This window comes from Arthrobacter sp. TJ-254 (assembly GCF_058269175.1).
Map to the genome: position 1 here is coordinate 113,942 of NZ_JBZCNF010000004.1, position 113,020 is coordinate 226,961.

Here is a 113,020-nt window from a genome sequence, read left to right on the forward strand (position 1 = left end):
CAGACACTGCACCCGGGCGCAATGGCCGGCGTGCACGACCACTCCTCCTTCCGGGAGGACCCGCTCGGCAGGCTCGCAAACACCATCCGGTGGATCTTCACGGTCACCTACGGCTCAACCGGCACGGCGCAGGAGGGCTCGGCATTCGTACAACGCCTTCACCGGCGGGTGCGTGGCAGCTACGTGGACAGCCACGGGGTTGTCAGGGAGTATTCGGCCGCCGACCCCGACCTTGTGCGCTGGGTCCATTTGGCGTTCACCGACGCATTCCTCGCCGCACATGAGGCCTACGGCCCGCCCATCCCCGGCGGGGGCGACCGGTATGTCGCCGAGTGGGCCAAGGCCGGCGAACTGATGGGCGTGGAATCACCGCCCCGCTCGGAGCGCGAACTTGCCGAACAGCTGTCCGCCTTCGACGCCGAACTGACCAACAGCAGCCAGGTGCAGGAAGCGTTGCGGTACATCAAGCGCCCTCCCCTGCCGGCTTCCCAGCGGCTGGGCTACCGCGTGCTGTTCGCGGCGGCTGTGGCAACCCTTGAACCGCGCCACCGGGAGTTGCTGGGGCTGCGGGTGCCGTCCCTCGGTCCAATACCGCTGCCCGTTGATGCGGCGACCCGGCTCGTGCTGAGGGTCGTGAGGCTGGGCTTGGGCTCGGAGGGGCCGAGTGAGGCTGCCGCGCGGCGTCGCATCGCCCGGGTTTACTCCACCGGGCCGCGGAGGGCATGAAAAAGCCCCGGCTGTTCCCGGCCGGGGCTTTGTTCGTTGTGCGGAGGATGGGGGATTTGAACCCCCGAGGGCGTTAACCCAACACGCGTTCCAGGCGTGCGCCATAGGCCGCTAGGCGAATCCTCCTACTTTGGAGCAGATACCAGAATACCCAAACAACACTGAACTGCCGAATCGTCGCCGTCTGGGCCGCGCTGGCGGGCCAATTTTCGTCGGTCTCTAGGGCTCGTTCTGCCGGGAGTGTCCTGACGGGTTGCCAAATACCCACACAACTCTGAACTGCCGGATCGCCGCTGTCTGGCCCGCTCTGGCAGGTCCATTTTCGTCGGCATGTCGGGCCCGTACGGGACGGTAAGTGCAGGCCTGTCATGTCGCCCAGTCGTGCGGCCCAGTCGTGCGGCCCCGTCCTGCCGTGCGGGCCTGTTTGTGCCGACATATCGTACGGGGCCCGCCCTATCGGCCTGTCCCGCCAGCCCGTCTTGTCGAGCCTGTTTTGTCAGTGGAGGGTGATGGACTGTACCTATGGTCAACCGATCAGCGGAAACCACGGCTCCGGACGCTTTCGGCGCTGGGTACTGGTTGCCCGCGGCGGCCTTCGGTACAGGAAACGGGTCACCAGCCGCTGCCCCGGGCGCCGGGTGCGGAGCATCCAATTCCGCTTCCATGCGCAGACCGCCTAACGCGGCCTCCGATACCGTGCACGGTTCGACTCATTCAGCCCCCAGCGCCGAACACGCAGCGCCCGAATCCGTCTCGGGATACCAAGCCCCGAACTTCATTCCTTATGGCGGGTATGAAACGCCAGATTCGCTCTTCGAAAACGAACTGTGGGCGCTCCTCGGCCATGAACCACTCTGGCTCGCACAGTCGCTCGTCGCCCTTGATGACGAGATGATCGCCGGGCTCGGACCGGACGACGCCCTCAGCGCGCTCGACCAGGCTGCCCGGCTTGAGCGGTGGCTATCGGCGATGAAAGCCCGGATCGTGCACAGGGTCGGTGCCGCCATGTCGGAAGCCGCCTCATCACCCAACGAGCGCCTGACGGCGTCGATGAATGCCGTCAGCGAGACGGCGTGTGTCCTTAAGGTGCCAGAAGGAACCGCGGGTTTCCTGCTCAATGAGTCAGCCGCGCTTGTCGAGGACTTCCCGGCCTCACTTGAGGCGCTTGCCTCCGGAAACATCCACTACCAGCACGCACAGGTGATCGTTCGGGAGGGCACAGGAATCCCGGAGGAGGCCCGCAGCAGCTATGAGATGTCTTTGCTCGAAGCGGCACCGGAGCTTACTCGCCCGCAGCTCGCGGTTCGGGCCCGGCGCCTCCGGGAGAAAACCCACCCCGACGCCCATGCCGAACGCCGGGCCAAGGCCGAAACAGAACGGGCCGTCTGGTTGGAGCCTGCTGCCGACGGCATGGCTTACCTAGGCGCCAGGCTGAAGGCGGAGCACGCGGTAGCGATGTTCGACCGCCTCACGCAGATCGCCCGGGCGGCCCAGTGCCCGGCGGAGGAGCGCACCTTGGCTCAGCTGCGGGCCGATGCATTGACCGCCCTGGTGATCGAGGACAGCGATTCGGTAAACGGCCCCTGCTTCGACGGCCGCGGGCGGTTTCGCGGCATCCGGCCCCAGGTGCTTGTGACCGTTCCGGTCCTGTCCCTGCTCGGCTCCAGCGACCAGCCCGCGGAGCTTGAAGGATACGGGCCGATCCCGGCAACCGTTGCGCGTGAACTCGCCGCCGGCGCCCCAAGCCTGATCCGCCTGCTCACCGATCCAATTGATTCGGCGGTGCTCGACGTCGGCCGCCGCCGCTATCGGGTGCCGCGAGACCTCCGGACCTACCTCCGGGTTAGGGACAAGACCTGCAGGTACCCGGGCTGCAACAGCGCGGCTGGAACCGCCGACATCGACCACACCATCGCGTGGGAAGACGGAGGAGGCACCCACCCCGCGAACCTCGCGTGCCTGTGCCCCAAGCATCACCGTATGAAACACGAGGCAGGTTGGTCCGTCGAGCAGTTCCGCGGCGGCGTACTCGCATGGCGATCACCGACCGGAAGGAAGTACGTGACCCGGTCCGAGCCACCGCCCTCGGCAGTACCAGTCCTGCCGAACGGACCGCCGGAGCGCAGAAGCGAGGCCGATCCTCCGCCATTCTGAGGGTGTGGTGGTTCTGAGGGTGTGGTGGTTCTGAGGGTGTGGTGGTTCTGAGGGTGTGGTGGTCCTGGGGTGTGGTGGTCCTGGGGTGTGGTGGTCCTGGGGTGTGGTGGTCCTGGGGTGTGGTGGTCCTGGGGTGTGGTGGTTCTGAGGGTGTGGTGGTTCTGAGGGTGTGGTGGTTCTGACAGCGTGGCGTTCTGAGGTGGGGCTGTTCTGATGACAGCGTTGCTCCAAGCAGTTTTCGCTCTAAGCAGTTGTCGGTCCAAGCATTTGTGCCCGCCGTTCCACACCTCGCTCCGCATTGTTCCACCCATGGTCCTAGAGCGGCGTTCCAGGGCGGCACACAGTCCGAGAGCACCGTTTCGGGACCGGGATTACGAGCCCACAGCGGTCGCCCGATGAGGGCGGAAAACCAACCTCGGAGTTCCTGTAGACTATTTCCCGGCCCCTCATGTGGTGTCATCCTGTGAACTCCCCCAGGACCGGAAGGTAGCAAGGGTAAGCGGGCTCTGGCAGGTGCATGGGGGGTCTTATCTTTAAGCGTCCCGCTTTCCGGGACCGGCGCCCCAGGAGATGCCGATTGCCATCTCTCTGCACGCGGTAAGGAGCGCACCAGTGGATCAGCAGTCAGGAGCCGGGCGGTTCGCCCCAAGCCCATCCGGGGAACTGCACCTCGGAAACCTGCGGACGGCCACGTTGGCCTGGCTCTTCGCCCGAGCCAGCGGACGACGCATCCTGCTCCGCATTGAAGACCTCGATGCGCAACGCGCCGGTGCCGAAGCCGCCCAGCTCCGCGAGCTTGCCGCCGTCGGGCTGACGTGGGATCCACCGGTGGTCCGACAGAGTGAGCGTGGAACCCTGTATGCAGACGCCCTGGCCCGCCTTGAGCAGGCGGACCTGGTGTATGAGTGCTTCTGCACCCGGCGCGACATCGCCGAGGCGCCCTCCGCGCCCCACATTCCTCCGGGCAGCTACCCGGGCACCTGCCGGAACCTGTCCCCGGCCGAGCGAGCACTGCGTAGGGCGCAAAGGCCACCGGCCCTCCGGCTGCGCGCGAACACTGCGGCGTTCACCATCACCGACCTGCTCCACGGGCAATTCACCGGCATGGTTGATGACTTCGTCGTGCGGCGGAACGACGGCGTCCCCGCCTACAACCTTGCGGTGGTGGTCGACGACGCGGCCCAAGGCGTCGATCAGGTGGTGCGCGGTGATGATCTGCTCAGTTCGGCGCCGCGCCAGTCCTACCTTGCCGGGCTGCTTGGGCTGCCCGCTCCGGTCTACGCGCATGTCCCTCTTGCCCTGAATACCGACGGGCGCCGGCTCGCCAAGAGGGACGGCGCGGTAACGCTCGAGGCGCTTGCCGAGGAGCGTGTGACCCCAGCCCAGGTCCGCTCCCTGATCCTCGAATCCCTGAACCTGCCCCGCACCTCCCTCGCCGACGCCTTGCGGGCCTTCGATCCCGCCTCCCTGCCCCGTGAACCATGGACTGTAAGCCCTGCCACCTTCTCCTCCACCGGAATGCGTTCCGTCACCCCCAACCGATAAGGTTCATCTGTGAGTACAGCCCTATACCGTCGGTACCGCCCCGAGACCTTCGCGGACGTGATTGGCCAGGAGCACGTCACCGCTCCGCTGATGGCCGCCATCGAGAAGGGGCGCATCAACCACGCCTACCTGTTCTCAGGACCCCGTGGTTGCGGTAAGACGACGTCTGCTCGCATCCTCGCCCGCTGCCTCAACTGCGCAAAAGGCCCGACGCCCACCCCGTGCGGCGTCTGCGACAGCTGTGTCGAACTCGCGCGGAACGGATCAGGCAGCCTCGACGTCATCGAGATTGACGCCGCAAGCCATGGTGGCGTCGACGATGCACGCGATCTACGGGAACGCGCAACGTTCGCGCCCGTGCGCGACCGCTACAAGATCTTCATCATCGACGAAGCCCACATGGTCACCTCGGCGGGCTTCAACGCCCTGCTGAAGATTGTTGAGGAACCGCCGGAACACATCCTGTTTATCTTCGCCACCACGGAGCCGGACAAGGTGATCGGCACCATCCGGTCCCGGACCCACCATTACCCTTTCCGGCTTGTGCCGCCGGAACCGCTCATTGCCTACCTTGAACTGCTGTGCCGGCAGGAAAACGTGAGTGTCGCCCCCGGCGTGCTGTCGCTCGTGATTCGGGCCGGCGGCGGATCGGTCCGCGACTCCCTGTCCGTGCTCGATCAGTTGATGGCGGGTGCGGGTGAATCGGGGCTCGATTACGAGCTTGCCGTGTCCCTGCTCGGTTACACGCACGCAACGCTGCTCGACGACGTCGTTGACGCTGTTGCTGCGGGCGACGCAGCGACGGTGTTCACCGCCGTCGACCGGGTGATCCAGACAGGACACGATCCCCGGCGCTTCGTGGAGGACCTGCTCGAACGTTTCCGCGACCTGATCGTGGTTCGCGCAGTCCCCGAAGGCGCAGCATCGGTCCTGCGGGGCGTGCCCGAGGACCAGCTGAACCGGATGCGGACGCAGGCAAACCAGTTGGGCGCCGGTGAACTCTCACGTGCCGCCGACGTCACCAACACGGCACTCACCGAGATGACCGGAGCCACCTCCCCTCGGCTGCACCTTGAACTGCTGTGCGCCCGCCTGCTGCTGCCCGCGGCCGATGAGTCCGCCACCGGCACCCTCGCCCGCGTCGATCGGATTGAACGTCGCCTCGAGTACGCCGGAGGCGCAGCGCCAATGACCGCTCCGGCGCAGGGTGAGGCGCCGTCACGGTCCACCGCTACTGCACAAACCGCTCCGGCTCAGACAAATGGTCCCGCACGGGAAGCGACCGGAGATCGGGCATCCAGGCCCGCCGCAGCGCCTTCGGCGGCTCCGGCGCCCTCGGTTCCCGCAACCTCGAGCCCCACTGCGGTTCCAGCTGCAGTGGCTTCCACAACCACCGCACCAGAAGCAGCTGATGCTGGTGCCACAACACGCGAAACTGCGGAGCCTGAAGCTCCAGCGGCACCGACGGCAGCCGAAACACGGCCATCGACGGTTCCACGCTCCGCGGAGCGCGGCGCGCAGGTGCCGGCGCCTTCCCCGGATTGGGGCGGCAGCTGGGGTGCTGACGCCTCGACGCCGGCACAGGACGTCCCTGCATCTGCCCGGCCCGCTGTGGCCGTGCCGCAATCAGCACGGCCCGAGCCCGCCCCCGCCGAGTCTGCCGCGTCCGAGACTGTCCAGCCTGAAACCACGCAAGGCGGGCCTGCCCGGGCTGAATCGGGTACGCCGGAGCGTCCGCAGGGAGTCCAGTCTCCTGCTGCGGCGACAGCGCCGGCCGAACAGGCGTCTGGTGGAGGGTCCGGCCAGGTTGAGATGATCCGCCGTGCTTGGCCGGAAATCATGGAAGAGCTCGCGAAGATCAAGCGCATCACGTGGCTGAACGTCAACGTTGACGCGAAACCGCGCTCCTTCGACGGAAACCAGCTAGTTCTTGCCTTCGCCACACCTGGCAATGCAATTGCTTTCCAACGCGGACCGCACATGGACAACGTTAAACAGGCGATCCACAAGGTCCTTGGACTGACCTGCAACATTGAGGCCATTCTCGATGGGCAGGGTGAGTCGGGCCCAAAAGTACCGGCTAGCCGGCCAACGCCGGCTAGGGCGGCCTCCGATGAGGCATCCGGCCCGCACAACGGCCCCCCTCAGGCAACGCCTGCCGGCACGCCGGGTTCAGCTCCAACACCTCCGGTCCAAGCGCAGGGTGGAAGTCAGTCCGGAGCGGTTGGTGCGCCGGGTCGTGGCCAGGGGCCAGAGGCTGCGCACCGACAGACCTCGACCCAGGCCGTTGCACACCCACAGACGGGCTCGCAGCCGAATGCTCAGTCACAGGCTGGTGCGCAGCCGCACACTGGAGCGCAGACTCCGAACCGGACACCTCCGGCTCGGCCCCAGACGGAAGCCCAGGCATCGCCCATGGCTGCTCCGGTTAGGGTGCCCGAACCGCAGCGATGGGCAACTGATCCAGCACCGTTGAAGGCCGGCCCAGGTGCGACGCCTGCCGCTCCGTCGGCTGGGCAGACAGGGCCCGCAGCAGCGGCGCCCCGGCGCTCGGCGGCTGCAGCGGTTCCGGAAAAGGACACTGCACCGGATCCGATGCCGACACCCGGGTGGACACCAGACGCACCTGACGATGACTCATGGGCCATGGTTGAACCGCCCGAAGATGCGTACGACCCGGGCCCCGGATACAGCGCCGCACCCAGCGGTCCCCCGCATGTGGAAGCCGTCCAGGCTCAGCGAAACGGCTCGACGGCAGCGCCGGCCGTTTCCTCGGCGCGCCCGGCGTCTCCGGCCGGACTCGCGGCGGAAACCGGGGCGGGCGGAAGCGGTTTGACCGCAGGCCCCTCCCCCGTAGGGTCCCGCTCCCCCCAGGCCCAAGCGCCGCAGGGCCGCACCCTGCAGACTGATGCCCCACGGCCCGACGCGGGGTCGGCGGCCCGGACGCCACAGCAGGCAGCGGCACAGACGTCGCCGGGGCAGCAGGGAGCAAGCCCGGCGGCGAGGCAGGTGGCTCCGGGGGCACAGCGTGCAGCGGGGCAGACAGCACCGGCTCAGCAGGCAGCGGCTCAGACGTCTCCGGAGCGGACAACACCGGCGGCACAGCGGACAGCCAATCAGGCGGCACCGGGCCAGACAGCACCGGACCAGGGATCGGCTCAGCAGGCAGCGGCTCAGCAGGCAGCGGCTCAGCAGGCGCCGGGCCAGCCAGCAACCAATGAGCCAGCGCCTTCTAATAAACCCGTCAGCCGCTACCAGCGGCTGCTCGATGAGGCTGCCCGGAAACGGGCAGAGAGCGCCGCAGCGGGCGAGCGCGCCGTAGACTTCAAGTATGTCGAAGACGAACCCAGCGCCGACGATGAAACCATCGAAGAGGCAGGGCTGGTGGGCCGCTCGGCCATCGAACGCATCCTCAACGGCAGGCTGATCGAAGAACGCGGAATCGAAACGCAGTAGCCCGGCGCAGCGCAAGCAGCAGTGCCGGAATTCCTACCGGCCATGCCGCAAAACGCCGCGCGACCAGCGCGGCATCCTCTGAATAGTGTGAAGAAGGTCAAGTGTACGAAGGCGCGGTTCAGGAGCTTATCGACGAGCTGGGACGCCTGCCCGGTGTGGGTCCGAAGTCGGCCCAGCGGCTTGCCTTCCACATCCTCGAAGCGGACACCGAAGACATGCAGCGGCTCGTCACGGCGATTACCACTGTCAAGGAGCGGGTGAAGTTCTGCGCCATCTGCGGAAATGTCGCGGAACAGGAAACCTGCGGCATCTGCCGGGATCCACGAAGGGATCCCACGATGATTTGCGTGGTCGAGGAATCCAAGGACGTTATTGCCGTTGAGCGCACCCGCTCCTTCCGCGGCCGTTACCACGTGCTCGGTGGGGCGATTAACCCCATAGCGGGCGTCGGCCCGGACCAGCTGCGTATCCGGGAACTGCTCAACCGACTCTCGGACGAGCAGATCCAGGAAATCATCATCGCAACCGACCCGAACCTCGAAGGCGAGGCAACCGCGACCTACCTGGTGCGGATGCTCAAGACCATCGGCATTCCTGTCACCCGTCTCGCTTCCGGGCTGCCTGTCGGCGGAGACCTCGAGTACGCAGACGAGGTGACCCTCGGCCGCGCGTTCGAGGGCCGCCGTTCGATGTCCTAGCCGCCCGCCCGAGCCGTACACGCTGGGCCCCTAGGCGATTCGGGTTCCCTGCGCCAGCCTGCGTGCCGGCATTGTCAGTTTCCTGCGGCCCACGGCCAGCAGGCCTCCGGCCAGGAGGGACTGCAATCCGATGCCCAGCGGCCAGATCGGGTAGCCGTCGTCGATCTCGCGTGGCATCCCTTGGCTTTCGTCGCAGGTGATCTCATAGTCGGGCCCGGCTTGAAGTGTCCGAACCTGAACGCTGATGCCTTCCATGACGCCTTGTGGCTGATAACTGGAGGAAATGTACCCAAAGCTCTGCTGCACCGAACGCGTATAGGGAACAGCGTCAGCCACGATCACGAAGGGGTTTGCCGCGAGCAGCCAGGCTATCCGCTCGGTGTGCACGACCTGCTGCGTATTCGTCTGGGTCCGGCACTCGAAGTCCTCATCAGTGGCCTGGCGCGCCGGCGCCTGTACCCCTCCGTCCATCGCGGGACCCGTGTACTCCATGTAGGAGGTGGTCACCTCGGCCTCCTCGGTGACAAGTGCGGAACTCAATCCGAACGCGATGAGCGTCCCGAGGCCGAGCAGCGCAACAAGCATGTAGCTCGTGACAATCGAGAAGAGTGGCCGGGGTGCGATGGAGGAGACTCCAACACCGATGGCGCACACAAGTGCCAGCTCCACGGCGAGCATCAGCAGGGAAAGGAAGGCCTCCAGTGCCGGTACCCCGCCCAGCGCCAACGCCCAGAAGATGAAGGGGGCACTGAGCAGCAGGAACGCAAGGGAGCCAACCCATGAGGCGAGCCACTTGCCCATCAAGAGCTGGCTTGGCCGCAGCAGGGTGACCTGCAGGACCGCAAGGGTACCTCCCGCCCGGTCGCCGTTGATTGCGTTCGCCGAGAGCCCGGGGGCAACCAGCAGCCCGAAGAACAGGACGAACCCGACCACCAGGTCGAACAATAGCGCCCCGGTCTGTTCGTAGGTGCCGGTCGTGAGGAATCCGAGAAGGAACACCACGCCTATCACCACGAACCAGACGACCAGCATGATGTACCAGCCCTTGCTCCGCAGCCGCTGGCGCATCTCCAACCCGAACACGGTCAGGACAGCCGACCGGTAGGAAAGGCTCCTGCTCTCGGCAGCCTGCTGTGGCTGCTGGATCTCTACGCTCATCGTCTTTCCGTATCCAGGCTCATGTAGGTCTCTTCAAGGGCACCGCCGGCCGGGGCGAAGGCGGTCACAACGACGTCGCTCAGCACGAGGGTGCGCAGCAGCCACGCCGCCTGCTCGGTGCTGCCCAGCAGCACCTGGAATTCGAGTCGGCGTGTGTCGCCGCGCTCCTGGAACTGCACTCCGTGGCTCTGCAGCGCCGCGGCAAGTGCGCCCATCGGCTTGGCCTGGATGTAGTAACGCCGGGCCTGGCTTCCGGCCTCGTCGAGGGTCTGGTTTTTGACCGACTCGCCCCGGTTGACGAAGACGGCGCGGTCGGCGATCTCATCGAGCTCGGACAGCACATGGCTCGAAACCACAATGGTTTTGCCTTCCTCGGCGAGACGCCTCAGGAGGGTCCGCAGTTCGACCCGTGATCCGGGATCGAGCCCCGACGCCGGCTCATCAAGCAGCAGCACCGAAGGGTCGTGGATGAGGGAGCGCGCCAGGCTGAGTCGCTGCTGCTGGCCGCGGGAGAGGACGCGGGCCGGCTGGCTCGCGTATTCACCGAGGCCCACTGCCTCGAGCAGCTCGTGTGCCCGCGCTACCCGCTCTTCCTTGCGCATCCCGTAAAGGGCGCCCGTGGTCGCCAACACCTCCAGCGCTGAAAGCGTTTCCCACATGCCAAGGGTGTCGGGCATCCAGCCAACGAGCCGCCGCACCCCTTCGGGGTCGGTCGCTGGGTCGAGGCCGGCCACCCTCACGGTTCCGGCGTCGGGCGCGAGCAGCGACGCGAGGACCAGCAGCAGGGTTGTCTTGCCGGACCCATTCGGTCCAATAAGGGCTGTCACTTCACCGGGGGGAGCCACGAAGTCGATATGGCGTATCGCCTGCACCGAGCCGAATCTCCGCGCGACAGCCTCGACAACGATTCCCCCAAATTCGTTGTTCATAGGCAGACCCTATGCCATGAAGTGCGGATTTCCGCCCTCTTCCCGGCAGTAAATTGCAGCCGCGGACGTTTGTCCATATTGCGACGCACAATTGGAGATGGCGCTCCGCCCGCCGATACACTGACACGACGTGGCCCGGCCCGGTGGATTACCGCGGCGGTGCCTGAACAATTCCCTGATGTCAGTGAGCGAGTGAATGAGCCTTCTAGTCCAGAAGTTTGGTGGGTCATCGGTCGCGGACGCCGAAGGGATCAAGCGCGTTGCGCGGCGTGTCGTGAAGGCCCAGGCCGCAGGCAACCAGGTGGTTGTCGTTGTATCGGCGATGGGCGACAGCACCGATGAGCTCCTCGACCTTGCCGCCCAGGTGTCCGGAACGTCCGATCCGCGTGAGATGGACATGCTGCTCAGCGCCGGGGAACGGATCTCCATGGCGCTCCTGGCGATGGCGATCCACGGGCTCGGGGCTTCGGCGCAGTCGTTCACCGGCAGCCAGGCCGGCATGATCACCGACGCCATCCACGGCAAGGCCCGCATCATCGACGTTTCCCCACACCGCATCCGCACGGCCATCGAAAAGGGCGACATTGCGATCGTCGCGGGTTTCCAGGGCATGAGCCGGGACAGCAACGACATCACGACGCTCGGCCGCGGAGGGTCCGACACTACCGCCGTCGCCCTTGCCGCGGCGCTCCGGGCCGACGTGTGCGAGATCTACACGGACGTCGACGGCGTGTACACCGCGGACCCGCGCGTCGTTCCCTCGGCCCAGAAAATCGAAACCATTTCAAGCGAGGAGATGCTCGAGCTGGCCGCATCCGGGGCCAAAATACTCCATCTGCGAAGTGTCGAGTACGCGCGGAGATTCGGAGTTCCGCTTCACGTGCGGTCATCATTCAGCGACCATGAAGGGACATGGGTATTGCCCAGCCCCGACGACCAGATCAAGATTCAAGAGGGAGAACCCTTGGAACAGCCAATCATCTCGGGCGTCGCACACGACCGCTCGGAAGCGAAGGTCACAGTGGTCGGGGTTCCCGATATCCCCGGCAAGGCTGCCGAGATCTTTGGCATCGTCGCCGGCGCCCACACGAACATCGACATGATCGTTCAGAACGTATCGACCCACGGATCGGGGCGCACCGATATTTCCTTCACCCTGCCCATCGTTGACGGCGCCCCGGCGCTTGCTGCGCTCGAGGCCGCCCGGGAACGGGTGGGCTACGAGTCAGTCGAGTACAACGAGAAGATCGGGAAGCTCTCGCTCATCGGCGCGGGCATGCGCTCCAACCCCGGGGTGTCGTACAAGTTCTTCCGTGCGCTTTCGGACGCAGGGGTCAATATCGATATGATTTCGACCTCCGAAATCCGCATCTCCGTGGTCACGAGCGCCGAACTGCTCGACACAGCGGTGCGAGCGGTCCACGCCGCGTTTGAACTCGACGGCGAGGCGACAGCCACCGTCTATGCAGGAACCGGACGCTAGGACTGCTGCGGGTGCGGCTTGCGCACCGCGTAGTGATGGCCCTCCGAGTCTTCCTCGATCTCGAACCCGTCGAGTTGATTGTCGTTCTTGCCCTCAGCGGGGAGATCCATGCTGCTTCGCTCGGCGGGGCCGAGGAAGATCCTGCAAAATGAATCGAGCCGGTTGTAGAACGGCTCGCGTGGCTTGCGCTCCCGTGGGGCGGCGGGGGTGTGTCTCATGCTGACCAGCTTCCTTCAACTGTGCACCCAACTGCTATACCGCAATTTTACGCCCGTAGACGGCGAAAGGACCGGGGGTGTGGGCCCCCGGTCCTTCCTGTTCAGGCAGGCTTCTACACCGCCCGCATGTGGTTCCCTAGCGCAGCAGCGAACCTCCGCCGCCGGCCTGGGAGCCGTCGATCACAACAGGCGCCGTGGCCGGTGCGGCTGCACTCCCGCCCACCTCAAGGCTGATGGCGGTCGAGGCCGCATCTCCAAGGAAGACGCGTCCGACGTAGCTGCCGGGCTCGAGATCCTTCCAAGACAGGTTGATCGTCGATTCCTTGCCGTTCTTGAGCTTGAGCGGGTCGGGGCTGACCGAGAGGTTGCCTTCATCCCCACCGAGCACTACGGCCTCGACGGTCGCAGCGGTTGCGGCTCCGTTGGGGCTGGCATAGAGGTTCGCGATGACGGTGTACGTGCCCGGTGCCGGGTCGTTCAGCAGGAGCGCCTCGCTCGCCGAAGCCGTTGCCGCCGAAAGGAGTTCACCGTCCGGGGCAATGACGTAGAGGTCGAAGTCGGCTGCGGAGTCCGCCGAGTTCACGGCGAACCGTGCAAGCGACGTTCCTTCAGGAACCACGACCTCCTTGCGGGCGTTGCTGGCATCGTTCGCGTTGCGCAGCGGCCCGGGCACCAAGCTGGTCGGCGTCCGGTCGGCCTTTGCCAGGCCCTTGACCGAGAGGTCGACGGTGCCGGTGACGCCGGCGGTCACCTTGAAGGAACCCGTTCCGGTTCCGGTCTCCGAATACAGGGACACGACGTTGGGAACCACTGCGGTCACCGGGCGGACGACGACGGGAGAAACAACCCTTGTTCCCTGCGTTCCGGTCCAGGTCAGGTCGCCCATGGCGAACTGGTCCAGAGCTGCCGATGCGTTCTCGAAGGTCACCTTGAAGGTCTTGCGCTCGCCTGCAGCTGTGAAGTCCAGCCGGGCGGGAGCGACCTTCGCGGCGACGCCGGGAACGTTGATGTTTGCCGTGTAGCTGCCCGGAGCGGTTGCCGTGACCGTGCGGGTCACCGTCATCTGGCCGGTGAGCTGTCCGACGGCGATCGAGGGTACGTTGACGTCCTTGGCCGTGACAACCTTGTTCTTCTTCACGCCCAGTTCAGCGCCGAGGCCCTGCAGGAAGGCGTTCCAGTGGCTCGCATCAGCGTCGTAGACGAGGCCGGGGTTGAGCATGGACCGCGGTGCGACGTGTCCGGCGCCCGTGGCGAACAGATCGGTGTTGATGCTTCCGTCCTCGTTCACCAGCTCGCCAGCGGTTGTCATCAGCGCCGACTTCACGGCCGCGGGCGACCAGGTCGGGTTCTTCGCCAGGATCAGCGCACCCAGTCCGGCCACCTGCGGGGCTGCCATCGAGGTTCCGGAAAGGAATCCGAAGTTCTCGCCCGTGCCTACGGGGGACACCCCAGCCAGCACATTCACGCCGGGAGCCGTGATGTCGGGCTTCAGCAGGTCGGAGTTCACTGCGAGCGACGGCCCGCGCGAGGAGAAGGCCGCGATCTGCGGGTCCGGTGACTCCGGAAGACCCGTTGTGTCCTTGCTGACCAGAGCGGCGGTCAGTGAGGGGTTGGCGGTGAGCTTTTCCTTGATTTCCGCGCCTTGGATGTGGACGGTGGGTACAGCGTGGAGGTCGAGGTCGAGGGAACCGGGGTTCACGTTGACGAGGACCATGCCCACACCGCCGGCCTTTTCGACGGTGGCGCTCTTGGCGACGCGGTCGACGACGCCGCGGTCGCAGACGACGATCTTGCCCTCAACCTTCGCCGGGTCGAGTGAGTCCGGCTTGCAAAGGGCGGCATCCGCCGGAGCGATCCCGGCGGCGGCGGCGTTGGCGGCCAGGACGAGCGCGGTCTGGGGTACTTCACGGTTCATGACCGAGGTGCCCCGGTACTTGGTTCCGTCGGACAGCTCAACCGTGCCCTGGAGTTCGTGCGAGAAGGTGCTGGCAGCGACGGTGGTCAGCCAGGGTGAGCTGTGGTTGACCGTGCTGGCCGTGGGGCCGGAGTTGCCGGCGGAGGTCGACACGAAGATACCGGCCGAGGCGGCACCCAGGAACGCGAGCGCGACCGGGTCGGTGGTCGAGTTGTTGTTGCCCGAGATCGAGTAGTTCAGGACGTCGACGCCGTCTCGAACCGACTGCTCGATTGCGGAGACCGAAGCTGAGGAGTAGCAGTCACCGGTATTCGGGTCTGCGTCGTCCCAGCACACCTTGTAGACGGATACGGCGGCCGCGGGAGCGACACCGGCACCCTTGCCGAAGTTCCGGCCGTCCACCGCGACGTCGACGCCGGCGTTGCCCGCAGCAGTCGAAGCGGTGTGCGTGCCGTGGGAATCGACGTCGATCGGCGAGATGCGCTCTTCCGGTGCGCGTCCCGAGCCGAAAGCGAGGAAGTCCTCTGCGAAGTAGCGGGCACTGAGGACCTTGGAGTTGCAGGCGCTGCCGTCGAAGTCTTCTCCGACCTGGCATTCTCCGAGGAAGGTGCTGCCGTCTGCCTTGAGCATCGCGATCTTGCCCTCTGGCGTGAGGTACGGCTCGCCGACCGCCGGCTGCCCGGTCAGCGGCTTGACGGGCTCGCCCGTCAGGAACGCGTTTTCGGGGCGGTAGCCGGTGTCGATGACGCCAACGACCGTGCCCTTGCCTGCGTTCTGAACGCCGCCGAGCTGTGTTTCCCAGACTCCGCTCTCGCCGGTCAGGCCGAGGAATTCGGTGCTTGAGTAGTCAGGGCTCCTCCGCTCGTCGGGGGCCACAGCGTAAACGCCGGGGGTCTTGGCCAGCTGTGCGGCCTGCTCCGCGGTGAGCACGGCGGTGAACCCGTTCAGTGCGGTGGTGAAGGAGGCGCGTACTTCGGCCTTCACGGTTGCAGCGACCGACTTCTGCTTCTGCTTCAGCCGCGCCTCGTACGCACGGGCGTTGGAGTTGATCGCAATCTTCTGGCCCTTGACGGGCTTGGTCGGCGCGAATCCCTCGGTGCCGCCCTCGTAGGAGGCCAGGGGGTGCTCCTGAAGCATGACGATGTAGCGCCCGTCCTGGAAGCTGGCGGGACCGTTCTGCAGTTGCGCGGGTGCCTGGGTGGGGGCCTGCGCCGCGGCAGGGGCCACGGTGGTGGATGTCACCAGTAGTGGCAGCCCCAACGCGATTGCCGTTGCTGCACGGAACGAACGGCTCCGCAGCCCGGCTTGTCCTCGTTGTGTCATTGGAAGATGTGCCTTTCATCAAGATCCGGGCAGGGCGGGAGCTGCCGGTTGCCCTCACGCTGTGGACCTCCAACAAGGACCCCGTTTGTGACTACTGTCACAACCGCCACAACAGACGCAAATTTACCGGAGTTGACGCTGATCCGGAAGCGGTTCCCTCGACTAACTTAAGGTTGACACCGGTGAATTGGTAAGGGCCTGAAGGTAGATAATTGGATAATGCCTTCGGTAACGCACGACGTCCTTGAGGAGCACGAGGCGAAGCTCCTTGAGCAGGAGCACCACGAGCGCGTCCGCCGCTTCACCGAGCCCTACCTGCAGCGCAGGTCAACCGGCGCGAAGCACCCCGTTGAGGACTTCCTGTTCACCTACTACAACCAGAAGCCGGGTCAGCTTCTGCGGTGGCATCCCGGCGCCGGAATTGCGCTCACCGGAGCTCCCGCCGCCGAGCGGCGCTCCTGGAAGTACTACGGCTCCGTTGCCTCCCCGCAGGGCGCGGTGGCCGTCGACCTCGACTCCTTCCGGAGGGAGCGGGGCGAGACCCTGGAATTCACGCGGACAATCCTCGCCGGCACCGCGGCGCGGCCGGCACAGTTCGGGTGCTTCGGCCTCCACGAATGGGCGATGGCCTACAAGTCGCAGCTCAACGGGGTGCGCCACGAGTACCTGAACCTGCGGCTGGGCGCTGAGGGAACCGACGACGTCGTTGAGGAATCCAACATCCGCTGCACGCACTTCGACGCGTTCCGCTTCTACGCCCCCCAGGCCGTGCCCCTGAATGCCCTCACCCCCACGCGCCAGAACCAGCGCCACCTTGAGCAGCCCGGCTGCCTCCACGCCAACATGGATCTCTACAAGTGGGCCTATAAACTCGGCCCGGTGCTGCCCAGCGAGCTCGTTGTTGACTGCTTCGAACTCTCGTGGCGTATCCGGGTCATGGACATGCGCGCGTCCCCCTACGATCTAAGCGACTGGGGCTACACTCCGATCCGCATCGAGACCTCCACCGGCAAGGCCGAATACACGAAGCTGCAGCGGGAATTCTCCCGCGAGGCCCAGCAGTTGCGTGAACGCCTGCTGCAGCACCTGGAGCAGGTCGGCGCCTGGGGCACCGGTCCGCTGGACCCGGGGCTCCCGCTGGATTCCGCACTGATGGGAACCGCACAGAAGGGAACACTGACGTGAAACGGTCAGCACGCGCCCGCCGCGGACTTGCTGCCGCGGGGCTCATCACCGCCGTCCTCGCCGGGTGCGCCTCACCCGGCGGACCGGCAACGCCCGCCGTTCCAACCAATGAGGAGACAACACCCATGGCCCCTGCAGATCCGCCGACCCGCCTCACGATCGTCGTGAAAGAGTCGGCCGAGGCCGAGCCCACCGAGTACATCCTCGAATGCGACGGCGCCACCCCCGGGAAGGCGAGCACCCTGCCGGATCCCGGGCCCGCGTGCGCCACCGTTGCCCGCCTCGGTGTTAGGTTCTTCACAGCGTTGCCGAGCAAGAACATGCTCTGCACCGAGCAATACGGCGGGCCGCAGACCGCCCGTGTCAGCGGAACCATCGATGGAGAGCCCGTCAACGCGGCATTCGCGCGCACCAACGGCTGCGAAATCTCGCGGTGGGACGCCGCCAAGGGCATCGTGGGGCCCGGCGGGAACTTCTAGGCGGCCCGGCGGCCTCTCCCCCACGTGCGGGGGCGGTGTGCAGGCCCGGTAGACTGGAAGGGCAAGCTCGCGGAGCGCCGGACATTTCAACCGACCCCAGGTCCACCCGGCGTGAGACGGCACTTCCGGGCCCCTGCATTTAATGCTGGCACCCCCAGCACTTGCCGCTTCACTCACAGGAGTTGCCGGATGCCCCGGATCGTTGTTGACGTCATGCCCAAGCCCGAAATCCTTGACCCGCAGGGCAAAGCCATTGCTGGTGCGCTCCCCCGCCTCGGACTCACCGGTTTTGCCGGGGTCCGCCAGGGCAAGCGCTTCGAACTCACCGTTGACGGCGAGGTGACCGAAGAAGTGCTCGAACAGGCCCGGAACGCCGCCTCAACCCTTCTTTCCAACCCGGTGATCGAAGACGTGACCCGCGTGGAGGTCATCGACGAGGACGCGAAGTGACGGCCGAGACCCCCTTGATCGGCGACTTCCAGCCGTTCCCCTCGTCCTCGAACGAGGGCGCGCTCGCCGGCGTGCGCGTCGGTGTCGTCACGTTCCCCGGCACGCTCGATGACCGGGACGCAATGCGCGCCGTGCGGCTTGCCGGCGGCTCAGCCGTGTCGCTCTGGCACGGAGACCACGACCTGCGCGGCGTCGACGCGGTCATCATCCCCGGCGGGTTCTCCTACGGCGACTACCTGCGCGCCGGAGCGATTTCCCGCTTCGCCCCGCTGATGGAGCAGATCACCGCGGCAGCCACCGGCGGCCCCGGCGCACTGCCCGTCCTCGGGATCTGCAACGGATTCCAGGTCCTCACCGAAGCCCACCTGCTGCCGGGCTCGATGATCAAGAACAACTCCCTCCACTTCCTGTGCCGTGACCAGCGGCTGCGGGTCGAGAACAACGACACCCTGTGGACCTCGGACTACAGCGCCGGCGACGAGATCGTTGTGCCGCTCAAGAACCAGGACGGTCAGTTCGTCGCCGACGAGAAGACACTCGACGAGCTCGAGGGCGAAGGCCGCGTCGTGTTCCGCTATGTCGGAGGCAATCCCAACGGATCCCGCCGCGACATCGCCGGCATCTCCAACGCCGCCGGCAACGTCGTCGGGCTCATGCCGCACCCCGAACACGCCGTCGAGGCCGGCTTCGGCCCCGACTCCTCGGCCCGCGGCGACGTCGACCTGCGCGGCGGCACCGACGGCCTCGGCATCTTCACCTCGGTACTCAAGAAGTTGGTAAGCAAGTGAGCGAAAAGCTGATCGCCAAGACCTCCCCGGCCGACAAGAGATTCAATATCGACACGGTCGTCAACGCCGAAGCAACCCCCGGCCAGGCCCTGCCCTGGGCCGAGCTCGGCCTCAAGGAGAACGAGTACGCCCGCGTCGAGGAGATCCTCGGCCGCCGCCCCACCGGCGCCGAGCTGGCGATGTACTCGGTGATGTGGAGCGAGCACTGCTCGTACAAGTCCTCCAAGGTGCACCTGCGCCAGTTCGGCGAGAAGGTCACCGACGCCATGAAGGAGCACCTCCTCGTGGGCATCGGCGAGAACGCCGGCGTCGTCGACATCGGTGACGGCTGGGCCGTGACCTTCAAGGTCGAATCCCACAACCACCCCTCCTTCGTTGAGCCCTACCAGGGCGCAGCGACAGGCGTCGGCGGAATCGTCCGCGACATCATCTCGATGGGGGCCCGTCCGGTCGCCGTCATGGACCCGCTGCGTTTCGGCGCCATCGACCACCCCGACACCGCGCGCCTCGTCCACGGCATCGTTGCGGGAATCGGCGGCTACGGCAACTCCCTTGGCCTGCCCAACATCGGCGGCGAGGTGGTCTTCGATCCCTCCTACCAGGGCAACCCCCTCGTCAACGCCCTCGCTGTCGGCGTCCTGCGCCACGAGGACATCCGCCTTGCCAACGCCACGGGCGCCGGCAACAAGGTTGTGCTCTTCGGCGCGCGCACCGGCGGCGACGGCATCGGCGGAGCATCCGTGCTCGCCTCGGAATCCTTCGACGACGCCAAGCCCTCGAAGCGTCCCGCCGTGCAGGTAGGTGACCCGTTTGCCGAAAAGGTGCTCATCGAGTGCTGCCTCGAGCTGTTCAAGGCCTCGGTCGTCGAGGGCATCCAGGACCTCGGCGCGGCAGGCATCTCCTGCGCGACGTCCGAGCTTGCATCGAACGGCGACGGCGGCATGCACGTCGAGCTGACGAAGGTACTCCTGCGCGACCCGACTCTGACCCCCGGCGAGATCCTCATGTCGGAGTCGCAGGAACGCATGATGGCGGTCGTTACTCCGGAGAACGCCGAGGCGTTCGAGGCGATTCTGGACAAGTGGGACGTCGAGTACTCCTGGTTGGGCGAGGTCACCGACACCGGCCGACTCATCATCGACTGGGACGGCGAGACGATTGTCGACGTCGATCCGCGCACCGTTGCCCATGACGGGCCCGTCTACGAGCGGCCCTACCACCGGCCCGAGTGGCTCGACGGCGTGCAGGGAAACTCTTTCGTAGGAGAGCCCGAGGACCTGCGTTCCGCCGTGCTCGAACTGATGTCCTCCCCGAACATGTGCTCCAAGGACTGGGTGACCAACCAGTTCGACCGTTACGTCCAGGGCAACACGGCCCTTGCAATGCCCGACGACGCCGGCGTGATCCGCGTCGACGAAGAGACGGGCCTGGGCGTCGCGATCTCCACCGACGCCAACGACCGCTACTCGTACCTGAACCCTTACGAGGGTGCGCGGCTTGCCCTCGCTGAGGCATACCGCAACGTCGCCACCTCTGGCGCCAAGCCCCTCGCCGTCACCGACTGCCTCAACTTCGGCTCCCCCGAGGACCCCGAGGTGATGTGGCAGTTCGCCGAATCGGTCCGGGGGCTCGCCGACGCGTGCCAGGAACTCGGCGTTCCGGTCACCGGCGGCAACGTCTCGCTCTACAACCAGACAGGCGGCGTGGCCATCCACCCCACCCCGGTCGTGGGCGTGCTCGGCGTGTTCGACGACGTCGCCCGGCGGACCCCCTCGGGCTGGCGTGAGGACGGGCAGGCCATCTACCTGCTCGGCACCACGCGGAACGAGCTCGACGGTTCGGAGTGGGCGAACCTCCGCGGCCACCTCGGCGGCACGCCGCCGGTGGTGGACCTGACGGCGGAGAAGACCCTCGCCGCCGTGCTGGTGAACTCCTCGCGCGACGGCATGATCGACGCCGCCCACGACCTCTCCGAAGGCGGGCTCGCCGCCGCCCTGTCCGAGGCGGCGCTGCGCTTCGGCGTCGGGGCCCGCATCGGCATCGACGAGCTCTGCGAGCGTGACGGCATTGATCCGTTCACGGCACTGTTCAGCGAGAGCCAGGGCCGGGCCATCGTGAGCGTTCCCCGCTCTGAGGAGGTGCGCTTCAACGACATGTGCACCGCCCGGAACTATCCGGCGCTGCGCATCGGCGTCGTCGACACCGAAAACTCCGCGCTCGACGTCCAGGGGCACTTCACCCTGCCGCTGGCCGAACTGAAGGAAGCCCACGAGGCAACCCTGCCGAAGCACTTCGGCTAGGCGGATTCGCCCGGAACGGCAGGCCATCCCGCTGCGGGGTGGCCTGCCGTTTCTTCGTTGCCGGGCCCGCAAATCGGCCGTATTCTGGGTGTCCGGGAGGCCTTGGCGGGGAGTCCCGGTGGGCAAGAGCCAACTGAAGAGGGGGAGCTGTGACTCAGAAGAAGTCGTGGAGTGAACTCAAGCCGCGGGAGCGGAAAGCAATTGCCGTTACCGGGGTGCTTCAGCTCGCGCTGCTCGCCGCAGCGCTGACCGACCTCGCCCGGCGGCCCCAGAGCGGAATACGCGGCAAAAAGCCCGCCTGGGTTGCCGCCTCGTTCATCAACTTCGCCGGACCCCTCGCCTATTTCCTTTTCGGCCGCCGGTAGGGCCCAACGCCCGCTGCGGCCCCACACTTCTATTCGCATGCATGTCGTTTCGATGGCAAAGGAGCCCTCATGACAACGAATGTTTTCATCAACCTGCCGGTCACCGACCTTGAGCGGTCGAAAAAGTTCTACACCGATCTCGGCTGGACGCTGAACCCGGCCTTCACCGACGACAACGGCGGCGCCCTGATGGTCAGCGACACCATCTACGTGATGATCCTGACGCATGAGAACTACAGGCGCTTCACGGACAAGGAGATCGCCGACAGCGCACGGACCTCTGCTGTGATCAACGCGCTCAGCGTCGATACGCCCGAGGAGATCGACACCTTCGTGGATACCGCAGTGCAGGCGGGAGCCGTGGAGGGCAAGGCGCAGGACTACGGCTTCATGCGCTCCCGTGCGTTCAGCGATCCCGACGGGCATCAGTGGGAGGTCCTGTGGATGGACCCGATCGCCTCCTCCGGCGACTGGGAGGCGGTATCGCAGAAGTATCCCCAGGCGGGGTCCGCGCAGATGTAGCGTGAGCGCCCGGCCCCGGCCCCGTCCCATCTGATCCCGTCCCCTGAACGGGGAATCAGTGGCAGGATGGAGCCACACACAGGAGGCATCATGAGCGAGGCCAAACGGCAGGTATCCAAAGCGGCAGACGCCGCCGAAGAAGCCACCGATTCCAAAGGATTCATTCTCGCCGCGAGGGCAGGGTATGCCGCGGCGGGCCTCCTGCACCTGCTGATCGGCGTGATCGCGCTGCGCATCGCCACGGGGGGTTCGGGAAGCGCCGATTCAAGCGGTGCACTGCAGCAACTCGCCTCAGGACCGGGCGGTAAGTTTCTCCTCTGGGCGTGTTTCCTCGGCTGCATTGCCCTCGCCCTGTTCATGGCCAGCGACGCCATCCTCGGGTCCCGCCGCCTGGCCAGCGCTGATCGGACTAAGCACGCGGCGAAAGCCGGTGCCCAGGCCGTTGCCTATGCCACTGTCGGCGCCGGTTTCGGGGTCTACGCGTTGGGCGGATCAAGTGACAGCAGTTCATCAACGCAATCGGCGAGCGCGTCCCTCATGGCGAGCCCGGCCGGAGTGGCACTCCTTTTCGCCATCGGCGCCGCCCTCGTAGCAACCGGCGGCTATTTCATCTACAGCGGGGCCACCAAGAGGTTCCAGCGGAACCTCACCCGGCTCCCACCGGGTTCCGCGGGATCCGCAGTAAGCACCCTGGGCACCGTCGGCTACATCGCCAAGGGGATTGCGCTCGTCGTCCTTGGCGTCCTGCTTGGCATTGCCACATTGAGGCACAATCCGGAGGAGTCGACGGGGCTCGACGGCGCCCTCAAGTCCCTTCAGGAGCAGCCGTTCGGCGTCTACATCCTCGGGGCCGTCGCCGTCGGGCTCATCTGCTACGGAGTTTTCGGAATCGTGAGGTCGAAGTACCAGCGCATGTGAGGTTCCGGCCCTAGCCGCCCCTCTGGGGCGGACGGAGCCGCTTCCCCGGTCGGGCAACCGTTGTCCCGCCTTGACACCCTTGACCCTCGATGTAATCTGTATCACAGCAGAAAACCGGTTTTTTAGCTCACAGGGCAGGGGGCGCGCTCCGCGCCGCCGGAACACTACTGAGGAGAAATACACATGGGATCACTTGAGGGCAAGGTCGCACTCATCACTGGCGCTGCTTCCGGAATGGGCAAGGCGATGGCGGTCGGCTACGCCGAGGAAGGCGCGCATGTCGTTATCGCGGACCTGAACCTTGACGGGGCGAAGGAAACCGCCGAGGCCATCCGGGCCACGGGAGGATCGGCCTCCGCCGTCTCCCTCAACGTCGCGGATCCACAGCAGTCAAAGGCCGTCACCGAGGACATCGTCAACGAGCACGGCCGGATCGACATCCTGGTGAACAATGCGGGCATCGGCCTGATCAAGCCCCTTTGGGAAACCACTCCCGAAGAGTGGGACCGCATCATGAGCGTCAACGTCAAGGGCCTGTTCTTCCTGACCCAGGCGGTCTGTGAACCCATGCGGAAACAGCGCAGCGGCAAGATCATCAACATGGCGTCGATCGCCGGCCGCCGCGGAGAAGCCCTTGTTGCCGCCTACTGTGCCTCCAAGGCCACAGTCATCTCGATTACGCAGTCAACCGCGATGGCCATGGCCGAGTACGGGGTCAACGTGAACGCCATGGCGCCGGGCATCGTCGACACCCCCTACTGGAAGGAAGTCGACAAGCAGTTCGGTGAGATCACGGGCAAAGCCGAAGGCGAGACGTTCAAGAGCGCCGCGGACGCCATTCCGCTGGGCCGGACCTCCGTGCCCGAAGACGTCGTGCCCCTGGCGATCTTCCTCGCCGGCCCGGGCTCGGACTACATCACCGCCCAGACCTACAACGTCGAGGGCGGAATGGTCATGAGCTGAGGCCCCGGCCTCCCCTCGCCCAGCACCCTCCCGATTTCGAAAGGACCGTTGTGAGCGTTTCCATCCTCACCGAGAATTCCCTGCTTGGACCATCCCCCGCCATGCTCGTTGGAGGGCAGTGGATCTCCACCGAAAAGACCCGCGCCGTCGAAAACCCGGCCACCGGTGAAGTGATCACCGCGGTTCCCGAAGCCGGCCAGGAGCACCTCGAGGAGACCCTCGCGGTGGCCTACAAGGCGCAGAAGCAGTGGGCGCGGCGCACCTACGCCGAGCGGGCCGAGGTTCTTGGCTCGATCATCCGCACCGTCGACGAACATGCCGAGGAACTGGCGCAGATCGTCGTCGCCGAACAGGGCAAGACGATCACCGAGGCCCGCGGGGAAATCGGTGGGGTCAAGGCCTTCTTCGACTTCGCGCAAAGCCAGAAATACCGAAACGTCGGCGAGGTTGTCGCGTCGTCGGCTTCCAGCCGCCAGCTCATGGTGAGGGAGGAACCGATCGGGATCGTTGCGGCGATCATCCCGTGGAACTTCCCCGCGGCGATCTTCGCCCGCAAGGTGGCGCCCGCGCTGATGGCCGGCAACGCCATCGTGCTCAAGCCCAGCGAAATGACTCCCCTTTCGGCCCTCGCCATGGCCAAGGTCTGCGAGAAGGCCGGCGTCCCGGCCGGGCTCGTGAGCGTACTGACCGGCGCCGGCAGGGAAATCGGCAAGGCGCTTGTTGAACACCCCCTGGTCGGCATGGTCACGGTGACCGGCTCCACCCGCGCCGGCCGCGAGATCCTGGCCCAGGCCGCGGAGAAGGTTATCCCGGTGTCCCTTGAACTGGGCGGCAAGGCCCCGGTGATCGTCTTCGATGACGCCGACCTGGACCTTGCTGTGCAGGAGGCGTTCGAGTCGCGGTTCTGGAACTGCGGGCAGGTGTGCACCTGCAACGAGCGCACCTACGTCCAGCGCGGGGTGCATGACGAGTTCGTGCGGCGCCTCGTGGAGAAGATCCGCGGGTTCGTCGTCGGCGATCCCCTCGATGACGGCAGCCAGATGGGCCCGAAGGTCTCCCAGGCCGAATGGGACAAGGTCAAGGCCTTTGTCGACGGCGCCGTCGACGCCGGTGCCCGGCTCGAAATCGGCGGCGGCCGGCCGGAGGACCGCGCGGACGACAAGGGGTTCTGGTTCGCTCCGACCGTCCTGACCGGAGTCACCAACGACATGGACATCGTTCAGCAGGAGGTGTTTGGGCCGGTGCTGCCCATTATTCCCTTCGACACGTACGACGAGGTGGTCGAGTACGCGAACTCAACCGACTACGGCCTGACGGCGTACGTCTACACCGAGAACGTGCGGACGGCCCTCTCCCTGACCGAAGACCTCGAATTCGGTGAGGTGTACGTCAACCAGACCGGCCCGGAGCAGGTGCAGGGGTTCCACACCGGGTGGAAGATGTCGGGCCTCGGCGGGGACGACGGCCAGCACGGCTTCGAACGCTACACCCGCAAGAAAACCGTCTACCTGGATTACCGCCGCGGCAGTTAGCGCGAACACGTTCAACGCCCCGGGCGAAACGGCCGGGGCCGCGGTCAGCACGTCACTCAACAAGGAAGTTGGAACAATGAAATCGCACTCCACCCCAATCCTTAAGTCCCTTGCCTGTGTGGCCGTCCTGGGGTTCACCCTGACCGGCTGCACCAACACGGGAACCAACGCCGGCGGCTCCGGAGGCGGGACCTCAGAGGCACCCCAGGGCACCGAGCAGTCCGTCGCCTCCTCCGAGGGGCCGACGTGCTCCATTGAGGACTACGGAGCCGAGAAGATCGACCTGAAGAACGCCGTCGTCGGGTTCTCGCAGTCCGAAAAGGAAGACAACCCGTTCCGGATCGCCGAAACCCAGTCGATCAAGGACGAAGCGGAGAAGATCGGGGTGAAGAAGCTGATCACCACCAACGCCCAGTCCACCCTGTCCAAGCAGATCTCCGACATCCAGGACATGATTTCCCAGGGCGCCCAGGTGCTGATCGTCGCTCCCCTGAATTCCGATGGGCTTGAGCCTGCCCTCAAGGCGGCCCGGGACAAGAACATTCCCGTCATCACCATCGACCGGAAGGTCAACGCGACCCCCTGCGAGGATTACGTATCCTTCCTGGGATCGAACTTCGTCGAGCAGGGCAAGCGGGCCGCCGATCAGCTGATCGAGGGCACCGACGGAAAGGCGAAGGTCGCGATCCTGCTCGGATCCTCCGGCAACGGCGTGACAATCGACCGCACCAAGGGGTTCAAGGACCAGGTCGCGGCTGAAGCGCCGGACGTCGAGATCGTGGCGGAGCAGACCGGCGACTTCGCCCGCGACAAGGGCCAGTCAGTCACCGAGCAGCTCCTGCAGGCGAACCCCGACATCACCGCGATCTACGCTGAAAACGACGAAATGGGACTGGGCGCCCAGGCGGCAATCATCGCTGCAGGGAAAACCCCGGGCACCGACATCCAGATCTACTCCATCGACGGCACCAGGAATGCCGTGGAGCAGATCACCGCAGGCTCCTACAACGGAGTGATCGAGTCCAACCCCCGCTTCGGTCCGCTGGCGTTCAAGACGATCACCGAGTTCATGGAAGGCACGCCGGTGGGACAGGACATCATCATCTCGGATTCCGAATACGATCCTTCGAATGCTGCCGAGCGCGTGAGCTCCGCCTACTAAGCGCAATGACGGCGGGGCCGGCACTGAAGCCGGCCCCGCCTCCAACACCGTTCCAGAAAGGCAGCAAGCGTGACACAGCAGCTCAGCACCGCCCCATCGGCGTCAGTGCTCGAAGCCCGCGGGGTGGGTAAGAACTTCGCCGGCGTCGCGGCCCTGCAGAACGTTGACTTCGTTCTGCGGGCCGGTGAAAGCCTGGCCCTCATGGGAGAGAACGGCGCCGGAAAATCGACGCTGATCAAGGTGCTCACCGGGGTGTACCAGCCGGACGAGGGGGAACTGTTCCTCCACGGCAAACCGGCCAGTTTCGCCCGGCCCGTCGACGCCCAGAAATCCGGAATCAGCACCATCTACCAGGAGGTCAACCTCGTCCCCCTGATGACGGTCGCCCAGAACATCTTCCTCGGACGTGAGCCCCGGAACCGTCTCGGCCTCATTGACTTCAAGCGCATGCAGGACGAGGCGCGCAACCTCCTGGCGACGTACGACATCCATATCGATGTGCGCCGGCCCCTGCGCAGCCTCGCGCTGGGGCTGCAGCAGATGGTCGCACTTGCCCGGGCGGTTTCGATCGACGCCCGCGTGGTCATTATGGACGAGCCCACATCCTCACTCGAAGCCCGCGAGGTGGAAACCCTCTTCCGGGTCATCGGCATGCTCCGCGAGCAGGGAATCGCGATCGTCTACGTCAGCCACCGGATGGACGAGATCTTCCGGATCTGCGAAACCGTCACCGTCCTGCGGGACGGCAAGGTGGTCCACAACGGCCAACTGGCAGACCTCTCCCGGGTTGAACTGGTTGCGCTGATGCTCGGCCGCTCAGTGGAGAAGGTCAAGCGCGGCGGAGTGACCGCCTTCGGGGAAGCCAAGGAAGGCGAGGGCGAGCCCGTCCTCGTGGCCAAGGACCTGAGCCGCAAACACCAGATCAGCGGCATCGGCCTTGACATCCGGCCGGGCGAAGTTGTGGGCCTCGGAGGCCTTCTCGGATCCGGACGCTCGGAAACGCTCAAGGCGATGGCAGGCGTCATGCAGCTGGACGAAGGCAGCCTGACCGTCGACGGGAAGCGGGTCCGGAGCGGATCGGTCGCGACGGCAATCCGGGCAGGGGTGGTCATGCTCCCCGAGGACCGGAAGGCCGAAGGCATCGTGCCCAACCTCTCGATCCGGGACAACATCGTCCTGGCTGCCCTCCCCCGCCTGTCCCGGGCCGGATTCACCTCCCGGGCGAAACAGGACGCAATCGTCGACGTGTTCATGAAACGCCTGCGGATCAAGGCCTCCAGCCCGAACCAGGTGGTGTCCGAACTGTCCGGCGGCAACCAGCAGAAGGTCATGATCGCCCGCTGGCTGGCCATGAGCCCCAAGGTCCTCCTGCTCGACGAACCCACCCGCGGGATCGACGTCGGCGCCAAGGCGGAAGTCCAGGCGCTCATCAACGAGCTCGCCGATGAAGGCCTCGCCATCGTCCTCGTGTCCTCCGAACTCGAAGAGGTTGTCGAAGGATCCGCCCGCGTCGTCGTCCTTCGGGACGGTTCGGTGGAGCGTGAGCTGCGTGGAAGCGAAGTGACCGAGGAACACCTCATGGCCGCTCTGGTCGGAGAAGAACACTCATCGACGGATGAGGATGAAGCTGAGATTAAGGAAAGCCTGTGAGTACGGTAACCGCTGCTGTCCGCCTACCCGGGAAGGGGTCGACCCTTGTCTTCCTCCAGCGGTACGGGGTCTATCTGGCCATTGCGCTGCTGCTCCTGTTCAACCTGGTCTTCACGCCGAACTTCATGACGCTTGATAACTTCCGCGTCCAGTTCATCCAGGTTGTTCCGGTGCTCATCGTGGCCCTCGGCATGGCCCTGGTCATCGGCACGGAGGGCATCGACCTCAGCGTCGGTGCGGTCATGGCGCTGTCGGCGGCGGTGATCCCGCTGTATATCGGGTACGGGCCCCTGCCCGCGGCGCTCATCGCCATCGCGGCCGGATGCCTGATCGGCCTGGCCAACGGCACGATGATCGCGCTCATCGGCGTCCAGCCGATCGTTGCGACCCTCTCCCTCATGGTCGCCGGCCGCGGCATCGCACTCCTTGTGGCCGACGAGCAGCTCAAATCCGTCGTTCATCCGGGCTTCCTTGCCCTGGGCCGCGGAACCGTGGCCGGGGTGCCGTACAGCGTCCTGCTCGCCTTCATCCTCGTGCTTGCGGTGGCGGTGCTGGTGAACCGGACAACCTTTGGCAAGCAGCTCGTCTCCATCGGTGGAAGCCGGCGGGCGGCAGAGCTGTCCGGGCTTCCCGTGAAGCGGATCCTGATCACCGTCTACATCCTTGTCGCTGCGCTCGCTGCAATCGCCGGGATCATCCAGACCGCACGGCTCAGCGCTTCGGTGCCCTCCACCGTCGGTAACCTCATTGAGCTTTCCGCTATCACCGCAGTCGTGATCGGCGGCACTCCCCTCAGCGGAGGCCAGGTGAAAGTCCTCGGAACCGTCGCAGGCGCCCTGCTCCTGCAGCTCATCGCGGCGTCGCTGATCAAGCACAACGTGCCCGACGCGTACTCCCAGATCACCCAGGCCGTGATTATTCTCCTCGCGGTCTACCTTCAGCGTGGAAAGGCGGCCATCAAGTGAGTCTGGCCTTGGAACCCAGCGTGGGTCCGGTAACGAACCAGCAGGTGACGCGGGAGCGGATCGCGGGGAACGTTCAGCGGTACGGCGCGGCGATCGTGCTGGGGCTGCTCCTCGTGATCGGCAGCTTTGCCTTCCCGACCTTCCCCACCCTGAGCAACTTCACCAACATCGCCACGCAGTCGTCGTTCCTGCTGATCGTGGCAGCCGGCATGACGTTCGTGATCCTCACCGGCGGGATCGACCTCTCCGTCGGCTCCGTCTACGCCCTCGGCGGCATCCTTGCAGCCTACGGATCGACGTGGGGCATCGCTGGCGCACTCCTCCTGCCGCTCCTTGTGTGCGGGGCCGTCGGCGTCCTCCAGGGACTGCTGATCGCCTACGGGGGCATGGCTCCCTTCATCGTCACGCTGGCGGGCCTGCTCGGCATCCGCGGCCTGGTGTTCGCCCTGACCAATGAGGGTGCCAACACTCCGCTGATCAAGGACACTTCGGTCGCGTTGATGGGCCAGGGCAACGTGCTCGGCCTGCGCTGGCCGGTGGTGATCGCCGTGATCGTGGTGGTCGTTGGCACTGTGCTGCTCGCCCGCGGCAGGGGGCCACAGGCGATCCTCGCCGTCGGAGGGTCCGAAAGCGCTGCCATCCTCATGGGCCTGCCGGTGGCCCGCGTGAAATTCAGCGTCTACGTGGTGAGCGGGCTCTGCGCCGGACTGGCCGGCGCCCTGAACGCCGCCTACTCCTCCTCGGGGGTCCCCACTGTCGGCGTCGGGCTGGAGCTGAGCGCGATCGCCGCCGTCGTCATCGGCGGAACCCTGCTCACCGGAGGCCGCGGCAACCTCATTGGAACCACGGCCGGTGTTCTCCTGCTGACCGTGATCCAGAACCTGATCAACCAGGTGGGCTCCCTCACCTCGTCGGTCCAGTCGGTGGTCTCCGGGGTCTTCCTGGCCATCGTGGTGATCATCCAGACGGTGCTCTCCCGCACCCAGCGCCTGTAGCTGGGCGATTTCGGGGCGTCCCACCTGCCGGTCAACGCAGGTAGGACGCCCCGTTTGCGTCTACCACCGTTCCGCTGACCCACTCCGGCGCCCCGCCGGCGAGCCACAGCACGACGGCGGCAACCTCCTCCGGCTCGGCGACCCGCCCGAACGGGCTCTGGGCCCGGACCGCGTCGCCCTGGGACCCCTGCAGCACCGGCCGGCCCATTTTCGTGTCGACGAAACCGGGGGCGACGGCTGCCGCGAAGATGCCGTGCGGCGCAAGCGCGACCGCAAGGGACTGCGTCATTGCGTGAAGCGCCGCCTTGCTCGCGCCGTATGCCGGGGTGGCCGGCTCGCCCCGGTAGGCTCCGCGGGAACCAACGCTGATGATCCGCCCTCCCGCGGGCCCTTGGGAGCGGTGAAGCAGGTGGTCGGCCATGAGCCACGAAAGATTGGCCGGGCCAAGCAGGTTCACCTCAAGGGTGCGGCGCCACGCCTGCTGCCACTCGGCAAACGACGTGCCGTCGACAGGGTGGGACTGGAAGATCCCGGCGTTGTTGACGAGGACGTCGATGCCGCCGAGTTCCGCGGCCGCCCCGGCGAACACCTGCTCGCACGCCTCCGGCGAGGCAAGGTCCCCGACGACGACGGCGTGCCCCTCACCCGGCAGCCCGGCCCTCACCCGTTCGGCGGCCTCTGCGTCGTGCCCGGCGTGCACGGCCACCCGATGCCCCGCTTCGGCGAGCACCGTGGCGATCGCCGCCCCGATGCCGCGTCCGGAGCCCGTCACTAGAATCGATTTCGTCATTTCCGCGACGATACCGAACCGGGGCCCGGGTGGCTATTGGGGCTCATCGGAGGTCGCGTCCCGGCCAAGTTTCACGGCGGTGGCAGCCATCTCATCGGAGAGCTTCAGAACGTCCCACACACCGGCGAGGCGGGTGTCCCCGCTGAACGCCGTCACCGTGGTTCCTCCATTGGCGTCCTCGACGAAGAAGTGGACAAAAACGGGATGCTTCAGGTGGCGGGCAGCTTCCCGGTGCCGCAACTCGGTGACATCCCAGTCCTTGCCCAGCTCCACCCAGAGGGAGGTACCCACCATCCGTGCGCGTGCCCCCGGCGCGCTGAAGACGGCGCGCAGGGCCTGGAGGGTTTGCTGAACTCCCGTGGCTGATACCCAGGTCTCCTCGGCAGAGAAGTGCTTGGCGGCCGTGCGCCGCATGACGTCGGCGGGCAGCAGGACGGGCCGGCGCAGGGAACCGCCCTGGGTGAAAAGCACCGCCAGCACAAAGAGTGCCGCGTAGAAGTAGAGGTGGGAGAACGCCGTATGGAGGAAGGTATCGCCTGAAAGCTCCCCCCAGATACTGACGGTAAACCACCCCACCAGAGCGATCAGGGCAGTCGCGATCTTGCGCAACGGCGTCGTGAAGTAGAGCATCAGCCGCTGCACCCAGCTCAGCTCCTCGTCGGGTGGCCCGCCGGCAGCGCCCCCATTCGGCCGGTCCGAAGTCATGCGCAAGTGTCGCACGGGCCGGGCGTTTTCGGCAGGGGTGAACCTGCGCGAACGCCCGGCCCGCGGCCTGGTTTCCTAGGAGTGAACCTTGGGCTCCTTGTACTGGTGCGGGAGCTTCATCGATTTCTCGGCGAGGACTTCGCGCAGCCGGTCCGGGTAATCGGTGATGAGGCCGTCGACGCCGAGGTCGACCAGGGAGGACATCGTGGCCTTGTCATTGATGGTCCACGGGGTGATCTGCATTCCCGCCGCGTGCGCACGCTGAACCATGTCGGCGGTGACGTACGGAACGTAGTTCCCGTCGTCGACCGTTCCGTTCTGGGGTGAGCCGTGGACCGGGGAGACGGCGTCAAAGCCCAGGTGGGTGGCCGCCTCGATGAGGTCGCCGCCGAAGTCGTCGGCGTCGATGCCGCCGAGCCAGGGCGAGGCTCCGGGCTGACCGATCTGCAGGAAGTCCTTGTTGGTCAGCGCCACCGTCCGGATCTGAGGTGCCTGCTCCTGCACGAGGCGCAGCGCTCCCCAGTCGAAGCTCTGGATGGATACCCGGCGGCTCATCCCTGCCTCTTCGATCTCCCGCAGTGCCACCTCAATGAACGGCTCCCGCGGGGCGGTCTGTTCCGGGGCGCCCGCTTCGACCTTCGTTTCGATGTTGAATTCCACCTGGCTCGCCCTGTACTGCTTGGTCAGGTCGAACAGCTCGGCGAGGGTGGGCATTTTCTCGCCCGGTGCGGTGACCTGGCCGGGGAAGGCGGCAAGCGCCCGGGACCCGCAGTCGAGGGTGCGCACCTGGTCGAACGTGAGGTCCTTGACGTACTTGCCGACGTAGGGAAACTTCGGATCGCCGGGGACCAGGGGCCCCGTGTCCGCGCACTTCCTGCCGTCGATCTTTCGGTCATGGGTGATCACTTCCCTGCCGTCCCGGGTGATCTGCAGGTCGAGCTCGAGCGTTGAAACCCCTGTGCGCAACGCGGTGGCGAATGCCGGAAGCGTGCTCTCCACGGTGAGGCCGACCCCGCCGCGGTGCGCCTGGACATCGAAGTGCTTAATGCCGCTGGCGGGGGTGGTATCGCCGACGGGCGTGGTCTCGCTGCCGGTCATCGGCGCCTCAGTGGGGATGGCGGCGGCGGGGGCGGGGACGCCCAGTGCCATCCCAAGGCAGAGGACGGCAGTTGCGGGGACAAGACGTGGATTCACGGGGCTCCTCGATCGGTGGGGTTTGCGCTCCCACCGTCGCTGGGGCCCGCGAACGAACCGGAATCAACAGATGGATGGGGTGCGGACTCCCCCTGAACATCGGGCTAACCGGTCCCGCCCGCCCGTCGGAGCCCAGTCAGCCGGACGACGCCGTCCGCTCCGTGTCGCGGACCATTGGAGGCGTGAAGCGGACATCGGTGTCGGGGAAGGAGGGGACGGAAATCCGGGCGTGGCTGTGGATTTCGGTGACGGCGCTGCGGGTGTGCTCGGCGATCCGCTCCAAGGTGGTCACCCACATGCCGTCGAGCGCCTTGACCCGCTCGATCAGCTTTTCCAAGGCAACGGCCCGGGAAGGCCGGCCCGAGATGAACGGATGATTCGTCAAAACGAAGCAGCTTCCCGCCGAGTGGTGGGCTTCGGCTTCCAGGGTCCACATTTCGAGGACCTTGGCTGGGCTTTCGATGACGCCGCTTCCGGTCACGCCCGGGTAGAAGGCGTACTGCTCCCAGTCGTCGAGGGCCCAGTCGACGGGGATCTCGACGAGGTCGCGGGAGTCACTCTCGGCCACGCTGAACCGGTAGGGGGCGTCGCCGTCGAGCAGGCTTGAGTCGTAGAGGAATCCGCGGTCGGCGAGCAGCGCGGCGGAGTGCCAGTTGAACTCCCACCAGGGGGCGCGGTAGCCCACCGGCTCAACCCCTCCGGCCTTGGCCAGCGCCTCGAGCCCCCTGTCGATGTAGCGTGCTTCGGTTGCTGCGTCGATGCCCTGCATCGGCTCGTGCAGGTAGCCGTGATGGGCCACTTCGTGCCCGCCGTCGACAATGCGCTTAACCGTGTCCGGGTAGCATTCCGCGGTAAATCCCGGAACGAAGAATGTTGCCTGAATGTCCTGGCGGTCGAGGATCTGGAGCAGCCGCGGCACGGCAACCTTGGGCCCGTAGGACTGGTGCGTCATCAGGGACATCCGGCGGGTGCTGGCGGGGTCGTGGGCGATCGTGCAGGACTCGGCGTCGACGTCGAAAGTGAAGGAGGCTGCGGCCCGGTGCCCTTCGGGCCAGGTGATGGGATGGGCAGAGTCTGCGAAGGCGGGATTGTTCATTGTCCTGGTGTCCTTGGGGCTAGAGGCTAGATGCTGGCGGCCGGGAGGGCCGGAGCCGGAACGCTTGCCGGTCCGCTGATAACCGGTTCCTGGCTGGGCGCGGCGTCGGGGGCGGAGTCGGACGCCGACAGGTAGCGGCGGTGGACCCGCGAGCCAAGGATCGCGTAGCTGACGGCGCTGGACAGTCCGCCGGCGAGCCAGGACAGGTCCCATCCGCCGAGGGCAACGGCCACGGGGCCCTGCATCGCCGGCACCAGCCCGTACATGAACAGCCAGGTGGCGAAGATGCCGATCAGAAGTGAGAAAACGCCTGCGAAGTTCACGACCGGAAGCCGTTTGGTGCCGACGCGGTCGAACAGCCGTGAGGGGTTTCCGGGCCAGCGCTTTTCGATCCAGAAGTAGTGGACCAGCATGACCCCGCCCCAGGCGGCGACCCAGGCGACGAGACCGATCAGCCAGGCGTCGAGGACCGCCGCGAAGTCCTCCTGGAAGATGAAGTACACCACTGCGGCGAGGGAGAAGACGCCGACGAACAGGTTCAGCTTGCGGCGGCTGATGGTGATGTCGAGTGCCTGGGTGGCAACGGAGAAGGTGTAGATGTTCAGGATGTTCGTGGCGATAGGGCCGTGCAGCACCATGAGCAGCACGGGCAGGGCGAGGACGCCGAAGTTCTGGACAATCAGCTTCCCGGGGTCGATCTCACCGCTGTTTGTCGCAAGGCTCGCGCCGAGTACGCCGAGCCAGACAACGGGGATGAACTGGCCGAGAACCGATGCCAGGTACACCTTGCGCTTGGGCACCTCGGTGCTGACGAAGCGGGAGTAGTCGGCGGCGTAGGTGAACCAGGTGATGCCCCAGCCGATGCCGATGGCGGTCATGACAGCACTCATTGCGGCTATCCGCTCGGAACCTTCGAGGATGTTCCCCGCCGGGCCGGCGTAGGACCAGTCGATCTTGATGCCGAACCATGCGACGGCGGACATGACGGCGAGGATGATGATTGTGGGAGGCACCGTCCATTTTTCAAAGGCCGCAATGGCCCTGTACCCGAACCAGGCGATGGCGACCTGTGTGGCCATGATGGCCGTGGCGACGCCGATCTTCCACGCGTAGTTGTTGGCGGTCGGATCCACCCATCCAAGGGTGCCGAAGAGGGCCATGACGAGGTCCAAAATGATCCAGGTGTTAACCGCGCACCAGCCGATCACCAGGAGCGCCTGGATGGCGGCCGGCAGGTAGTTTCCGCGCCGGCCGAACGCGGCCCGGGCAAGGACCATGCCCGTGGCACCGGTCTTCTGGCCAAGGAGGACGAAGCAGCCGAACAGCAGCATCCCGACCAGGTTGCCAAGCACAAGCACGGTGACTGTGTCGGCGAAGCCCAGTCCGAGGTGGATGCCGAGGGCGCCGAGCACCCAGTTGATTGGGGCAAGGTTGGCGCCGGCCCAGATCCAGAACTGGCCTGAAACTTTCCGGGTCCGCTGGGATTCGGGAATGGGTTGGAGCCAGGCTTCGCAGTCTTCAGCGCCGGTGTGGACGACGGGAGGTTGGGGGGATTGCTGGTGCATTGAGGCCTCCAGAGGGGGATGGATTCCTCAAGATTATGTGGCGCGCACCACACCTACCATATACATTGTGTCTACAGAAATCCCATCCGACGCGACGGAGTGTCGATGCCCATACGCCTCGAAGATGCGCTGAAGCATCCGAGTTTCATCGTCGCCGACCCGGTGATCCGGGCCGGGGCCGGCGCCGTCCCCACAACCCAGCTCCGGTGGATCCACTCCAGCGAAGTGTTGGACATCGCTCCCCTCCTGGGGGGCGGGGAACTCCTGCTGACCGGCGCCCAGGCGCTCGCCGTGGCACCCGAGGCCCGCAGGGTCAGCTACATTCACGAGCTGGCGGAGCGCGGTGTTGCAGCCCTCGCCATCGAAACCGGCCCGGCCTTTCCTTCGCTTCCGGCATCGATGGTTTCGGCGGCGGAAGCAGCGGGTTTTCCGTTGATCGAACTGCGCCGGGTGGTGCCCTTCGTCACCGTCATGCAGGCAATCAATTCGATGCTGGTCAGCCAGTCGGTGTCCAATTTGCAGCGTGCCGATGAGGCCAGCCACGCGATGGCTATCGAGCTGGCACACGGCGGCAGCCTCGACCGGATTCTTGCCGTCCTCGCCGGCATCACCGGGGCCACGGTGGCTTTGACCTCCACAACGGGGTCGACGCTTGCCAGCGCTGCCCCTCCCACTGCCGGGGCCGACTTTGCCGACCCGGAGCGGATGACAGGAGAGGACGCCCGCCCGATCTCCTTTGACGTGCCCGTGCGCGGGATTCCGTCGGCGCGCCTTGATCTGTATCCGCCCCCTGAGGCCGACGCGAACCTGGCGCGCGTGGCCGGGCGCCGGTCAGTGGACATCCTGGCGCTGGCCTTGCTGCAGCGGATGCCCCCGGGACTGAAGGAGGTGTCGGGTGCTGCGCTGCTTCGCGCGGTCGATTCCGGCACGCAGGTCTGGCGGATTCAGCAGCTCGCTGCCGCAGCAGGCATTCCGGTCGCCGCGCCGGTCGTGGCCGTCGTCATCCGCTCGCCGCAGACGCAACACCTGAGGGGAGCTGTGGAGCATGTGCTGACCGGGCTCGGCCAACAGGGCGCCAGCTATGTGGACAACGACGAGCTTCTGGCCCTGGCGGTCCTGCGCGGTGGGAGCCACGTCGCGAGCCGGTCGGCCCTTCTGGCCGGGCTCGGGACGCTTGATGCCCCGGACGGGACGCTTGGCGCTGTTGGACCGTTGGCCACCGGGATCTCCCAGGCCCCCTGGTCATTGTCGGAGGCACGTCTCAGCCTGACACTGGCGGACGACGCCGCACTGTCGGCGCCCCGGGCAGCGGCGCCGGGCAGCACAGTTGTGGACGCCGAGAGTTTCGCCGTCGAACGCCTCACGGTCCAGTCGGTTGACAGCGGCCGCCGCGGCAGCTTCGTCCGTCAGCAGCTGGGACCGCTCCTGGACCACGATGCCCAGCGCAATTCGCAGCTGCTCCTCACCTTGGCGACCTGGCTCGATTCAGGCTGCAACACAGCCAGGGCCGCCCGGCGCCTGCATGTCGAAAGGCAGTCGATGCATCAGCGGCTGCAGAGGATCTTTGAGCTCTGCGGCGGAGACCCGCGGGAAACCGGACGGCTGGCGGCCCTGCACCTTGCCGCCCGCATGGCCGCACTGCGCTGAGTAGGACTTCCGCACCGCAACCTCCCTGTCCCCGAAGGCCCTAGTGCAACAGTGTCGCTGCATGTGCAACTCGTTGCGATTTCCAAGGGTGCCGCCGATCAGCTCATGCTTCGAGGTAATTTTCCCTCCACTCCCGCGTATTGCTGCCCTGCACCTCTTGACTGTGGCGCACGCCACTCCTACGCTGGTGCAACAGCGTTGTTTCAGATGCAACTAGCTAATTGGTGGATACATGAGTTACGAAACCTCCTCGCCGGCTTCAAGCGACCAGCTGACGGCAATCGACAATTCAGGCGTGAGCACGCAGACGCGGCGCAGGGTCATCGCCGCCAGTTTCATCGGCAACTTCGTCGAATGGTTCGACTACGCGGTGTACGGCTACCTGGCCGTGACCATCGCGACCGTCTTTTTCCCCGAGTCCGACCCCCAGACCGGACTCCTGCTGACCTTCGCCCTTTTCGCCATCTCGTTCCTGGTCCGCCCGCTCGGCGGATTCGTCTGGGGGCACATCGGCGACAGGGTCGGGCGGAGGACAGCCCTCTCCCTTTCAATCCTGATCATGTCCGGAGCAACCTTCTGCATCGCGCTGATTCCGGGCTATGCCACGATCGGCATCTGGGCACCGATCCTGCTCCTGGTGCTCAGGGTTGCGCAGGGCTTCTCCGCCTCCGGCGAATACGCCGGAGCATCGGCCTTTTTGGTGGAGTACGCCCCGGCAAGCAAGCGCGGCCTTTACGCCGCGGTGGTACCCGCCAGCACCGCCGCCGGCCTGCTGTTCGGTTCGCTGATCGCCGGGTTGTTGACCCTGCTGCTCACCTCCGACGCCATGCACAGCTGGGGATGGCGGCTGCCGTTCCTGCTGGCCGCCCCGATGGGCCTGATCGGACGCTACATCCGGACCAAGCTCGAGGACACCCCGGTGTTCCGCGAACTTGCCGCCGAAGATGCGGCAATCAAGGCACCGGTCTTCAGCCTGTTCCGCGACCACTGGCGCCTGCTGCTGAGGGCCGTCGGAGCTGTGCTGCTCAACGCCGTCGGCTTCTACGTGATCCTCAGCTACATGCCGACCTACCTCTCCTCTGAACTGGGCCTTGGAGCAACTGAGTCATTCCTCGCGACAACGATCGCGCTTGCCACCTACATCGGCTTCATCTTCCTGACAGGCATGCTTTCCGACCGCTACGGCCGGAAGAAAGTGCTCATTGCGGCTTCACTCAGCTTCATCGTGCTGACCGTGCCGGCCTTCGCCCTGCTGGGCACCGGGAGCTTCCTGGTCATCGTCCTCGTGCAGATCCTGCTCGGTGCGATGCTGACCCTTAACGACGGCACACTGCCGAGCTTCCTTGCCGAAATGTTCCCCACCCGCGTCCGCTACAGCGGCTTCGCGGTCAGCTTCAACCTCTCCAACGCGCTCTTCGGCGGCACCGCTCCCTTCATGGCGACGCTGCTGATCGCGACCACCGGCAGCGACCTGGCCCCGGCCTGGTACCTTGCCGCAGCCGCCGTCGTCTCCCTGATCGCCGTCGCGCTGTCCCGGGAAACCTGCAAGGAACCACTGCGCCACGAATAGCCCAACCGGCGCTCCACCTGTCCCCCACCGAACCGCCCCCATCGAAAGGCCCAATTCCAATGACCAGCACCGAAACCGAAGCAGTCAACGACGTCGCCAAGCTCGACCGCCTCAAGACCCTTAACAACGGGCAGAAGGTCCGCCTCACGTTCTCCGACACCGAGTTCGAACGGCGCCTGGCCGGGCTGCGCCGCATCATGGCGGAAAAGGACCTCGACGCCGTCGTCCTGACCAGCTACCACTCCATCAAGTACTATTCCGATTTCCTCTTCACCTACTTCGGCCGCTCCTACGGCATGGTGGTGACCAAGGACGACACCGTCACCATCACTGCCAACATCGACGCCGGCATGCCGTGGCGGCGCAGCTTCGGCGATAACCTCGTCTACACGGACTGGCGCCGGGACAACTACATCCACGCCATCCAGGAGACTCTGCGCACCCGGGGCATCAACGTCCGCCGGCTCGGCGTCGAGGATGACTCCCTCCCCCTTGATAACCGCAACAAGATCCAGGCGGCCTTCCCATCGGCCACGCTGGTTGATGTGGCCCAGGCAGCCATGCGCCAGCGCATGATCAAGTCCGCTGAGGAGATCGAGGTCATCAAGCACGGCGCACGGATTGGTGACCTGGGCGGCGAAGCGATCCGCAACGCCATCACCGCCGGAATCACCGAGTATGAGGTGGCGCTGATCGGCACCGAGGCCATGGTGCACGAGATCGCCCGGACCTTCCCGGACTCCGAAATCCGCGACACCTGGGTGTGGTTCCAGTCGGGCATCAACACCGACGGCGCCCACAACTGGGCAACAACGCGCAGGATTCAGGAACACGACATCCTTTCCCTCAACTGCTTCCCGATGACGTCCGGCTATTACACGGCTCTCGAGCGGACGCTCTTCTACGGCGAACCGGACGCCCGCTCCCTTGAACTGTGGAACATCAACGTTGAGGTCCACCGGCGCGGCCTTGAGCTCATCAAGCCGGGCGCCGTCTGCAAGGACATCGCCGCCGAGCTCAACGAGATTTACATCGGCCACGGGCTGCTGGCGAACCGGACCTTCGGCTACGGCCACTCCTTCGGCGTCCTGAGCCACTACTACGGGCGCGAAGCCGGGCTTGAACTGCGCGAGGACATCGACACCGTCCTCGAACCGGGCATGGTCGTCTCAATGGAACCGATGATCACCGTCCTTGACGGCGAGCCCGGTGCCGGCGGTTACCGCGAACACGACATCCTGGTGGTCGGCGAGAACGGAGCGGAGAACATCACGAAGTTCCCCTTCGGCCCCGAGTACAACATCGTGGGCGCCTAGTCCGCCCAAGCACCGGCCTGTCGAGCGGCGCCACGTCACCGTGGCGCCGCTTTTCGGGCAACATACGGAATGATGGTGAAGACCATGACCCTCGAAGACGCTCCCGAAACCAATGGAAACGGCGATACCAAAGGCGCCTCCGTCATTGTCAATGCCATCGCCGTCCTGCGAAGCTTCACCGCGGATGAGCCGCTGCTTGGCGTCACCGAGATCGCGAACCGGGTTGGCCTGCACAAGAGCACCGTTTCCCGCATCCTTGCCACGTTCGAACAGGAACACCTCGTGGAACGGGACCCGGACACCCGCCGGTTCCGCCTTGGCCTCGGTCTGATCGCCGTCGCCGGACCCCTGCTTGCCGAACTCGAGGAACGGCGCGTGGCCTACCCCGTTCTCCGCGAACTCGCCGAACAGACCGGTGAAACCAGCGCCCTCATGGTGTGGAGCGGCTCGGAATCTATGTGCGTTGAACAGATCCCCAGTCACCAGCAGATCAAACACACAACACCGTTGGGCGCCCGTTACAACGACGCCATGAGTTCCTCAGTGCAGGTCTTCCTCGCCTCGGAACCCGTTGAACGCGTGAAGGCCCTGCTGCGCAGCGGCACAATCGCCTATCCGGGAATCGACGAAAGCAGCATCGAGGCCTACCTGCTCCGGCTCAAGGACGACACCCGGCGCGGCTGGGCCATCAACTACGGTGAATCCTCAATCGACGAAGTTGGCGTAGCGGCGCCCGTCTATAACCACCGCGGCGACGTCGTTGCTGCGGTGCTCATACCCGCACCCCGTTTCCGCGTTTCCACAGATCGGCTGCAAAGCCTTGGAGAATCGTGCGCTGCGGCCGCCCGCAAGGTCACTGCGCGCCTTGGCGGACGTTCCCCTGAATCAGCGCCCGAACCTGCACCCGACCACGCAGGTTCGACCTCCCGCACGGTGCGGCGTTGACGGAGACGACACCATTCCACCTCGCCCAATGACCCGCAGGCGATCAGCGGCCGCGGTCGCCTACCTTCCGGGGATCCTTGTGATCGCGGCCGCCGTTGCCGGTGCCGTGTTTCTGGCAAGCCTGCAGGGCTTCATCGGCGCCCTGGTCATCGCTCTCGCCCTGGGATTGCTTGTCCGAAACGCAGGCCTCTTCCACCCCCGGATCCAGCCGGGCATCCGGACCGCCACCAAGCGGTTCCTGCGTCTGGGCGTCGTGATTCTTGGCCTTCAGCTTTCACTGCCCGAAATCCTGCGCCTTGGGCTTCCTGTGCTGGCCCTCATCGTCGCGTCCGTGTTCATCAGCTTTTTCCTGACCCGGTACGTCGGCGAGCGCCTCGGCCTCAGCCGGGCCGCCTCCACCCTCATGGCGGCCGGGTTTTCAATCTGCGGCGCATCGGCAATCGCTGGAATGCAAAGCATTGTGAACGCCGACGACGACGAGGTCGCCAGCGCCATCGCCATGGTGACCCTGTACGGGTCGGCCGTGATCCTTGGGCTTCCGTTGGTCGGCGGACTCCTGGGCCTGTCTGAGGAAACGTTCGGCATCTGGTCCGGTCTCGCCGTCCACGAAGTGGCGCAGGTGGTGGCAACGGCCAGCACGGCCGGCGCTGCCGCCCTGGCGGTGGCCACCGTCGTCAAGCTCGGCAGGGTGGTCCTGCTGGCACCCGTTGCCGCCCTCGTCTCGCTCGGCATCCACCGCTCCAAGGAGTTGCCGCGCGCGGCCCGCGGGGCGGCCGGTCCGGTCGTACCGCTGTTCGTCGTCGGTTTCCTGGTGCTGGTCCTTGTGCGCTCCACGGGTGTTGTCCCGGAGCCCGTCCTGGGGGCCGCGTCGGTCACGGCGACGCTGCTGCTGGCGGCGGCGATGTTCGGCCTCGGCACCGGAATCTATCTCCCGCAGGTGGCTCGCACCGGAGGCCGCAACCTGGCCCTTGGGGGAATCTCGACGGTATTCCTGGGCGGGATCACCCTCGCCGGCGCCATCCTCGTCACCGCCTAGGCCAGCACGAAGGCACCCGCTCCTGCAGGCTCGCGTGACCCGCGTCGAGCCCGGCGGTTCATGCCTCTTTGGGCGGTATTTCCTGAAGGACCCAGCGGTTGCCGTCCGGATCACTGAAGAAGGCGAAGGCAAACCCTCCCATGTCCTGCGCCTCACTGATCGGGGCGCCCCGGCGGACCAGTTCGGTCCGTGCCGCTTCCATGTTGGGCACCACGAGTTGGAGCCCTTCGAGGCTGCCGGGAACCATGCCTGTCATGCCGGTTCCGATGACGATCGAGCAGGACGACCCCGGCGGGGTGAGCTGGACGACGCGCATGCCCGGGATGTGTTCGGCGTCGTGATCGAGAACGAAGCCGAGGGTGTCGGTGTAGAAGGCCTTTGCCCGGTCCACGTCGGAGACGGGCACCTGGACGACCTCGAGGCGGAGTTCCATGTCGGTCACCCTACGGCAAGATGATCCGGCCGTGTTGAGCGCTGCTCCCCTGCCGCGGTGAGGCGGACCTGTGCCAGTTCTCGACCCGCGCGCTTCGGGCCCTTGAGGGATGACCGGGGTCACGACCGCCTCGGCGGAATATTGTTGGCCGCCCGCTGGTTCTACACCATGAAAGAAAAACGGGGTCGGCAACATATCTCGAATATGAAGCTCGTAACGTTCGCTCCGAGCCAGTCAACCGCACCCAGCAAGCTCGTACCCTAAACCCACGACTATCAAAGGAACCCCCAATGAAAGCGCATCTTCTGAATAGTTACGGCCCCGACTCCCTCGCCCTCGCCGAGGTTGACGAGCCCTCCGTATCGCCCGGCCAGGTAAAGCTCCGGGTCGAAGCAATCGGCATCAACCCGCTCGATTGGAAGATCAGCAACGGCTACCTTGCCGAGATGATCCCTCTTCCCCTGCCCGCCGTCATTGGCACCGACGTTGCCGGAATCGTCGTCGAACTCGGCGACGGAGTTGATGGCTTCACCGTGGGTGACAGGGTGGTTGGATTCGCCGACAGCGGCGCATACGCTGAGTTCGCCGTCACCGGCGCCGCACGCCTGGCCCCCATTCCCGACGGTCTGACCGTCGAGCAGGCCGCCACCCTTGCCACATCTGCCGAGACCGCACAGCGCGCGCTGATGCTCCTCTCCCCCGAAGCCAAGTCGACCGTCGTCGTCAACGGTGCTGCCGGGTCGGTCGGAAGCGCAGCGGTGCAGATCCTCGTTGCCGACGGCCACCGGGTGCTCGGCACCGCCAGCCCCACGAACTTCGATTACATCCGCTCGCTGGGCGCCGAGCCCGTTTCGTACGGGGACACCATGCTTGAGGACATCCAGGCTGCGTCGCCGGAGGGCGTCAGTGCCGGTTTCGACACGGCCGGCCAGAACTTCATCAGCCGCGTCGACGGCGTCATCCCTGCCAGCCGGGTTGTGACAATCGTCGACTTCGCTGCAGGCGCCCAGGGCGCCATCGTTGCCGGCGGTGACCCGACAGCCCTGACGGCCGAAACCATTCCCCCGGTACTCGCTCTCGCTGCGCAGGGCTCATTCCAAACCGAAATCGCAAAGCTGTTCCCGTTCGAAGAGGTACCCCAGGCCCTCGCCCTGAGTCAGTCAGGGCATCTCCGCGGCAAGATCGTTGTCTCCGGCGCGCGGTAGACCGAAGCGAACACCCGTCACACCAGCACGAATCATTCCCCCCCGAAGATACCCAGAGAACGGTGAAGACCATGACCACCACCCCCACCCGCCCGCCGTACGATCCGGAGCTGGCCGAGCTGCTCGACGCCAGTCCCCTGCCGTCGACGGTCACCGCCGACATGATCGATTTCCTCCGGGCGAACCCGTTCGGTCCGACCCTCGAGGATCTCGTATCGACCCGTGCCATCACCCATGAAGAACACACCTTCGAGGGGCCGGCCGGCAGCCTCATCGCCTCGGTCTTCACTCCTGAGACGAAGGACGCCGCCGCACCGGCGATCTACTTCCTGCACGGCGGCGGGATGATCATCGGCAACCGCTTCACCGGCATCGGCCATGTCCTGGATTGGGCCGTCCAGTACGGCGCCGTCGTCGTCTCCCTCGAATACGGGCTGGCGCCGGAGAATCCCGCTCCCGGCCCCGTGGAGGACGCGTACGCAGGGTTGAAGTGGGTGGCGGGTCACGCACCGGAGCTCGGCATCGATCCCGAGCGCATCCTGATCGCCGGAACCTCCGCAGGTGCAGGCCTTTCCGCAGGCGTAACACTGCTCAGCCGTGACCGCGGGGGCCCGGCCCTGATCGCCCAGATGCTGCTCAGCCCCATGATCGACGACCGCGACTCCACCGCCTCCAGCCGCCAGTACACCCGGACCGGGTCCTGGAGCCGGGAGAGCAACCACACCGGTTGGAACGCCCTGCTCGGCGACCGCCGCGGCACCGACGCTGTCGACATCTACACCGCCCCGGCACGGGCGACCGACCTGAGCGGCCTGCCGCCGGCCTTCATCGATGTCGGATCGGCCGAGGTGTTCCGGGATGAGGACGTCGCATACGCCTCCCGGTTGTGGTCCGGCGGCGTCCAGGCGGAGCTGCACGTCTGGGCCGGTGGCTTCCACATCTTCGATGGCGCGGCACCCGAAGCGCTGCTGTCGGTCGCCGCAGTGGCTGCCCGCGATTCGTGGATCGGACGCACCCTCGGACGCTGAGGGTCACCGGGGGTGACCGCCGGCCCGGATGCCGCGGCGGTGAATGATGACGGTCGGGCCGGCTCGGTGGCCTGACCGTCCGAGATCCTGCCGATTTTCGAGCGGAGCGTCACGCAACTACATTCGGCCCCGGGCACTAGCTGGCCTGCACGCGCGCCTGCCGCTGGAGTGCCGCCCTGCCGACGGTCAAGAAGCAGAGTCCGCACAGGACACCGACGATCGAGAAGGTGTGCTGAGCAACCAACAGCAGCCAGAACGACATCCCCGTCTGCGCTGCCGTTATCCCGGTGACGGCCCAGGCCAGAAGCCGGGGCGAAGGCCAAGCGCCGCGCTCCTCGATTGCAATGACTGCAAGCTGAACGCTCAGGGCGAGGAACACCGCCCCGAGGATCAGCGAGGTGAAGAGGTTGGGCTCGGCCGAGGTGAAGAGGTTGGGCTCGGCCGAGGTGAAGTAGCCCACGATCACGGCTCCGACACCCGCCCCCACGAGCGGTTCTTTTCTCATGGCGATGAACTTACCAACCGAGTCAATGACCGGTGGAGACCCGCGCCATCAGGGCCGGCATTATAGAACCGATCTTTTTCCATGGCAGTTTGAATAAATCCTGCTGGCGGTTGACCCTGGTTTTTGCTCGACCTAGCGTCGGGGCAGGAGAAGATCCGACCCGCTCAGAGGAGAACCCTTCATGGATCTCAACGGCACGTCACTTGAAAACGCGGATATTGCGGGAATCCAGGCCGCACTGTTCACAGGCCGGGTCACTGCCCGGCAGCTGGTCGACGCCTACCTTGACCGCATTGAGGCTTTCGACCATGCCGGCCCCGAGCTCAATGCAGTTGTCATGACGAACCAGGCCGCCCGGGAACAAGCTGATGCTTTGGATACCGTCTATCGGGAAACGGGGCAGGCAGTGGGGCCCCTGCATGGCATTCCTATGGTCATCAAGGACTGCCTGGAAACGGCTGACATGCCCACCTCATTCGGATCGGAGATCTTCGCTGACTACCGCGCGGATAAAGATGCGACAGTTGTCGCCAAACTGCGTGCTGCGGGGGCCATCATCTTGGCGAAAACGACATTGCCCGACTGGGCCACGTCGTGGTTCAGCTACTCCTCCCATACGGGGGTGACAAAGAACCCCTACGACCTTGACCGTGATCCAGGAGGATCCAGCAGCGGAACCGGCGCCGCCATTGCGGCAGGGTATGCGACAGTAGGGCTCGGCACCGACTGCGGAGGATCAGTGCGGCTGCCCGCGTCGTTCTGCAATCTGGTGGGGGTCCGCTCAACTCCCGGTTTGATCAGTCGAACCGGATGCAACCCGCTGGTCAGCGCTCAGGACACTATCGGGCCGATGGCCAGGTCCGTGGAGGATGCTGCCCGGGTATTTACCGTGATGGCCGGCTTTGATCAGAGCGACCCGCTCACCTACGCCTACTCCGTCGCCCGCGCCCCCGCGTCTTACGTGGATCTCCTCGTTCCCAACGCCCTGCAGGGTCGCCGTATCGGAGTGCTGCGCAGTGCATTCGGCGCTGATGATGACCCGAACACTGGCCCCGTGAATCATGTGATGGCCGGCGCCCTTGACGAGTTGAGGGCAGGCGGCGCCACCCTCGTCGATGTCACAATTGATGACCTGTCCGGGTGGATCGGTCGAACGTCCCTTTACACAATCAAGTCCAAACACGACATCGACACCTGGCTTGGGTCCAGACCCAACGCGCCGGCCCACTCCGTCGCCGAGATCATCGACTCAGGCCGGTACCACAGGAAACTTGACCTCCTCGAGGCGCTGGCAGCCGGGCCCGACGACCCGCTGAACGATGTGGACTACTACACGGCCTATACCGCGCGTGAAGCGTTCATGAAGACGATCGTCAACCTCATGGAGGCCAATGACCTCGATACGTTGGTCTACCCGACCTGTCAGGTGGCCCCGCCCACACACGAGGACACTGATTCCGGGTTGTGGAACACGCTGAACTTCCCGACGAACACGGTCATCGGCTCACAGTCGTGGATGCCTTCCATGACTGTGCCTGCCGGCCTGACCGACTCCGGGCTGCCGGTTGGGATGGAAGTACTGGCACGTCCCTATGATGAGCCCACGATGTTCGCCGTCGGCTACGGCTTCGAACAGGTCATCGGCCACCGGGTTCACCCCGAAAGCACACCGATAAGCTCCTGACCGGGCGAAAGCCAACAAAGAGAACAGCGTGAGCCGGTGAGGCTCCAGCCTCCTAGGGAACGTGGGGTGTGGAGTGTATGGGTGAGCCGCTCGATTGGCGGGGTATGAGTGTGGGCATGGACTTGCGGATCTGAGGTTCCCTGCCGGGGTTCACAATAAGGTCGATGGCGTTTCCGGCGATCTGGTCCAGGGGCACCCGCACGGAAGACAGCGGGGTTGAAAGGCGGGACGAGAGCGGTATGTCGTTGTAGCCGACCAGGGCGAGGTCTTCTCCCACAGCGATGTCGAGGCGGTGGGCGGCCGCGATGATGCCCATGGCCAGGTTGTCGTTGGCGGCGAACATCGCACTGGGACGTTTTCCGGTGCTGCCCTCCAGCAGGGATTCTCCGGCGGAAAACCCGTTTTCAATGCCATAGCCCGCGGCGATGAGCCAGTCTTTCCGGGGCTTGATACCTGCTTGTTCCAAGGCCCTGCGGGCGCCGGCGAGGCGGGCCCTTCCGGAGGAGGTGAATGAAGGTCCGGTCACGACGGCGATGTCACGGTGGCCGAGATCGATAAGGTGCCTGACCGCCAGGTATCCGCCCATCTCATCGTCGCCGAGTGCGGAGGGACTGACCCCGTCGGTACGCAGCACCAGCGCGTGCGCCACCCCCCGCTCGCGCAGGTGCCTTGGCAGTTCGTCGTCGATTCGTGCAGTGGCAAGGATCAGCCCGTCGACATTGCGGTCGAGGAGTGTTTCGGCGGCCCGGCGTTCGTCATCGGGGTCATCACCGCTGGTGGCGACCATGGCGAAGTAGCCGCGGTCCGACGCCGCGCGCTCCAGTTCCTCGAACATGAGGGCCATGACGGTGTCGCTGAGCCGCGGCACGAGCACGCCGAGGGTCCGGGTCTCGCCTCTGCGCAGGTTGGAGGCGAAGGAGTTGCGGCGGTAGCCCATCTCCTCGGCAATCTTCCTGACATGTGCTGCCGCAGCAGACTTTGATGCACCGCCCCGCTCATCCAGGGCTCGGCTGGCCGTGGAGATACTGACGCCACTGGCTGCGGCAACGTCCTTGAGGGTGACGGTTGTCCCTGGGCTGCCGGGTTCCATGTGCGTTCTCCTGTTCATCATGGTCTTGCTAGACACTCTATTTCCCCTTTGCCGAAATCAACCCTTGACAGTGAGCTGGAGCACAACGCACAATGAAAACGTTCCCGCAAACGTTTTCAGTATATGCGGAACCTCCGACCAGACAAGACAGAGGTAGTGCAATGACCATGGATCTTCGCGGGCTTGTTCCCGCACCTGTAACCCCGTTCAACCGTGACGGCAGCGTCGACGTCGACGCCATCCACCGCCTGGGCGGCTGGCTGGCCAGCGTTCAGGGCGTCAAGGGCCTCGTGGTTCTCGGCCACGCCGGTGAAGGCACCTTCCTGACGCAGGAGGAGCAGGCACTCGTCATTCGTGAGTTCAAGAACGCCGTCAACAGCCGAATCCCGATCATCGCGGGCCTCACCGGCGAGGGCAACACCGTTGCTGCCCTTGAGGCGAAGCGTGCCGTTGAGGCGGGGGCCGAGGCCGGTCTGGTCTACCCGTCCCACGGCTGGCTGCGCTTCGGTTACCAGACGGGCGCCCCGCAGACCCGTTACAAGGAAATCTACGAAACCTCAGGCCTGCCGCTGATCCTCTTCCAGTACCCGGATGTCACCAAGGCAACCTATGACCTGGAAACCCAGTTGGAGATCGCCGGCATGGAGGGCGTGTTTGCCACCAAGAACGGCGTCCGCAACATGAAGCGCTGGGACACCGAAATCCCGGTGCTGGTTCTCATGGGCATTGCCTTCATCGCCAGCACCGTGGTTGCCCAACCCGACTGGTACCGGTCCCTGGAGGGCATGGTTCCAAGCCTGCCGCCGGGAAGTGAAATCCTCATCGTGGCACTGGTTGGCACCAACTTCTCCATCAACGCCGCCTTCTACACCTCCTACGGCATCAAGGAACACCGCCGAACCCGCGCCGACTACCGCGACATCACCCTCGTCGACACCATTCCCGGCATCGTCGCACCCGGCATCATGACCGCCCTCGTCATCATGGTCGCGGCTGCCGTACTCGGCAAAACGGGTGCGGAGGCCGGAACCATCAACGACCTCGCCTCCGTCTTTACGCCCCTGGCAGGCCCCGTCGGCGCGATGGTGTTCGCCCTTGGCCTCTCCGGCGCAGCCTTCTCATCGATGATTGCCAACGCCACCGCCGGCGGCACCATGATCTCCGACGCCCTCGGCCGCGGTGCCAAGGCAGGGTCGCCCACCGCCCGCACTTTCACGGGAGCCATCCTGGCGTTCGGACTGATCATCACCCTCTCGTTCCAGTCCTCACCCGTGGGCCTGATTGTCATCGCCCAATCCCTCACGGTGCTCATCGCCCCGCTGCTCGGCGTGCTGATCGTCATCATGGCCAACAGGTCCTCGATCATGGGCGAGCTCCGCAACAAATGGTGGCAGAACCTCTTCGGCGCCATTGGCCTCGTCGCCATCATCGCCTCCTCCATCAGGCTCATCACCATCTTGCTCGCCTGACCAGCACCGGCACCGCGCCGCAACCTACAAGGAGCGCCCCGGCACACGCTCGGGGCGCTCCTTCCTGCGGATGTCATGTGCGCCCAGACTATGAGGCCGGTTACTGGCGTGCTTCCTGATGGCGTGAGGGCAGCGCCATCGACAGTTCGAACTGGTGATGACCGCCAACAACGGTCAGGCAGGCGCGGTTGCTGAGCAGACCGATGGGGTCCTGGGCCAGAGGGTCCGCCTCCAGCACGGTGAAGTCCGCCAGCGAACCCGGGGCGATGCTGCCTTCCTGGTTCTCCGCCCTGCAGGAATAGGCCGCATCCCGGGTTGCATGATGGAGCGCCGCCTCAAGATCGAGTGCGTACTGGGGAAGGTTCGCCGGCAGGGATTGATCAAGGGCGGACTTACGGGTCGCCGCGATGTACATGTTGGGCAGGGGTTGATAGGGGGCGGTGGGGGCGTCGGTGCTGAGGGCGAGAGTGGCTCCGGCGGCCGTGAACTCTGTCCACGGGTAGGCCCGTTCCGTTCGGTGATCGCCCAGCACTGCGCGCCAGTTGTCCTGGATGGCGGGGTCGGCGTGGACGGGCTGCATGGAGGCGACGACGCCGAGGCGGGCGAGCCTGGCCACGTTCTCGGGTGTCACGGTCTCCAGGTGCTCTATCCGGTGGCGCCGGTCCCGGGGGCCATTGAGTGTGTAAGCCGCTTCCAGTGCATCCAGGGCGATGTCCGAGGCCTCATCGCCGATGGCGTGGATGGCGATCTGCAGTCCGGCCGCATCTGCCGCGGCGACGACGGGAAGAAGCTCCTCACGGTCCCAGATCGGGTCGCTGCTGGTGCCGTCCGTGAAGGGTTCCTTCATGGCTGCGGTGCAGCTGTCGATGACGCCATCGAGCACCAGTTTGATCCCGGTGATCTTCAGCGTCGGTGAATCGACCTGCGCTGCCAGCTTCACGGCGTGCAGGACCTGCTGGAGGTTCTCCTCCACGGTGGGGCGGTGGTGGATGAACCAGTGTCCCTTGATCCGCAGGGGCAGTTCTCCTCCGTGCCGGGCTTTCGCCCGGAGGAAGGCCTGCAGGTCGTTTTCCTCAACCGCCATGTCGACAGCGCTGGTCACCCCACTGGCAAGGTAGTGACTGATCGCGCTGTCAATCCAGGTGTCCCGGTCTGCGTCGGTAGCGTGACGGGCCAGCGCAGGCCAGACGATCTGCTGCGCAGCCGTTTCGAGAAGCATGCCGGTCGCTTCCCCTGTGGCTGGGTCCCGCGTGACCGATCCTCCATGAGGATCATCGGTGTCGGCGGTGACACCCAGTTCCGCCAGCGCCGCGGTGTTCGCCCAGACCGAGTGCAGATCATTCGCATCCAGGTAGACGGGAATGTCCTCGATTGCCGCATCAAGCATTGCCCGGTGAGGGGCAGCGCCGTTCAGCGCGCTGTAGAGCCAGCCGCTGCCCAAAATCCGGGCTGCGCCGGGGTTCTGCTGCCGCGCGTCCTTCAGGGCTTCCTGAATATCACCGAGTGATCGAGCGCCGCGGAGCTGCACTTTTTGAAGTGATTGCCCGAGCATGAGCAGGTGGCTGTGTGCATCGATGAATCCAGGAAGGATGAACCTGCCGCCGAGATCGATCTGATGCATGTCCGCTGCACCGGAGGGTGCTTCGGGGGCGCCGCTGTGGACAGCTTCGATCCTGCTGCCGTTGATTACGACGGACCCTTCGATGACTCCTTCGGGGGTGAGGATGGATGCGTTGGTGTAGGCGGTTCGCTGACGTGGCACAGGAGGTCCGTTCGGGTTTAGACGATTGCTGCGTGAGGGAAGTCGGTTTCCGGCGCGGCCCCCGGCAGGAGGCCTTTTTCGGTCCGGAGCGACATGCGGGAGACGATGACCAGGGGAATTAGGACCAGAAGGGTGATGGCGCCGAGAATGATGCCCAACGCCGGGTACCCAAGGGTCGCGGACACCGCGGTTCCGAACAGGGGGGCGAAGGAGGATCCCACCAGGTAGACCCCGAGGATGGGAGCGGACCAGCGGCCGGTTGCGTCCAGTGCGGCGGCGATGGCGATGACGTAGAGGAACGCGATCATGTAGACGGTGTTCCAGATGATGATGACCACCAGGTACAGCTGGGGATCGGTGATGAATCCAGAAGCGATCTTCAGGGACGCTCCGACAAGGAGGGCTGTAACGAGGGGAACTGTCCGTCCGAGCCGCTTGCCGGCCAGTCCCACCAGGGCGGCGGCAAGGAGCCCGCCCAGGGTTGAAAGGCTGAGGACCAGTCCCATTCCTGTGTCACTCAGGCCGGCCTGTTCCGCCCCCATTACTGCGGCCACCGCCCAGAGTGAGTCCTCCCCCAGGGCCCAGACGGCGAAGCAGGCAAGAAGGACGTAACCGGCGATGGTGACGGCGCGGGAGCCCTTGACTGCAGCCGTTGCTCGAAAGGTGGTGTCAGGAGCTGTTGCGGCAGGGCGATCGGGCAGCCACCCTGTGGTGGCCAGCGCGGCCAGCGCCAGGCAAGCCAGGATGCCGAAGGCGCTCGCCATCCCCAGCCCAACGACGGGGATGACGAACAGCACGACGGCGACGATCGCCCGGTTGGCGAACCCGCTGATCCCCGAGGCGCGGTCAGGGTCGCGCAGCGCGGCCAGGGCGGCACCGCCGGCAGCAACCGCTCCGCCTCCGCCGATGCCGCCCACGATGATTCCAACGGCGGCGATCACCGGATCGGCGATAAGGGCGGCCGTGCCGAAACCCAGGGCGGTCAGTGCCAGGCCAGCGCGCGCCACGACGTAGCGTCCGCCACGGGCGGTCCAGCGGGAGGTGGCCAGACAGGCAAGGGCAGAGAGCAGCAGGCAGGCGGTCATAAGAGTGCCGGCGCCGGTTGGAGTAAAGCCCAGATCATTCAGCGCAATGATCATGACAGGAACCAGATTGGCGGTCATGAACCCCACGACCGTGATTCCGAAAGTGGAGACAGCCCGGGAGGCAGTCAGGGGAACCCGGACGGTGTCCTCAAGTTGGGTGGGTGTGATTGCCACGGCGTGCTCCATTCACTGGATGAGTGTGATGACCGTCACCCCAAATGAACGGTGTTCATTTAGTATGGAGACCGCACGGACACTCTGGCAAGGGTTTTTGAAACCCTTTCATATAACTTTGCGTTTCGCCTCGCTCGCGATGCCTGTGATGAGCGCTTCGAGCCCGAAGTCAAAGGCCCGCTCGATTCTTTCTGATGCGGAAGGGTTCGAAGCGACGGCCCTGGTCAGGGCGGGGTACTGATCCGGCGCCGGGGCCCAGACCTCCTCCGGAGCGGTGTAATCGAGCGCCGCTCCGAGGGCGAAGTAGTCGATGAGGGACAACGCGGGAGCGACGTCGTCCGCATCAAGGCCGGAGCGCTCGAGCGTCTTCGCGAGATCCTCATACAGCTTGATGACCTCCGGCGCCCTTACCGTCTGGGTCACCAGGAGGGGTACCAGTTTGGGGTGCGGGGCGAAGCAGTCGCGGTAGCCGCGAATGAGGATGCGCAGCGCTTCGTCCCAGGGCGCTTCAGTGATTTCCGGCAGGGGATTCGAAGCGAAAAGGTGCGCCCGGAGGAGTTCGATGATGTGTTCGCGGCCGGAGATACGGTTGTAGAGGGAGGACTGGCTCACGCCCAGTTCGCGGGCAATTCGAGGGAAGCTGAAGTCCCCAGTCTGGTCAACAAGCCTAAGCGCCGCCTCGACGATCAGGTCAACGGACAGCAGGGCGGATCGGGGGCGCGGCATGAGTGTCTCCTTATCAGTCCCCAAAATATCAGTCGCGGGGACCGGGAGTCTGGTTGCAGGTGGCCGTCCCTCGAGTTGGCTGCACAACCAAACGTCCACCGTGAGCGGGCTGCGTTAGCTTGACTGCCCGCCAGCACCCTAGACTCCACCTTGACCGGCACCTGAGCGCCCGCACCCACCAACCCGGCACCGGCGCCGAAGAAAAAGACTTCCAGGAGAAATCATGCGAGCCACCATCATCCACGGGCCCGGCGACATCCGGGTTGAGGACCGCGACTATCCGAGCATCATCCGGCCGACCGACGCCGTGGTGAAGGTGACGGCGTCCTGCGTGTGCGGGTCCGATTTGTGGCCCTACCGGGGCGTCAGGCCCACCAAGGAGCCGAAGGCCATCGGGCACGAGTTCGTCGGCGTCGTCGAGTCGGTGGGTGGCGAGGTGCGGGACATCGCGGTCGGTGACTTCGTGATCGCACCGTTCGTCGACAGCTGCGGAAAGTGCCCGCAGTGCCTCAACGGTGTGACGGTCGCGTGCGATCACCTGACGGGCTGGGGCAGCACCGACGAGAACGGCGATTTCGTGCAGGGCGGGCAGGGCGAGGCCGTGCGGGTTCCGCAGGCCGAGGGCACACTGCGCAAGGTCGAGGGTGTCACCGAGCCGGACGCCGCCCTGACGGCGAGCCTTCTGACCCTCTCGGACGTCATGTCCACTGGCCACCACGCTGCGGTGTCCGCCAGGGTGGGCCCGGGAAGCACGGTCGTCGTGGTGGGTGACGGCGCCGTCGGGCTCTGCGGCGTCCTCGCCGCAAAGCGCCTGGGTGCGGAGCGCATCATCGCCATGTCGCGGCACGAGGACCGGCAGGCCCTTGCCCGCGAATTCGGGGCAACGGACGTCGTGGCCCAGCGCGGCGACGAGGGCGTGGCGAAGGTGCGGGAGCTGCTCGGCGGAGTACTCGCCGATTCCGTTCTCGAGTGCGTGGGGACCAAGGAGTCGATGGACCAGGCGCTGCGGAGCACGCGTCCGGGCGGGCACCTCGGGTTCGTCGGCGTGCCTGCGGGCGGGCCCGAGCTGCCGATCGGTGTGCTGTTCGCCAAGAACATCACGGTGGGCGGGGGCATGGCGCCGGCGCACACGTACATCCCCGAACTGCTGAGGGACGTGCTCGACGGGACGATCAACCCGGGGCGCGTGTTCGACGTCGAGATGCCCCTCGAGGAGGCGGCGGAGGCGTACAAGGCCATGGATGAACGCCGCGCCATCAAGGTGCTGCTGCGGCCCTGAGGATCCCGTCGCACACGACACGGCCATTGCGGCCGGTGGGCGCTCAGTCATTGAACCGGAGAACACCGGGTGGGGTTCCCGCCGCGCGCGGTTCTCGACCCCGAAGGCACCGAATGGAGCTTCGGAACCTACGAGCCGGGCGTTGAATAGTAGGGCCCTCCTGGATGTCATGAGCGCTGATATCGGTGAAGGCGTCGGCGCAGGCGCTCGACAACGCGGCAATACCACCAACGGACACTGGGTCACTTCGCCTGATTGCGGATAAGCGCCGCAGGGTACCCTGAGCTAGAAAATTGGAGGAATCAGGAGTGGAGGAAGAGAACTTTTCCGCCGAGTCCGCGTCGGCATACCATGCTGGCAAACACCTGTACGAGGGGGTTCCCCGCGAAGACGTTCTCGCCCGTATGCGGAAAATCGCCCCCGGCTATCCCATGGAGCGGTACGAGCAGGAACTCGACACCGCCATGGAGTGGGCGGAATCCCACCGGGCCGATGGCCTGCGTCGCAGGCAGGAGCTGATTGCCGCGTGCAAGGCGGAGGATGTATTGAATGCAGTCTTCGCCTTGGTGTACCGCAACCGCCGGTTCGGCGGGCAGTACGTGAGGGAGGGCCTGGGGATTATCGATGTCGGGCAGGAGCTTGGGAGCAGTTTCGGGCCGAAAACGATCGAGGACGCCGAAAGGAGATCGACGGCCCTGATCGACCATGGTGAACGACTCGGCTTCGGCGCATGGAACAACGAAAAGGACATGACCGAACTCCGGAAAGCACACCCCGGATTCAGCGATGAACACCTCGGGGACGCACTGGAATGGGGACACGTCCTAGGCCGGTAGCCCGAGAAAGCGCCTGCTGGAGGATGGGCAATAGTGACACCGTCAGGCACCCGATGCGTGCACCCGCCGGTCTCATCGGATCGCCACGTAGGACCGGCAACCATCCTCAAACGGCACAGACGACCCGAAGCGGCTCGACTATTCAGCCGGAGGATCCCCGATGTAGAGCCCGACGCATCTCGTCCAGCTGCCCATCCGTGGGCGCTGGTCTGGGATCTTCCACGAACGCGAAGCCGTCCCCCGGGTTCCTCGGAATGAGGTGAACATGGGAATGGAAGACCGACTGATCGGCCGCCGCGCCGTTCGACATCAAGATGTTGAGCGCCTGATCCGGCCCGAAGACGTCCCTGATCCGGCGGCTGATTTCATATACCAAGGCGAAGACTGCGGCAGCGTCGTCCTCGGTCATGCCGAAGACGTCATCCGAATGCCGCTTAGGGATGACGAGCGTGTGACCGGGGTTAACCGGGTAGCGGTCCAGGAACGCCACTGCCCCGTCGTTCTCCTGCGCGACATGGGCAGGTGCAGTGCCCGCCACGATTTCACAAAATAGACATTGCGACCCCATCCCCTGACGGTATCCCAAAGCCACCACGCAAGAGTTTCAGTGCCGCCTGTCTTGTCGAGGTGAGGGATCCTCCGCAACAAGAGTGCGAGAATGACTCGATGCCGCACGAAGGAACCCCAGTGGGAAGAATCCAGGCGTTGTACCGGTATCCGGTGAAATCGACGTCCGGCCAGTCCCTGCGCAGCGTTGATGTGACGGAGGAGGGCCTGCGGAATGATCGCCGGTGGGCGGTCTATACCCGCGATGGTGGTATCGCCAGTGGAAAACGGACCCACCGCTTCCGCCCTGTAGCGGGACTGATGAACTGGACCTCCACCGCTGACGATGCCAGCGGCATACCGATTCTCCGCAGCCCGGAGGGCGTGCTGTACCGGGCGGACAGCCCCGATGCGTCCAGGGCACTCAGCGAGGCCTTCGGCCAGGAGCTGACGTTACGCCCGGAAAGCACGGTACAGCACCACGACGAGTCACCGCTTCACGTGCTCACCACGTCCTCTCTCGCGGCCGTGTCCAACCTGGTGGGTGCCGGGATCGATCACCGCCGCTTCCGCGCCAACATCATCCTGGACACCGGTACCGAGCCGGAGTTTCTTGAAAGCGGACTGGAGGGCGCGGAGCTGACCGTTGGAAGCGAAGTGATCCTCCGCATCGGGGCCGGCATGCCGCGCTGCACCATGGTTGATCAGGATCAGGCGCGTGTCATTGCTGGCCCCAAAGTTCTCAAGAGCCTCGGCGCCCACCACGGAACGATCTTCGGCCTGCAGGCCCACGCCCGTCGCTTAGGAACGCTTGAGGTAGGGGACCTCGTTACCCTGCGCCGCTCCCCTCATAGCTTGTTGTGAGCATTGAGCCGAGCAGTGCGCCAAATCCTGCTGCGAGAACGTGCGCGTCGGCGAGTGGGATCCACCAACAGGTCCAGCTGCTGCCCGCTCCGCCACGGGAGGGATCCCGCTCCCCCGCTGTCCACTGCTCGGCTACGTCGGCGGCCGCCATCCTCATGTGAAAGTAGTGCCGGACGGCGACCTCGTCCCGGGCCGGCCTGAGGTCATACCGCTGGATACCGATCCCACGAACTACCTGCCCGTACCGGCCGGTTTCCTCGAAGAGCTCGCGGACCGCAGCGTCCTCCGGGGGCTCTCCGGGCTTGATCGATCCGGCCGGGATCTGCACCCCGGTCACTGTCATCGGCACGTCGTCGTGGGTGAACACCAGGAGGTGCCCGTCGTGCACGACGTAGCAGGCGACTTTCTCGATCTCACGGGGCATCCCCTCACTCTAGGGTTTGGCACCCTGCCTCAAGCCCTTCACACGTCGGTCTCATGCAGGTACGGGCGGTTACGCTCCAGTGATGCGCAGCATCTACATCGCCACCCATCCCGAGGCAACCCACGTCACCGAGAACCTGGTGGGAGGCTGGTACGACTCCTCACTCACCACACGGGGCATGCACGATGCAGAACGAATCGCTCACCATCTTGTGGGGCTGATCCCCGAAGGAGACGGCGCGCATCTGGCGACGTCGGATCTGCTCCGTGCCCAGCAGACTGCGGAGCCGATCGCCCGAGCGTTTGGAATACCGACCGTCATCGACCCGGACCTGCGGGAGCGGTCCTACGGCGAAGCCGAGGGAAGGACACCCGGGACGACCATGTTCGTCCCGCCGCCTCAAGGCTCAGGCCGGATGGAGCATCAACCCGGTACTCCCGGAACCGAGACCCGCCGCCAGTGGGCCACCCGCGCGTACCGCGCCCTTGACCGGGTACTACAGGCCGACGCTGAACACTCGATCATCGTCACCCACGGTGGCACCCTGACCTACCTCATCAGCGCATGGATCAAACTGCCCCTGGACCATGCCGGCTATGCGAGGTTCCCCGCCACACCAGGCGGTATCACCCAGCTGCGGGAAGACGGTATCACCCACGACCGCTGCATCGTCCACCTCGATTACTCGGCCCACCTCGACAATGCGTCCGGCTGAGGATCCGCTTCAGGGCGGGTGAAAACCGTACTAGGCGAGTTGGTCAGCCCCGGCAGGTTCAGGTGGATTCGTGATGTGGCGAAGGCTGACATTGCCGTTGTGTTTGAATGGCGGGATGGAAAAATGGGGGAACACAATATCGGCTCCGAAACTTCGCAAGGGTGACCGGGTAGCGGTCCTGTCGCCGTCATTCGCGGCCCCGGGCTTCGCACCCGCGGTACACGAACAGGCCATGACACGGCTGGCGGCCGCGACCGGGCTGGTCCCCGTGGAGTTCCCGACGACCCGGCGGCTTGGCGCATCCGCCGGGGACCGTGCCGCCGATCTCAACGCGGCCTTCGCCGACCCCACCATCCGGGCCATCCTCGCCACCGTCGGCGGTAATGACCAAATCACTGTCATCCCGCACCTGGACGCTGGACTCGCCCGCGCCGACCCCAAGATCTTCCTCGGCTACAGCGACAACACCCACCTGCTGAACTGGCTCTGGTCCCACGGCATTACCGGGTTCTACGGCGGCTCCAGCCAGGTCCACCTCGGTCCGGGTCCGCGCATCGACGAGGTGCACCTCGCCTCTCTGAAAGCCGCCCTGATGACCGGCGGCGAGCTGACCGTCAATGATCCCGGTGAATCCGAGGACTTCGGCCGGGACTGGCTCGACCCTCAAGCTCTTGCCGAGTTCGGGGAACGGGAGCCCACCGAGCCATGGAGCTGGTCCGGGCCGGCACGGACCGTGTCGGGCAGGACCTGGGGCGGATGCCTTGAGGTCCTTGACGAGCTTGCACTGGCGGACCGGCTGCCGCCGGTCGAGGATCTCCGCGGGTCGATCCTGCTGCTGGAAACCAGCGAGGAGCTCCCTCCGGCCGGTTGGGTTAAGCGCTGGGTGCGCGCACTCGGCGAACGCGGCATCCTTAGCGCGGTCGACGGGGTTCTCATAGCCCGACCCCCCACCAGCAGCTTCGAGCACCGGCCCGCCGCCGATGAACGCCTCCGCCTGCGGGACGCCCAGCGCGACGCCGCAATCGAGGTGATCACCCGGTACAACCCCCGTGCCGTCGTCTGCGTCGGGGTGCCCTTCGGCCATACCCGCCCCCAGTGGATCCTGCCCTACGGCGGACACCTCACCATGAACGGATCCGAGCGCACGATCAGCGCGCATTACAACTGACTACCCGTGGTGTGCTTGACCTATCGCTCGCCCAATGTTCGGCCGGCCATTGAAGTGCCGATACTTGGGCAATTGCTGCGGTGAACCCGCCGGCCGCCGGTAATGCGCGTCATGCCGCGGCCGGCAGATTCTCCTAGGGGCGGGCGGACGCCGCCGTCGAGCGGGTGGTTAGGCTGGGTGGATGGCAACAGTCATTCTCGTGCGGCACGGCCGCACCACAGCCAACGCGACCGGACTGCTGGCCGGTCGGGCCGCCGGCGTCGACCTGGACCAGATCGGGCGCGACCAGGCGGCCCTGACCGGTGACCGGCTCGCGGCCGTGCCCTTAGTCGGAGTGGTGTCGAGCCCCCTCGAGCGTTGTCAGCAGACCGCCCAGTTCATCCTTGATCGCCAGGCCGGCACCCCGCACGCGCCGGGCGATATCAACCTCGATGCCTGTCTGACTGAGTGCGATTACGGCCAGTGGCAGGGCCGTATGCTCACTGATCTCGCGACCGAGGATTTGTGGTCGGTTGTGCAGTCTCAACCGTCGGCCGTCACCTTTCCGGGCGGCGAATCCATGGCCGCAATGCAGGCTCGGTCGGTGGCAGCGATTCGGCGCCACGATGCAGCTTTCGAAGCCGAGTACGGACCGGGGGCCGTCTGGGTGGCGGTGAGCCACGGTGACGTCATCAAGTCGATCCTCGCAGACGCGCTCGGCATGCACCTCGACCTGTTCCAGCGCATCACCGTGGGCCCTTCCTCGGTATCGATCGTGAGCTACGGCACTCATCGGCCGAGCGTCTACGCGACCAACACCGACGCCGGGGATCTGTCGTGGCTGGCAAACAGCATCCCCGCTGGCGATGCGCCGGTGGGCGGTGGCGCAGGCCACAAGGCACCACGAACCTCAGGAGCCTAAAGTAGTTCTATGCCTACAATCGTTCACGAGTTCGCCTGGCCTGACCGCGTCGTCATCGGCACCATTGGTGTTCCGGGGGAGCGCACGTTCTACCTGCAGGTGCGCACAGGGAAGCAGATCGTGAGTATCGCCCTGGAGAAGCAGCAGTCGGCACAGCTCGCTGAGAAGATCGACGAAATGCTTGATCAGCTCATCACCCTTGACGGCAACCCCTTCAGCGTTCCCACGACTACTCCCATTGAACTTGTCGACAATGACCAGCTCGATGCCGTTGAGGAGCAGTTTCGCACCGGCGCCATGAGCCTCGGGTGGGACCCAACGACGGCGCAGGTCGTCATTGAGGCCTACCCGATCACCGATCTCGATGCTGATGAGGACGACGAATCGCTCGATGAGGACGACGCCGGCGCGTCCGAAATGCTGCTGGTGAGAATGCCGGTCGGCACCGCCCGCGCCTTCGCCAAGCGCACCCGTGAGGTCGTGGGCGCCGGGCGTCCGATCTGCCCGCTCTGCGGTTACCCGATCGACGCCGACGGGCATACCTGCACGATTCCCGAGGTCTGATGCCGGCGCCCGACCTGGTGACCGCCGAGCTGACGCTTACCGGCCGCATCACGACGGCGTCGAACGCCACCTTCCTGGGCAGCATTGGCGGCGTGGCGGTCGTCTACAAGCCGATAGCGGGGGAACATCCTCTGTGGGATTTTCCGGACGGCACCCTGGCTCAGCGGGAGGTGGCCGCTTACCTGGTCTCGCAGGTTCTCGGCTGGGACGTCGTGCCGCACACCTGGCTGCGCGGTGGTCCGCTGGGTGAAGGGATGGTGCAGCTCTGGCAGGACCAGGACCCCGCCCAGAACGCCGTGGATCTGGTCGCGACTGACGACGTACCGGAGACCGGCTGGAAACACGTTCTCGAAGGCCGCGACGAGAACGGACGCATGGTCACCCTCGTTCACGAAGACTCGCCGGCTCTGAGACGCATGGCCGTGTTCGACGTCGTCGTCAACAACGCCGACCGCAAAGGTGACCACATTCTTGCCATGGGAAACGGACGCCGGCACGGCGTTGACCATGGGCTGACCTTTCACAGTGACCACAAGCTGCGCACGGTGTTGTGGGGGTGGGTGGGAGACCCGCTGACCGCCGAGGAACTCGACGGCATCGATCGTGTCAGCGAAGGACTGCACGGTGAGCTGGGCCGAACCCTGGCGGAGTTGCTCAGCGCCGAAGAAATCGCTTCGCTCGCCGCACGGTGCGCCCGGTTGCGCTCGGCAGGGCGGTTTCCAGCTCCGGGCAGTGGGAGGCCGGCGGTTCCCTGGCCACTGTTCTAAGGGAAGTCCGGCTACCGGCAGCTACATGCCAGCGCATTACCGCCTGCGAGCCTGTGTTTCAGTTTGGCGGATCGCCGTCAGTCGGATGATCATCCCGGTAGTGGTCGGCGTCGGTTGCAGCGGGTAGAAGTCCTTGTCAGCAACCGGTCTGGGGCATCGCGGCGGGTTCGAGCATCTGCTCCCTGAAGTACTGCAGGGCGACCATCACCACGGCGATTGCGGGTGTGGCAAGAAACGCGCCCACGATGCCGAAGAGCGAGGCGCCGGCCGCCGCTCCGGTGAGGACCACTGCCGGGTGGAGCTTGAGGGATCTCCCGACCAGCAGTGGTTGCAGCACGTTACTTTCGATCTGCTGCACGAACAGGACGATGCCCAGCACGATCAGGGCGGTGACCCACCCTTCAGACAGAAGCGCCACGAGTGTGGCGAGGAGCCCGGTCGCGACGGCGCCGATCACCGGAAGGAATCCGCCGAAGAAGATTAGAACCGCCAATGGAAGAGCGAGCGGAACCCCGAGCGCCCAGAGTCCAACCCCGATGAACACGGCGTCCACGAGCGCTACGGCCGCCTGCGAGGACACGTAGGCGGACAAGGTCTGCCAACTTCTCGATGACACTCCCGCGACATGGACGAATGCCGTGCCTGTAGTCCACCGCAGCAGCCATCCGGAGAATTTGTCTCCGTCCTTGAGGCAGAAAAAGGTCAGAATCAGCGTCAGCAGCACCGTCACCGTGATGGAACCGACCGTCTCGAGACCTGTAAACACCTGCGCCAGGATCTGCCCCACGTTCTCCTGCGGCCAGGTGAGCGCCGATTCGAGGAGCCCATTGATGTCTGCCTCCGTGAACGACAACGACGCCGCAAACTCGTTCAGGCTCCGAACGTTGTCCTTCGTATGCATTGACAGTTCCCGCACCCCGTTCACTGACAGGGCGGCAGTAACCCACCCCACCCCGGCCGCAGCACCGACCAGCCCGACGATCGTGATGGCTGCAGCTGCCACCGCGGGCAGGGTTCGGCGCAAAAGCCTTGTGACAGGCCAAAGGACCGAAGTCAGCAGCAGGGCCAGGATCAGCGGGAGAACGATCACCCACACCCTGGAAAGGAGGTAGCACACGCCGATGACCGCGACCGCGATGATCAGAAGCCGTCCGAGGATCGCCGTTGCCGCCGTCAGGGCCGAAAGCAGCGCTCCGCTGCGGATACGCCGGGGTATCCTCCGCACCTCGTCGGGACCGGACCTTTCTCCTCTGGCGCCCTCCATAACCAGGTTTTGTTGCTCGGACATGTCCCTCTTCAATTGAAATGTTGGATGCATCGTGATGGTGTACTTTTGCCCACGTTCAAGTGGTCACGCTTGTCACCGCAGTGACTTTACCGAGATGTTCCAGGCCAGGTCGTCCTCCAAATGACGTATAAGACGTACTCCCTTAGGACTATTTCCATTCCCTGATGCGTTACTTGCTGCCACTCGAAAAACCTCCGCACAACTTTGTGGGTGACCCTCATCAGGTCCCGGTTAGCAATCCAGTGGCTATGCGATAGCTAGGTGATTTTCGTGTCGGCCAGGACTTCGTTTCGGCTATGGTGTCGATGAATTCCCCGGGGTTCTGTCCAGAACAACGTTTGAAACGTAGGTTCGAGGCAGCGGATCCAACCTTCGACCGTAGGACGATGATCGCGATATGACCACGCAAGAAGCACTACCCCTCCGTTTTTTCCTGGGAGTCCTTCTGCTCGTGGCCCTGCTGGCTCAACTCGTAGTCATTCCAGGGGCCGGGGCGAACTTCGCCAGTGCATACCCAGAGGTTGCGTATCTGGCGCGCCCGTCCGTCACGGCACTGGTTGTTGCATTCATCGGTTTCGAGATGGCATTGCTGGCAGCCTGGCAATTGATCTCGGCCGCGGTAGCAGGCAGGGCGCTGACCAACCGGTCAACGCGATTGGCCAACATCATGACAATTTTTCTCATTCTCGTTGCAGTGATTTCCGCGGGCGTTTGCGTTTACATCGGGTCCGTTGCACGCGTCGGCGGCCCGGCAATGTTATTCGGACTTCTTTTCTCCCTCGCACTCGTCCCTGCCGTCTTCGCCCTGAGACGCTGGGTAAAGGGCTGGTTTGAGGATCGGCCCCACGGGCGGGCGCACTAGGGTTGCTCCAATAATCGGAACTTGGAATGGGAGGGATTCGGATGGAGAGCGGCTGGTTGGAGGTCCCCCACGCGAGTCTTTACTGGGAAGCCTCGGGTAACCCTTCCGGTGTTCCCGTTGTGTATCTTCACGGAGGCCCGGGCGGAAAACTGGGTGCGGGCGGCTACCGCAGGAGGCACGACTCCGAGCGTTTTTGGACGATTGGCCTCGATCAGCGCGGTTGCGGCAAGAGCACTCCCAGGGCACAGGACGATCTGAAAAACCTGGCATTCAACAACACCCAGACCCTGATTGACGATCTTGAGGCTCTTCGCCGACACCTGAAAATAGAGAAGTGGATTGTCACCGGCGTCTCGTGGGGCAGCACTCTCGCCCTGGCTTATGCCCTGCAGTGTCCAGATAGTGTCCTGGGGGTAGCCGTTGTCGCGGTGACCACAACAAGCCGGAAAGAAGTCCAGTGGATTACTGAAGGCGTCGGGATGATCTTCCCGGAAGCGTGGGCAGACTTCAGCAAAGCCGCCGATGCCCGGCCCGGTGAGCGGGTGGTTGAGGCTTTCGCCCGACGACTGGCGGGCCACGACCGGGAGGACTCGCTGCTCGCGGCCCTGGCATGGGTCAGATGGGAGTCAACCCATGTCTCCTTGGATCCAGCGTGGCGCCCGGGCCCGATGTTCGAGGATGAACGGGAACGGCTGACCTTCGCGCTTCTTGTCACTCACTACTGGTCCAATGATGGATTCCTTAGGGACGGATTGGAAATCATGTCGCGGATCCACGAGCTCGACGGCGTACCCGGGTACCTCATTCATGGACGCCGCGACATCAGCGGACCAGCGATCACAGCATGGAAACTACACCGGCGCTGGGCCACCAGCCGACTGATGATTCTGGAGAACGAGGGACACGGCGGGCCTGAATCCATGGAAGCCCTCTCCAACGCAGTAGAAGAAATAGCCGGACGGTAGAAGCGCCCGGAATACGAAGAAGCTCGTTTGACTTCACGTACCCGCCGACGGATCCCTCACCGGAAAATCTACTTCTTGGAGAGAACTGAGCTGAGGATTTGGATTGCTGGCGGTGCATTGGATGGGGCACTAGCATCACCACTACGCCAGTCTGACGTTTCTGGCCTTCACAGTTGGGGGACTCGTGAAACCGTTCTTGATTGGTTGCTCGCTCACCGCAATTCTTCTGATCGCTGGCTGCGGAAACGGTCCGCAAGGAAGTGGACCGCCAGGAACGGACGCCGTCGGGCAAGAACAGGCTTTTTGGCAGGTGGACGTGTCGGGCGTGTGGAACGGCGACGTGGAGTCTTGCGTTGCAGATCCCACCGTCGCGGGCAGCTGGAAGTCAGCCGATATGCCGTCCTCGCATTTAGGTATTGCGCTTGTACCTGAAGCCGGCGAAGCGGACGCGAACCGCATCGTGGAGTGCCTGAAAGCGATCCTTCCCGAAAGCGACATAGCCATACGGCGAACTGAGGGAGCCGGAGCTATTCCCCAAGAGCCCGCCGTCACAGCAGCACCACCTGCTGGACCCAATCCGTCAGCCGGACCGGGACCCGGATCCGAAACTTCCTGTGGTGCCGAATTAAGCCCGGGCCCTGTTCGGGAAGGCGCAGGAACCACCGGGTCGATCAGCTGTGCAGACGAGGAGTCCGATCCGCTGACGCGCGAGGAAATGATTAACGCCACTCCCATGCCCATGCCGGTAGTTCCGGGACCGACAGCTTCGATGAACGACGCGACGAGCGGAACCCCGGGTGATTCCAACGACGGGACCGCCGGTCGGGCGCAAAAAGCGGAACCAGCACCAACGCCTGAGGACCGGTAACCGGCATATGGGCTTTTCAATTGATGAATGGATCACAGCCTTCAACGAAGCCTTCGAGCGGGTGAGGATCATTCCGCGGGACGAGTGGCAACTTCGAGACGTGTATGGCCTCAACGACGAGATACTGGCCGTGATCATTGAACTAGGTCCCCACCAATTCGGCCGGCGCCTACGGGTGGAGACACTAAATAGCGGCTTCGGGTCCGTTAACTCAGCCGAGAATGTGGCGGATCTGCTCGTGATCGGTGAAATCCTCGGGCCGCAGTGGCTGGACAGCCATCCGAGCTCCATGGCCCTCGAGGCCAGGTACCCGCGAGCTATATGGAGCGGCGAGTACCCGGCGAGCGACGAAGGGGGAAAACGACCTGATTCGCAGCTGGACCGCACCTGACGGCGTACAGGCTGAACGCGGAGATTAAATAGAGGAAGGGCCAGGAGATTTTCCCGGCCCTTCCTCTTCTGCGGCGGACGGCCGCAGCGGTGGCACACTAGGCGGCGGCAGGCTCCTGTGCTGCGCTTGAGAGAGCAGTCAGGATCGCTGAGAGCTGCTCGGCAACCTCGGTGTCATCCTTGGGGTGCACCTCGGCGAAACGGGTCATGCTCGTGCCGATTGAGAGCTCGGCATCGTTGAGGACCGTGGCTCCGGCAACACCGAGCGAGCGGCGCGCATCGGAGTGGGCGCGCACGGCGCCATACGGGCTCATTGAGGATCCGATCACGGCGGCAGGCTTGCCTGACAGGGCACTCTGGCCATACGGACGGGAGAGCCAGTCGATGGCGTTCTTCAGCACGGCGGGCATCGTGCCGTTGTATTCGGGGGACACCAGCAGAATTGCATCGGCGTCTTCGGCCGCCGCACGCAGCGCCGCCGCAGCAGCCGGAACGCTGCCGGGTGTGTCGAGGTCCTCGTTGTAGAACGGGATGCCGGTGAGCTCGTCGTAATTCACAAGCTCCACATCGCCGGGGGCGTTCACTGCAGCCGCTTCGGCCAGCTGGCGGTTGTAGGAGGCGCCGCGGAGGCTTCCCACAAGGGTGAGGATGGTCGTAGTCGTCAAGAGTTCTCCTAAGGAAATACGGCTTCGGGTTCGGTTCCCAGCCGTTCGGAGTGAAGAACCGGCCCGGGGTCCGCTTTATTCCTGCCGCTACCGAAGCACGCCGTGATCCTGCCAATAGACTGCCTACCCGTTCCCTCACATCACCTAGGCTTGCTAGAGAGCCAGGACGCGCGCAACACCAGAGGAAGATCATGAAAACCGGAGTGAAGCAGTACATTTCAGGCGCAGCCCTCCTGTTGGTGAGCACCCTCTTCGTGCCGCAGGGCGTCTCCGACTTCGCCTCCGCAGCGGCCTCGGGAGAGCAGGCTCCGGCGAGCGCCGGCGTCAACGTCGCGATCGGCATGCTGCTGGTCCTTTCGGCGGCGGCCCTTTTGGCCTGGGGCTACTGGCTCACGCACCGTCACGGCGCCCCGCCGCGGGGTCCCGTGGACGAGCCTGACGAGCCGCTTTTCCGCCCGGGTTACGGCCGCCAGCCGGAGATGCCCGACTGGCGGGAACATCCACTGAAGCCGCGGGACGGCGACAAGTGAGCGTCCCGCCTCTCGCCTTCGAGGCCCGAGGGAACGGGCTTCCAATCCTGGCAATTCACGGGCTGGGCCCGGACCGGGAGTTGATGATCGGCTGCCTGGAAGAGGCGTTGGCCGGCAGATCCGGATACCGCAGGCTGTACCCTGATCTGCCCGGAATGGGCAGATCGGCGCCTGCCGGTGGTCTTGGCGGCTCCGATGAAGTCCTCGAGTCGGTCCTTGCATTTGTCGACGCCCAGATTGGCGCCGGTCCTTTCCTTCTGGTCGGAGAGTCGTACGGGGGATACCTTGCCCGGGGAGTCATCCACCACCGGCGCGCCCAGGTGCAGGGCCTGGCCATGATCTGCCCCATCGGCACGGCGGTACGGCGTGAGGAGCGCACGCTGCCGGAACACCGGGTGCTGGTAACCGAACCGGCGCTGCTCGAGCGGGTCGGGGATATAGGCGAATTTGACGACTTCGCCGTGGTTCAGACGCTCGAGACCTGGCAGCGGACGCAGGACGAAATAGTTTCAGGCCTGAATCGGGCAGACGAGGCAGCGCTCGACCGGATCAGGGCACGGTACGAACTCACGGATTCCCCGGATAACGGCACCGTCTTCGACAAGCCGAGTCTAGTGCTGGCGGGAAGGCAGGACTCGGTCACCGGGTACGCGGACACCTTTCCGCTGCTTCAGTACCTGCCCCGGGCCAGCTTCGCCGTCCTCGACCGGGCGGGGCACAACCTCCAGATCGAACAGCCGCACCTGTTCCGGTCACTGATCAACGAATGGCTTGACCGGGTCGAGGAACACCGCACAAACGGCGGATAACGCCGGTGTGCTCAGGCCGGGCGGCCGCGAAGCAGCCCCGGCGCCTCGATGGCTGGGCAGGCATCCATGACGACGTCGAGGCCAGCATCCTTCGCGCGCTGGACGGCCTCCTCATCGATCACCCCAAGCTGCAGCCAGACGGCTTTCGCCCCGACGGCGATCGCCTCGTCAACCACGGCGCCAACCTTTGTCGAGTTCACGAAGCAGTCAACCACGTCGATCGGTCCGGGAATCTCGGCAAGGGTCTTGAAGCCCTGCTGTCCATGCACATCGTCGCCCTTGAGGCTGACCGGGATGATCTCCTTGCCCAACTGATCCATGAGGAACCGGGAAACCCCGACCGCCGCACGGCGCGGATTATTGGAGAGCCCGACGACAGCCCACCGGCCGGGGGAAGTCAAGAGTCGGCGGATGACCTCGGGGTCGTTCCGGTGCGGCATTACAGTCCTTTCACAGTGATTCTTCAAGCCTATGCCACGGCAAACCGCTCCGGAGGGCCGCTTCGCCCGCCTCCCGGTGTCGCATTGTTACGGATAAGACTTGCCGCATCCGGGCGATGCGCGTTTAGTGGTCTCTGACCATCCCGAGCGGCCGAGAGACCTGGATCGATGACGCCGCAGCAACCCTGGTTGCCCGTATCCCCCTGATATTGGGCAATAACAAGGACCAAGCCACGGGAACCGGAAGCCACAAGCGCCGGTGAAGGCTTGATTCGTAGGGTGCTACTGCCAGGATCGATGGAGTTAATCATGACCGCTCTTTTGGCACAAACATCCACCGCTGAGGCGCGCCGCAAGCAGGCCCTGCCCATCAGCTTTTCCCACCTGGGGCGCAGTTTCGGCACCCCGGGCCACAAACAGGTTGTTCTGCGCGATGTAAGCATCGATGTCCCTGCCGGTGAAGTGCTCGCCATCCTGGGCACCAGCGGCTGCGGAAAATCCACCCTGCTGCGTGCGGCGGCGGGCCTTGATGCCCCGGACACGGGAAGCGTCGTCATCGGCGACTCGCCGGTCCGCGGAATCGACGAGCGCTGTGCCGTCGCGTTCCAGGAGCCCCGCCTGCTGCCGTGGCACACACTCCAGGCCAATGTGGCGATCGGGCTGCCCAAGTCGTCGAGCGCCAGCGCCGGCAAGGCCAAGGTCGCCGAGCTGCTGAAGCTGGTGGGGCTCGACCGTTTCGCCAAGCACCGTCCCCGCGAAGTATCCGGCGGCATGGCACAGCGCACCTCCCTGGCCCGTGCGCTTGCCCGCAACCCCGGCGTCCTGCTCCTCGACGAACCCTTCGGCGCGCTCGATGCCCTCACCCGCATCAAGATGCAGGACCTGCTCCTCGAGATCCACGCGGCACAGCCAACCACAGTGCTGCTGGTGACCCACGACGTCGACGAAGCCCTTCAACTCGCCGACCGCATCCTAGTGCTCGGCGCCAACGGTGACGGGCCCGGCTCCACCATCGCCGAGCTGGTGTCGGTGCCCGAAGCGAGGCCCCGGGACCGCAATGCGCCTGCGCTGCGGTCGCTGCGCAGTTCCCTCCTAGGCATGCTGGGCGTTCCCGGGCACTGACCCGCGTCCAGCACGCTCCCGCCGGCTGTTGCCGGTGCCCCCACCCGGCACGCCCGGCCCCGCTGATCCCCCGGATCGCAGCCGTTTCGTGACCACCACCCCTGCGCCGGCCCCAACCGGCCAGCCTTCGGCGCACCCCCTTCCTTCTCCACACACCGCAGACTCCGCCTCCCCGCATCAACCACCTCCGCGTCACCCCACCAAAGGAAACCCATGACCCGCCGCTCGCTCCTCACCACCGCCGCCGTCACCGCCGCCCTGTCCTTTGGACTCACCGGATGCATTGCCGGGGAGAACGCCTCAACGGAGGGCGCCGCTGCCAACGCCGCCACCGAAGGCGGAACCCTCAACATCGACTTCGCCACCTACAATCCCCTGAGCCTCGTCATCAAGGATCAGGGCTGGCTTGAGGAAGAACTCAAGGACCAGGACGTCTCAGTGAACTGGGTGCAGTCGGCGGGATCCAACAAAGCCAACGAGGCCCTGCGCGCGGGCGCCATCGACGTAGGCTCAACAGCGGGATCGGCCGCCCTGCTCGCCCGCTCCAACGGCTCACCGATCAAAACGATCGACATCTACTCGCAGCCGGAGTGGTCGGCCCTCGTCGCCGCGCCGGGCTCGGACATCACCGAGGTCGAGGACCTCCGCGGAAAGGCCGTGGCCGCCACGAAGGGCACCGACCCGTACTTCTTCCTCCTGCAGGCGCTCGAGTCGGCCGGCGTCGACCCCTCCGAGGTCACGGTGCAGAACCTCCAGCATGCCGACGGCCGTGCAGCCCTGGCCAGCGGTGCGGTTGACGCGTGGTCCGGGCTCGACCCCATCATGGCCGCAGCCGAACAGGACGGCTCCAAGCTGTTCTTCCGCAACATCGACTTCAACACGTACGGGTTCCTCAACGCGAATGAGGAATTCCTCGCGGAAAAGCCCGACGTCGCCCAGACCGTCGTCAACGCCTACGAAAAGGCCAGGGCGTGGGCCAAGGAGAATCCGGAGGAAACGGCCGCAATCCTCGCCGAGGTTGCGGGCATCGACGTCGAACTCGCCAACTCGGTGATCCTTGAGCGCACGAATCTCGACGTTGACCCGGCACCCGGTGAGGCGCAGCGGAACGTCCTTGAGAAGATCGGCCCGGTCTTCGTCGAATCCGGCGACGTCTCAAGCCAGGAACAGGTCGACGAAGCGCTCGATACCCTCTTCGACGACTCCCTCGTCAAGAAGGCCGACCCTGCCGCTGTCGGAGCCTCCTGATGACCGCGCCGGGCAACGAATTACCGCCGGCTGAGCTCCCGGCGCCGCCTGCGGCGCCGGTTCCCGCCACGGCGGGGACGACGCCGGGCGCTCCGACCGGTCCCCGCACGAAGGCTTCCCCCGGGGCCGGGGTGCGGCTGCGCGGGCTCCTGCTCGGGCTGATCGTTCCGGCCCTGCTGCTTGGGGCGTGGCAGCTCAACTCGGTCACCGGTGTTTTCAGTGCTGTGCAGCTGCCGCCGCCGGGCGCCGTCGTGCGCGCCGCCGGGGAGCTGCTGGGACGCGGCGAATTGTCCCTGCACATCGCCATCAGCACCCAGCGCGTGCTGATCGGCTTCGGTCTTGGCGCGGCCCTGGGCCTTCTCGCCGGTGCGGTGCTCGGACTGTCGCGGTTCGCCGATTCCCTTCTCGGCCCGACGATCGGCGCGCTGCGCGCCGTGCCCTCCCTGGCGTGGGTTCCCCTGCTGATCCTGTGGATCGGCATCAACGAGGACTCGAAGGTCACGCTGATCCTGATCGGTGCGTTCTTCCCCGTCTTCACCACCGTCTCGCTGGCCCTGCGCCACGTCGACCGGAACCTCGTCGAGGCAGGGCGCGCGTTCGGGCTCAACGGCATGAAGCTGCTGACAACCGTCCAGCTGCCCGCCATCGTCCCGGCGGTGTTTTCCGGGCTTCGCCTCGCCCTTGCGCAGTCGTGGCTGTTCCTGGTTGCCGCCGAACTCATCGCCGCTTCGATGGGCCTGGGCTGGCTGCTGAGCGATTCCCAGAACAACGGGAGGGTGGACAGGATCTTCCTGGCGATCATCCTGCTCGCTGTCCTCGGCAAGACGACCGACGCCCTCCTCGGCCTCGCCCAGCGCTGGGCGGTGCGGCGGTGGGCCTGAACCCGGCGGAACCCCATCCGGACCCGGGGACGTCGGAGCGCGAGCGCATCCGCTTCTGGGAAGATCAGGCCCGGCGCCTCCACTGGACCGGGGACTGGCACACCGCGCACACCTTCGATCCGGCGCGGCCGGGCCCGGACGGGGAACTGTCGGTCCCGAGGATCGAATGGTTCGCCGGCGGCCGCCTGAACGTCACCGCGAACTGCGTTGACCGGCACGTGGCCGCCGGCAACGGCGCGAAAACCGCGCTCCACTTCGAGGGCGAACCCGGTGACCGCCGGAGCGTCTCCTACGCCGAACTGCTCGATGAGGTAAGCCGGGCAGCCAACGCCCTGCTGGCCCTGGGCATCCGCAAGGGCGACCGCGTGGTGATCTACCTTCCCGTGCTCGTCGAGACGGTTGTCATCACCCTCGCGTGTGCACGGATCGGAGCCGTCCATTCCCTCGTCTTCGGCGGGTTCTCCGCCGAGGCCCTGAGGTTCCGGGTGCAGGACACCGGAGCGAAACTGCTCGTCACAAGCGACGGGCAGTTCCGGCGCGGAACCGCCGTGCCGGTAAAGGACATCGCCGACGCCGCGGTGGCCGGGGTGACCGATCTCGAGCACGTCCTTGTTGTCCGGCGCACCGGCTCGGACATCGCGTGGACCGAGGGAAGGGACGTTGACTGGGCCGACGCCGTCGGGAACGCATCCCCCTCCCACTCCCCCGAGGCATTCGACGCCGAAACGCCGCTGTTCATCATGTACACCTCAGGCACCACGGGGCGGCCCAAGGGGCTCCTCCACACCTCAGGGGGCTACCTCACCCAGGCGTCCTGGAGCTTCGAGCACCTCTTCAGCTCACCCGACCCCGCGGAGCGGGCCGGCGACGTCCACTGGTGCACCGCGGACCTCGCCTGGGTGACCGCCCACACCTACGAGCTGTACGGGCCGCTGTCCAACGGCGCCACGCAGGTCATCTTCGAAGGAACTCCCGACACCCCGCACCCGGGCCGGCATTTCGAAATCATCGAACGCTACGGGGTCACCAGCTACTACACGGCGCCCACGCTCGTGCGCTCGCTGATGCACTGGTTCCCCGAGGGCGTCCCGGACTCCTACGACCTCTCGAGCATCCGCGTCCTCGGAACGGTCGGGGAGGCCGTCAACCCGGCGGCGTGGCGGTGGCTTCGGGACCAGTTCGGCCGCGGCGAGGTTCCCGTCGTCGACACGTGGTGGCAGTCGGAGACCGGCGCCACCGTGCTCTCCCCCAGTCCGGCGGACGCCAACTTCAAGCCTGGGTGCGCCGCCCGGGCCCTGCCCGGAGTGGGCGCCCGCATCGTCGACGATGAGGGAAACGCAGTGCCTCCCGGCGTTTCCGGCCTGCTGGTGGTCGACCGCCACGGGCCGGCCATGGCCCGCACCGTCTGGGGGAACCCGCGCCGCTACCTCGACTCCTACTGGCGCAAATTTGCCCGCCAGGGCTGGTTCCTCGCCGGGGACGGCGCCCGTTACGACGACGACGGCGACATCTGGATCCTGGGGCGGGTTGACGACGTCATCAACGTCTCGGGGCACCGGCTCTCCACGATCGAAATCGAATCGGCCCTCGTCGCGCACCCGCTGGTCAGCGAGGCCGGCGTGTGCCCCGTCGCCGACCCGCTCACCGGCCACGCCATCGCCGCATTCGTCGTGCTGGCACCCGGTTCGGGCGGAACGGGCGACGTCGAATCCACCCTGCGCCGGCACGTTGCCGCCGAGATCGGGCCCATCGCCAAGCCGGGTGCCGTCATCGTGGTCCAGGACGTGCCCAAGACCCGGTCCGGGAAGATCATGCGCCGCCTCTTGACCGGGCTGTACGAAGGATCGCCCCTTGGGGACACCACCTCCCTGCAGAACGAGGGGTGCCTCCCGGGCATCTCCGAGGTGCTCGCGCGGCGGTCCTGAAGCTTCGCCTACTCCGTCTTGGAGCCCATCCAGGACTCGAGCGGCTGGGTCGGAATGTGGACGTGCTTCATGTCGTCGGGCTTGGGCGTGCTTGGGAAATAGTCGACCGGGGAATCTCCGTCGGCGGCCGCAGCCGCGGCGTCGACCAGCCCGAACCGGTCCCGCACCCTGCCGAAAAAGTCAGGCTCATGCAGGCGCAGCATGCGCAGCGCCGAAGGGCGTGCGTAGACGCCCACCCAGTCCCCCGGGTTCAGCACCCCGACAATCCGGCCGTCGACGGACATCGATACCTGCCCGCTGCGCTCGAGCACGCGCACCGACACCAGCTCGTCCGCGGCAACGACAAGGCTGCGGTCGAAGACCATGTGAGCTGCGACGGGCGTGAAAACCAGGGCGTTGGCGCGGGGCGAGACGATGGGTCCTCCCGCAGCGAACGAGTAGGCCGTTGATCCGGTGGGCGTGGAAATGATCAGGGCGTCTGCCGAATAGGAAACGAACCGGCGGGCCCCAATATAGACGGCGACGCTCGCCTGGCGGTCCCGGCTGAGCTTCTCGAAGACAACGTCGTTGATTGCGGTGATGTCCATGCAGACGCCCCAGCCCAGGACCTCCACCGCGTCGTCCCGGACCAGCGGCGATTCCGCAACGGGTCCCTTGGGATTGTGGATGAGCGCCCCGAGCTCACTGGGGATCTCAAGGGGCCTGCTCGAGCGGATGGTGAGGGTGAGGCGCTGTTCCTCGATTGTCTCGTCGGCGATCACGGCCCTGAGGGCTTCGACAAGGTTCTCCGGCTCCACCTCGGCAAGGAACCCAAGCCGGCCCACATTCACCCCGAGGACAGGGCACTGGCAGGACATCGCCACAGCCGCCCCGCGCAGAAAGGTGCCGTCTCCGCCGATCGTCACAACGAGGTCAAACGGGCCGAGCGGCACGTGGTGATGCGTCAGGTGGCCCTCGTCGTCCGCCGACCAGACATCCACCTCCGTGACGGACACGCCGTTCTCAGCGGCCCAGCTCTTGAGGGCCTCCGCCGCGTCAATGGCCCGTTGCTTTCCTCCATGCACCACGAGCCCCAGTGATCGCAGATCCACTGCCAGCTCCTTTGTTCGCTCAACAAGTGACGGTGGGCCACCGCCGCGGGGTATGAGCCAGGCGGCCAACCTCGCCGATGACGCCACGTGACGCAAACCATACTCGAAATGCCCCGCAAGTCCACCCGGCGCCTTCCTGCCCCGTCCAAATCTGCGCCGACCCGGGGCGACACATTTCTTGGTGCCGGGCACCCGTGCTGTCACACTCGGTAATGACCATCCCGAGCGGCCGAGAGATCTGGCTTTATGACGCCGCAGCAACCCTGGCCAGCGCAGAACGCGCTGACAGTAGGGTGCTACCGCCAGAACCGATGGAGGATTTGTGAGCACAGTCGATTATTCGCAGCCCCTGAAGTTTGCCTACTGGGTCCCTAATGTGAGCGGGGGGCTCGTGGTTTCCACAATCGAGCAGCGCACCAGCTGGGATTTCGAGTACAACAAGAAACTTGCGCGGATCGCCGAGGACGCAGGATTCGAATACGCGTTGTCGCAGACCCGCTACGCGGCGTCGTACGGCGCCGACAAGCAGCACGAGGCGACGTCGTTCTCCCTCGCCCTGCTCGCCGCAACCGAGAGGCTCAAGGTCATCGCCGCCGTCCACCCGGGCATGTGGCATCCGGGCGTGCTGGCGAAGTTCATCATCACCGCCGACCACATCTCCAACGGGCGCGCGGCCGTCAACATCGTCTCGGGGTGGCTGAAGAGCGAATTCACCAACTTCGGCCTCGACTGGCTCGAACACGACGAACGGTATGTGCGCACGGAGGAGTTCATCCGCGTGCTGCGCGGCCTGTGGACCCGGGAAAGCTACACGCAGACGGGCAAGTACTACTCCATCTCGGATTTCACGCTCAGCCCGCCGCCCGTTGATGTTCCAGGCCGCCCCCACCCCGAAATCTTCTTCGGCGGCAATTCCACTGCGGCCCAGGCCGCGGCGGGGCGGGTTGCCGACTGGTACTTCTCCAACGGCAAGGACCTCGAGGGGTTCAAGGAGAACATCGCCGGGGTAGAGGCCTCCGCCACGGCCGTCGGCAGGTCGCCCCGGTTCGGCCTCAACGGGTTCGTCATTGCACGCGACTCCGAGAAAGAAGCACGCGAGACGCTGCGCGAGATCGTCGCCAAGGCCCATCGGCCGGCCGTTGAAGGCTTCCGCGACGCGGTGCAGGAGGCCGGGGCCTCAACGGCCGACAAGAAGGGGATGTGGGCGGATTCCTCCTTCGAGGACCTCATCCAGTACAACGACGGCTTCCGGACCCAGCTCATCGGCACGCCCGAGCAGATCGCCGAACGAATCGTCGAGTACAAGAAGATCGGGGTGAACCTGCTGCTCACCTGCTACCTGCATTTCCAGGAGGAGGTTGAAGCGTTCGGCAGGGATGTCCTGCCGATTGTCCGCTCCCTCGAAGCCGACCTCGCCGCCAAGGCAGGCGTCGACTTCCACCTCGAACCTCTCCCCACCAAGGCAGGCGTCTGATGACTGAGAAAACCTTCGGCTTCCGCACCCGCGCGCTTCACGCGGGAGGCACTCCCGATGCCACCCACGGTGCCCGCGCCGTGCCGATCTACCAGACGACGTCGTTTGTCTTCAAGGACACGAACGACGCCGCCAATCTCTTCGCGCTCCAGAAGTACGGAAACATCTACTCCCGGATCGGCAACCCCACTGTTGCCGCCTTCGAGGAGCGCATCGCCTCCCTTGAGGGCGGGATCGGCGCCGTCGCCACGGCTTCGGGGATGAGCGCCGAATTCATCACCTTCGCCGCCCTCTGCCAGGCCGGCGACCACATCGTTGCCGCCTCCCAGCTGTACGGGGGGACTGTGACGCAGCTCGATGTAACGCTGCGCCGGTTCGGGATCGAGACCACCTTTGTGCCGGGAACCGATCCGGCGGACTATGCTGCCGCAATCCGGGAGAACACGAAGGCCGTCTATGCGGAGGTGATCGCCAACCCGTCGGGCGAGATCGCCGACCTCGAGGGCCTTGCCCGGGTGGCGCACGACGCCGGGGTGCCGCTGATCGTCGACTCCACCCTGAGCACCCCTTACCTGATCCGCCCCCTCGAGCACGGCGCCGACATCGTTATCCATTCCGCCACCAAGTTCATCGGCGGCCATGGAACCACGCTCGGCGGCATCGTCGTCGAAAGCGGCAGGTTCAACTGGGGAAACGGGAAGTTCCCCACGATGACCGAGCCGGTCGCGTCCTACGGGAGCATCCAATGGTGGGCCAACTTTGGGGAGTACGGCTTCCTCACCAAACTGCGCACCGAACAGCTGCGTGACATCGGCCCCGCGCTGTCCCCCACCTCGGCGTTCCAGCTGCTCCAGGGAGTCGAGACGCTGGCGCAGCGCGTCGACGAGCACGTTCGAAACGCCGCAGCTGTTGCCGAGTGGCTGCAGGCGGATCCGCGCGTCGAGTACGTCAACTACGCGGGGCTCACCAGCCACCCCCACCACGGCCGGGCACTGAAATACCTGCCGCAGGGACCGGGCTCGGTATTCAGCTTCGGGGTCCGGGGCGGGCGCGAAGCGGGAAAGACCTTCATCGAGTCGCTGCAGCTCGCCTCGCACCTTGCCAATGTCGGTGATGCCCGGACCCTTGTCATCCACCCCGGATCGACAACCCACCAGCAGCTCTCGCCGGAGCAGCTCCTGGCGGCGGGCATCCCGGAGGACCTGATCCGCATCTCGGTGGGGCTTGAGGACCTTGAGGACATCCTTTGGGACCTTGACCAGGCGCTCGAGGCTGCAGTGTCGAACTCGGATGCGTCCAACGCGCCCGATGCTGCCCGGAACGTGGGCGCACCGCCCTCGGAGGACGGCCGGACCTGCGCTGTAGGAGTCGGGGCATGAGCGCGCCAACGCGGACCTGGGAAGGACCCTCGGCACCGGAGCGGCTGGCACTGCTGCGGCGGGCGAAGTCGGTGGCAATCGTCGGCGCATCGGACAAGCCGTCGCGGGCGTCGTACTTCGTCGCAACCTACCTGCAGTCGTCGTCGCCCTACCGGCTCTACTTCGTCAATCCCGTGGCCACGCAGATCCTCGGCCAGCCGGCCTATGCCTCGCTGGCGGACCTGCCGGAGGTCCCCGACCTCGTCGACGTGTTCCGCAAGCACGACGACCTCCCCTCGGTCCTTGCCGAGGCGCAGGCGGTGGGCGCGAAGGCCCTGTGGCTGCAGCTCGGGTCCTGGCACGAGGACGTTGCCCGCGCTGCCGAAGAGTCGGGGATGGACGTGGTGATGGACCGGTGCATCAAGATCGAGCACGCCCGGTTCCACGGCGGACTGAACCTTGCCGGCTTCAACACCGGCATCATCTCCTCCAAGCGCCAGATTACGTCCTAGCTCAGCCGGCGGCGGCCGTTTCGCCGCCGACTGAGTCCGGGGCTGCTGGACCCGGCTCCACTGGAGTGGACACCGCGGGGCCGGGCGCAGCCGGTGCCGATTCTGCCTGCTCCGATTCTGGCTGTTCCCGTGCTGCCTCCGGCACTGTCTTGTCCAGCGCTTCCTGTTCCGCAGGAGCCAGTCCAGATACGGCTGATCCCGGCGTAGTTGGGTCGGGGTCGGCCGTTTCGCCGGTGACGGGCTCCGATGGAGCCCGCTCAGGCGCGGCCGGGTCCGGTGCGACTGACTCCGACACGGCCGGCTCAGACACGGCCGGTTGCTGCGTTGCGGGTTCCTCGTCGCCGGGCTCTGAAGCTGGTACTTCCACGGGGAGCTGCGGCAGCGTGCCGGGATGCGCCGCGGTTCCACCACTTTCGGAGCCACCGTTATCAGCACGACGGCGGACCGTCTCACCGCTTCCTGCGCCGTTGTGACCGGCCTTAGCGCGCCCGCCGGCGGGCGGCTCAGCCGCCCCGGGCCGCGCCGGGTGGGCAGGAGTGCCTTCCTGCACCGGATTGGTGGGCCCCGGAGGTCGAAGCTCCCCTGAAGGCCCCGGGCGTCTCGCCAGGTCTGCTTGATCCCGTGCACCGTGCAGCCCGCCGGGCGTGATGCCGTGGAGCACATCTTTCCAGTGACCGTGGGCCGGCGGGGTTCCTGAATCAGGGTTTCCTGGGTCAGGGTTTCCTGGGTCAGGGTTTCCTGAACCGTGTTTCGGATCTGCGGGTGCTAGGTGGCCGGGCAGGGCCGGTGCCGGCACTGAGCGTTCCTGCGGCGCGGGCACTGCCGGGGGTGCTGGCGGCTGGGGCGGTGTGGCCCCGGGATCCATGCTCTCCGGCGGCGGTGCCGCCTCGAACCCGCCGTGTATTCCGGAGGGACGGGCGTCGCCAAGCCGTGGAATCGCTGAGTCGATTTCGGCTCCCGGCTGTTTGACCGCCGGCAGGTCGTGGCGCGGGTTTTCCTTTTCATCGGCGGCCGAAGCTTCCGCGCCGGTTTCCCTGCCGTGCAGGTGGATCACAGCCTCGGCTGTGCGGCCAAAGCCTTCGGGGAAATGCATCGTTCCGGCGGCAACCCCCGACATGCCCAGGCCCATTGAGATGGCAAGGGTTCCCCCGATGAAGGTGGCCCGGTGCCGGTTTCTGCGCCCGCGCGGCTGCGCTCCACCGGCGGCCATGAGCTGGGCCAGTTCGGCAGCCACCTCGGGGACCGGCCCGTTGGCCAGGGCCCGAACGGCCTCGAGGGCATTCGAGAGGCCTTCGGAGGAGGGAACTCCGGATTCGTCGAGCAGTTTCTGCACCGGATCTTCCCCGTGCGCTGGTTTATTCATGACGCTTCCGCTTCATCGAGCTCAACGAGTTCCCTCAATTTGATCAGGGCCCGCCGTTGGAGTTGCTTCACTGAACCTTCAGTCTTCCCTACAACTTTGGCAACCTGGTCCACTGACAGCCCTGCGACGATCCGCAGCAGCAACACTTCCCTGTGTTCCGCCTTGAGGGCGGCGAGCAGTTGCTCGATGTTGCCTTCGCCGAAACCGTTAAGGGCCGCGGCTTCTGCCGAAACGCTGGTCCGGACGTCGCTTTCAGGCTCGTACACCGCTTGTGAGGGCCGGCGGGCGAGCCGGCGCACCTCGTCGACGTATCGGGCGTGTGCCACAGAAAAAACGAGGGTCTTCAGGCCCTCCGCGCCGCCGTGGACCGTGTCGAGTCTGCTGAACACCGCAAGGAACACTTCCTGGGTGAGAGCTTCCGGGTCCTCGGCGCCCCTGCCGGCGAAGTATCCGAGCAGGGAGGGGCTCAGGTGCGCATAGATCGATTCGAAGGCCGCAGGCTCGCCGGCTTGCGCGCGTGAGAGCGCGTCATCAGACAGCTTTGAAACCAAAATGGGAGTCCTTGGGCGAGGTGGCACAACGAGGACCATCGTAACCAGAGAATCAACCCCCGGCGGGGTGCGGCGCGATGTGCCTGGACAACCCATGAGAAGGCCGCACCGGGGCCCGTTGGGGGATAAGCCCCGGTGCGGCACTCACACATTGGTAATCGTCGGCCTGGATGGAAAGGTTACGCGGATGGCGAAGGTTTTCTATTTCAACGCGGTGGAGGCACGCCGCTTGTTGAAAACGTCGAATCCCACGGCCAGCAGGAGCACCATGCCCTTGATGAACTGCTGGTAGTCGATCCCCACGCCGAGCAGTGACATGCCGTTGTTGAGCACGCCCATGATCAGGCCGCCGGTGATGGCGCCGATCACGGTCCCGACCCCGCCGGTGACTGCCGCACCACCGATGAAGGCGGCTGCGATCGCGTCGAGCTCGAACAGGTTTCCGGCACCCGGACCCGCCGAGTTCAGGCGGCCGGTGAAGATCAGCCCCGCCAGTGCGGCGAGCACGCCCATGTTCACGAAGAGGTAGAAGTCGATCTTCTTGGTGTTGACCCCCGAGAGCTGGGCGGCCTGGAGATTGCCGCCGCGGGCGTAGATGTGGCGTCCGAAGACGCTGTTGCCCATCACCGCGCTGTAGGTCACAACCAGGAGCCCGAGCACCACGAGGACGATGGGGGTGCCGCTGCGCGAGCTGGCCAGCAGGTAGGTCAGGCCGAGGATGATGACGCCGGCGAAGGCGAGCTTGGTGGCGAACCAGGCCATGGGCTCGTCTTCGAGCTTCAGCTTGGCGCGCATTGCCCTCCCCCGCAGCTGGCTGACGACAAGCAGCACGACGGCGAGGAGTCCGATGCCCACCGTCGTCCAGTCGAGGATGTTCGTGTCGGCAGGGAAGAGTCCTGGGAACAGGAACCCTCCGCCCAGCTGCCGGTACTCGACGGGGAATCCCGTGATGCGCTGGTTCTCGAGGGTGATCTGCGTGAGTCCGCGGAAAACGAGCATTCCCGCGAGGGTCACGATGAACGCCGGAATCCCGACGTAGGCCACCCAGAAGCCCTGCCACGCCCCGACGAGGCCGCCGATCACGAGTGAGGCTCCGAAAGCGAGCCACCAGGGGAAGTTCCAGTCCTGGATCATGATGCCGGACATCGCGCCGACGAACGCGGCGACGGATCCGACGGAGAGGTCAATGTGCCCGGCGACGATGATCATCACCATGCCAATGGCCAGCAGCAGGATGTAGCTGTTCTGCACGATGATGTTCGAGACGTTGTCAGGCTGCAGCAGCTTGCCGCCGGTGAGCAGCTGGAACAACGTGACGATCACCAGGAGTGCTACGAAAATACCGATCTGGCGGAGCCTGCTCGCAAGGAACTTTCCCGCATCGGTGATTGTTGGCGCCGCGGTTTTGACCGGGGCATCGGTGAGGGTCGAAACCATGGGATTCAGTCCTTTTCCTTGGTCATGTGCTGCATGAGAAGCTCGGGCGTAGCCTCACCGATCGGAATTTCGGCTGTAATCGAGCCCTCCGCGAGGGTGTAGATGCGGTCGCAGATGCCGAGCAGTTCCGGCAGCTCCGAGGAGATGACGATCACCGCTTTCCCTTCGGCGGCAAGCGAGTTGATGATCGTATAGATTTCGTACTTGGCGCCCACGTCGATGCCGCGCGTCGGCTCGTCGAGGATGAGCACATCGGGGTTGGCGAACATCCACTTGGAGAGCACGACCTTCTGCTGGTTTCCCCCGGAAAGCTTCCCCGTCACTGCTGTGACCGATGGGGCCTTGATATTCATGGAGGTCCGGTAGCCGCCGGCGACGACCGCCTCCTGTCCGCCGTCCACCCAGCCGCGCTTGGCGAGCTTGCCCAGGGCGGCGCCTGAGATATTGCGCTTGATGTCGTCGAGGAGGTTCAGCCCGTACCGCTTGCGGTCTTCGGTGGCATAGGCGATGCCGTGGCGTATCGCGTCGCTGACGGTCTTGGCGGAGATCTGCCGGCCGTCCTTGTAGAGCTTTCCGGAGATGTTCGAGCCGTAGCTGCGCCCGAAGATGCTCATTGCGAGTTCGGTGCGGCCGGCTCCCATGAGCCCGGCGATTCCGACGATTTCACCGGCCCGGACGCTGAGGTTGGCGTTGTCGACAACAACCCGGGAGTGCTCCTGGGGGTGGTGCACCGTCCAGTCCTCGACACGAAGGATTTCGGCCCCGATCGAGGGGGTGCGCTCGGGGTAACGGTTCTTCAACTCACGCCCCACCATTCCCTTGATGATCCGGTCCTCGGTGACCGAGCCGTCGTGGAGGCTGAGCGTCTCGATGGTCCTGCCGTCGCGCAGGATCGTCACGGAGTCGGCGATCGAGCGGATCTCGTTGAGCTTGTGGCTGATGATGATGCAGGTGATGCCCTCGTCGCGCAGCCCCTTCACGAGCCCGAGCAGGTGTGCGGAGTCCTCGTCATTGAGTGCGGCCGTCGGTTCATCGAGGATGAGCAGCTTGACGTTCTTGGACAGCGCCTTGGCGATCTCGACAAGCTGCTGCTTGCCGACGCCGATGTCCCCGGCCCGCACCACGGGGTTGAGCGTCAGCCCGACCCGGCGGAGCAGCCTGGCGGCCTCGACGTTCGTTTCGTTCCAGTTGATGAAGCCGCGGCTGGAGCGCTCGTTGCCGAGGAAGATGTTCTCGGCAACGGAGAGGAACGGGGAGAGCGCGAGTTCCTGGTGGATGATGACGATTCCGCTTCTTTCGCTGTCCTTGATGTCCTTGAAGGAGACCGCTTCGCCGTCGAAGCTGATGTCGCCGTCGTAGGTGCCATGCGGGTAGACACCGGAGAGCACCTTCATGAGGGTCGATTTGCCTGCGCCGTTTTCGCCGCAGATCGCGTGGACCTCCCCCCGCGCAACGGCGAGGTTCACGTCGGAGAGCGCCTTGACCCCAGGAAATGTCTTGGTGATCCGTCGCATCTCAAGAATGTGCTCGGTCATTGAGCGTCCTTTGAAAGTTGGAGTGTGCAACGTGCTGGAGCTCGGGCCGGGCGGCGCTGCCGCCCGGCCCGGATTCCTTACTTCAGGTCGTCTTCGGTGTAGTAGCCGGTCTCGACGAGGCTCTTCTCGTAGTTGTCGACTGTGACGATCTCCGACTCGAGCAGGTAGGAGGGAACGATCTTTTCCCCGTTGTCGTAGGTCTCCTTGTCGTTGACCTCCGGCTCCTCGCCCTTCATCAGGGAATCGACCATCGTGACGGCGCGCTTGCCGAGCTCACGGACGTCCTTGAAGATCGTGGAGTACTGCTCGCCGGCGATGATCGACTTGACCGAGCCGACCTCGGCGTCCTGGCCCGTGACGACGGGAAGGTCGTCGGCGGAGTACCCGCCTGAGGTCAGGGCGGAGATGATGCCGATGGAGAGGCCGTCGTAGGGCGAAAGGACGCCGTCAAGGCGCTTGCCGCCGCCGACGGTCAGGAGGTCCTCCATACGGTCCTGGGCGGTGTCGGGGAGCCAGCGCAGGATCGCGGCCTGCTCGAAGTCGGTCTGGCCGCTGGGAACCGTCAGCACGCCGCTGTCGAGGTGGGGCTGCAGGACCTCCATTGCGCCGTCCCAGAAGAACGTCGCGTTGTTGTCGTCGGGGCTTCCGGCGAACAGTTCGATGTTGAAGGGTCCCTTCTCGCCGGTTTCCTTGCCGTTTTCATCGAGCACGCCGAGCCCGGTGAGCAGCGAGGTGGCCTGCTGGACGCCGACCTCGAAGTTGTCGAACGTCGTGTAATAGTCGACGGTGTCGGAGCCGTTGATCAGGCGGTCATAGGCGATGACCGGGATGTCCTGGGATTCGGCGGTGTCGAGGACGCTCGTGAGGGTGGTGCCGTCGATCGAAGCGATGACGAGGGCCTTCGCTCCGCCGTTGATCATGTTCTCGATCTGGGAGACCTGGGTGGGGATGTCGTCGTTGGCGTACTGGAGGTCGACCTCGTAGCCGAGTTCCTCGAGCTGGCTCTTAACGTTCTCGCCGTCGGCGATCCAGCGCTCGGACTGCTGCGTAGGCATCGCGACGCCGATCTTGGCGCCTTCGTTCGAGCCTTCGCCGCCTTCTGCTCCGGCGTCGGCTCCGCGGCTGCCGCCGCAGGCACTCAGGCTGAGTGCGAGCACGCCGGCTGCGGCGACGCCCTTGAGGAAGTTCTTGTTCACTAGGTTTACCTTTCGTCGGTCCGGGCGCCATCGCCCAGGGGTTGCTGAGTTGATTACAGTTTTGAGGCGAGCCGGTAGTAGGCCGCGTTCCAACGCAGTTCGCGCTGGAACTCCCGGAGTGTCGTCGAGTCGTCGATCCGCAGGAGTTCGGTTTCGGCGATGACCGCGAAGTCCTCGAAGACATCGAGGCCGACGGCCGTGCTGAGCACCGTGTGGTGGGCGGCGCCGGCGCTGAGCCAGGCCGCCGCGGAGGTCGCGAGGTCCGGTGCGGGTTTCCAGACGGCCCGGGCCACCGGGAGGTTCGGCAGCGGCGCGTCAGGGGGGACGACGTCGACGGCGTTGGCGGTGAGCCGGAAGCGGTCGCGCATGTCGGAGAGGGCGACGACGACGCCGGGTCCGGAGTCGGTGTCGAACACAAGGCGGACGGGGTCTTCGCGGCCGCCGATGCCGAGGGCGTGCACTTCGAGCGAGGGCCGCGCCGTGGTCAGTGTGGGGCAGATCTCGAGCATGTGCGCGCCGAGGATCTTCTCCTCCCCCGGAACGAGGTGGTAGGTGTAGTCCTCCATGAGTGAGGCGCCGCCGGGCAGGCCCGCACCCATCACCTTGGCGGCACGCACCAGGACGGCGGTCTTCCAGTCCCCCTCGGCGCCGAACCCGTAGCCCTTGGCCATGAGCCGCTGAACGGCGAGGCCGGGAAGCTGCCGCAGGCCCCCGAGGTCCTCGAAGCTCGTCGTGAACGCACCGAAGCCGCCGGCCTCGAGGAAGGAGGTCAGTCCCAGTTCGAGGCGGGCGCCGTAGCGCAGCGACTCGTGGCGGTCGCCGCCGCGCCGCAGTTCGGGTGCGACGTCGTAGCTTTCCCCGTATTCGGCGACGAGGTCGTCGATGAGGTGCTCGGGCTGGGCGTCGACAACCTCAACGAGGTCGTTGACGCCCCAGGTGTTGATCGAGACGCCGAAGCGCAGCTCTGCCTCGGTCTTGTCGCCCTCCGTCACGGCGACATTGCGCATGTTGTCGCCGAAGCGGGCAACCTTCAGCTCGTGAACGGCGGCCCAGCCGGCGCACGCGCGCTGCCAGCTCGAGACCTGGCCGGTGACGGCCGGGTTGGTGACGTGTCCGACGACCGTCTTGCGCGGGACGCCCAGCCGCGACTGGATGTACCCGAACTCGCGGTCGCCGTGGGCGGCCTGGTTAAGGTTCATGAAGTCGAAGTCGATCTCGGCCCAGGGCAGGGCGACGTTGATCTGGGTGTGAAGATGGAGCAGTGGCTTACGCAGGGCATCGAGGCCCGCGATCCACATCTTGGCGGGGCTGAAGGTGTGCATCCAGGCAATGACGCCGATGGCGTTGTCGGCGGCGTTGACCTCGAGGGCCATCCTGCGGATCGAGTCGGAGTCCTTCAGGGTCGGTTTCCACACGATGTTCACCGGAAGACCCGAGTCGTTGAGGATCTTGACGATCTCCTGGGACTGCGTCTCCACCTGGGCGAGGGTTTCGTCGCCGTAGAGGTCCTGGCTGCCGGTGAGGAACCAGACTTCGTAGGTGTCGAGGGTAGTGCTGAGGGGGGCCATCAGTTAGCTCCTGCTGGGGTTGAGGGTGGCGCAACGGGCTGGCCGTAGACCTTCTGGTAGCGGTCGAAGAGCGAATCGACGTGGGTTTCTGCTATCGCCGCCGGTTCCCCGAGCTGGCGGGAGAGATGCACGGTGCGGGCGACGTCCTCGAGCATGACGGCGGCCTTGACGGCGTCGCGGGCGTCCTTGCCGATCGTGAAGGGGCCGTGGTTCTTCATCAGCACGGCCCGGGACCGGTGCCCGGCGAGGGTCTCGACGATGCCCCTGCCGATGGAGTCGTCCCCAATGACGGCGAAGGGGCCGACGGGCACCTCTCCCCCGAATTCATCGGCCATTGCGGTAAGCACGCAGGGGATTGATTCCCCGCGGGCCGCCCAGGCCGTGGCGTAGGTGGAATGGGTGTGGACAACCCCGCCGACCTCGGGCAGGTGGCGGTAGACGTAGGCGTGGGCTGCCGTATCGCTGGAAGGCGAGCGCTCGCAGCCGGGGGTTCCCTGGACGACAGTGCCGTCGAGGGTGCACAGGATCTGGTTCTCGGCGCACAGCTCGTCGTAGCCGACGCCGCTGGGCTTGATGACGAAGAGGTCAGCCCCGGGCACCCGGCCCGAAACGTTGCCGCCGGTCCAGACGACGAGCCCGTAGCGCACCAGTTCTGCGTGCAGGTCGGCGACTTCCTGCCGCGTCCGCGCGATTGCCGCTTCGAGCGCCGGCGAGAATCCGCTCATGCCGACACCGCCTGGGTTGAAGAGGCCGCAGGGGCTGGAGAAGCAGAGCGGGCGGAGCGGCGCATCGCCTTGAGCCGGCGCATGACGTTGTTGCCGCCACGGCCGAAGTAGTCGTGGAGCTCCCGGTACTCGTTGTAAAGGGCCGTGTAGGCCTCGGCCCGGCCGGGATCGGGGGTAAACGCAGCGCGCTGCAGGCGCCCCATCGCCTTCGCCGCGGCGGAGATGTCCGGGTACTCCCCCGCGGCGACTGCCGCGTGGATGGCCGAGCCGAGCGCCGGTCCCTGGGAGCTGCCGATCACCGAGATGGGCATGTTGAGCACATCGGCGTAGGTCTGCATCAGGAAGGAGTTCCGGATCAGCCCGCCGGCCGCGACGAATTCGGTGACCGGGACGCCCGAGTCGTTGAAGGCCTCGACGATCCGCCGGGTCCCGAAGGCCGTCGATTCAAGGAGCGCACGGTACACCTCGTGAGGCGCAGTGGCGAGGGTCAGCCCGACAACCAGGCCGGAGAGCTCGTGGTCAACGAGGACGGAGCGGTTGCCTGAGTGCCAGTCGAGTGCAATCAGCCCGGAGGCGCCGACGGGTTCGTGCCGCGCCTGTTCGGTCAGGAACTCGTGGACGCTCAGTCCCAGCCGCGCCGCCTCGGCGGTGATTCCGGCCGGAACCTGGTTGGCGACGAACCAGGCGAAGATGTCGCCCACCCCGGACTGCCCTGCCTCGTAGCCGTAAAGCCCCTCGACGATCCCGCCGTCGACGACGCCGCACATCCCGGGCACCTCCCGGAGCGTTTCGGCGTTCATGACGTGGCAGGTGGAGGTCCCCATGATGGCGACCATCTGGCCGGGGTCGGTGGCCTGCGCCGCGGGTGCCGTGACGTGGGCGTCGACATTGCCAACGGCGACGGCGATTCCCGCGGGCAGCCCGGTCCACCCGGCTGCTTCCTCGGAGAGAGTGCCTGCGGCGGAGGCGAGGGCACCGATGGGGTGCTCCACCTTGTCCTCGGCGAAGGATTCAAACTCGGGGTTGAGGCCGGCAAGGAACCCGCGGGTCGGGTACGCTCCGTCCTGCAGGATGCCCTTGTACCCGGCGGTGCAGGCGTTGCGGACGTAGCGGCCGGTGAGCTGCCAGACTATCCAGTCGGCGGCTTCAACCCAGTGATCCATGCGGGAGTAGAGCTCCGGGTCTTCCTCAAGGAGCTGCAGTCCCTTGGCGAATTCCCATTCGCTTGAGATCAGTCCGCCGTAGCGCGGCAGCCAGGCCTCGTTGCGCTGCCGGGCCAGCTCGTTGATGCGGTCGGCCTGACCCTGGGCGGCGTGGTGTTTCCACAGTTTCACGTAGGCGTGCGGGCGCTCGGCGTAGCCGGGAAGCTCGTTGAGCGGTGTGCCGTCGGCCGTTGTTGGAACCATGGTGCAGGCCGTGAAGTCGGTTCCCACCCCCACGACGTCCTGGGGGGAGATGCCTGCGTCGCGCACCGCGGCGGGCACGGCGCTGCGGAGCACCTCTACATAGTCCGAGGGGACCTGCAGGGCCCACTCGGGCGGGAGTGCCTCCCCCGTTGCCGCAAGGACCGAGTCCATGACGGCGTGCGGGTACTCGGTGACCGCTGAGCCGACCTCGGCGCCGTCACTGACCCGCACCACAACGGCGCGGCCGGAAAGCGTTCCATAGTCGATGCCGATGACGTACTTGGTGTTGGTGTCCTGCGCTCGCAGGGAACCCGAGGGACGGGGCGCCGGATGCTCGACGGCGGGAAGGGTTGGGAACGCTTCACTCACGGAGAAACCTCATTGTCTTTCGGGTGGTACTTGTGGATGAGGGACAAATCAACCGTCCGCCGTCGTTAATGTGAACGGTCACATCCACTGTGCGTGCCACGATACACGCACGCTGCGGGGACGGGTTGAAACTATTGAATAACGATTTGGTTACAGAAAGTCGGGCGGGACGGGGGTGGGTGCGCCGCTGATCAGGCCAAGCCGGTCAACCCGTGTGATCAACCGGCTTGGTTGGACGGGCTGTCAGCTGGTGGTGCCGTGGAGCTGCGGATGATCAGTTCCGGGGCAACATCCCCCTGCGGCGGCGAGGGCTCCTCGCCCAGCAGTCCCAGCAGGGCTGCAACACAGCGCCGCCCCAGCTCGGGGAAGTCCTGGCGCACCGTTGTGAGCGGCGGAAGGTAGTGGGCCGCTTCGGGAATGTCGTCGAACCCGACAACGCTCACGTCTAGCGGAACTTGAAGCCCGGCCTCCGAGAGCGCATGGACGAGCCCCAGCGCCATCTGGTCGTTCGAGGAGAACACGGCACTGAAGCCGCGGGCCTGGACCAGGTCTTTTCCAATGCGGTACCCGGACTCGGCGGTCCAGTCGCCCTCCGGGGCCTCCCGCTCAGGCATGTTCCAGGCGGCCATTTCCTCCCGGTAGCCCTGGAGCCTCGCAGCGGATTCCACCCAACCGTCCGGTCCGGCCAGATGAAGGATGCCGCGGTGCCCCAGTTCCAGCAGGTGGCGTGTTGCAAGGCGCGCCCCGGCCAGCTGGTCCACGGAAAGGCGGTGGTCCTCCATCCGCCCCGTCGAGTGCACTGTGACAAAGGGCAGCCGGATCGAGAGGTCCTCGATGACCTCGAGGGACTGCGACTGGGGAGCAAGGATGACAAGGCCCTCCACTGCGTGGTCCATGAGGCGGTCAAGCGCCGCGACGATTGAGCTGCGGTCCGTCCGCTCAAGGTTGGCGATATCCACCGAGTACCCGGCGTCGGCCGCGGCTGCCTCGATCGCCTGAAGGCTTGCCGCCGGTCCATACTCGACACCGTGCGAGACGAGCACACCGAGGATCCGGGATTTGCTTGTCACGAGGGCGCGCGCCGCCCGGTTGGGCCGGAACGAAAGCTGCTCCATCGCCTCGACCACGCGCTGGCGGGTTTCCTCCCGCAGGCTCGGATGACCGTTGATGACCCGGGAGACAGTCTGATGGGAGACCCCCGCGGCACGGGCGACGTCGCGGATATTCGCCCCGCGCTGCGGCCGCACAGCTCCCCCGGAATTATTTCCCGTCATTGCGGAAACGCTACTGCACGCCGGCGGTGCGGAGCACCCCCGGGACCGGCCCCCGGGGGCCGGTCCGCGGAAAAGGCGGCCGTCATTTCGCGAGGGACAGTGCGGTCCAGGACACCGGCGGCAGCGTCACTGTGATCGTGTCGCCTGAGACGGAGGCGCTGGTGTTGGGACTCAGCCCCACCCGCTCCGGCTCCTGAAGCGTGTTGGACGCATAGAAGTCCTTATCCGCGAGGGTCTGCGCCTCGACAAGGCGGAGCACCCCGAGGCCCGCTGCGTCGATCGTCACAGTGGCTTCCTCGGTCTGCGACCGGTTCACCAGGAAGACAGCGGCCGTTCCGGCGTCGGCGTCGTGCGTTGCGACGGCGTCGACGAGCGGGACGGTGCCATAGACGGCCGTGTCGTAGGTCCCGGTGTCGAGCTTGACCTCGAGCACCGCCCCCTGCGCCAACCGCGAGGTGAGGGCGAAGGGGTAGAAGGTGGTCTGGCGCCAGGCGGGGCCGCCGGGTTCGGTCATGATGGGCGCAATGACGTTGACCAGCTGGGCAAGGGACGCCGAGGTGACGCGGTCGGCGTGCTTGAGCAGGGAGATCATCAGGTTGCCGAACACCACCGCGTCCGCGACGGAGTAGCGGTCCTCAAGCAGCCGTGGCGCCACCGGCCAGTTGTCGATGCCCTCGATCTTGTCGACGCCGTGGAAGCGCTCGATGTACCAGACGTTCCATTCGTCAAAGGAGATGTTGATGGTCTTGGCGCTGCCGCGGACCGCCTTGACGTGGTCCGCCGTGGCGACGACGGCATCGATGAAGTGGTCCATGTCGACGGCCGATGCAAGGAAGGAGCCGAGGTCGCCGTTCTTCTCCTCGTAGTAGGCGTGGCAGGAGATGTAGTCGACGTCGTCGTAGGTGTGGGCGAGGACCGTGCGCTCCCACTCCCCAAACGTGGGCATGGCTGCACTTGAGGAGCCGCAGGCGACGAGCTCCACCGAAGGATCGAGCTGCCGCATGGCCTTGGCTGTCTGGGAGGCGAGCTTGCCGTAGTCCTCGGCCGACCGGTGGCCAAGCTGCCAGGGGCCGTCCATCTCGTTGCCGAGGCACCACATCTTCACCCCGAAGGGATCCGCCTTGCCGTTGCCCATCCGCTGGTCGGCGAGCGCCGTGCCCTTGTCGATGTTCGAGTACTCGAGGAGGTCGAGTGCCTCAAGGGTGCCGCGGGTTCCGAGGTTCACTGCGAGCATGAGTTCGCTTCCGACCTTTTCGAGCCAGGAGGAGAATTCATGGAGGCCAACCTGGTTCGTCTCGGTTGAATGCCAGGCGAGGTCGAGCCGGGTGGGGCGGTCCTCCCGGGGGCCGACGCTGTCCTCCCAGCGGAAACCCGAAACGAAGTTCCCGCCCGGGTAGCGTATCGCGGAAACCCCGAGCTCCTGGACGAGGGCGATGACGTCCTCCCGGAAGCCCTCGGAGTCGGCTGCGGGGTGGCCGGGCTCGTAGATGCCGTCATAGACGCAGCGGCCGAGGTGCTCCACGAAGGACCCGAAGAGGCGGCGGTTGATGGGTCCGACCGTGAAGTGCGGATCGAGGGTGAGGCGTGCGGTGTTCATTGGGTCCCTTTCGGGGTCGGTGGACCGGCGGGCCGGCCGCGGATCGAAGGCAGGAAGTGGCGGGGTACGCCGGGGCGGAGCGGTTACTTCAATGAGCCGAGCGAGAGGCCGCCCTGCCAGTACTTCTGGAGGGAGAGGAAGGCGATGATGAGCGGCAGGATGGAGATGAAGGCGCCCGTGACGATGAGGTTCCAGACCTGTTCTCCGCCGGCGCCGGCATTCGACAGCGCCTGCCAGTTGTTGAGGCCCACTGTGACGGGCAGCAGCAGCGGGTCGCTGAGCACTGCCAGCGGAAGGAAGAAGTTGTTCCAGGTGCCCACGACCGAGAGCAGGAGCACCGTCACGATGGCCGGGCGGAGCAGCGGCAGCGAGACCTGGAAGAAGGTCCGCAGTTCGCCTGCCCCGTCGACGCGGGCGGCGTCGAGGAGTTCGTCGGCGATTGCCTCCTGGGTGTAGACCCTCATGAGGTAGACGCCGAAGGGGCTGAGCAGGGACGGCAGGATGACGGCCCAGATGGTGTTGATCAGGCCGATCTCGCTGAGCAGGACGAAGGTGGGAATCACGAGCGCCGTCATGGGAACCATCACCGCCCCCAGCAGGAGCGCGAAGAAGGCGTTCCTGCCGCGGAAGCGGTACTTCGCGAAACCGTAGCCGGCGAGAACCGAAAGGACCGTGGCTCCCACCCCGCCGGAGATGGCGTAGAGGAACGAGTTGCCCAGCCAGCGCCAGTAGATTCCGTCCTGGTGCTGGAAGAGCCCGGCAATATTGTCGAAGAGGTTGAAGCTGTCATCGAACCAGAGCGGCCCGCCGCTGCCGGTGAAGAGCCCTGCGGTGTCCTTGGTGCTTGCCACGGTCAGCCACCAGAGCGGGGTGATGAAGTAGATCACGAGGATCAGCAGGAAGATGTGGGAGCCGATCCGGCGCCCGCCGGTCCGGCCGGCCCGCACCGAACGGGTGCGGCGCACATCCTCGTCGGGCGCTGCGGGGGTTGAGGTTACCAGTGCCATTTATTTCAGTCCGCTCTGCTTGCGGGTCAGGAAGAGGAAGAAGTAGGAGCCGATGAACACCACGATGCCGAGTGCGAAGGAGATTGCGGAGGCGTAGTTGAACTGGCTGTAGGAGAAGGCCAGCGAGTAGGCGTACATGTTGGGTGTGTAGGACACCGGGATGGCTCCCTGCGCCACGGCCCGAAGGACCTGGGGCTCGGTGAAGAACTGGAGGGTTCCAATGAGGGCGAAGATCAGCACCATCACCATCGATGAGGCGATCATCGGGACCTTGACGCGCAGTGCGATCTGCAGGCCCGTTGCGCCGTCGAGCACCGCGGCCTCGTAGATGCCCGGGTCGATCCCCCGGAGCGCCGCGTAGATGATGATCATGTAGTACCCGGCCCACTGCCAGGTCACGATGTTCACAAGCGATGCGAAGATGCTGCCCTGTGCCAGGAAGTCCGGGGAGTTAAGCCCGAAGATCGCGAACAGATCCCCCGCCGGCCCGAAGCGCGGGCTGTAGAGGAAACCCCACATCAGCGCGCCGATCACTACGGGAATCGCATAGGGGACGAAGATCAGCAGCCGGGAGAATTTCGATGCCCGCGTCGCCAGGTTGTCGAGGACGAGGGCGGCGGCAAGGGCGATGAGCATCTGCGCCGGAATCATGATCAGCGCGAATTTCCCAACCCGCAGGAGGCCGTCAAGGAAAATCGGATCCGTGAAGGCCTTGGCGTAGTTGTCGAACCAGACGAAGTTGGTGCCGGTGGCCAGCGTGCTGGTCATCAGGCTCATGCGGAAGGCATAAAGCAGGGGCAGGATCAGGAAGGTGAGGAAGACGACGGCGAAGGGGGCAACGAACAGCCAGCCCCAGCGCTGGCGTCGGCGGTCTTTGAGGTCGGGGCGGGTTTTCCGGGGGGTGCTCGGCGGACTGGCCGTGACGGGCGCGGTTGTAGTAGCCATTGTCGGGGAATCCTTAGGGTTGGGCCGTACTGGGGAGGCGTCCTGCCGCCGGAGCGAGCGGCGGCAGGACGCCGGTCCTGCTACTTGAGGGTGAAGCCCTGTTCCTTGGCGTACTGCTCGAGGCTTGCCTGGAGGTCGTCAAGCGCCTTGCTGCCGTCCTTCTCGCCCTGCACCATCGAGTAGAGCTGTTCGGTCAGCTGGTCATAGGCGTAGTTCTGGAACGGGCTGAACGTTGCGCCTTCGTAGCCGGCCGCAGCCTCAAGGAAGACGTCCTCGTTGACCTTTTGTCCGCCGAAGAAGGGGTATTCGGTCTGGGCGAACCCCTCCGATTCGAGGACCGGGGTGTAGGAGGGGAACAGCGCGCTTTCCTCGACGCCGATCTTCCACGCCTCGTCCGTTCCAAGGATTTCCTTGGCGACCTTCGCCGAAAGCTCCTTGTCCTTCGCCTGGCTCGTCACGGCGAAGGTCGATCCGCCCCAGTTGACCTGGACCGGGTTCGAGGCATCCCACTGCGGCAGCGGTGCCGCACGCCAGATGGCGTCCTTGTCGGCATCGGAGAGGCCCTGCAGGTAGCCCGGGCCCCAGGCAGCCGCCAGGTACACGGCGTAGGTGCCGTCGACGAGGCTGGTGTTGTAGTCGGCTGTGAAGGCGTCATCGGTGGTGACGAGGCCCTTCTTCGCGAGGCCGTCCCAGTACTCAAGGACCTCCTTGGAGCCTTCGTCGTTGACGTTGATCCCGATTTCGGTGGGTTTTGCCGAGTCGTACTCGAAGGGCACCGACCCGTTCTGGGCGAACAGTGCCTGGCTGAAGGCCCGGCCGTTCGTCGGGAAGTTCGTCAGGACGCCCTCGCCGCCGGCGTCCTTCAGCTGCTGGGCGGCGACGGCGAATTCGTCCCAGGTTTTCGGAACGGCGATGCCGTACTTCTCAAAGAGGTCCTGGCGGTAGATCATGCCCATAGGGCCGCCGTCGACGGGGATCGCGTACACAGCGTCCCCGCTCGAGACGTCCTTCCACGCACCCTCGGTGTAGTTGCCCTTGACCTCGTCCGCGCCGTACTCCGAAAGGTCGACTAGGGCATCCCGAATGGAGAAGCTCGAGAGCACCTCGGATTCGAGCATGATGACATCCGGCGCCCCGGACCCCGATTCGATGGACGTTGAGAATTTGGTGTATTCGTCGTTTCCCTGGCCGGCGTTGGTCCAGCACACCTGGACGTCGTCGTTGCTCTCGTTGAAGGAATCCACGATCTGCTCGAAGGCCGGGTACCAGGCCCAGACAGTCACCTGCGGAGCCTCTTTGTTGACGATGGTGTTGGTGCAGGACGCCTTGGCTGCGGAATCTCCGCCACCTGATGAGCATCCGGTCAGTGCAAGTGCAGCGGCGGCGGCAATGCCGGCCGCTGAAAGGATTGAGGCTTTCATGTCGTGTGCTTCCTCTCGCGGTTCTCAGCCACCGTGGCCTCGTCGAACGCGAGGAGCCAGGATGCTGCGGGGAGGAGGATTAGCCCGGGAAGCAGCTGGATTCCAGCGCCCGTTCGAATCTCCCTTGATTCGGCCCATTTCCACCTGTGCCCTCCCGCCGTTTTCGGCGGGGAACCAGCTGTCGGCTCCGATTTACATCGTTATAGGTAAACGATGTAGAAGAAGCATGCCGAGGAAGTGTCACCGCTGTCAAGAGGTACTCCACAATTGATTCCGCCGCGTCCCGGGAGTCAGGATCCCGTGGATTCCCTCTCCACCACACGGAACTGGGCCTGGATCTCCCGCGGCGCGGTGCCGCCGCGCGGGTCGGCGATCCTCTCGATGAGGACCTTCACCGCGGTGTCGGCGATTTCAGCCCTGCCAGGGTCGATCGTGGAAAGGGTGGGCAGCGAATACTGGGCTTCATCGAGATCGTCGAACCCGATGACCGCAACATCCTCGGGAATGCGGCGTCCGCTTTCCTGAAGCACACGCATCGCCCCCAGCGCCAGCGTGTCATTGAGGCCGAAAACCGCGTCGAAGTCCACCCCTGTGGCGAGCAGTTCACGCATGGCTGTGGCACCGTTTGCCCGGTGCCACAGCGTCGTGTGGGCGATCAGGGCCGGGTCATAGTCCACCCCTGCCTCCTCGAGCGCATTGCGGTAACCCTGCAGCCGCAGTCCCGCCGAACCGATCACCTCGCCCTCGTGCGCGCCCACGACGGCGATCCGCCGCCTGCCCTTGGAGATCAGGTGCGCCGTGGCCGCGGAAGCCGCCTCAATGTTGCGCATTGTGACGTGGTCGGTCGGCCCTCCGAAGATGCGCTCCCCCAGCAGTACAAGCGGGAACCCGACGGAAAGGCTTCCGGCGTCCTCATTCGACATCCCCAGCGGACTGAAAAGAAGCCCGTCGGTCAGCTGCAGCCTCGGGCTCGCCAGGAGTTCGAGCTCACGATCACGGTCGCCTCCCGTTTGCTCGATCAGCACCTTGAGCCCCCGGGCTTCCGCGGCCTGGATGACGGAGTCCGCGAGCTCGGCGAAGTAGGAGAGGGAGAGCTCAGGCACGGCGAGGCCGAGGACGCCGGTCTTGCCCGAGCGAAGGCTGCGGGCCGACTGGTTGGGGCTGTAATTCAACAGTTCCACGGCATCGAGGACGCGCTGCTTTGTGTCGGGACGGATGTGGGGATAGTCGTTCATGACGTTCGAGACGGTCTTGATCGAGACGCCTGCGGCCTGTGCAACATCGCGGATTGTTGCCGCCATTCGGACTCCTTTGAGGCGGCCGGCCTGATGCCGGCGGATGATTAGTCCGAATTCTATAACGTTGTAGGAACCGGCAAATGACCCTAGAGTGGTCCCTCTGGACGGGCCGCCGCGAAAGCCGAGGCCCTCAACCCCAGGGACTCGCCCTGGCGGCGACGCGCGATCAGCAAGGACGGCATGTGATTACCCAAGAATCAGAGACCGAGCGCAACTGGGCTGGGAACCTCACCTATCGGCAGGCCTGCATCGAGCGCCCCGAGAGCATTGCAGCCCTTCAGGCAGTTGTCGCAGGCGCTTCGTCGGTACGGGCGCTGGGCAGCCGGCACTCCTTCAACGACATTGCCGACACCTCCGGCACGCTCGTCTGCCTTGAGGACCTGGCCGTTGAGACCGAGGTGGATCCCGGACGGCGGACGGTCACTGTGGGCGCGGGTACGCGGTACGGCGAGCTCGCGGCGGAGCTCCAGCGCTCGGGCTACGCGCTGCACAACCTTGCGTCCCTGCCCCACATCTCCGTTGCCGGAGCGGTGGCCACCGCCACCCACGGCTCAGGCAACGGCAACGGAAACCTCGCAACGGCCGTGGCCGCCATCGAACTGGTCACCGCCTCCGGCGACCTCGTGACGGTCCGGCGCGGTGAGCCGGACTTCAACGGCATGGTGGTGAACCTCGGGGCGCTTGGCGTGATGACCCGCATCACCCTCGACATCGAACCGAGCTTCAGCGTCCGCCAGGATGTCTACACCGGCCTGCCCTGGGCACACGTCCTTTCCAACCTGGCCGAGGTCACCGGGAGCGCCTACAGTGTGAGCCTCTTCACCGACTGGCGGTCGGAGACGATTGCCCAGGCCTGGCTGAAGACCCGGACCGAAGATGCGGGTCCGGCACCCAAGGACTTCCACGGCGGAGTCCCTGCCGCCGGGCCGCTGCACCCGGTTCCGGGGATGTCTCCGGTGAACTGCACCGAACAGGGCGGCGTGCCCGGGCCCTGGTCCGACCGCCTTGCCCATTTTCGGCTCGCCTTCACCCCAAGCAGCGGTGAGGAGCTGCAGTCCGAGTATCTGGTCGGCACCGAACACGCTGCCGGTGCGATCGAGGCCGTCCGCGCGCTTTCACACCGGATTGCGCCGCTGCTCCAGGTTTCGGAGATCCGCACCATGGCCGCCGACGACCTGTGGCTGAGCAGCAACTACGGCCGGGCGGGCATCGGGATCCACTTCACCTGGAAACCCCTCCAGGCGGAGGTGGAGGCTCTGCTGCCGGAGCTTGAGGCAAGCCTCGCCCGGTTCGGGGCGCGGCCCCACTGGGGCAAGCTGTTCGGCCCCCATGCCGGGGACCTCGATCGGCTGTACCCGCGGCTTGCCGATTTCCGCACGCTCGCCGAGGCCTGGGATCCGCACGGCAAGTTCCGCAACGACTTCCTGGACCGCACGGTCTTCGCCGACGCCGCCCGATCGGCAGGCTGAGCGGGCTATTGCGCGTCGACGATTTCGGCGTTGTGAGCGAAACGGCGGTTCTTGAGCACCGGCAGGAACTCCCGGACGTCGTCCACGCGCCGCCGGGTGACCTCCGTTGTGACAACGGCACGCTCTTCGTCGTCGAGGTAGACGTGGGGAATGCCCATCGGGTCAAGGATTGCCGAGTGGCCGATCGTGTGCCCGCTCGAGGTTCCCGCCGCCGCGATCCACACAGTGTTCTCGATGGCGCGCGCCTTGAGCAGCGCCTCCCAGTGCTCAACCTTGTGGTCTCCCTTGAACCACGCGGCGGGAACGCACAGGAGGTCGGCGCCGGCGTCGACGAGCGCACGCGCCTGCTCGGGAAAGCGGATGTCGTAACAGGTCATCAGCCCCACGGTCATCCCGCCGACGGGCACGACGGCGATGCCGCCGTCGCCGGGCTTGATCCGCGTCGACTCCTTGTAGCTGAACGCATCGTAGAGGTGGAGCTTGCGGTAGGTGTCGGCGATCCTGCCCGTTTCATCGATCAGGACGAGGGTGTTGAACGGGCGGTCCTCGCCGCTGGGTTCGTACCCGCCGGCCACCACCGCCAGACCCAGTTCGGCCGCGAGGAATGAAAGCTTCTGGACGAAGGAGCTCCAGTTCGCCTCGACAGCGTCGCGCACTGGACCCTCGACCTTGCCGATGGAGAACATCGACTCCTCGGGGAACACGATCAGCGAGGACCCCTCGCTCTTGGCCTGCTCCGCGAGCCCGCGCATCACCCCAAGGTTCGCCTGGGCGTCGCCGCCCGGCCGGAACTGCCCCACGCTGACTTTCATGAACCCCGCCTCCGAGTAGCTGCTCCTCACCCAAGCCTACAGACTGCGCGCAGGGTTGCTAAAGGCTAGCGTTGGGCCATGAGGAACTCGAAGGAAACGCCGGGCCCCGGGCAGGAATCCGTCTGGGACTACCCGCGGCCGCCGCGGGTTGAGAAAAGCACTGAGGAAATCATCGTGAGGCTCGGCGGGGAAGTGATCCTTCGGACGACGGCCGCGGTCCGGGTGCTCGAGACGAGCCACCCTCCCGTCTACTACCTGCCCTTGGCGGACTTCGTGCCCGGGGCCCTCGAGCCGGTGGGAGGTACCTCGTTCTGTGAATTCAAGGGCACCGCGGGCTACTTCGACGTCATCGGAGGCGGGCGGCGCGCCGCGAAGGCGGCCTGGACCTACCCTCGTCCGGCTGCCGGCTACGAGGAACTCGAGGGACGCGTGGCGGTCTACCCGGCGGCAATGGACAGCTGCACCGTGAACGGCGAGCCGGTCACCGCGCAGGCCGGAGGATTCTACGGCGGCTGGATCACGCGCAGGATCACCGGCCCGTTCAAGGGAGCGCCCGGCACCCGGGGCTGGTAGGCCGCCGGTGCCGGGCGCTGCATCCGAGCCGACTCAGCCGGTGATGAGGTCGTTGACCACGATCGTCTGGTCGCGGTCGGGGCCCACTCCAATCGCGGAGAAGCGGGTGCCCGACATCTTCTCGAGCGCCCGCACGTAGGTCTGCGCGTTCTCGGGGAGATCGTCGATCGTGCGCGCGCCGGTGATGTCCTCGGTCCAGCCCTCGAAATACTCGAAGATCGGCTTGGCATGGTGGAACTCGGTCTGGGTCATCGGCATTTCGTCGTGGCGCTCTCCGTCAACGTCGTAAGCCACGCAGACGGGGATCCGCTCGATGCCCGTCAGGACGTCGAGCTTGGTGACGAAGTAGTCGGTGAACCCGTTCACGCGGGCTGCGTGCCGGGCCAGGACGGCGTCGTACCAGCCGGTGCGGCGGGGGCGCCCGGTGTTCACGCCGAACTCGCCGCCGGTCTTCTGGAGGTAGAGGCCCATGTCATCGAAGAGCTCGGTGGGGAACGGACCGGCGCCCACGCGCGTGGTGTACGCCTTGATGATTCCCACCGCACGGGTGATGCGGGTGGGCCCGATTCCGGATCCCACCGAGGCACCGCCCGCCGTCGGGTTCGACGAGGTGACGAACGGGTAGGTTCCGTGGTCGACGTCGAGGAAGGTGGCCTGGCCGCCCTCCATGAGGACCACCTTGCCCTCGTCGAGCGCCTCATTGAGGACGAAGGTCGAATCGATGACGAGGGGGCGCAGCCGCTCGGCGTAGGAGAGGAAGTAGGCGACGACTTCGTCCACTTCGACGCTTCGACGGTTGTAGACCTTCACAAGCAGTTCGTTTTTCTGCTTGAGGGAGCCCTCGACCTTCTGGCGCAGGATCGACTCGTCGAAGACGTCCTGGACGCGCAGGCCAAGCCGGGCCACCTTGTCCATGTAGGCGGGCCCGATGCCGCGCCCCGTGGTTCCGATCGCCCGCTTGCCCAGGAACCGCTCGGTCACCTTGTCGAGCACCTGGTGGTAGGGCGCCACCAGGTGAGCGTTCGCCGAAACCCTCAGCTTCGAGGTGTCGGCGCCGCGTGCTTCGAGCCCGTCAATCTCGGCGAAGAGTGCTTCGAGGTTGATCACGCAGCCGTTGCCGATGATCGGGATTGCATTGGGGCTGAGGATGCCGGCGGGAAGGAGTTTCAGCTCGTACTTTTCGCCGCCCACGACCACCGTGTGCCCGGCATTGTTTCCGCCGTTGGGCTTGACGACGTAGTCGACACGGCTGCCCAGCAGATCGGTCGCTTTGCCTTTTCCTTCGTCGCCCCACTGGGCTCCGACAATCACAATTGCAGGCATGGGATCCTCCCCCATCGCGACGGCGCTCCGCGCCTCGGTACGTGCGCAGTCGCTGCCGTCATGAGAACGCCCCATGGTGCGCGCCGGATACCGGCAGGGCCAGGGGCTCTTACTCCCCGAGTTTAGCCGAGGCCGCTGCTGGGCGTCGAAACCCGGGCCGTCCATTGCGCCCGCCCCGTCCGTCCGGCACGTGCGGCTGGGGCAGAATTGAGCGATGGACCGCTTTGAAGGCCGCATCGCAGGCATCGGCACCACCTCCGGCACCCGCATCGTGGTGGGCAGCTGGGAGGTATCGCCGTTTGGCGCGTTCACCGACGTCATGGTCGAGGACGCCGGCGGCCACCGGACCCTGATCGCACCCACGCCTGAGGTCGGCGACTACGTGGGTTCGACCTACATGTTCGACGAGGTGCTGATCACGGCAGTCCATTGCCGCCTCGACGCTGCCGGAATCGCCGTTGACGCAGGACCGCTGCACCTGCGCGCCGAGGTCGGGCGCACCACCCCGCTCGGGCTGGCCCTTCGGCTGGTTCCGCGGCGGCTCGCCACAAGCCCGCGCTGGCTTGCGCTGATCGACCCAATGGCCGCGGCCCTGGTGCCGGGGGTCCATACCGCCGGTTCGGCCGGAAACGGGCGACGCGAGTACTACGGGGTCACCGGCGCCCGCACCATCACCGCCGCCGACGCGCGGTGGCACGGCACGACCCTCGGCGCCCTCGCCCCGCTGCATCCGCCAGTGCGTTTCGGCTTCAGCTCCGCCCCCGCCGCTCCGCAGCTGGTCAGCGTTGTGACGACCGTGGCCGGCGCCTGAGCGCCGCCGGGGTCGTCACAGTCGGCGCTTGCTCAGCCGACCGAGCGCCGTTCCGGGTTTACGGTGTCCAGATATTCCTGAACTGCCTCCTCGGGCACGCGGTAGGAGCGCCCGAACCGAATCCCCCTCATAGCGCCGGACTGCACCAGACGGTAAACCGTCATCTTCGATACCCGCATCATCTCGGCAACCTCCGAGACAGTGAAAAGGTGACCTGAAAATTGATTGTGTCCCGTCACTACACACCCGCTCCCACAAGCTCACTCACCACTTTGGTGACTCTCTCCACTGTGGTCCGCGGTGCTTCGGGGTCACAAGGGAAATTGATACTCGTTTCTCGATCGCCCATCCAAGTAGTCGCCCGGGCGGGAGCCTAGAGTTGACCATGTTTGAGGGCGGCCCTGCTGACCACCTGTTGATCCACGTCGAGAAGATGGCACCACATTGAAAGCAGCGAGGTCATGAAAACTCCGAGGTCGATCCGTTCGATGACCGAACCTGCTCCGGGTGTGCACTTCGTGGAGGGCCCGTACTCCAACTGGACGGTCTTGGTGGGCCCCGGGACCGCAACACTTGTTGACGCCGGCTACCCGCAGGACCTCGGCCTGGTGCTTGAGTCACTCAAGAAGACGGCCGGAGACAGGCGCCTTGAAGCGGTGTTGATCACCCACGGCCACTCGGACCATATCGGCTCGATCGCCGGCCTCTCCGAACGCTTCTCACCAAGGATCCTCGCCTCGCCGGAGGAGATCCCCAACATCCGACGTGAGGTGCTGCACCAGGTGGGGTTCCGCGAGGTGCACCCCCGCCTGCTGGGCTATGGCGTTGCGGCCTGGGCATGGCACGCCGTCGCCTCGGGAGGGCTGAACGATGTGGCTGTTGCGCAGGTTGAACCGGTTCCGGACCACCAGCCGCTGCTCCTCAGCGGGCACACCGTGGTTCCGGTGCCTTCCCACGGGCACACGCCGGGCCACAACGCCTACGAACTCCCCGACGCCGACGTCCTGATCACCGGCGACGCCCTGGTCACCGGGCACCCGACGTCGCGCCGCTCGGGCGTCCAGCTGCTCCCGAAGATGTTCCATTCGGACCCGGACCGCGCAGCAGCTTCCCTGGAACGGCTCTCCGGCGGACCTGCACGGATCCTCCTGCCGGGGCACGGCCCGCTGGCCGCTTAGCGCCGGGAAGGCCGCGGCTGCGGCCCTCCCGGCGCCAGTGCTGCTGGTACCTCCGCTGTCAGCCGCCGAGCTGCGCACTCGCCTCGGGGTCGGACTCGCGGAGGAAGACGGCGATGCGCTCGGCTTCCTCGATCTCGCCGATCGACGCCGCCGCCCGGCCCAGCGCGTAAAGGGAGCGCAGGAATCCCCGGTTGGGTTCGTGCGAGTAGGGCACGGGACCCGCTCCCCGCCACCCGTTGCGTCGCAGCGCGTCGAGTCCGCGGTGGTAACCGGTGCGCGCGTAAGCGTAGGACTCGATCGTTCGCCCGTCCGCGTACGCCTCGTCGGCGAGGACCGCCCACACGAGGGAGGACGTGGGGTACTTCGCGGCGAGGTCGACTGCCTCGTCACCGGCCTGGAGGCGGGCTGTCACGTCGGGTTCCTCAGGGAGGTAGGTCGGCTCCGGCCCGAGGAGGTTCTTGCGGAATTCGTCGGACATCCCTAGAGCTTCTTCCCGGCGGAGCCCAGTGACGCTGCGGCCTCAACGACGCGGGCGCCAAGGCCGGCCTCGGCCGAGGCACCCCAGACGCGCGGGTCGTAGACCTTCTTGTTGCCGACTTCGCCGTCGACCTTCAGCACGCCGTCGTAGTTGCGGAACATGTGATCGGCCACAGCGCGGGTGAACGCGTACTGGGTGTCGGTGTCGATATTCATCTTGATGACGCCGTAGGAGACGGCGTCGGCGATTTCCTGCTCGCTCGAGCCGGAGCCGCCGTGGAACACCAGGTCGAAGGGCTTGTCCTTGCCCAGTTTCTGGCCCACCTGCTGCTGGATATCATTGAGGATTTCCGGGCGGAGCTTGACGCCGCCGGGCTTGTAGACGCCGTGGACGTTGCCGAAGGTGAGCGCCGTGATGTACCTGCCGTTTTCACCTGAGCCAAGTGCGTCGACGGTCGCGAGCGCGTCCTCGACCGTGGTGTAGAGCTTGTCGTTGATCGCGTTTTCGACGCCGTCCTCTTCACCGCCGACGGTTCCGATCTCCACTTCGAGGATGATCTTCGCCGCGGCCGCGCGGGGCAGGATTTCCCGGGCGATGCGCAGGTTCTCCTCAAGGGTTTCGGCCGAACCGTCCCACATGTGCGACTGGAACAGCGGGTTGCCGCCGTTCTTCACCGCTTCTTCGGAGGCCGCAAGGAGCGGCAGCACGAAATCGTCGAGCTTGTCCTTGGGGCAGTGGTCGGTGTGCAGGGCGATGTTGACGTCGTACTGCCGTGCCACCTCGTGAGCGAACGCCGCGAAGCCGCGCGCCCCGGCAACCATGTTCTTGACGCTGGCGCCGGACCAGTAGGCCGCCCCTCCCGTTGAGACCTGCACGATGCCGTCGGAACCGGCATCGGCGAAACCGCGCATCGCGGCGTTGAGGGTCTGGGAGGAGGTGACGTTCACCGCCGGGTACGCGAAGCCGCCTGCCTTGGCGCGGTCGATCATTTCGGCGTAGATCTCAGGTGTGGCGATTGGCATGTTCGACTCCTTGTAGATGTGTTCGTGGGCCCTGCTCGCAGAAACCACCGCGTGCGATCGTTACCATCCTAGCGATGCGCCCTGCCGCCCGCAGGTGCGATATGCCCTCCGCGCGGCAGGGCGGGCACCGCTCAGACGTGCTGGTCGAAAACGTGCCGCCGGAGCCAGCCGTGCATCGCGATGGCCGCGGCGGCTGAGGCGTTGATGGAGCGGGTTGAACCGAACTGCGCAATGGACAAGGTGGCCGTTGCTGCAGCGTGGACCTCCGGCGTGAGGCCCGGGCCCTCCTGTCCGAACACGAGGACGCAGTTTTCGGGGAGGTCGTAGGTTTCAAGCGGCACCGAGTCGGGGAAGTTGTCGATCCCGATGATGCTGAGCCCCTCGCCCTGCGCCCAGTCCACGAAGTCCTTGACCGTCGGGTGGTGGCGGACGTGCTGGTAGCGGTCGGTGACCATCGCACCTCGGCGGTTCCAGCGGCGCCGGCCGATGATGTGGACTTCCTTGGCAAGGAACGCGTTGGCGGTGCGAACCACCGAACCGATATTGAGGTCGTGCTGCCAGTTCTCGATTGCGACGTGGAAATTGTGACGGCGCAAGTCCAGGTCGGCGACGATCGCGTCGTGGTTCCAGTACCGGTAACCGTCGACGACGTTGCGGGTGTCGCCGCCGGCGAGCAGTTCCTTGTCCCACTGGGGGCCCTCGGGCCACTCACCCTCCCACGGCCCCACGCCCACCGGTGCCGCCTCGGGCCCGCCGGGAGGCACGCCGGTCGGATCCTGGTGCGGCCCTGCTGTGTGCTCGTTCACTGCGTCCTTCACGACTCAAGCCTAAGGTGAAAGACTGTCCCCTGTTCCCGGCCCTGTAATGAAGGACGCTCATGCGCGAAAACGAACACATCGAGTGCTGGTTGACCGACATGGACGGCGTGCTCGTGCATGAGAACCACCCGATTCCCGGTGCGTCCGAGCTGATCGAGCGCTGGGTCGCTACCTCGAAACGGTTCCTGGTGCTGACGAACAACTCGATCTACACCCCGCGGGACCTCGCGGCACGGCTGAAGGCCTCGGGCCTAGAGATCCCCGAAGAGAACCTGTGGACCTCCGCCCTCGCCACCGCCGAATTCCTCAAGGGGCAGCTCCCCGGAGCACGCGCCTACGTGATCGGTGAGGCAGGACTCACCACCGCCCTTCACAACGCGGGGTTCGTGCTCACCGACACGAACCCCGACTATGTCGTCCTCGGCGAGACCCGCACCTACTCCTTCGAGGCGATTACCATGGCCATCCGGCTGATCCTCGACGGTGCGCGCTTCATCGCAACGAATCCCGACGTCACGGGCCCGTCCAAGGAGGGCCCCCTGCCCGCCACCGGCGCCATCGCCGCCCTGATCACCGCAGCCACCAACCGGGACCCCTACATCGTGGGCAAGCCGAACCCAATGATGTTCCGCTCCGCGATGAACCAGATCGATGCCCACTCCGAGACCACCGCGATGATCGGAGACCGGATGGACACCGACATCATCGCCGGCATGGAGGCAGGGCTTCACACGGTCCTCGTGCTCAGCGGGATCACCCAGCCGGCCGACATCGACGCCTACCCGTTCCGCCCGGCGCAGATCGTGAACTCGGTGGCCGACCTGATCAGCCAGGTCTAGGCGCTCCACGCAGTGCAGAGCTAGAACGCCGCCTTTCCCGCACCTCCCTGGGGCACGGGAAGGAACTGTTTCTGAACCGAATGCACCAGCGGCTGGTAGATGATCGGGTTCCACTGGGGACTGGCGTGGGCGGGAAGGGCACCCTCGGTGACAAGGTCCGAGACAACGATGTTGGAGGGGAACCGCCGCTCCCAGCCGGACCGGGCCGCCGCATAGTCCACCACGGTGTCCCCCGGATTGCCGAGGAAGGCCAGCTTGGTCTCGCCGAGCGACTTCTGGAACCGGGTCGGGTCGAAGTGGTAGATGTAGGACGCCTGGGACTGGATGAGCACGCTGCTCGGGGCGAGCGGCGAGAGCTGCTCGAGGGTCTGGTCGGCGATCTGTCGCCAGGTGCGTTCATCCTTGTGGACGATCCGTTCGCCGAGTTCATAGCCTCCGCGGACCACGCTGGGAACCTTGTAGCCGGCCTCGTAGAGGAACACCACGCCTTCGAACATCTCCTGGTCGAGGACGTCGAACTTCGTGCTCGGGCTTGAGTCGAGGATGATCAGCTCCACCGGGATGTCACGCGCCCTCAGCCGTGCGGCAACCTCGACCGCAACCATCCCCCCGAAGCTGTGGCCGTAGAAGTAAAGCTTCTCCACCTGGAAGTTGCGCACGTACCGGTGCATCTCGGCCACGATGTTGCTGACGTCGAGGCCGCTGTTGGAATAGCCCATCACCGCCAGCTGGCCGCGCCGGGCCAGGGCGGGCCGAAGCGCGTTGAGGATCCACAGACCCTCCTCCCAGCTCGTCTTGTAGCCGGGGAACAGCACCCAGCGGTCGTGCGGGAACCGAGCAGCCGCCTGGTCATCCTGAAGCGGGAGAATGCGCAGTTTTTCGCGCTGTTCCTGGATCGCCCGGGTGACGTAGAGGTCGGCCGCGAGGGTCAGCGCCAGGGACGAGCCGGTCAGGAACGCCCTGCGGGAGAACGACTTCACCTCGGTTGAATAGCCAAGCAGGAGCCGTGGATCATCGGTCACCTTGCCCTCCCTCCTGCAGCCCCTCTGCTTCCCGTGCGCTGCGTCGGGTCAGGCGAGCCCGAGTTCGTCCTTTCCAAAGGCGTAGAGGTAGGGAACTGAGGCTTCGGCCTCGATGCGCTCCTTCGAACCGGTATCCCGGTCGACGATTACGGCGACCGCCCGCACCTCGGCGCCGGCCCGGCGGACGCCGTCGACGGCGGCAAGGGCGGATCCGCCAGTGGTCGAGGTGTCCTCGAGCACCACGACGCTCCGTCCTGCGACGTCGGGACCCTCAACCTGCCGGCCCATTCCGTGGCTCTTGGCGGCCTTGCGGACAACGAAGGCGTCGACGGCTCGGCCCTGGCGGGCAGCCGCGTGCATGACGGCGGTTCCGACCGGGTCGGCGCCCATTGTCAGGCCGCCGGCGCTCTGGAACTCGATACCTGCTTCATCGAGCAGTGCGAGCATCACACGCCCCACCAGCTGGGATGCCTCGTGGTGCAGGGTGATCCGGCGCAGGTCGATGTAGTACTCGGCCTCAACTCCGCTGGAGAGCGTGACCTTCTCGTGAACCACTGCCAGTTCTTTGATCAGTTCAAGGAGGCGGGCTCGGTCTGCGGACGAGGAGGCGGCGGTGTCGGCGGTCATGATCACGAGTCTATCGAGTCCGGCGGCGGCCCCCGTCCGGCCGGTGGGGCAGGCCGGCTGAGGTGGGAAAGCCCCATGGAAGTCGGGCCCCCGTCCGGCCAGCGCCTGAGCGGCCGGCCCCGGGCACCGCCGTAACACGGGGGAAACGCCGCCGTAGTAGCCTGAGCAGATGCGCGAACTTCAGGCCACAATCATCGAAGAACTGGGCGTGCGGCCCACCATCGAACCGGCTTCCGAAATCCGGGCCCGGGTCGGATTCCTCAAGGACTACGTCTTGGCCTCGGGAACCCGCGGGTTCGTCCTGGGCATCAGCGGCGGCCTCGACTCAACCCTCGCCGGGAAGCTCGCGCAGCTCGCCGTCGACGAGCTGCGCTCCGAAGGCACCGACGCCGATTTCATTGCCGTCCGGCTGCCGTACAACACGCAGAAGGACGAGGAAGACGCCCAGGCCGCCCTCGCCTTCATCCAGCCCCGCACCACCCGCGAGTACAACGTGGCCCCCGCTGTTGACGGTTTCGAGGACGAATACGTGAAGACCACCGGCGAGGTGATCTCCGACTTCAACAAGGGCAACATCAAGGCGCGCGCCCGCATGACCGCTCAGTACGCACTTGCCGGCCAGCACAACCTCCTTGTCGTGGGAACCGACCACGGCGCCGAATCCGTCACGGGGTTCTTCACGAAGTACGGTGACGGCGGGGCCGACATCCTGCCCCTGTTCGGGCTGAACAAGCGGCAGAACCGCGCGCTGCTCCAGGAACTGGGCGCCGGGCCGGAGCTCTACAACAAGGTTCCGACGGCGGACCTGCTTGACGACGCACCGGGCCAGAGCGACGAGCACGAACTCGGGCTGACTTACGACCAGATCGACGACTACCTCGAGGGCCGGACCGTTGACGATGCCGCAGCGTCCGCAATTGAACACCGCTATTGGATCACCCGCCACAAGCGGACTGTCCCGGTAACGATTTTCGACTCGTGGTGGCGGCGGTAAACTCCCCGGTTGGTAACGTAGGACGCGTGAAGATAGCCACCTGGAACGTCAACTCCCTCCGTGCCCGCACCGACCGCGTCGAGGCCTGGCTGAACCGGTCCGACGTTGACGTCCTGGCCATCCAGGAAACCAAGTGCAAGGACGAGAACTTTCCGTGGGAAATGTTCGAGAACGCCGGCTACGAGGTTGCCCACTTCGGCCTGAGCCAGTGGAACGGTGTGGCGATCGCCTCCCGCGTCGGCCTTGACGACGTCGAACGCACCTTCCCCGGCCAGCCGGGTTTCGCCAAGCCGGGCATCGAACCGGTCCAGGAAGCAAGGGCGATCGGGGCGACCTGCAACGGCGTACGCGTGTGGAGCCTTTACGTGCCCAACGGGCGCTCCCTCGACGACCCGCACATGCCGTACAAGCTGCAGTGGCTCGATGTGCTCCGCCAGCACGCACAGGACTGGATCACCGCCGAGCCGGAGGCGCAGATCGCCCTGATGGGTGACTGGAACATCGCGCCGCAGGACGACGACGTGTGGGACATCGACTTCTTCGTCAACGGAGGGCACACCCACGTCAGCCCGCCCGAACGGGCCGCCTTCCAGGCCTACCTCGACGCCGGCTTCACCGACGTCGCCCGCCCGTTCACCCCCGGCCCGGGCGTTTACACCTACTGGGACTACACCCAGCTGCGCTTCCCGAAGAAGGAAGGGATGCGGATCGACTTCGTGCTCGGTTCCCCGGCGCTCGCGGCCCGGGTCGAAGGCGCGTCGATCGACCGCGAGGAACGCAAGGGCAAGGGTGCCTCCGACCATGCGCCCGTCATCGTGGAGCTCCGCGGACAGTGAACAGACGGCGGCCCACCGGCATGGCCCGGCCTTTCCCCTACGTTTCGTACCTGCGGGTCTACGAGCCGCTCGACGCGTTCGACGACGCCCAGCAGCTCGCCATCCTCGAACAGCGCTCGCGTGGCCGGCGGGTCACCGAGGCGCTGGACCACGCGCAGGCGCTGCGCCGGGTGCTGCGGACGGTCTCGGACCCGTTCCCCCACCACGAGCCGGACCTGGTGCGGGTCGTCCATTACCCGGGAGTGTCAGGGGCCACCTCGCCCTTCTACTGCCCCAACCAGCTCGCGGTACGCACCACCCTTGCCGCCGAATCCCTCGACGCCACCCTGCGGGGTCCGCTGGTGGACGTCCTTGTGCCCGAGGCCGCGCGGGAGGCCCAGCAGGCGCGCCTCGACCCCGATACGTTTGCCGATTCGGTGGCCAAGCTCCACACCCGGTCGGCGACCTGGGGGGTGCCCTTCGCCTGGTTCGTCCTGATCCACGAGGACGACCTGACCGAAGTCGTCGAAGATGACGGACGGGTGAGCACCGTGCGGATTTCAGCGCGGGTCAACGAATGCATCGACCGCGCCCGCCGGGCCATCGCCCAGCTCGCGGTCGGTGCACCCGAACTCGACCTGCTCGAAGAGCTGACCGACATCGCCCAGTGGCTCGAGGTGTTCCGCCGCGATGCGGTTGTCGAGATCGACTACGGAGCCGTAGCCGACCTCGTGTTTCCCGACGAATCCCCCGCCGACGTCCGCCTCGGGATCGAAAGCCTCGCCGAGGCGGACATGACTGGAGCCGCTGCGTCCTACCGCCGCCTTGCGTCCCGGTGGATTCCCATCCGCCAGCTGGCGCGGGCGTCCTAGCTCCGCCTAGCCTGGCGTGAGGTCGCTGCGTTCGGCTTCGATAACTTCCTTGCGCACCTCGCCGCTGACCGTCTCGTCCCGGGTGATGATCTCCTTGTTCAGGCGGACCCGCTCGATGGCGACGATCTCGGTGTGGACTATTGCACGTTCTTCATGGAGGACGATCTCGACCTCACTGCCGTCGAACGCCGAGCCGACGGCGGCGTACAGTTCGTCACGATCGACGTCGGTGTAGGACCCCGCACGGGCACCGGTTCCGTCCTGGCCCACAACGTCCGCTGTTGGGATGCGCTCGATCACGAGTTCCTCCCTGCGGACCGGGACCGTCAATGTCACGTTTTCGGTGACGACCCGCTTGATGAGGCGCACCCGCTCCGTCGGACGGATTTCGGTGCCGACCCGCAGCTGCTCCTCGGACCGCGTCATCGCATCGTCAAGTTCACGGCGCGAGGCGCGGTCGGCAAGGGAACGCTCGGCAGAGGGATGGGCGTCTGAACCGACGCCGTCAACACCGGGAATCAGCCGGTAGTGGCGCAGGAGGTGCTTTTCCTCCTCGGGGCTGAGGTGGCCGTCCTGGGACATGCCCGGGGAGCTCTGCACCGCTTCCCGGGTGTAGGGAACGCGCACGTTTTTGCCGTCGACGGCTGCGCCCTGGAGTGGGACGAAGGTCTCGGGGTTACCCACCCGGCCCGTAGTGACCGTGATCCAGGTGGGCTGGCCGGTCTTGTCATCGACGAAGAGCTGTCCCATCGGCCCAAGGGTGTGGCCGTCATCGCTGACGACGCTTCCCCGCGAGTCGATCAGGTCCTTCATCTGTTCCTGCGAGATCATTGCGTGCCTTTCGGTGGTGAAGCCGCCGCAGCACCCGGGCTGGAGGCTTTCGGTCGGGTTCCCACGCTATGAAACATTCGACCCGGTAGCAAGCCTGCTTAGTAATTTGTATGGGTCTTGTGGCACCACCACCCGGCCGTGCCGGTCCCGTCAGCCGGCGTCGGGAACGCGGAAGAGCCCGTCCGGGTCGGCGGCCGCCCGGATGCGGGCCAGCCGGCGGGCGTTGCCGGCGAAGTAGGCGTTATCGGCGTTGCGGAGCTGGGCATCGGCGTAGTTCGCGTAGGCTCCGTCGCCCCAGAAGGGCACCATAACGGCCCGGGACCCTCGGACGAACGCGTCGAACGGGGCCGGGTCAAGGGCTGCGTCGAACGTGGCGGTGTATTGAACCGTTGCGTACGCGTTCCGGTGCCCGAAGCCTGTTGCGCCCGCGTCGAGGTCGCGCACCGCGCCCCCGAGCGCGTCGAGGGAGACAGCGGTTTCGATTGCTCCGGAAAGCTGGTGGCCCCGCACGCACCGGGCGACGAGTTCGGCCACTCCGGCGGCGTTGAGGCGGTCGTAGGGCACGTGCGAGGTGGCGCTGAAGGCCTCGCGTGCCAGGGATCCACCCGGGGCCGTGGTGCACTGCTCGGCGGGCAGGCCGGCACAGCCGGCATAGGCGAACATGACCTCAAGGTAGTCGCGGTCCGGCTGCACGCTGTTCACCAGCGGGAGCGTCCCGGAGGCCCCGTGGAGTCCGGCCAGCTGCGCGTCGAGTTCCGCGGAGGGACCGGTCCAGGTGACCGTCAGCTGGATCACCGGCGCGTCATGGCGTTGGCCGCTGAGCAGTTTCAGGGTCGACCACAGCCGCGCATCGGCAGCAGGCGCCCAATCCTGCCAGGCAAGGAGCACCCGTTCGGCGTCGGCGAAATCCCACTGCAGGAACACGGTGCTGATGCGCGGCGCCGGCACGGTGGCGAAGGTCAGGGAAGTGACGACCCCCACCTGCCCGCCGCCTCCCCGGCAGGCCCAGAACAGGTCGGGGTTCTCGGAGGCATCGGCGGTGACCACCTCCCCCTTCGCGGTGACGAGTTCCACCGACTTCAGCGCATCGCTCGTGAGTCCATAGGCGCGGGTGAGGACCCCAACTCCTCCGCCCAGGGTGAGGCCTGCGATTCCGACGGTGGGACACGATCCTGCCGCCAACGCACTGCCCGCGCGGCCGACCGCCGCGTACACCTCGATCAGGGAGGCGCCCGCCCCGATCGTGACCGTGGAGTCGGCGTTGAGGCGGATCTCCGCAAGACGGCGGACGTCAAGGACCACGGACGGTGCCGTGCCCGCGGCGGGGATGTCGCCCGAGGAGTGGCCGGGGTAGCTGTGTCCGCCCGCCCGAAGGGCAAGGGGAACCCCTGCCGCGGCGGCGAATTTCACTACCTCGGCCACATCGGCAGCCGACGCCGCCGACGCCACGGCGAGCGGTTCGGCCGAGTCGAACCGCGGGTTCTGGACGCGCTTGACCGTAGGGTAGGAGCCGCTTCCGGGGAGCGCGAGCTCACCCGACAGTCGCGAGGTCAACCCGTCCCAGTCCGGCGGCCCCGCCACCGTGGGAGCGGCGGACGCCGAGGGCGGCGGAAGCGAGGGTGCCGGTTTGGAGGTTGACGGCGGGGAGGGAGCAGGAGCGCACGCGGCTGCGTAGAGCCCAAGGAAGCCGAGGGAGGATGCAATGAGCACTTTTCGGCGGTCGAGGTCCATGTCCTGCCGCCCTACGTGCGGTCCGGCATGGCGGCGCCGCGGTGGAGGAACAAGGCGGCGGCGCGGGCCAGGCGCGGGAAAAGGAACGGCATCGACACTCCAAGAACTTTCAACAGATCAGGTAAAACAACCTATCAGCCGTCACCGGCGCGGCACGCTCACGGGCCGGATCAGGCCCGGAAGGGCCCGGTGGAGCGGCGCAGCACCAGCCGGTGCGGCTGGACCGAAGGCCTGCGCGAAGGGGCGGCGCCCCCGAGTTCGGCAAGGAGGAGGGCCGCGGCGAAGGCACCCTGCTCCTCCGGGTTCTGCCGGATCGTTGTCAGGCCCATCGGGTCGGAGAATTCGTGGTCGTCAATGCCGATCACTGACAGCTCTCCCGGAACGTCGATGTTCAGCTCCGATGCCGCCTTGAGCACGCCAAAGGCCATTTCGTCAGAGGAGCAGAAAACGGCGGTGGGCCGGTCGCGCGGGTCTGCAAGCAGCCGCAGCGCGGCCTCGCGCCCTTCCTTGAAGCGGAAGTTCCCGAAGACGCTCCAGTCCTGCCGCACCGGAAGCCCGGCGGCGGCCATCGTGGAGAGGTAGGCCTGTTCCCTGATCCGGGGCACCTCGAATTCGATGCCGAAGGAGCCGCCGCCGCGCAGGTGCGCGATGCGGGTGTGGCCCAGCCCGATGAGGTGGGCCACGGCGTCGCTTGCGGCGGCGGCGTCGTCGATGCTGACGTGCCGCACACCCTCAACGGCTCCGCCAACGACGATTGTCGGTGAATCAAGCTCCTGGAGGGAGGCCCGCTCCGAGCCGGTGAGCTCGAGGCACAGCACCAGGAGGGCGTCGATGCGCTTGCGCAGGATGGAGCGGTGGAATACCCGTTCCCGGTTGATGCCGGTGCCGCCGAGGCTGAAGACAACGAGGTCGTATCCGGCCGCGCGCAGCTGCCGGTCCACTCCCTCGAGGACGGCCGAGAAGTACCAGCGTTCGATCATCGGCAGCAGCACGCCCAGGGCCATTGTGCGCCCCGAGGCAAGGCCCGACGCCGCAGAGGAGGGAACGTAGCCGAGGGCGTCGGCGGCGTCCTCGACGCGTGCGCGGGTGCTCGGAGAAACTCCGGGCAGCCCGCGCAGCGCCCGGGACACCGTGGCGGTGGAAACCCCGAGCGACTTCGCGACGTCGTCTATGCTCGTCACGGCTCAGCCCTTGAGACCGCCCGCCAGCAATCCACGGACGAAGTAGCGCTGCAGGCCGAAGAATACGGCGAGCGGGACGAGGATGGATACGAACGCCCCGGCCGTGAGCCTCTGCCATTCACCGCCGCGCGAGCCCTGCAGTTCGGCGAGCCGCTGGGTGATCGGTGCGACGTCTGCGCCGCCGCCCGAGAAGACAAGGGCAACCAGGAGGTCGTTCCAGAGCCAGAGGAACTGGAAAATCCCGAAGGAGGCGAGCGCCGGTGTGGCAAGCGGAAGAATGATCCTCCAGAAGATCGTGCTGTGGCCTGCGCCGTCGACCCGCGCCGCTTCGATGACCTCGCCCGGGATCTCGGCAATGAAGTTGTGGAGCAGGAAGATGGCAAGCGGCAGCCCGAAGATCGTGTGGGCCACCCAAAGCTGGGCGTAGGTGCCGCTGGGAAGCACCTGGAAATCACCGATCTTCAGCACCTGCGTGAACAGCTGGAGCAGGGGGATCAGCGCCATCTGGAGCGGGACGATCTGGAGTGCGAAAACGA

At 65.8% G+C, this 113,020-nt stretch carries 104 protein-coding genes, 1 tRNA gene, 1 other RNA gene and 1 riboswitch (2 of these 107 cut by a window edge); of the genes, 58 read left to right on the forward strand and 48 right to left on the reverse strand.

Features of this window, described 5'->3' with window-relative positions; translation table 11 throughout:
• Positions 1–726: the 3' portion of an oxygenase MpaB family protein gene (locus AC4D14_RS12015; RefSeq protein WP_490902587.1), read on the forward strand. 192 nt of this gene lie to the left of the window's left edge; the window shows 726 of its 918 coding nt (coding positions 193–918); the start codon falls outside the window, past its left edge; it ends in the stop codon at positions 724–726.
• A 41-nt stretch (positions 727–767) separates the two neighbouring features.
• On the opposite strand, the gene AC4D14_RS12020 is transcribed toward AC4D14_RS12015, so the two are convergent.
• Positions 768–852 (reverse strand) — tRNA-Ser (locus tag AC4D14_RS12020).
• A gap of 537 nt (positions 853–1,389) precedes the next feature.
• Between AC4D14_RS12020 and AC4D14_RS12025 the strand changes: the two genes are divergently transcribed.
• The 5 genes from AC4D14_RS12025 (at position 1,390) to recR (ending at position 8,579) form a co-directional block, all read left to right on the forward strand.
• Positions 1,390–2,880, forward strand: coding sequence for an HNH endonuclease signature motif containing protein (locus AC4D14_RS12025; RefSeq protein WP_490902589.1), 1,491 nt, complete (start codon positions 1,390–1,392; stop codon positions 2,878–2,880).
• Positions 2,881–3,317: 437 nt separating this feature from the next.
• Positions 3,318–3,413, forward strand: an RNA gene (gene ffs, locus AC4D14_RS12030) — signal recognition particle sRNA small type.
• 37 nt (positions 3,414–3,450) lie between these two features.
• Positions 3,451–4,425 carry a tRNA glutamyl-Q(34) synthetase GluQRS gene (gene gluQRS / locus AC4D14_RS12035; protein ID WP_490902590.1) on the forward strand — a complete coding sequence of 325 codons (975 nt, stop codon included), beginning with the start codon at positions 3,451–3,453 and terminating at the stop codon, positions 4,423–4,425.
• 9 nt (positions 4,426–4,434) lie between these two features.
• Positions 4,435–7,881: a DNA polymerase III subunit gamma and tau gene (locus AC4D14_RS12040; RefSeq protein ID WP_490902593.1), complete on the forward strand. Its 3,447-nt coding sequence runs from the start codon at positions 4,435–4,437 to the stop codon at positions 7,879–7,881.
• A 101-nt stretch (positions 7,882–7,982) separates the two neighbouring features.
• Positions 7,983–8,579: a recombination mediator RecR gene (recR, locus tag AC4D14_RS12045; RefSeq protein ID WP_490902595.1), complete on the forward strand. Its 597-nt coding sequence runs from the start codon at positions 7,983–7,985 to the stop codon at positions 8,577–8,579.
• Positions 8,580–8,609: 30 nt separating this feature from the next.
• Here recR and AC4D14_RS12050 read toward each other — a convergent pair whose 3' ends face one another.
• Both AC4D14_RS12050 and AC4D14_RS12055 read right to left on the reverse strand, forming a co-directional pair.
• Positions 8,610–9,737, reverse strand: a complete 1,128-nt coding sequence (locus AC4D14_RS12050; protein WP_490902597.1) for an ABC transporter permease — start codon at positions 9,735–9,737, stop codon at positions 8,610–8,612.
• The gene (locus tag AC4D14_RS12055) at positions 9,734–10,666 is read right to left on the reverse strand and encodes an ABC transporter ATP-binding protein (RefSeq protein WP_490902599.1); all 933 of its coding nucleotides are present in this window, start codon (positions 10,664–10,666) and stop codon (positions 9,734–9,736) included. The genes AC4D14_RS12050 and AC4D14_RS12055 overlap by 4 nt, the downstream gene beginning before the upstream one ends.
• Positions 10,667–10,862: 196 nt before the next feature.
• Between AC4D14_RS12055 and AC4D14_RS12060 the strand changes: the two genes are divergently transcribed.
• The gene (locus AC4D14_RS12060; RefSeq protein ID WP_490902600.1) at positions 10,863–12,149 is read left to right on the forward strand and encodes an aspartate kinase; all 1,287 of its coding nucleotides are present in this window, start codon (positions 10,863–10,865) and stop codon (positions 12,147–12,149) included.
• Here the strand turns inward: AC4D14_RS12060 and AC4D14_RS12065 are convergent.
• Positions 12,146–12,367 carry a hypothetical protein gene (locus AC4D14_RS12065; RefSeq protein WP_490902601.1) on the reverse strand — a complete coding sequence of 74 codons (222 nt, stop codon included), beginning with the start codon at positions 12,365–12,367 and terminating at the stop codon, positions 12,146–12,148. The genes AC4D14_RS12060 and AC4D14_RS12065 overlap by 4 nt on opposite strands.
• A 136-nt stretch (positions 12,368–12,503) precedes the next feature.
• Positions 12,504–15,605: a S8 family peptidase gene (locus AC4D14_RS12070; protein WP_490902602.1), complete on the reverse strand. Its 3,102-nt coding sequence runs from the start codon at positions 15,603–15,605 to the stop codon at positions 12,504–12,506.
• Positions 15,606–15,824: 219 nt separating this feature from the next.
• On the opposite strand from AC4D14_RS12070, the gene AC4D14_RS12075 reads away from it, so the two are divergent.
• From AC4D14_RS12075 to AC4D14_RS12140, 14 genes are all read left to right on the forward strand, one after another.
• Positions 15,825–16,790: a 3-methyladenine DNA glycosylase gene (locus AC4D14_RS12075; protein WP_490902603.1), complete on the forward strand. Its 966-nt coding sequence runs from the start codon at positions 15,825–15,827 to the stop codon at positions 16,788–16,790.
• Entirely contained in the window at positions 16,787–17,269 is a 483-nt protein-coding gene (locus AC4D14_RS12080; protein ID WP_490902604.1) for a serine protease inhibitor, read from the forward strand. Before AC4D14_RS12075 ends, AC4D14_RS12080 begins: the two co-directional genes overlap by 4 nt.
• A gap of 189 nt (positions 17,270–17,458) precedes the next feature.
• Positions 17,459–17,719, forward strand: coding sequence for a phosphoribosylformylglycinamidine synthase subunit PurS (gene purS, locus AC4D14_RS12085; RefSeq protein WP_490902605.1), 261 nt, complete (start codon positions 17,459–17,461; stop codon positions 17,717–17,719).
• Positions 17,716–18,507, forward strand: a complete 792-nt coding sequence (gene purQ, locus AC4D14_RS12090) for a phosphoribosylformylglycinamidine synthase subunit PurQ (RefSeq protein WP_490902606.1) — start codon at positions 17,716–17,718, stop codon at positions 18,505–18,507. The genes purS and purQ overlap by 4 nt, the downstream gene beginning before the upstream one ends.
• Positions 18,504–20,807 carry a phosphoribosylformylglycinamidine synthase subunit PurL gene (gene purL / locus AC4D14_RS12095; protein WP_490902608.1) on the forward strand — a complete coding sequence of 768 codons (2,304 nt, stop codon included), beginning with the start codon at positions 18,504–18,506 and terminating at the stop codon, positions 20,805–20,807. Before purQ ends, purL begins: the two co-directional genes overlap by 4 nt.
• A gap of 149 nt (positions 20,808–20,956) precedes the next feature.
• A complete protein-coding gene (locus tag AC4D14_RS12100; RefSeq protein WP_490902609.1) occupies positions 20,957–21,172 on the forward strand; it encodes a PLD nuclease N-terminal domain-containing protein in 216 nt (71 codons plus the stop codon).
• A gap of 69 nt (positions 21,173–21,241) precedes the next feature.
• Complete coding sequence (locus tag AC4D14_RS12105; protein WP_490902610.1) at positions 21,242–21,694, forward strand: VOC family protein; 453 nt, start codon at positions 21,242–21,244, stop codon at positions 21,692–21,694.
• 90 nt (positions 21,695–21,784) lie between these two features.
• A complete protein-coding gene (locus AC4D14_RS12110) occupies positions 21,785–22,612 on the forward strand; it encodes a DUF1206 domain-containing protein (RefSeq protein WP_490902611.1) in 828 nt (275 codons plus the stop codon).
• A 183-nt stretch (positions 22,613–22,795) separates the two neighbouring features.
• On the forward strand, positions 22,796–23,575 hold the full coding sequence (locus tag AC4D14_RS12115) for a glucose 1-dehydrogenase (protein WP_490902612.1): 780 nt from the start codon (positions 22,796–22,798) through the stop codon (positions 23,573–23,575).
• Positions 23,576–23,625: 50 nt separating this feature from the next.
• A complete protein-coding gene (locus AC4D14_RS12120) occupies positions 23,626–25,107 on the forward strand; it encodes an aldehyde dehydrogenase (protein WP_490902613.1) in 1,482 nt (493 codons plus the stop codon).
• 76 nt (positions 25,108–25,183) lie between these two features.
• Positions 25,184–26,269 carry an ABC transporter substrate-binding protein gene (locus AC4D14_RS12125; protein ID WP_490902615.1) on the forward strand — a complete coding sequence of 362 codons (1,086 nt, stop codon included), beginning with the start codon at positions 25,184–25,186 and terminating at the stop codon, positions 26,267–26,269.
• A gap of 69 nt (positions 26,270–26,338) precedes the next feature.
• Positions 26,339–27,919: a sugar ABC transporter ATP-binding protein gene (locus tag AC4D14_RS12130; RefSeq protein ID WP_490902617.1), complete on the forward strand. Its 1,581-nt coding sequence runs from the start codon at positions 26,339–26,341 to the stop codon at positions 27,917–27,919.
• Positions 27,916–28,884 carry an ABC transporter permease gene (locus AC4D14_RS12135; RefSeq protein ID WP_490902619.1) on the forward strand — a complete coding sequence of 323 codons (969 nt, stop codon included), beginning with the start codon at positions 27,916–27,918 and terminating at the stop codon, positions 28,882–28,884. The genes AC4D14_RS12130 and AC4D14_RS12135 overlap by 4 nt, the downstream gene beginning before the upstream one ends.
• 20 nt (positions 28,885–28,904) lie before the next feature.
• Positions 28,905–29,879, forward strand: coding sequence for an ABC transporter permease (locus AC4D14_RS12140; protein WP_490902620.1), 975 nt, complete (start codon positions 28,905–28,907; stop codon positions 29,877–29,879).
• Positions 29,880–29,910: 31 nt separating this feature from the next.
• Here AC4D14_RS12140 and AC4D14_RS12145 read toward each other — a convergent pair whose 3' ends face one another.
• The 5 genes from AC4D14_RS12145 to AC4D14_RS12165 form a co-directional block, all read right to left on the reverse strand.
• Complete coding sequence (locus tag AC4D14_RS12145; RefSeq protein ID WP_490902621.1) at positions 29,911–30,669, reverse strand: SDR family NAD(P)-dependent oxidoreductase; 759 nt, start codon at positions 30,667–30,669, stop codon at positions 29,911–29,913.
• Between the two features lie 33 nt (positions 30,670–30,702).
• The gene (locus tag AC4D14_RS12150) at positions 30,703–31,374 is read right to left on the reverse strand and encodes a hypothetical protein (protein WP_490902622.1); all 672 of its coding nucleotides are present in this window, start codon (positions 31,372–31,374) and stop codon (positions 30,703–30,705) included.
• A 75-nt stretch (positions 31,375–31,449) separates the two neighbouring features.
• Positions 31,450–32,523, reverse strand: a complete 1,074-nt coding sequence (locus AC4D14_RS12155; RefSeq protein WP_490903301.1) for a glycerophosphodiester phosphodiesterase family protein — start codon at positions 32,521–32,523, stop codon at positions 31,450–31,452.
• A gap of 181 nt (positions 32,524–32,704) precedes the next feature.
• Positions 32,705–33,664 (reverse strand): polysaccharide deacetylase family protein, encoded by a 960-nt coding sequence (locus AC4D14_RS12160; protein WP_490902623.1) that lies wholly within the window; start codon positions 33,662–33,664, stop codon positions 32,705–32,707.
• A gap of 26 nt (positions 33,665–33,690) precedes the next feature.
• Positions 33,691–35,229, reverse strand: a complete 1,539-nt coding sequence (locus AC4D14_RS12165; RefSeq protein ID WP_490902626.1) for a purine-cytosine permease family protein — start codon at positions 35,227–35,229, stop codon at positions 33,691–33,693.
• Positions 35,230–35,334: 105 nt separating this feature from the next.
• On the opposite strand from AC4D14_RS12165, the gene AC4D14_RS12170 reads away from it, so the two are divergent.
• From AC4D14_RS12170 to AC4D14_RS12190, 5 genes are all read left to right on the forward strand, one after another.
• A complete protein-coding gene (locus tag AC4D14_RS12170) occupies positions 35,335–36,876 on the forward strand; it encodes a PucR family transcriptional regulator (RefSeq protein WP_490902627.1) in 1,542 nt (513 codons plus the stop codon).
• 232 nt (positions 36,877–37,108) lie between these two features.
• Positions 37,109–38,446 (forward strand): MFS transporter, encoded by a 1,338-nt coding sequence (locus AC4D14_RS12175; RefSeq protein WP_490902628.1) that lies wholly within the window; start codon positions 37,109–37,111, stop codon positions 38,444–38,446.
• A gap of 59 nt (positions 38,447–38,505) precedes the next feature.
• Entirely contained in the window at positions 38,506–39,762 is a 1,257-nt protein-coding gene (locus AC4D14_RS12180; RefSeq protein WP_490902629.1) for an aminopeptidase P family protein, read from the forward strand.
• Between the two features lie 72 nt (positions 39,763–39,834).
• Positions 39,835–40,707, forward strand: a complete 873-nt coding sequence (locus tag AC4D14_RS12185; protein ID WP_490903302.1) for an IclR family transcriptional regulator — start codon at positions 39,835–39,837, stop codon at positions 40,705–40,707.
• 28 nt (positions 40,708–40,735) lie between these two features.
• On the forward strand, positions 40,736–41,743 hold the full coding sequence (locus AC4D14_RS12190; protein WP_490902630.1) for a YeiH family protein: 1,008 nt from the start codon (positions 40,736–40,738) through the stop codon (positions 41,741–41,743).
• A gap of 58 nt (positions 41,744–41,801) precedes the next feature.
• Here the strand turns inward: AC4D14_RS12190 and AC4D14_RS12195 are convergent, their stop codons facing one another.
• Positions 41,802–42,176, reverse strand: a complete 375-nt coding sequence (locus AC4D14_RS12195; RefSeq protein WP_490902631.1) for a VOC family protein — start codon at positions 42,174–42,176, stop codon at positions 41,802–41,804.
• Positions 42,177–42,466: 290 nt separating this feature from the next.
• Between AC4D14_RS12195 and AC4D14_RS12200 the strand changes: the two genes are divergently transcribed.
• Both AC4D14_RS12200 and AC4D14_RS12205 read left to right on the forward strand, forming a co-directional pair.
• On the forward strand, positions 42,467–43,381 hold the full coding sequence (locus AC4D14_RS12200; RefSeq protein WP_490902635.1) for an NADP-dependent oxidoreductase: 915 nt from the start codon (positions 42,467–42,469) through the stop codon (positions 43,379–43,381).
• 71 nt (positions 43,382–43,452) lie between these two features.
• Positions 43,453–44,409 (forward strand): alpha/beta hydrolase, encoded by a 957-nt coding sequence (locus AC4D14_RS12205; protein WP_490902638.1) that lies wholly within the window; start codon positions 43,453–43,455, stop codon positions 44,407–44,409.
• 136 nt (positions 44,410–44,545) lie between these two features.
• On the opposite strand, the gene AC4D14_RS12210 is transcribed toward AC4D14_RS12205, so the two are convergent.
• Positions 44,546–44,914, reverse strand: coding sequence for a hypothetical protein (locus AC4D14_RS12210; protein WP_490902639.1), 369 nt, complete (start codon positions 44,912–44,914; stop codon positions 44,546–44,548).
• A gap of 181 nt (positions 44,915–45,095) precedes the next feature.
• On the opposite strand from AC4D14_RS12210, the gene AC4D14_RS12215 reads away from it, so the two are divergent.
• The gene (locus AC4D14_RS12215) at positions 45,096–46,598 is read left to right on the forward strand and encodes an amidase (RefSeq protein WP_490902643.1); all 1,503 of its coding nucleotides are present in this window, start codon (positions 45,096–45,098) and stop codon (positions 46,596–46,598) included.
• 52 nt (positions 46,599–46,650) lie between these two features.
• Here the strand turns inward: AC4D14_RS12215 and AC4D14_RS12220 are convergent, their stop codons facing one another.
• The gene (locus AC4D14_RS12220) at positions 46,651–47,688 is read right to left on the reverse strand and encodes a LacI family DNA-binding transcriptional regulator (RefSeq protein ID WP_490902645.1); all 1,038 of its coding nucleotides are present in this window, start codon (positions 47,686–47,688) and stop codon (positions 46,651–46,653) included.
• A 161-nt stretch (positions 47,689–47,849) separates the two neighbouring features.
• On the opposite strand from AC4D14_RS12220, the gene AC4D14_RS12225 reads away from it, so the two are divergent.
• Entirely contained in the window at positions 47,850–49,157 is a 1,308-nt protein-coding gene (locus AC4D14_RS12225) for a dihydrodipicolinate synthase family protein (protein WP_490902647.1), read from the forward strand.
• A 100-nt stretch (positions 49,158–49,257) separates the two neighbouring features.
• Here AC4D14_RS12225 and AC4D14_RS12230 read toward each other — a convergent pair whose 3' ends face one another.
• The 3 genes from AC4D14_RS12230 to AC4D14_RS12240 form a co-directional block, all read right to left on the reverse strand.
• Positions 49,258–50,919, reverse strand: a complete 1,662-nt coding sequence (locus tag AC4D14_RS12230; RefSeq protein WP_490902649.1) for an amidohydrolase — start codon at positions 50,917–50,919, stop codon at positions 49,258–49,260.
• A gap of 17 nt (positions 50,920–50,936) precedes the next feature.
• Positions 50,937–52,178 carry an MFS transporter gene (locus AC4D14_RS12235; RefSeq protein WP_490902651.1) on the reverse strand — a complete coding sequence of 414 codons (1,242 nt, stop codon included), beginning with the start codon at positions 52,176–52,178 and terminating at the stop codon, positions 50,937–50,939.
• A 108-nt stretch (positions 52,179–52,286) separates the two neighbouring features.
• Positions 52,287–52,904, reverse strand: coding sequence for a TetR/AcrR family transcriptional regulator C-terminal domain-containing protein (locus tag AC4D14_RS12240; RefSeq protein ID WP_490902653.1), 618 nt, complete (start codon positions 52,902–52,904; stop codon positions 52,287–52,289).
• A 223-nt stretch (positions 52,905–53,127) separates the two neighbouring features.
• On the opposite strand from AC4D14_RS12240, the gene AC4D14_RS12245 reads away from it, so the two are divergent.
• Positions 53,128–54,183, forward strand: a complete 1,056-nt coding sequence (locus AC4D14_RS12245) for a zinc-dependent alcohol dehydrogenase family protein (protein WP_490902654.1) — start codon at positions 53,128–53,130, stop codon at positions 54,181–54,183.
• Between the two features lie 308 nt (positions 54,184–54,491).
• Positions 54,492–55,019 carry a hypothetical protein gene (locus AC4D14_RS12250; protein WP_490902656.1) on the forward strand — a complete coding sequence of 176 codons (528 nt, stop codon included), beginning with the start codon at positions 54,492–54,494 and terminating at the stop codon, positions 55,017–55,019.
• 142 nt (positions 55,020–55,161) lie between these two features.
• Here AC4D14_RS12250 and AC4D14_RS12255 read toward each other — a convergent pair whose 3' ends face one another.
• Entirely contained in the window at positions 55,162–55,611 is a 450-nt protein-coding gene (locus tag AC4D14_RS12255) for an HIT family protein (protein WP_490902658.1), read from the reverse strand.
• 95 nt (positions 55,612–55,706) lie between these two features.
• Here AC4D14_RS12255 and AC4D14_RS12260 point away from each other — a divergent pair, with 95 nt between their 5' ends.
• Positions 55,707–56,429 carry an MOSC domain-containing protein gene (locus AC4D14_RS12260; RefSeq protein WP_490902659.1) on the forward strand — a complete coding sequence of 241 codons (723 nt, stop codon included), beginning with the start codon at positions 55,707–55,709 and terminating at the stop codon, positions 56,427–56,429.
• Here the strand turns inward: AC4D14_RS12260 and AC4D14_RS12265 are convergent.
• Positions 56,395–56,853, reverse strand: a complete 459-nt coding sequence (locus AC4D14_RS12265) for an NUDIX hydrolase (RefSeq protein ID WP_490902661.1) — start codon at positions 56,851–56,853, stop codon at positions 56,395–56,397. The two genes, AC4D14_RS12260 and AC4D14_RS12265, sit on opposite strands and share 35 nt — an antisense overlap.
• 82 nt (positions 56,854–56,935) lie before the next feature.
• Between AC4D14_RS12265 and AC4D14_RS12270 the strand changes: the two genes are divergently transcribed.
• The 5 genes from AC4D14_RS12270 to AC4D14_RS12290 all read left to right on the forward strand — a co-directional run bounded on the left by AC4D14_RS12270 (position 56,936) and on the right by AC4D14_RS12290 (position 60,968).
• Positions 56,936–57,568 carry a histidine phosphatase family protein gene (locus AC4D14_RS12270; protein WP_490902662.1) on the forward strand — a complete coding sequence of 211 codons (633 nt, stop codon included), beginning with the start codon at positions 56,936–56,938 and terminating at the stop codon, positions 57,566–57,568.
• A 115-nt stretch (positions 57,569–57,683) separates the two neighbouring features.
• The gene (locus tag AC4D14_RS12275) at positions 57,684–58,736 is read left to right on the forward strand and encodes a S66 family peptidase (RefSeq protein ID WP_490902665.1); all 1,053 of its coding nucleotides are present in this window, start codon (positions 57,684–57,686) and stop codon (positions 58,734–58,736) included.
• A gap of 181 nt (positions 58,737–58,917) precedes the next feature.
• The gene (locus tag AC4D14_RS12280; RefSeq protein WP_490902667.1) at positions 58,918–59,637 is read left to right on the forward strand and encodes a histidine phosphatase family protein; all 720 of its coding nucleotides are present in this window, start codon (positions 58,918–58,920) and stop codon (positions 59,635–59,637) included.
• A 9-nt stretch (positions 59,638–59,646) separates the two neighbouring features.
• The gene (locus AC4D14_RS12285) at positions 59,647–60,201 is read left to right on the forward strand and encodes a DUF3090 domain-containing protein (RefSeq protein ID WP_490902669.1); all 555 of its coding nucleotides are present in this window, start codon (positions 59,647–59,649) and stop codon (positions 60,199–60,201) included.
• The gene (locus tag AC4D14_RS12290) at positions 60,201–60,968 is read left to right on the forward strand and encodes an SCO1664 family protein (protein ID WP_490902673.1); all 768 of its coding nucleotides are present in this window, start codon (positions 60,201–60,203) and stop codon (positions 60,966–60,968) included. The genes AC4D14_RS12285 and AC4D14_RS12290 overlap by 1 nt, the downstream gene beginning before the upstream one ends.
• A gap of 136 nt (positions 60,969–61,104) precedes the next feature.
• Here the strand turns inward: AC4D14_RS12290 and AC4D14_RS12295 are convergent, their stop codons facing one another.
• Complete coding sequence (locus AC4D14_RS12295; protein ID WP_490902676.1) at positions 61,105–62,256, reverse strand: AI-2E family transporter; 1,152 nt, start codon at positions 62,254–62,256, stop codon at positions 61,105–61,107.
• Positions 62,257–62,653: 397 nt separating this feature from the next.
• Between AC4D14_RS12295 and AC4D14_RS12300 the strand changes: the two genes are divergently transcribed.
• From AC4D14_RS12300 to AC4D14_RS12310, 3 genes are all read left to right on the forward strand, one after another.
• Positions 62,654–63,118 (forward strand): DUF2975 domain-containing protein, encoded by a 465-nt coding sequence (locus tag AC4D14_RS12300; RefSeq protein ID WP_490902678.1) that lies wholly within the window; start codon positions 62,654–62,656, stop codon positions 63,116–63,118.
• A gap of 41 nt (positions 63,119–63,159) precedes the next feature.
• A complete protein-coding gene (locus AC4D14_RS12305; RefSeq protein ID WP_490902680.1) occupies positions 63,160–64,083 on the forward strand; it encodes an alpha/beta fold hydrolase in 924 nt (307 codons plus the stop codon).
• Between the two features lie 875 nt (positions 64,084–64,958).
• Entirely contained in the window at positions 64,959–65,342 is a 384-nt protein-coding gene (locus tag AC4D14_RS12310) for a hypothetical protein (RefSeq protein ID WP_490902682.1), read from the forward strand.
• A 97-nt stretch (positions 65,343–65,439) separates the two neighbouring features.
• Here the strand turns inward: AC4D14_RS12310 and AC4D14_RS12315 are convergent, their stop codons facing one another.
• Positions 65,440–66,006 carry an NAD(P)H-dependent oxidoreductase gene (locus AC4D14_RS12315; protein WP_490902683.1) on the reverse strand — a complete coding sequence of 189 codons (567 nt, stop codon included), beginning with the start codon at positions 66,004–66,006 and terminating at the stop codon, positions 65,440–65,442.
• Between the two features lie 191 nt (positions 66,007–66,197).
• On the opposite strand from AC4D14_RS12315, the gene AC4D14_RS12320 reads away from it, so the two are divergent.
• Together AC4D14_RS12320 and AC4D14_RS12325 are read left to right on the forward strand one after the other, a co-directional pair.
• On the forward strand, positions 66,198–66,536 hold the full coding sequence (locus AC4D14_RS12320) for a hypothetical protein (protein ID WP_490902685.1): 339 nt from the start codon (positions 66,198–66,200) through the stop codon (positions 66,534–66,536).
• Entirely contained in the window at positions 66,533–67,345 is an 813-nt protein-coding gene (locus AC4D14_RS12325) for an alpha/beta fold hydrolase (protein ID WP_490902686.1), read from the forward strand. Before AC4D14_RS12320 ends, AC4D14_RS12325 begins: the two co-directional genes overlap by 4 nt.
• 11 nt (positions 67,346–67,356) lie before the next feature.
• Here the strand turns inward: AC4D14_RS12325 and AC4D14_RS12330 are convergent, their stop codons facing one another.
• A complete protein-coding gene (locus AC4D14_RS12330; protein ID WP_490902687.1) occupies positions 67,357–67,785 on the reverse strand; it encodes a CoA-binding protein in 429 nt (142 codons plus the stop codon).
• Between the two features lie 309 nt (positions 67,786–68,094).
• Here AC4D14_RS12330 and AC4D14_RS12335 point away from each other — a divergent pair, with 309 nt between their 5' ends.
• From AC4D14_RS12335 to acs, 4 genes are all read left to right on the forward strand, one after another.
• Positions 68,095–68,907: an ABC transporter ATP-binding protein gene (locus tag AC4D14_RS12335; RefSeq protein WP_490902690.1), complete on the forward strand. Its 813-nt coding sequence runs from the start codon at positions 68,095–68,097 to the stop codon at positions 68,905–68,907.
• A 213-nt stretch (positions 68,908–69,120) separates the two neighbouring features.
• Positions 69,121–70,155: an aliphatic sulfonate ABC transporter substrate-binding protein gene (locus AC4D14_RS12340; protein WP_490902693.1), complete on the forward strand. Its 1,035-nt coding sequence runs from the start codon at positions 69,121–69,123 to the stop codon at positions 70,153–70,155.
• Positions 70,155–71,036, forward strand: coding sequence for an ABC transporter permease (locus AC4D14_RS12345; protein ID WP_490902696.1), 882 nt, complete (start codon positions 70,155–70,157; stop codon positions 71,034–71,036). The genes AC4D14_RS12340 and AC4D14_RS12345 overlap by 1 nt, the downstream gene beginning before the upstream one ends.
• On the forward strand, positions 71,027–72,961 hold the full coding sequence (gene acs, locus AC4D14_RS12350; RefSeq protein WP_490902699.1) for an acetate--CoA ligase: 1,935 nt from the start codon (positions 71,027–71,029) through the stop codon (positions 72,959–72,961). Before AC4D14_RS12345 ends, acs begins: the two co-directional genes overlap by 10 nt.
• A gap of 8 nt (positions 72,962–72,969) precedes the next feature.
• Here the strand turns inward: acs and AC4D14_RS12355 are convergent, their stop codons facing one another.
• The gene (locus tag AC4D14_RS12355) at positions 72,970–74,052 is read right to left on the reverse strand and encodes an NAD(+)/NADH kinase (RefSeq protein ID WP_490902701.1); all 1,083 of its coding nucleotides are present in this window, start codon (positions 74,050–74,052) and stop codon (positions 72,970–72,972) included.
• A gap of 213 nt (positions 74,053–74,265) precedes the next feature.
• Positions 74,266–74,370, forward strand: a riboswitch (SAM riboswitch).
• Between the two features lie 4 nt (positions 74,371–74,374).
• On the opposite strand from AC4D14_RS12355, the gene sfnG reads away from it, so the two are divergent.
• Genes sfnG through AC4D14_RS12370 form a run of 3 tightly spaced genes read left to right on the forward strand, consistent with a single transcriptional unit; the run spans position 74,375 to position 77,396 of the window.
• The gene (gene sfnG / locus AC4D14_RS12360) at positions 74,375–75,526 is read left to right on the forward strand and encodes a dimethylsulfone monooxygenase SfnG (RefSeq protein ID WP_490902704.1); all 1,152 of its coding nucleotides are present in this window, start codon (positions 74,375–74,377) and stop codon (positions 75,524–75,526) included.
• Positions 75,526–76,905 carry an O-acetylhomoserine aminocarboxypropyltransferase/cysteine synthase family protein gene (locus AC4D14_RS12365; RefSeq protein ID WP_490902705.1) on the forward strand — a complete coding sequence of 460 codons (1,380 nt, stop codon included), beginning with the start codon at positions 75,526–75,528 and terminating at the stop codon, positions 76,903–76,905. The genes sfnG and AC4D14_RS12365 overlap by 1 nt, the downstream gene beginning before the upstream one ends.
• The gene (locus AC4D14_RS12370; RefSeq protein WP_490902706.1) at positions 76,902–77,396 is read left to right on the forward strand and encodes a CoA-binding protein; all 495 of its coding nucleotides are present in this window, start codon (positions 76,902–76,904) and stop codon (positions 77,394–77,396) included. The genes AC4D14_RS12365 and AC4D14_RS12370 overlap by 4 nt, the downstream gene beginning before the upstream one ends.
• A 1-nt stretch (position 77,397) precedes the next feature.
• Here AC4D14_RS12370 and AC4D14_RS12375 read toward each other — a convergent pair whose 3' ends face one another.
• The 14 genes from AC4D14_RS12375 to AC4D14_RS12440 all read right to left on the reverse strand — a co-directional run bounded on the left by AC4D14_RS12375 (position 77,398) and on the right by AC4D14_RS12440 (position 95,091).
• The gene (locus AC4D14_RS12375) at positions 77,398–78,759 is read right to left on the reverse strand and encodes a hypothetical protein (RefSeq protein ID WP_490902707.1); all 1,362 of its coding nucleotides are present in this window, start codon (positions 78,757–78,759) and stop codon (positions 77,398–77,400) included.
• Entirely contained in the window at positions 78,756–79,310 is a 555-nt protein-coding gene (locus AC4D14_RS12380) for an RNA polymerase sigma factor (RefSeq protein WP_490902710.1), read from the reverse strand. Before AC4D14_RS12380 ends, AC4D14_RS12375 begins: the two co-directional genes overlap by 4 nt.
• 201 nt (positions 79,311–79,511) lie before the next feature.
• A complete protein-coding gene (gene mmsB, locus AC4D14_RS12385; RefSeq protein ID WP_490902713.1) occupies positions 79,512–80,747 on the reverse strand; it encodes a multiple monosaccharide ABC transporter permease in 1,236 nt (411 codons plus the stop codon).
• Positions 80,748–80,752: 5 nt separating this feature from the next.
• On the reverse strand, positions 80,753–82,282 hold the full coding sequence (mmsA, locus tag AC4D14_RS12390; protein ID WP_490902715.1) for a multiple monosaccharide ABC transporter ATP-binding protein: 1,530 nt from the start codon (positions 82,280–82,282) through the stop codon (positions 80,753–80,755).
• Positions 82,283–82,359: 77 nt separating this feature from the next.
• Entirely contained in the window at positions 82,360–83,478 is a 1,119-nt protein-coding gene (gene chvE / locus AC4D14_RS12395) for a multiple monosaccharide ABC transporter substrate-binding protein (RefSeq protein WP_490902716.1), read from the reverse strand.
• Between the two features lie 53 nt (positions 83,479–83,531).
• Positions 83,532–85,046 carry an L-arabinose isomerase gene (araA, locus tag AC4D14_RS12400; protein WP_490902717.1) on the reverse strand — a complete coding sequence of 505 codons (1,515 nt, stop codon included), beginning with the start codon at positions 85,044–85,046 and terminating at the stop codon, positions 83,532–83,534.
• A complete protein-coding gene (locus AC4D14_RS12405; protein WP_490902718.1) occupies positions 85,046–85,771 on the reverse strand; it encodes an L-ribulose-5-phosphate 4-epimerase in 726 nt (241 codons plus the stop codon). The genes araA and AC4D14_RS12405 overlap by 1 nt, the downstream gene beginning before the upstream one ends.
• Positions 85,768–87,483, reverse strand: coding sequence for a ribulokinase (gene araB / locus AC4D14_RS12410; protein WP_490903303.1), 1,716 nt, complete (start codon positions 87,481–87,483; stop codon positions 85,768–85,770). Before araB ends, AC4D14_RS12405 begins: the two co-directional genes overlap by 4 nt.
• A 281-nt stretch (positions 87,484–87,764) precedes the next feature.
• The gene (locus tag AC4D14_RS12415; RefSeq protein WP_490902721.1) at positions 87,765–88,820 is read right to left on the reverse strand and encodes a LacI family DNA-binding transcriptional regulator; all 1,056 of its coding nucleotides are present in this window, start codon (positions 88,818–88,820) and stop codon (positions 87,765–87,767) included.
• An 82-nt stretch (positions 88,821–88,902) separates the two neighbouring features.
• Entirely contained in the window at positions 88,903–90,417 is a 1,515-nt protein-coding gene (gene arfA / locus AC4D14_RS12420) for an arabinosylfuranosidase ArfA (protein WP_490902724.1), read from the reverse strand.
• An 83-nt stretch (positions 90,418–90,500) separates the two neighbouring features.
• The gene (locus tag AC4D14_RS12425; RefSeq protein WP_490902726.1) at positions 90,501–91,424 is read right to left on the reverse strand and encodes a carbohydrate ABC transporter permease; all 924 of its coding nucleotides are present in this window, start codon (positions 91,422–91,424) and stop codon (positions 90,501–90,503) included.
• The gene (locus AC4D14_RS12430) at positions 91,425–92,369 is read right to left on the reverse strand and encodes a carbohydrate ABC transporter permease (protein ID WP_490902731.1); all 945 of its coding nucleotides are present in this window, start codon (positions 92,367–92,369) and stop codon (positions 91,425–91,427) included.
• An 80-nt stretch (positions 92,370–92,449) separates the two neighbouring features.
• A complete protein-coding gene (locus AC4D14_RS12435) occupies positions 92,450–93,790 on the reverse strand; it encodes an ABC transporter substrate-binding protein (RefSeq protein ID WP_490902732.1) in 1,341 nt (446 codons plus the stop codon).
• 290 nt (positions 93,791–94,080) lie between these two features.
• Positions 94,081–95,091, reverse strand: a complete 1,011-nt coding sequence (locus AC4D14_RS12440) for a LacI family DNA-binding transcriptional regulator (protein ID WP_490902733.1) — start codon at positions 95,089–95,091, stop codon at positions 94,081–94,083.
• Positions 95,092–95,273: 182 nt separating this feature from the next.
• On the opposite strand from AC4D14_RS12440, the gene AC4D14_RS12445 reads away from it, so the two are divergent.
• Positions 95,274–96,557 (forward strand): FAD-binding protein, encoded by a 1,284-nt coding sequence (locus AC4D14_RS12445; protein ID WP_490903304.1) that lies wholly within the window; start codon positions 95,274–95,276, stop codon positions 96,555–96,557.
• Positions 96,558–96,562: 5 nt separating this feature from the next.
• Here the strand turns inward: AC4D14_RS12445 and AC4D14_RS12450 are convergent, their stop codons facing one another.
• On the reverse strand, positions 96,563–97,369 hold the full coding sequence (locus AC4D14_RS12450; protein WP_490902734.1) for a carbon-nitrogen hydrolase family protein: 807 nt from the start codon (positions 97,367–97,369) through the stop codon (positions 96,563–96,565).
• Between the two features lie 78 nt (positions 97,370–97,447).
• Here AC4D14_RS12450 and AC4D14_RS12455 point away from each other — a divergent pair, with 78 nt between their 5' ends.
• Positions 97,448–97,942: a DUF427 domain-containing protein gene (locus AC4D14_RS12455; RefSeq protein ID WP_490902737.1), complete on the forward strand. Its 495-nt coding sequence runs from the start codon at positions 97,448–97,450 to the stop codon at positions 97,940–97,942.
• Between the two features lie 33 nt (positions 97,943–97,975).
• Here AC4D14_RS12455 and AC4D14_RS12460 read toward each other — a convergent pair whose 3' ends face one another.
• Positions 97,976–99,265 carry an adenylosuccinate synthase gene (locus AC4D14_RS12460; RefSeq protein WP_490902738.1) on the reverse strand — a complete coding sequence of 430 codons (1,290 nt, stop codon included), beginning with the start codon at positions 99,263–99,265 and terminating at the stop codon, positions 97,976–97,978.
• Between the two features lie 214 nt (positions 99,266–99,479).
• Between AC4D14_RS12460 and AC4D14_RS12465 the strand changes: the two genes are divergently transcribed.
• Positions 99,480–100,076, forward strand: a complete 597-nt coding sequence (locus AC4D14_RS12465) for a hypothetical protein (RefSeq protein ID WP_490902739.1) — start codon at positions 99,480–99,482, stop codon at positions 100,074–100,076.
• 32 nt (positions 100,077–100,108) lie between these two features.
• Here AC4D14_RS12465 and AC4D14_RS12470 read toward each other — a convergent pair whose 3' ends face one another.
• Positions 100,109–100,315, reverse strand: a complete 207-nt coding sequence (locus AC4D14_RS12470; protein ID WP_490902741.1) for a helix-turn-helix domain-containing protein — start codon at positions 100,313–100,315, stop codon at positions 100,109–100,111.
• 222 nt (positions 100,316–100,537) lie between these two features.
• Between AC4D14_RS12470 and AC4D14_RS12475 the strand changes: the two genes are divergently transcribed.
• Positions 100,538–101,254, forward strand: a complete 717-nt coding sequence (locus tag AC4D14_RS12475) for an MBL fold metallo-hydrolase (RefSeq protein ID WP_490902743.1) — start codon at positions 100,538–100,540, stop codon at positions 101,252–101,254.
• Positions 101,255–101,312: 58 nt separating this feature from the next.
• On the opposite strand, the gene AC4D14_RS12480 is transcribed toward AC4D14_RS12475, so the two are convergent.
• The 3 genes from AC4D14_RS12480 to AC4D14_RS12490 form a co-directional block, all read right to left on the reverse strand.
• Entirely contained in the window at positions 101,313–101,732 is a 420-nt protein-coding gene (locus tag AC4D14_RS12480; RefSeq protein WP_490902745.1) for a DUF3151 domain-containing protein, read from the reverse strand.
• 2 nt (positions 101,733–101,734) lie between these two features.
• A complete protein-coding gene (gene fbaA / locus AC4D14_RS12485) occupies positions 101,735–102,754 on the reverse strand; it encodes a class II fructose-bisphosphate aldolase (RefSeq protein WP_490902747.1) in 1,020 nt (339 codons plus the stop codon).
• A gap of 131 nt (positions 102,755–102,885) precedes the next feature.
• Positions 102,886–103,518, reverse strand: coding sequence for a TrmH family RNA methyltransferase (locus AC4D14_RS12490; RefSeq protein ID WP_490903305.1), 633 nt, complete (start codon positions 103,516–103,518; stop codon positions 102,886–102,888).
• Between the two features lie 113 nt (positions 103,519–103,631).
• On the opposite strand from AC4D14_RS12490, the gene AC4D14_RS12495 reads away from it, so the two are divergent.
• Positions 103,632–104,411, forward strand: a complete 780-nt coding sequence (locus AC4D14_RS12495) for an HAD-IIA family hydrolase (RefSeq protein ID WP_490902750.1) — start codon at positions 103,632–103,634, stop codon at positions 104,409–104,411.
• A gap of 20 nt (positions 104,412–104,431) precedes the next feature.
• On the opposite strand, the gene AC4D14_RS12500 is transcribed toward AC4D14_RS12495, so the two are convergent.
• Both AC4D14_RS12500 and pyrE read right to left on the reverse strand, forming a co-directional pair.
• Positions 104,432–105,433, reverse strand: a complete 1,002-nt coding sequence (locus AC4D14_RS12500; protein WP_490902753.1) for a thioesterase domain-containing protein — start codon at positions 105,431–105,433, stop codon at positions 104,432–104,434.
• 48 nt (positions 105,434–105,481) lie between these two features.
• Positions 105,482–106,060: an orotate phosphoribosyltransferase gene (pyrE, locus tag AC4D14_RS12505; protein WP_490902756.1), complete on the reverse strand. Its 579-nt coding sequence runs from the start codon at positions 106,058–106,060 to the stop codon at positions 105,482–105,484.
• A gap of 169 nt (positions 106,061–106,229) precedes the next feature.
• On the opposite strand from pyrE, the gene nadE reads away from it, so the two are divergent.
• The 3 genes from nadE to AC4D14_RS12520 are packed head-to-tail and all read left to right on the forward strand — an operon-like array spanning position 106,230 to position 108,741.
• Positions 106,230–107,054, forward strand: coding sequence for an NAD(+) synthase (nadE, locus tag AC4D14_RS12510; RefSeq protein ID WP_490902759.1), 825 nt, complete (start codon positions 106,230–106,232; stop codon positions 107,052–107,054).
• Positions 107,055–107,080: 26 nt separating this feature from the next.
• Positions 107,081–107,890, forward strand: a complete 810-nt coding sequence (locus tag AC4D14_RS12515) for an exodeoxyribonuclease III (RefSeq protein ID WP_490902760.1) — start codon at positions 107,081–107,083, stop codon at positions 107,888–107,890.
• Positions 107,887–108,741, forward strand: coding sequence for a DUF8083 family protein (locus AC4D14_RS12520; protein WP_490902761.1), 855 nt, complete (start codon positions 107,887–107,889; stop codon positions 108,739–108,741). The genes AC4D14_RS12515 and AC4D14_RS12520 overlap by 4 nt, the downstream gene beginning before the upstream one ends.
• A gap of 6 nt (positions 108,742–108,747) precedes the next feature.
• On the opposite strand, the gene AC4D14_RS12525 is transcribed toward AC4D14_RS12520, so the two are convergent.
• The 4 genes from AC4D14_RS12525 to AC4D14_RS12540 form a co-directional block, all read right to left on the reverse strand.
• On the reverse strand, positions 108,748–109,572 hold the full coding sequence (locus tag AC4D14_RS12525; protein WP_490902763.1) for a YsnF/AvaK domain-containing protein: 825 nt from the start codon (positions 109,570–109,572) through the stop codon (positions 108,748–108,750).
• Positions 109,573–109,722: 150 nt separating this feature from the next.
• The gene (locus tag AC4D14_RS12530; protein ID WP_490902764.1) at positions 109,723–111,303 is read right to left on the reverse strand and encodes an FAD-binding oxidoreductase; all 1,581 of its coding nucleotides are present in this window, start codon (positions 111,301–111,303) and stop codon (positions 109,723–109,725) included.
• A 170-nt stretch (positions 111,304–111,473) separates the two neighbouring features.
• The gene (locus AC4D14_RS12535; RefSeq protein WP_490902765.1) at positions 111,474–112,484 is read right to left on the reverse strand and encodes a LacI family DNA-binding transcriptional regulator; all 1,011 of its coding nucleotides are present in this window, start codon (positions 112,482–112,484) and stop codon (positions 111,474–111,476) included.
• Positions 112,485–112,487: 3 nt separating this feature from the next.
• Positions 112,488–113,020 carry the 3' portion of a carbohydrate ABC transporter permease gene (locus AC4D14_RS12540; protein WP_490903306.1) on the reverse strand. The gene runs 355 nt beyond the window's last position, so the window shows 533 of its 888 coding nt (coding positions 356–888); the start codon falls outside the window, past its right edge; it ends in the stop codon at positions 112,488–112,490.

What these genes read in the sequence shown, in the direction of transcription:
- AC4D14_RS12070 (WP_490902602.1), bottom strand. Translation starts at nt 15,605, where the DNA reads ATGACACAACGAGGACAAGCCGGGCTGCGGAGCCGTTCGTTCCGTGCA.
- AC4D14_RS12210 (WP_490902639.1), bottom strand. Translation starts at nt 44,914, where the DNA reads ATGAGAAAAGAACCGCTCGTGGGGGCGGGTGTCGGAGCCGTGATCGTG.
- AC4D14_RS12175 (WP_490902628.1), top strand. Translation starts at nt 37,109, where the DNA reads ATGAGTTACGAAACCTCCTCGCCGGCTTCAAGCGACCAGCTGACGGCA.
- pyrE (WP_490902756.1), bottom strand. Translation starts at nt 106,060, where the DNA reads ATGACCGCCGACACCGCCGCCTCCTCGTCCGCAGACCGAGCCCGCCTC.
- AC4D14_RS12525 (WP_490902763.1), bottom strand. Translation starts at nt 109,572, where the DNA reads ATGATCTCGCAGGAACAGATGAAGGACCTGATCGACTCGCGGGGAAGC.
- AC4D14_RS12330 (WP_490902687.1), bottom strand. Translation starts at nt 67,785, where the DNA reads ATGCCGCACCGGAACGACCCCGAGGTCATCCGCCGACTCTTGACTTCC.
- AC4D14_RS12170 (WP_490902627.1), top strand. Translation starts at nt 35,335, where the DNA reads ATGCCCATACGCCTCGAAGATGCGCTGAAGCATCCGAGTTTCATCGTC.
- AC4D14_RS12275 (WP_490902665.1), top strand. Translation starts at nt 57,684, where the DNA reads ATGGAAAAATGGGGGAACACAATATCGGCTCCGAAACTTCGCAAGGGT.
- AC4D14_RS12455 (WP_490902737.1), top strand. Translation starts at nt 97,448, where the DNA reads ATGAGGAACTCGAAGGAAACGCCGGGCCCCGGGCAGGAATCCGTCTGG.
- mmsB (WP_490902713.1), bottom strand. Translation starts at nt 80,747, where the DNA reads ATGGTTTCGACCCTCACCGATGCCCCGGTCAAAACCGCGGCGCCAACA.
- AC4D14_RS12215 (WP_490902643.1), top strand. Translation starts at nt 45,096, where the DNA reads ATGGATCTCAACGGCACGTCACTTGAAAACGCGGATATTGCGGGAATC.
- AC4D14_RS12375 (WP_490902707.1), bottom strand. Translation starts at nt 78,759, where the DNA reads ATGAATAAACCAGCGCACGGGGAAGATCCGGTGCAGAAACTGCTCGAC.
- AC4D14_RS12065 (WP_490902601.1), bottom strand. Translation starts at nt 12,367, where the DNA reads ATGAGACACACCCCCGCCGCCCCACGGGAGCGCAAGCCACGCGAGCCG.
- AC4D14_RS12185 (WP_490903302.1), top strand. Translation starts at nt 39,835, where the DNA reads ATGGTGAAGACCATGACCCTCGAAGACGCTCCCGAAACCAATGGAAAC.
- AC4D14_RS12190 (WP_490902630.1), top strand. Translation starts at nt 40,736, where the DNA reads ATGACCCGCAGGCGATCAGCGGCCGCGGTCGCCTACCTTCCGGGGATC.
- AC4D14_RS12405 (WP_490902718.1), bottom strand. Translation starts at nt 85,771, where the DNA reads ATGAGCGGATTCTCGCCGGCGCTCGAAGCGGCAATCGCGCGGACGCGG.
- AC4D14_RS12345 (WP_490902696.1), top strand. Translation starts at nt 70,155, where the DNA reads ATGACCGCGCCGGGCAACGAATTACCGCCGGCTGAGCTCCCGGCGCCG.
- fbaA (WP_490902747.1), bottom strand. Translation starts at nt 102,754, where the DNA reads ATGCCAATCGCCACACCTGAGATCTACGCCGAAATGATCGACCGCGCC.
- AC4D14_RS12270 (WP_490902662.1), top strand. Translation starts at nt 56,936, where the DNA reads ATGCGCAGCATCTACATCGCCACCCATCCCGAGGCAACCCACGTCACC.
- AC4D14_RS12145 (WP_490902621.1), bottom strand. Translation starts at nt 30,669, where the DNA reads ATGACGAAATCGATTCTAGTGACGGGCTCCGGACGCGGCATCGGGGCG.
- AC4D14_RS12335 (WP_490902690.1), top strand. Translation starts at nt 68,095, where the DNA reads ATGACCGCTCTTTTGGCACAAACATCCACCGCTGAGGCGCGCCGCAAG.
- mmsA (WP_490902715.1), bottom strand. Translation starts at nt 82,282, where the DNA reads ATGACCGAGCACATTCTTGAGATGCGACGGATCACCAAGACATTTCCT.
- AC4D14_RS12465 (WP_490902739.1), top strand. Translation starts at nt 99,480, where the DNA reads ATGGACCGCTTTGAAGGCCGCATCGCAGGCATCGGCACCACCTCCGGC.
- AC4D14_RS12320 (WP_490902685.1), top strand. Translation starts at nt 66,198, where the DNA reads ATGAAAACCGGAGTGAAGCAGTACATTTCAGGCGCAGCCCTCCTGTTG.
- AC4D14_RS12060 (WP_490902600.1), top strand. Translation starts at nt 10,863, where the DNA reads ATGAGCCTTCTAGTCCAGAAGTTTGGTGGGTCATCGGTCGCGGACGCC.
- AC4D14_RS12280 (WP_490902667.1), top strand. Translation starts at nt 58,918, where the DNA reads ATGGCAACAGTCATTCTCGTGCGGCACGGCCGCACCACAGCCAACGCG.
- AC4D14_RS12440 (WP_490902733.1), bottom strand. Translation starts at nt 95,091, where the DNA reads ATGGCGGCAACAATCCGCGATGTTGCACAGGCCGCAGGCGTCTCGATC.
- AC4D14_RS12495 (WP_490902750.1), top strand. Translation starts at nt 103,632, where the DNA reads ATGCGCGAAAACGAACACATCGAGTGCTGGTTGACCGACATGGACGGC.
- AC4D14_RS12225 (WP_490902647.1), top strand. Translation starts at nt 47,850, where the DNA reads ATGACCATGGATCTTCGCGGGCTTGTTCCCGCACCTGTAACCCCGTTC.
- AC4D14_RS12370 (WP_490902706.1), top strand. Translation starts at nt 76,902, where the DNA reads ATGAGCGCGCCAACGCGGACCTGGGAAGGACCCTCGGCACCGGAGCGG.
- AC4D14_RS12415 (WP_490902721.1), bottom strand. Translation starts at nt 88,820, where the DNA reads ATGACGGGAAATAATTCCGGGGGAGCTGTGCGGCCGCAGCGCGGGGCG.
- AC4D14_RS12075 (WP_490902603.1), top strand. Translation starts at nt 15,825, where the DNA reads ATGCCTTCGGTAACGCACGACGTCCTTGAGGAGCACGAGGCGAAGCTC.
- AC4D14_RS12205 (WP_490902638.1), top strand. Translation starts at nt 43,453, where the DNA reads ATGACCACCACCCCCACCCGCCCGCCGTACGATCCGGAGCTGGCCGAG.
- AC4D14_RS12195 (WP_490902631.1), bottom strand. Translation starts at nt 42,176, where the DNA reads ATGGAACTCCGCCTCGAGGTCGTCCAGGTGCCCGTCTCCGACGTGGAC.
- AC4D14_RS12155 (WP_490903301.1), bottom strand. Translation starts at nt 32,523, where the DNA reads ATGGCACTGGGCGTCCCCGCCCCCGCCGCCGCCATCCCCACTGAGGCG.
- AC4D14_RS12165 (WP_490902626.1), bottom strand. Translation starts at nt 35,229, where the DNA reads ATGCACCAGCAATCCCCCCAACCTCCCGTCGTCCACACCGGCGCTGAA.
- AC4D14_RS12435 (WP_490902732.1), bottom strand. Translation starts at nt 93,790, where the DNA reads ATGAAAGCCTCAATCCTTTCAGCGGCCGGCATTGCCGCCGCCGCTGCA.
- AC4D14_RS12290 (WP_490902673.1), top strand. Translation starts at nt 60,201, where the DNA reads ATGCCGGCGCCCGACCTGGTGACCGCCGAGCTGACGCTTACCGGCCGC.
- AC4D14_RS12285 (WP_490902669.1), top strand. Translation starts at nt 59,647, where the DNA reads ATGCCTACAATCGTTCACGAGTTCGCCTGGCCTGACCGCGTCGTCATC.
- AC4D14_RS12450 (WP_490902734.1), bottom strand. Translation starts at nt 97,369, where the DNA reads ATGAAAGTCAGCGTGGGGCAGTTCCGGCCGGGCGGCGACGCCCAGGCG.
- AC4D14_RS12200 (WP_490902635.1), top strand. Translation starts at nt 42,467, where the DNA reads ATGAAAGCGCATCTTCTGAATAGTTACGGCCCCGACTCCCTCGCCCTC.
- AC4D14_RS12050 (WP_490902597.1), bottom strand. Translation starts at nt 9,737, where the DNA reads ATGAGCGTAGAGATCCAGCAGCCACAGCAGGCTGCCGAGAGCAGGAGC.
- AC4D14_RS12310 (WP_490902682.1), top strand. Translation starts at nt 64,959, where the DNA reads ATGGGCTTTTCAATTGATGAATGGATCACAGCCTTCAACGAAGCCTTC.
- AC4D14_RS12105 (WP_490902610.1), top strand. Translation starts at nt 21,242, where the DNA reads ATGACAACGAATGTTTTCATCAACCTGCCGGTCACCGACCTTGAGCGG.
- AC4D14_RS12220 (WP_490902645.1), bottom strand. Translation starts at nt 47,688, where the DNA reads ATGGAACCCGGCAGCCCAGGGACAACCGTCACCCTCAAGGACGTTGCC.
- AC4D14_RS12365 (WP_490902705.1), top strand. Translation starts at nt 75,526, where the DNA reads ATGACTGAGAAAACCTTCGGCTTCCGCACCCGCGCGCTTCACGCGGGA.
- gluQRS (WP_490902590.1), top strand. Translation starts at nt 3,451, where the DNA reads ATGCCGATTGCCATCTCTCTGCACGCGGTAAGGAGCGCACCAGTGGAT.
- AC4D14_RS12460 (WP_490902738.1), bottom strand. Translation starts at nt 99,265, where the DNA reads ATGCCTGCAATTGTGATTGTCGGAGCCCAGTGGGGCGACGAAGGAAAA.
- AC4D14_RS12240 (WP_490902653.1), bottom strand. Translation starts at nt 52,904, where the DNA reads ATGCCGCGCCCCCGATCCGCCCTGCTGTCCGTTGACCTGATCGTCGAG.
- AC4D14_RS12265 (WP_490902661.1), bottom strand. Translation starts at nt 56,853, where the DNA reads ATGCCCCGTGAGATCGAGAAAGTCGCCTGCTACGTCGTGCACGACGGG.
- AC4D14_RS12115 (WP_490902612.1), top strand. Translation starts at nt 22,796, where the DNA reads ATGGGATCACTTGAGGGCAAGGTCGCACTCATCACTGGCGCTGCTTCC.
- AC4D14_RS12110 (WP_490902611.1), top strand. Translation starts at nt 21,785, where the DNA reads ATGAGCGAGGCCAAACGGCAGGTATCCAAAGCGGCAGACGCCGCCGAA.
- AC4D14_RS12295 (WP_490902676.1), bottom strand. Translation starts at nt 62,256, where the DNA reads ATGTCCGAGCAACAAAACCTGGTTATGGAGGGCGCCAGAGGAGAAAGG.
- AC4D14_RS12055 (WP_490902599.1), bottom strand. Translation starts at nt 10,666, where the DNA reads ATGAACAACGAATTTGGGGGAATCGTTGTCGAGGCTGTCGCGCGGAGA.
- AC4D14_RS12530 (WP_490902764.1), bottom strand. Translation starts at nt 111,303, where the DNA reads ATGGACCTCGACCGCCGAAAAGTGCTCATTGCATCCTCCCTCGGCTTC.
- AC4D14_RS12180 (WP_490902629.1), top strand. Translation starts at nt 38,506, where the DNA reads ATGACCAGCACCGAAACCGAAGCAGTCAACGACGTCGCCAAGCTCGAC.
- AC4D14_RS12425 (WP_490902726.1), bottom strand. Translation starts at nt 91,424, where the DNA reads ATGGCACTGGTAACCTCAACCCCCGCAGCGCCCGACGAGGATGTGCGC.
- araA (WP_490902717.1), bottom strand. Translation starts at nt 85,046, where the DNA reads ATGGCCCCCCTCAGCACTACCCTCGACACCTACGAAGTCTGGTTCCTC.
- AC4D14_RS12305 (WP_490902680.1), top strand. Translation starts at nt 63,160, where the DNA reads ATGGAGAGCGGCTGGTTGGAGGTCCCCCACGCGAGTCTTTACTGGGAA.
- arfA (WP_490902724.1), bottom strand. Translation starts at nt 90,417, where the DNA reads ATGAACACCGCACGCCTCACCCTCGATCCGCACTTCACGGTCGGACCC.
- AC4D14_RS12245 (WP_490902654.1), top strand. Translation starts at nt 53,128, where the DNA reads ATGCGAGCCACCATCATCCACGGGCCCGGCGACATCCGGGTTGAGGAC.
- AC4D14_RS12300 (WP_490902678.1), top strand. Translation starts at nt 62,654, where the DNA reads ATGACCACGCAAGAAGCACTACCCCTCCGTTTTTTCCTGGGAGTCCTT.
- nadE (WP_490902759.1), top strand. Translation starts at nt 106,230, where the DNA reads ATGCGCGAACTTCAGGCCACAATCATCGAAGAACTGGGCGTGCGGCCC.
- purS (WP_490902605.1), top strand. Translation starts at nt 17,459, where the DNA reads ATGCCCCGGATCGTTGTTGACGTCATGCCCAAGCCCGAAATCCTTGAC.
- AC4D14_RS12430 (WP_490902731.1), bottom strand. Translation starts at nt 92,369, where the DNA reads ATGGCTACTACAACCGCGCCCGTCACGGCCAGTCCGCCGAGCACCCCC.
- AC4D14_RS12475 (WP_490902743.1), top strand. Translation starts at nt 100,538, where the DNA reads ATGAAAACTCCGAGGTCGATCCGTTCGATGACCGAACCTGCTCCGGGT.
- AC4D14_RS12160 (WP_490902623.1), bottom strand. Translation starts at nt 33,664, where the DNA reads ATGAACAATCCCGCCTTCGCAGACTCTGCCCATCCCATCACCTGGCCC.
- AC4D14_RS12025 (WP_490902589.1), top strand. Translation starts at nt 1,390, where the DNA reads ATGCGCAGACCGCCTAACGCGGCCTCCGATACCGTGCACGGTTCGACT.
- AC4D14_RS12150 (WP_490902622.1), bottom strand. Translation starts at nt 31,374, where the DNA reads ATGACTTCGGACCGGCCGAATGGGGGCGCTGCCGGCGGGCCACCCGAC.
- AC4D14_RS12125 (WP_490902615.1), top strand. Translation starts at nt 25,184, where the DNA reads ATGAAATCGCACTCCACCCCAATCCTTAAGTCCCTTGCCTGTGTGGCC.
- AC4D14_RS12480 (WP_490902745.1), bottom strand. Translation starts at nt 101,732, where the DNA reads ATGTCCGACGAATTCCGCAAGAACCTCCTCGGGCCGGAGCCGACCTAC.
- AC4D14_RS12340 (WP_490902693.1), top strand. Translation starts at nt 69,121, where the DNA reads ATGACCCGCCGCTCGCTCCTCACCACCGCCGCCGTCACCGCCGCCCTG.